The organism is Streptomyces sp. NPDC048295 (genome assembly GCF_040652135.1).
Taxonomy (GTDB): domain Bacteria; phylum Actinomycetota; class Actinomycetes; order Streptomycetales; family Streptomycetaceae; genus Streptomyces.
This window is the reverse complement of sequence record NZ_JBEZLL010000025.1, coordinates 1-113623: the sequence shown is the minus strand read 5'-3', so window position 1 is coordinate 113623 and position 113623 is coordinate 1. Positions and strand designations below refer to the sequence as shown.

Sequence of the window (113623 nt, the reverse complement as noted above, 5' to 3'; positions counted from 1 at the left end):
CGTGATGGTGCGGTCGTTGAAGCGGGTCAGCCCGGTGGGGCCGAACATCTGGCGGATCTCGCGTTCGGGGTGGTACGCGAAGATGGTGTGTCCGGAGGCTCCGGCGTGGCCGGGCATGACCGCGCCGATGATCGCGGTGTACCGGACGGGCCCGGTGCCGTCGACGGCGGCTTCGCAGCGGTAGCTGCCGCCGTGCGGCACGTTGAGCACGACGCTCTCGCCGGTCTCGCGGAGCAGTCGGGCGAGCACCGGTCTGGCGAGCGAGGAGAGCACTCCGCTGTGTTCGCTGACCCTGGCCAGCCGGGACAGGGCGGGCCCCGGACGGTAGCGGCGCGTGCGCTCGTCGCAGACCAGGAAGGCGCGCGCGGTCAGTGTGGTGAGCAGGCGCTGGACGACGGCCTTGTCCCAGCCGTGGTGACGGGCCATTTCGCTGACGCCCCACTCGGGGCGCTGCTCGGTGAAGGTGAGCAGGACCAGCAGGGCCCGGTCCACGGTCTGCAGGACTCCGGGGGTCTGGGTCCTGGCCTCGGGGCCGGTGTCCGTGCCGTGCTCCGCCATGGGGCCGGTCCTCCTTCGTCCGTGTTCTTCGCCTACCGGTGCGCAAATCGCAACGCCGTTGCGATTTCTGGCGAAAGGATGCGGCCGAGTCCATCGGGTGTCAAGGGTTTCCCTGGAATTCGCCTCTGCGCGGCGAAAGTGCTGTTCACAGGTGGTGGGGGCCGTCGGTGCGTGAGGGAGGGCGCGGCGGAGCGGGAAGTGCTCGGCGATACGGCGCGCGACCCCCGCATCTCACCCGAATGGACTAACACGGGAACGGGGCGCACACCGCCGTGGCAAGCGGCCACCGCCCGACCGCCGAGGCCTGGGAGGTTGCAGCGGCCATCCGGGTGAGGCGCGATGGAATGCGGACGCGCCTCCTCTGATGGCCTCAGCCACAGGACGCGCCCGGACGAGGAGGAATCGGTCATGGCAGCCGCTGACGGTTTCACGGATTCCGGAGAGCTCGACGGCCTGACGGTGTACGACACCGATGGCGAGAAGGTCGGCAGTGTGGGCCGGGTGTATGTCGACGACAACACCGGCCGGCCGGACTGGATCACGGTGAAGACCGGCCTGTTCGGCATGAAGGAGAGTTTCGTCCCGCTTGCCGGAGCCCGCCGTGTGGGCTCCGATCTGCACATCTCGCATCCGAAGGACCGTGTCAAGGAAGCCCCCCGGGTGGACGCGGACGCGCATCTGTCCGTGGCGGAGGAGGAGGAGCTCTACAAGCACTACGGCCTCGCCAGGAACACCACGGCCAAGCTCGGCGGCCGTGCGGACCCGGGGGCCACGACGGCGTCCGGGACGGGCACCACGGCCATGGGAGCAGCGGGAGCGGCCGGGGCGGCCGGGGCCATGGGTGCGGCCGGCAAGGGACGCACCACCGGGTCCGACAAGGCGTCCATGCCCGGCACCACCGCCTCCGGTACGGGCACCGCCCGCACCGCCTCGTCCGGCATCGCCGGCGGCACCGGCACGGGCCAGGGCAGGCACCGCGACACCGGAGCGGCCGGCACCTCGCGGCCCCTCGTCGGCGCCGGGGCGGGCTCCGAGCGGTCCTCGGCCGACCTGGGCGGCAAGGAGGAGATGATCCGTTCCGAGGAGCAGCTGCTCGTCGGCACCGAGGAGTACGAGAGCGGAAAGGCGCGGCTGCACAAGTACGTCGTCACCGAGAACGTCACCAGGACCGTGCCGGTGACGCACGAAGAGGTGCGCCTGATCCGTGAGCCGCTCCAGCCCGGCGAGAAGACCGCGGAACGTGCCGCCATCCGCGAGCAGGACGTCGAGGTCACCCTGCACGCGGAACGTCCGACCACGCGCAAGGAGACCATCCCCGTCGAGCGGGTGCGGATGGAGACCAAGAGGGTGACCGAGCAGAAGGAGGTCTCCGCCGAACTCCGCAAGGAGCAGATCGACTACGCGGACGACTCGGACATCGGCGGCAAGGACATCGGCGGCGAATTCGGCCGGGGACGCCGCCGCTGACCGCGCGGCGCACACCGCGGCGAACGGCCGCACCCGGAGAACCAGGGCGGACCCGCGCAGTGCCGGGGTCCGCCCGACCGCTTCCGTGCTTCCGCGCCGCTTTCACGGTTCGCGCCGCCGGGCGCTACGTCCCCGCGGGACGCCCCGGCAGGAAGCGCACCGAGGGCCGCCCGTCCGGGCCGTCCGGGGTGACGCGTGCGGTGACCCGGTAGACGTCGGCGATCAGCTCCTCGGTGATCACTTCCGAGGGGGTTCCGGCGGCCACCACCCGGCCCTCCTTCAGGACGACGATCCGGTCGCAGAACATCGCGGCCAGGTTGAGGTCGTGCAGGGCGATGACCCCGGTCAGCGGCAGGGAGGCGATCAGCGCGAGGAGTTCCAGCTGGTGCTGGATGTCGAGGTGGTTGGTCGGCTCGTCGAGCAGCAGCTCGCGCGGCTGCTGGGCCAGTGCCCGAGCGATCTGGACACGCTGGCGCTCACCGCCGGAGAGGGTGTGCCAGGACTGGTCGCCGCGGTCGGCGAGGCCGGTCCTGGCGAGCGCCTCGCGCACCGCCTCGTCGTCCTCCCCCGTCGGTGCCGACCAGGCCCTGCGGTGCGGGATGCGCCCGAGCCTCACCACGTCCAGCACACTCAGCTCGACCTGGGTGACGGCATGCTGGTCGACCACGGCGACCCGCCGGGCCACGGTGCGGCGGCCGATCTCTGCGAGCCGCAGGCCGTCGAGGGTGACCACACCGGTCTCCGGGGCGAGGACTCCGGCCAGCACCCGCAGCAGGGTCGACTTGCCGGATCCGTTCGGTCCGATCAGCCCCAGGGTGGCGCCGGGCGGCGGGGCGAGTTCGATCCCGTCGAGGATCAGGCGGCCGCCTGCCACCCGGCTGACCCGTTCGGCGCGCAGCCCCTCGGCCGCGGCCCCGGTCACGCGGCCCTCCGGGTGCGGTGGAGGACCACGACGAACGCGGGCACGCCGATCAGCGCGGTGACCACGCCCACGGGCACCTCCTGCGGGTCGAGGACCGTCCTGGCGAGGGTGTCGACCCAGACCAGGAACACGGCCCCGGCCAGGGCCGTGACCGGCAGCAGCCGCCGGTGCCCGGAACCCGCGAGGGCGCGGGCGGCGTGCGGCAGCACCAGGCCGACGAAGCCGATGGCACCGGCGGAGCTGACGAGTGCCGCGGTCAGCAGCGCGGTGGTGCACAGAAGCACGATCCGGGTGCGCGCGACATGGACGCCGAGCGCGGCGGCGGCATCCTGTCCGAACGCGAAGGCGTCGAGCGTACGGGCATGGCCCAGACAGACCAGCAGCGTCACGGCGAGAACGGCGGCGCAGATCCACACATCGGTCCAGCCGACCCCGGCGAGCGAGCCGAGCAGCCAGAACAGCACGCCGCGGGTCTGCTCGGCGTCGGCCGCGGTCATCACGACGAAGGAGGTGAGCGCGGAGAACAACTGCATGGCCGCGACACCGGAGAGCACGACCCGGTCGGTCGTGCCGCCCAGGGTGTGGCTGAGCAGCAGCACGAGGGCGAACGAGCAGAGCGCACCGGCGAACGCGCCCGTCGAGACCGACACCGCTCCCCCGCCGACGCCGAGCACGACGACCACGACCGCGCCGGTGGACGCCCCTGAGGAGACCCCGAGGACGAACGGGTCGGCGAGCGGGTTGCGGAGCAGCGACTGCATGACGGTCCCGCACACCGCGAGTCCGGCGCCGCACACCGCGGCGAGCAGGGTGCGCGGCATGCGCAGGTTCCAGATGATGCCGTCCCGGATCGGGGAGAGCCGTGAACGGCCCCATCCGAGGTGGGAGGCGACCGCGGACCAGACGTCGGCCACGGAGATCCGGGCAGGGCCGATGGTGACGGCGAGGGCGACGGAGCCCACGAGCAGCGCGATGCCGCACACCCACAGGATCCCGCCGCGCAGCCTCCTTACACCCTTCACGGCACGGACGGAGGTGACGGGGTCCGGCGGCGCGGCCACCGCGGTGCCGCGTCCGGTCCCCGTCACCCGGCGAACCCGAACCGGCGCAGCCCGGCGGCGACGCGTTCGACGCCCTCGACCGTCCGGATGGACGGGTTCAAGGACTGCCCGCTGAGCAGGACGTACCGCTTGTGTCTGACGGCGTCCATGTTCTTCGTGACCGGATTGGACTCCAGGAACTCGATCTTCTTCGCGGCGCTCTCGGCGGTCTGGGCCCTGCGGGTCAGGTCACCGACGACCAGGACGTCGGGATTGCGGTCGGCGACGGTCTCCCAGCTGATCTGGGGCCATTCCTCGTGGGTGTCGTCGAAGACGTTCTTCGCGCCGAGCTCCTCGGTGATGATTCCGGGCGCTCCGCAGCAGCCGGCCAGGTAAGGGGACTTGGAGTCGGAGAACCAGTACAGGAGGGTGGCACCGGAGGCGTCGATGCCCTCGGCCGCCTTCCTCACCCGGGCCCGCAGCTGTGTCACGAGCGCGTCGCCGCGCTCCGGTACGCCGAACACCCGGGCCAGGTCGCGCACTTCGCCGTAGACGCTGTCCATGGTCAGCCGCGCGGTACGGGAGCCGTCGCCACCCTTGCTGTTGTCCTTGCCGGTGCAGTCGGCGGGCGAGACGTAGGTGGGGACGCCGAGTTCCTCGAACTGTTCGCGCGGTGCGACGCCGCCCTTGGCTAGTGTCGATGCGAACGACGCGCTGACGAAGTCGGGCTCGCGGTCCAGGACCTTCTCCGAGGACGGCCGGTTGTCCGAGATCCTGGGCACCCGGGCGTTGGCCTTCTCCAGGCCCTTCATCACCGGGTCGGTCCAGGTGGCGGTGGCTGCCAGCCGGTCGGCGAGGCCGAGGGAGAGCAGGATCTCCGTCGATCCCTGGTCCACCGGGACGGCGCGGCGCGGCGCGGCTTCGACGGTGACGGTGCGTCCGCAGTTCTTCAGTGTCACCGGGTATCCGTGCGCGGGGCCCGGTTTCGAGGCGGATTCACCGGCTCCGCCTCCGCAGGCGGTCAGCAGGACGAGTCCCGCCGAGAGCAGGGCCATGGTGCGGACAGGGCTGGCTATGGACGGCACGGGGTCCCTCTGCGTCTCGGGGCTCATGCGCGGAGCCCGCTGTACGGAGTCCGCGGCCCGGTGCCGGGTCGCGGGTACCAGCAGGTCTTCGGACTCGGGTTCCTTCGGACGGGACGCCTTCCCAGGACACCCGAGGGTGGTCCCAGTGGCCGTGGCCCCGCCCGTCCCCCTCACCGCTGCGCGTCAGTTCCGGATTCGCACCGGATTCCCTGACCCCTTACGTGGAGTTCGACTGGCCCCGGCAAGCTATCACGAGCCTCTGCGCAGCTCATGAGGGGTGTGGCCGGTGGTACGCCGGGCAGTGTTTCCCGTCGCACCACCTGCCGGATGCCTACGGACGCTGAAGAGCGATCACGGCGTTGTGTCCGCCGAAGCCGAAGGAATGGCTGACGGCACGCCGGATGGGCTGCCGCAGCGGTTGCCCGGTGACGCATTCGATGTCGAACTCGGGCGCCGGGGCGTCCAGGTTGGCGATCGGTGGGACGACTCCGCGCTGGAGCGTGAGGACGGTGAGTCCGGCCTCGATCGCTCCGGCCGCCCCCATGCAGTGCCCCAGTACGCCCTTGGGAGCGGTGACGGGCGGCCGGTGCGGGTAGACCCGGGCGATCAGGGCGGCCTCGGCGGCGTCGTTGACCGGGGTCGCGGTGCCGTGCGCGTTGACGTGCTCGACGTCCTCGGCCGCCCAGCCCGCGTCGCGCAGCGCGGCCTCCACCGCCGCCTGGGCGACCGTGCCGGAGGGATGCGGGCTGATGGGGTGGTGGGCGTCGGTGGTGGCGCCGGTGCCGGCGAGCAGTGCCCGTGGAGCCGCGCCGCGGGCCCGGGCGTCCTCCGTCCGTTCCAGCACCATGACGGCCGCGCCCTCGCCCATGACCAGTCCGGCCCGGTCCGCCGCGAAGGGTCGGCAGAGTCCGGCCGGGTCTCCGTCTTTCCGGGCCCCTGCGCCGGACCGGGCGAACCCGGCCATGGCGACCGGGTAGACGATCGACTCCGTGGCTCCGGCGATCGCGATGTCGCACTGCCCGGTGACCAGGAGGTCGCGGGCGACGGACAGCGCGGTGACGCCGGACGAACAGGCGGTGCACGGGGCCATGCTGGGTCCGGTGGCCCGCAGCTGGATCGCGATCTCGGCCGCGGGCATGTTCGGAATGGTGAGCAGGATGCCCGAGGGCGAGGTGGCCCCGGCTCCGAGCCGGTCCATCACGACCGCCTGCTCGGTCAGCGAGGCGGAGCCCCCGCTGCTGGTGCCGACGACCACCGCGACCCGGGTGCCCTCCCACCCTGCCGGGTCGAGCCCGGCGTCGGCGACCGCCTCCCGGGCCGCGAGCACCGCGAGCTTCACGTACTTCCCCATGCGGAAGGACGCACGGCCGCCGATCGCGGCGTCCAGGTCGATGCCGTCGACCATGCACGCGAAGTCGATCGCGCATCCTTCGAGTTCGGCGACGGTCCGGGCCGGTGACACGCCCGCGCACACACCCTCCCAGGTGGATTCGGTGTCGTTGCCGACCGGGGTGATCATGCCCAGGCCGGTGACGGCGACGGCCGGCCTGTTCATCGGGCGTTGCTCATCGCCGGCCCGCCGCCCACCCGCGCCCCGCCGTCGCCCGCCGGGTCGATGAACCGTGTGATGTCGGCCAGCGTGGCGTTCTTGGGAAGCTGGTCGAAGTCCCGGACACCGCCCGCCGTCTCCCTGATCAGGACGGCGAACTCGGCAACGGCGAGGGAGTCCATCTCCAGGCTGTCCATGGTGGAGCCCGGGTGGATCTCGGCAACAGGCACTTTGAAGGTGTGTGTCAGAACCTCGGTGATCTTGGGGTGAATCGTACTCATGAGCTTTCTCTCCATCATTCGGTCCGGCTGCCGGGCCGGCGGTGACACCGTCCCGACGCCGAATCAACTGGGCGGAGTGCCTCCAGTTACGCCTTGTGCCGAACCGATTCGGCACCGTCCTCCCCGCGCTCCCCGCACCACCGGGCCAGGACGGACGCCGTACCCCAGTAAGCCAGCAGGACAACGCGGACGCCGAGGGCGCCGGCCGCCTCCCTGACCCGGTGACCCCGTACAGCAGTTCCCTTTCTCGTCATGGCTCTCACCGCTCGTCCGGCACCGTCGCGCGGCCCTCGTCACGCTGCCAGGCGCCGTCCGGGTCGTCGTAGGCGGCCACGTAGTCGGCTCCGGCGATGGGCCAGTCGGCGAGCAGTTCCGGCGGCAGCGCGAAGGACTCGACGAGGCCGGGAAGACGGGCGGCGACCGTGGTGATGAGCTCCTCCACCCGGTCCGGCAGCCGGTTGACCTGATCGGCGGTCAGCAGGCCCGCTGCCAGCAGATCACCGCTGTTCCGGGCGATCCGGTCGAGTGCGAAGAGCCGGTGCAGCTCGTCGAGCCGTTCGCGGGCGGGCCCCTCGGGCAGCGCCGCCACCGCTTCCGCGTACGCCTCGGCCGCCTGCCGCTGGGCATGGGCCTCGACGCCGCGCAGGGCGGGCCCGGAGGCAGCGTTCCACCGTCCCAGCGGATCGCCGTGCGGTGCGAGGCCCATCCGCTCCCGGGCCCGGACGAACCAGATCCGCTCCAGCTCCGCGAGCAGCCTGTCGAGGAATCCGGGGTCGTCGAGATCACCGGGTCCGCCGCCGGGGGAAGGCCCGGGTCCCGGTGGTGCGGCGGCGAAGAGCATCTCCGCGGCCGCCTTGGCGTGGATCGCCATGTTGTCGCCCTCGGCGGTGATGGCGCCCTCCACGCCGGTGAGGAGCTCACTCATGCCGTTGTTCTCCAGGAGCGCCTGGGCGCCGCAGCGTTCCCGGCATTCCACGATCACGGACCTGGCCTGCCAAGTGATCCACCCCTTGGCGACGGCCACCAGACGCTCCGCCTCCTCCGGCTGCCCGCCCTGCTCCCACCGGTCCAGGGCCCTGCGGTGCAGCAGGCTCATCGCGAAGACGGTGGCGGTGGCGGTGGCGAGCGGTCCGTGATGGCTGCGGTGGGCGATCACCGGCACCGGACGTGAGCCCCGGTGACCCGAGATGTACCGGTGGCCGCCGTAGCGGACGGCGACGGCGAGGGTCGCCCGCGCGCAGCCGACCGCGCAGGCCGTCATCGAGATCTTGCCGGAGGTGACACGGCCGATCGACGTGAGGAAGCGGCGTCTGCGGTTGTCGATGGCACTGCTGAACTCCCCGTCCGCGCCGATCCGTCCATGGTCCCCGCCCAGCAGCGCGGTACGTCCCACGAAGACCCGGTCGAAGGAGGTCAGGCAGTGGTCCACCGGACTGCCGGTACGGGTGGGGAGCCTGCGGATCCGTACGCCGGGCAGCGGCTGTTCGGCATCGGTGAGCGGGACGAGGAAGAGGAAGACCCCGTGATCGGCGCCGTCCACGAGCAGACGCGCGGCCACGAGCCCCGTTTTCGGGCCGCCGGCCGGACCGGTGTTGGGCATGAATTTCTGCGCCCCGGCGTGCGGGGTGCGGAGCATGAACCCGTCGCGTCCGCGGTCGTACTCGGCCGTGGTCTCGACGGCCGCGGCGTCGTTGCCGTGCGCCACCTCCGTACAGAGAAAGGTGCCGATGCGCCGCAGCCGCAGGAAGTCCGACAGGTCGTGGTGGCCTTCGGCCCCGTGGTCGAGGAGGCTGCCGAGGAAGAGGTTGTAGTGGATGCCCGCCACCGTGGTGAGTGCCGGGTCCACCGGCCCGAGCCATTCGTGCAGGGCGGCCAGGGCGCGGTGGTCGGCGGCCAGCCGGGCTCCGCTGTCCAGGCAGTCGTTGAGGACGCGCAGCCGCTCGTAGGCGAGGGCCAGGCGCTCCTCGGTGGTGCGGTGCTCCGGGCGGCGGAAGGGTTCCGTACTGATCAGTCGCTGCCAGAAGCCGTGCTCCCGGCGGTGGTTGTCGCCGAGGAGCACGCCGGTGAGGAGGTCTGTGGACCGTTCGGCGGAGGGGCTGTCGATCGTTGCGGTCATAAAAATATAACGATCAAGCAATGGCGAGGACACCCGGATCCGCGGGCGGCGGACCATCCGGTTCGACGCGCTCGAAGGCGAGTACGACGTTGTGCCCGCCGAAGCCGAAGGAGTGACTCAGCGCCCGCTCGACGTGCTGGGTCCGGGGCTCCTTGACCACACAGTCGAGGTCGAATCCGTCCGGCAGCGAGTCCAGGTTGGCGATCGGCGGGACGAGGCCGTGCTCCAGGGTCAGTACGGTGGCGGCCGCCTCGATCGCCCCGGACGCCGCGAGGGTGTGGCCGATCACCCCCTTCGGGGCGGTGACCGAGGGCCGGTGGGGGAAGAGTCCGGAGATCAGCTCGGTCTCCATCGCGTCGTTCAACCGGGTCGATGTGCCGTGCGCGTTGATGTGGTCGACCTCGTGGGCCGCCCAGCCCGCCTCGCGCAGCGCGGCCTCGACGGCCTTGCGCGCACCGCCGCCTTCCGGGTCCGGGGCGGTGGGATGGTGGGCGTCGGTGGCGGAGCCGGCACCGGCCAGCAGGGCGCGCGGCCGTCCGCCCCGGGCGAGCGAGTCGGCCCTCCGTTCCAGTACGAGCACGGCGGCGCCCTCGCCGATCACGAACCCGTCCCGGTCCGCGGCGAACGGACGCGACGCCCCCGCGGGGTCGCCGGTGCGCAGCGAGAGCGCGCCCATTCCGGCGAAGGCGCTCACCACCAGCGGGGTCAGCACGGCCTCCGCACCACCGGCCACCACCACGTCGCACCGGTCGTCCAGCAGCAGGTCGCGGGCGAGGGCGAGGGCCGTCGCCCCGGACGCGCAGGCGGTCGCCGGGGCCAGGCTGGGGCCGTGTGCCCGCAGGGCGATGGCCACCTCCCCGGCCGCCGCATTGGGCATCATCATCGGGACCAGGAGCGGTGACACCGCGTCCGCTCCGCCGTCGTCGAGCCTGCGTACGTTGTCGACGAGCACGGACACCCCGCCCACCCCTACGCCGAGCACCACCGCGACCCGGTCGCCGTCCCACCGCTCCGGTGACAGACCGGCGTCCGCCACCGCCCGCCGGGCGGCGACCAGTGCCATCTTCACGAACCGCGCCATCCGCCACACCGAACGTCCGCCGACCGCTCCGTCCAGATCGATCCCGTCCACCGGACAGCCGAAGTCGACCGGCAGTCCCGCCAGTTCCTCGCAGCCGCGGGCCGTCGACACACCGGCGCACAGCCCCTCCCAGAAGGTGTGCTCGTCCGCGCCCGCCGGAGTCACCAGCCCCAGTCCCGTCACCGCGACGTCCCTGTCGAGCCGCGCCATGTCCGCCCCCTCCGCCGTAATCGATCACGCCTACCGGTTGTCGAACGGCAGTAGCCCCGGGGAGGATGCGGCCAATGAGCCGAAAGGGGCATCGGCACGCCCGGCTGATCGAACACCACCGCACGCCACGGTGACTGTGTTCACCCGTCCGCACCAGTCCGCCGTGCCGTCGGCGGCGGCAGGCCGTCCCCTGGGGGGATGGAACCGGAGCACGATCAGCCGAAGCCCCCGGAGGACAGTGCCGAGATGGAGGCGCTGCGCGCCAGGGTGGCCGTGCTGGAGGCCCGTGCCCCGGCCCGGCACCGGCCGCGGGCCCGTTCGTTCCTCGCCGTGCTGCTCGTCCTCGTCGCAGCCGTCCTGACTCCGCTGAGCATCGTGTCCACCTGGGCGAAGAACCAGATCGGCGACACCGACAACTACGTGGCGATGATGGCGCCGCTCGCCTCCGACCCCGATGTACAGACCGCGGTGACCGACCGGGTCACCGGTGCCCTCATGCAGCACCTGGACGTGAAGGCCCTGCTGGCCGAGGTCTCCCCCGCCGACCGGCCGGCTCTCGACAAGGCGCTGTCGAAGCTGAACGGCCCCCTCACCACCGGCATTTCGAACTTCGTGCACGGCACGGTGGAGAAGTTCGTCTCCAGCGAAGCCTTCGCGACGGTCTGGACCGACCTCAACCGGGCCGCCCAGTCCGCCACCCTGAAGGCGCTGTCCGGGAGCGGTGGCGGGGCGGTGAAGCTCACCGGCGACACCGTCACCATCGACCTCGCACCGGTCATCGACCGGGTGAAGCAGCGGCTCGTCGACCGGGGGCTGGGCATCGCGGCGAAGATCCCCGAGATCCACACCGACTTCACGGTGCTGACCTCCGACTCGGTGGGCAAGGCCAAGAGGTGGTTCCGGGCCCTCCAGATCATCGGGTTCTGGCTGCCATTGGTCACGCTGGTGCTGGCCGCGGGCGGGGTGCTCCTCGCGGTGCGCCGCCGCCGTGCCCTGGTCACCACGGCGCTCTCGGTCGCGGCCGGTGCGGCGGTGCTCGGCCTGGCCCTGTGGGTGGGCCGCGGTTTCTATCTCGACAGCCTGCCGTCCGGGGTCTCGCAGCCGGCGGCCGGTTCGGTGTTCGACGCCCTGGTCGGCCGGATGCGTCTCATGGTCCGGCTGGTCATCACCCTCGGCATCGTGGTGGCCCTCGCCGCCTGGCTCACCGGTGAGGGCCGCGCCGCCGGCCGGGTCATGGCGATGTGGAGCGGCGGCATCGGTGCCGTGCGGGACGCGGCCGGGTTCACCGGCGGCCCGGTCGGCCGGTGGGTGCACCGCGCCAGACGCCCGCTGAACTGGACGGTGGTCGTGGTGGCCGCCGTAGTTCTGGTGGCGTGGGACCGGCCGACGGGTCTGGTCACCGTGTGGATCGCGCTGTGCGCGCTGTTCGTACTGGCCGTCGTGGAGTTCCTGGACGACGACAGCAGCCCGCGTCTGGCGGCGCCCGGGTGAGAAGGGGTGTCCTGGCGCGCCTCCCCTGGCCAGGGCGTGTTCAGCTCCGGCCGAGTGCCGCCGCCAGCTCCGCCAGCTCCGCCGCGTCCGGCGGGTTGGCGCCGGCCCGGGCCACGGTCACCGCCGCGGAGGCCGTCGCGTGGCGCAGGACGTCGGCCGTCCGCGCCCGGTCCAGGGAGCGCAGCCTCTCCCGGCCGTCCGCACCGAGCAGCCCGTGCACGGCGAGGGCGTGCAGGGTGCCCGACATGAAGGCGTCGCCCGCTCCCACCGTGTCGACGACCTCGGCGGGCAGGGCGTCGACGGTGACCCGCCCGCCGGGCAGTACGGCCAGCGCGCCGTCGCCGCCCCGGGTGACGAGGACGACCGCCGGACCGGAGGCCAGCCACCGCTCGGCGACCTGTTCCGGCGCCTGGCCCGGGTACAGCCACTCCAGGTCCTCGTCACTGGCCTTGACCACATCGCTGAGCGCGACGCACCGCTCGACCCTTCGGACGGCGGACTCGTGGTCCCCCATCAGCTCGGGCCGCACATTGGGGTCGTAGCTGACGGTCGCGGAGGTACGCAGCGACTCGACGGCGCCGAGGACGGTGGCCTCCCCGGGTTCCATCACCGCGGCGATCGAGCCGGTGTGGACGTGGTGCGGCGGCCGGTCCAGGGAGACCGGGCCGAGCGTCCAGGTGATCTCGAAGGTGTAGGCGGCCCGGCCCGCCCCGTCCAGGGTGACGGCGGCGGACGGGGTGGGGGCCGTGGCACCGTCCGTACGGACCTCGACCCCGGCACCGGCGAGGTGGTCCCTGATCAGCCGGCCGTTGTCGTCGGGGCCGAGCTGGGTGAGCAGGGTGGCGCCGTGCCCGAGCCTGGCCAGGCCGTACGCGACATTGGCCGGGCTGCCGCCCGGGTGGACCCGGTCGGCCGTGCCCGGCAGCCGGACGATGTCGGCGACGCATTCACCGATGACGAGCAGGTCGAGTCTGTCGAGCATGGGGCTGGGTTCTCCTACGGTGCGGTGACGAACGTGTCCTGGCGGGAGGCACGGCCTCCGAACACATTGAGCCCGATCCTGCCGCGTGTGCGGCAGGTGTCCGTCACATCGGCGACCGGCCGGCCGTCGCCGATCGCCTCGTCCGCCCGCCGCGGGCCCTGATCCGCAGCACGGGATCACCCCCGCGCGGATCGGCAGGGGCGCCACGGCGAGCACGGCGGTCCGGCCGCCTGCGCTGCGAACGTGCCTGCCGGTCCGCGGCTCCGGGGCGGGGTCGAGGGCGCAGCCGATACCCGGGGCACCGCGGTCCACGAAGAACCGGACCGTGGGCAGCAGCGCCGCGGCGCATCCTCCGTCGGCGGTGGCACGTCCCGGGACGACGAGGCTCTCTCGTCGGCACCGCAGCCGCCTCGCGCAGTTCGGGGACGCGGGCGTCGGCGTGCTCGCGGCAAGGGGAACGGCCCGGGTCCCCGGCCCGTTCGGCAGGGCCGGGGACCCGGGTCCACCAGCGGGTCAGGAGGCGCCCTCGCCCCCGTACCTGCGCTCGAACTTGGCGACCTGTCCCTCCGAGTCGACGACCCGTGCCTTCCCGGTGAAGAAGGGGTGGCTCTCGGCGGAGATCTCCACATCGATGACGGGGTAGCTGTTGCCGTCGTCCCAGTCGATCGTCTGCTCGCTCGACGCGGTGGACCGGGTCAGAAAGGCGTAGCCCGCCGAACGGTCACGGAAGACGACGGGACGGTAGGAAGGGTGCTTGTCCTGCTGCATGCCTGCTCCTGGGGACGTACGGGGTCGGCGCGGGGCGGCCCCGACCAGCCTCGCGAACCGGCACCGCCCGCGCGATCGGACACGTCCGTACGGGGGCCTCGGCGGACGTCCGTACTCAGCGCCCCGCCTCCTCCAGGGCATCGGCCACGAGCGTCAGGAACCGTGCGTGGGCCTGCGGGCTGCACACCGGCTCCGGGTTCCACGGCACCACCCGGGCGGCCCCCTCGATCGCCGACCAGTCCGCGTTCGCCCGCAGTTCGTCCAGCGGAGTGGCATTGGCCCGGACATCGGCGAGAACCACCGCGGGGCGCAGCGCCGCCGCCTCCGCCCAGCCGACCGTCGACCAGTTCAGCCCGGGCCCCTCGGCCGGCTCCACGATGCCGACACCGAGTTCGACCAGCACCCGCAGCTCGGGCCACATCCGGGGGCGGGCGAGGTGTGTCTGTTCCTGCCCGGCCGGGGAGAGGGCGAGGAGCCGGGGCGCGTCCGCACGGGCGCCGAGCGTCCGCAGCCGCTGCCGCGCGGACTCCAGGTCCGCTGCCGCCGCCCCGGGCTCCTCGGCGCCGAGCGAGCGTGCGAGCAGCGCGAACCGCTCACCGATCTCGGCGAGGGTGCGCGCCTGCCCCACATCGATGACGACGACCGGGACGTGCTCCTCCAGATGCTTGGCGGTCTCCGCGGCGAGCCCGTAGACATGACCGCCGCCGTAGCTGACCGCCACGACGAGGTCCGGTTCGCAGCTGAGCAGGGTCTCCACGTCCAGTGTGCTGCCCGCGCCGAGGTAGCGGACCTCGGCCGGCGGAAGCGAACCGGTCTTCGCCGTGTCCGGTACGGCCCGGTCGTCGTGATCGGAGCCGAATATCGCGCTCGGACGTATCCCGTGGTCCCACAGGGTCGCCCCGGCCTGCACATAGGCGAGTACCCGCGCCGGGCGTCTCCCGGAGGTCGACAACTGCCCGCGGTCGTCGGAGAACTGCCACACGGTCCGCTCGCTCACGTCACACGCCTCTCGCCGCCGTTCGCCGCACCCCGCTTCCCGGGGTCGTACACCAGTACCTGCCCAGCAGATCCGGGTGACACCCACCCGGCCGGCGGGAGGATCGGCGGGTGCCGGACGTGACCACCTCGGGCGCGGTGGCGTCGCGCGGAACCTATGCTTGGCCCTTTGCGCCTTGCGGTTCAGCGGACCGGCAGAGAGGAAGAGCGTGTCACCGGAGCAGCGGTCCCATGACCTCGAAGCCTACGAAGCCCGGGTGCGCAACGGCCCGTGCTTCGTATGCGCATGCGTGGCGGGCGCCCCCGGCTCCGCGCATGTCACGGTCTACGAGGACGAGCATCACATCGCCTTCCTGGACCGGTATCCGACGGTGCCCGGCAAGGTGCTCGTGGCCCCGAAGGTCCACATCGAGCACGCCGTCCGCGAGCTGGACGAGTCCGCCTACCTGCGGCTGATGTCGGTGGTCCGGAAGGTGGCACTGGCGGTGGAGGCGGTGGTGAAGCCCGAGCGCACGTATCTGCTGTCGCTCGGCAGCCAGCAGGGAAACGCGCATCTCCACTGGCACATCGCCGGCCTCCCCGCGGGAACTCCGTACCCGCGACAACAGTTCCACGCTCTGATGGCCGAGAACGGCGTGCTGTCGTTCACGGCCGAGGAGGCCGCCGCGATGGGCGAGCGCCTGCGAGCGGCACTCAGCGAATAGGCCGCCGCCTCTTCGGCCCTCCCGCCTCCTGCGGCGCCCCGGCAGCGGGATCGACACCGAGTCCCGTCAGGAACGCCGCAGCCGCCGGGGCCGGGCGGAAGCGGCTCCACACCAGGCGCTCCGTGCGTGCAGGGGCGTCGCGGACGGGGAGCACATGCACTCCGGTCAGCTCAGCCGCGAAGGCGGCCGGCAGCATGGCGATGCCGAGACCGCTGCGCACCAGCCGGACGATGAAATCGGTGCCGCTGACCTCGAACGCCACCTCACGGGTGAGACCCACCGCCGCGAACGCCTCCTCGGACTGGGCCCGGGCCGCGGTGCCGTCGGGGTAGTCGACGAACATCTCCCGCGCCAGCCGGTCGAGTCCCGCTTCCGTCTGCCCGGCCAGGGGGTGGGTGGGCGCCACGACGGCGACCAGTTCGCCCGTGCCGAGTTCGTGATCGCTCACGCCCTTCGGCCGGTAGCTGGGCAGCACGCCCAGGAACGCCACGTCGAGCGTCCCGTCCCGCACCTCCTGGACCAGGTCCTTGCTCGCCCCGTCCCGCAACACGATGTGCACCTTCGGGTAGCGCAGGTGGAACGCCCGCAGTGCCGCCGGGATGTCGACCGCGGCAATGGTCGGAATGGCTCCCACCGCGAGGCGGCCGCGGACCTCCCCCGCCGTCGCGGCGACCTCGGCCCGCGCCCGCTCCGCCGCGTCCAGCGCCTGCCGGGCCTCCGTCAGGAACACCTCGCCCGCCGCGGTGAGCCGCACCTGACGGCTGGTGCGGTCGAAGAGCCGGGCTCCCAGCTCCTTCTCCAGCCGGGCGATCTGATGGCTCAGGGCCGACTGCACGACCAGACAGCGCTTCGCGGCGCGCGTGAAGCTGCCCAGTTCCGCCACCGCGACGACATACCGCATCTGCTGAAGTTCCATCCATCCATCGTGAACCACGATCGATGGAATGAAAAACATGTGTTGGACTCATGGATGGTGGATCCCGGACGCTGGGGCACATGGCTCACACCACTCACGAAACCCGCAGCCGGGCCGTGCCCCGCGCGATGTCCGGACAGCCCGCGCTCGGGCGCGGCCTGGTTCTGCTGATGGCTCTCGCCGCCGCCCTCTCCTGCGCCGGGAACTACTTCGCGCAGCCGCTCCTCGACATCATCGAGGTGAATCTGGGCATCGGTGTCACCGCGGCGGGGCTGATCGTGACCGCCGCCCAGGCCGGGTACGCGCTGGGGCTGATCCTGCTCGTCCCGCTCGGGGACGTCATGGACCGACGGCGTCTCGCCGTGGGCCTGTTCGCACTCACCGCCCTCTTCCTCCTGGCCACGGCCGCCGCCCCCACCGGACCGCTGCTGATCGCGGGCACGCTGCTGACCGCGCTGACCTCCGTCGGGGCCCAGGTCGTGGTGCCGTTCGCGGCGGCGCTCGCGGCTCCGGCCGAGCGCGGCAGGATCGTCGGCGTCGTGATGTCCGGCGTGCTGCTCGGCGGGCTGTTCGGACGGCTGGCCGCCGGCGCGCTGTCCGAGCTCGGCGGCTGGCGGACCGTGTACTGGGTGAACGCGCTGCTCATGGCCGTCATGGCGATACTTCTGCGCAACCGGCTCCCCCGTCTGCCCCGGCCGCACCGCACGGCCACGATGTCGTACTCCGGGCTGCTGAGCTCCACACTGGCCCTGCTGCGGCAGGAGCCCCTGCTGCGCCGGCGGGCGGCCATCGGCGCGTTCTCCATGGCCTCGTACAGCGTGCAGCTGACCGCGCTGACCTTCCTGCTGACCCGGCCTCCCTTCCACTGGAACGCGGCCGCCATCGGGCTCTTCGGCCTGGTGGGCGTCATCGGTGTGGTGGGCATGAACATCGCGGCCCGGCTGAGCGACCGCGGCCGGGTCCAGGCCGTATCGGGGACGGCGGCCGCGCTCCTCACGCTCGCCTGGCTGCCGCTGCTGGCCGGTGAGTCGTCGCTGCTGTGGCTGACGGTCGGCGTGATCCTGCTCAACATCGCCCAGCAGGCGGGCCTCAACAGCAGCCAGAACGTGATCTACGCGCTCCGCCCGGAGGCCCGCAACCGGATCAACTCCGCGTTCATGACGCTCTTCTTCCTGGGCGGGGCGGCCGGGGCCGCGCTCGCTTCGGTGGTCTGGTCCCGGGCGGGCTGGAGCGGCATCTGCCTCCTGGGCGGGGCGCTCGCCGCGGGCAGCCTGGTGCTGTGGGTCCTGGAACGCATCCGGACGGCTCCCGCCGTGCGTCCAGGGGCCGGGGCCGGCGCCGTCAGTCGTTGACGGCGGTCAGCAGCACCACGGCGTCCTCCAGCGCCAGCAGCCCGTGCCGCTCCTGCGGGATCGGCTGGAGCCCTCCGGCGCTCAGCTCCACATCGCCCGAGGCCGCGGTGAGCCGGACCCGGCCGCGGAGCACCTGCAGGGAGGCCGCGGCCGGGGCGTTGTGCTCGTCGAGGGCGGAACCCGAGGTCAGGGCGATGACGGTCTGCCTCAGGGGTTCCTCGTGCAGCAGGCGGTGGGCGCTGCGGCCGTGCGCGGAGGCCCGGGCGGCGGCCAGATGCTCGTCGGCGAGGGCATTCAGATCGTCCATGTGCCCACTCTGCCGCAGTGCCCGTCTCCCCGCGATCCTGCCGCCCGCCGGTACGGGCGGCCCTGCGGTCGCGGCCGGCCCGCCGGTGCGCTGGTGAGGGCGAGCACGCCGGCGCGGGGACGGCCAGGTCAGCCGCCGCAGGTGGCAGAGAGCGACACCGTGACCTTCGGCCGGATCCCCGTCCGTGCGGCGGACCGGGTCAGCCGTGCGCCGTCCACCGGTATCTGACGTCCGGTTCGTTCTCCTCGTTGCGGCCGCCGTCGTCGAAGCCGACCGCGGTGAAACCGTGCCGCTCGTAGAAGGCCCGGGCGTCCGTGTTGCGCTGGAAGACGTACAGCGTGAGCTCCTCGGCCGCGCGTTCACGCACATCGGCCAGGAGCCGTGTGCCGATGCCCCGGCGCCGTACGTCGGGGCGCAGATAGAGGTGTTCCAGCTCGGTTCCGTCCAGGGAGGCGAAGCCCAGCAGCTCCCCGGTGCCGGTCTCGGCGATCCGCACCGTCGTTCCGGGCAGGACCACGTGGGTCATCCAGGCGAGGGTGTCCTCGTCGCTGTGCACCTTCGGCAGGTACGGCATGGACTCGGCGCGCGAGGCGAGGAAGAGCCGGGTCAGCGGCCCGGCGTCCTCGGCGGTTGCGCCGCGCAGCAGTATCCCGCCGTCCGGTGCGGGATCGTTCGGTGCCATCTCTTCTCTCCTGGTCCGGGCGGAAACCCGCCGCCCCGCACGGTCCGGTGGTGAACCGCTCGTGATCGTGGACGAACCTATGCCGGAGCCCGTCGGATCCGCCAGCGGGATTCGGCCCGTCCGGGCGGGGCGGTCGCGAAGCGGTGCGGAGCACCCGCGAAAATGTGGCGGGGGAAGATCGCAGCGACCGACACGGAGGAGTGGCAGATGCCGCACGAACGAGCTGGACAGCCGGCCCGCCCGGAGGATCTCATCGATGTGGCCCGGCTGGTGACGGCGTACTACACGCTGCACCCGGACCCGGCCGAGCCGGGCCAGCGGGTGGCGTTCGGTACCTCCGGTCACCGCGGGTCGTCGACGGCCACCGCGTTCAACGAGGACCACATCGCCGCCACCAGCCAGGCCATCAGCGAGTACCGGGCGCTCCAGGGCACGGACGGACCGCTCTTCCTCGGCGCCGACACCCATGCACTGTCGGAACCTGCCCGGATCACCGCCGTCGAGGTGTTCGCCGCCAACGACGTGACGGTGCTCATCGATCCGGCCGACGGCTACACCCCGACCCCGGCGGTCTCGCACGCCGTCCTCGGCCACAACCGGGGCCGCAAGGGGCACCTCGCCGACGGTGTGGTGGTCACCCCGTCCCACAACCCGCCCGGCGACGGCGGGTTCAAGTACAACCCGCCGAACGGCGGTCCCGCCGGGTCCGACGCCACCGGCTGGATCCAGGAACGGGCCAACGAGATCATCGCGGGCGGGATGAAGGACGTGCGCCGGCTGCCGTACGCCCGCGCACGGGCGGCGTCGACCACCGGGACGTACGACTTCCTGGGCACGTACGTGGCCGACCTGCCGTCCGTGCTCGACCTGGACGCGATCCGTACGGCCGGAGTGCGCATCGGCGCCGACCCGTTGGGCGGTGCGTCGGTCGCGTACTGGGGCCGGATCGCCGAGGAGCACCGGCTCGATCTGACGGTGGTCAATCCGCTGACCGACCCCACCTGGCGGTTCATGACGCTGGACTGGGACGGGAAGATCCGGATGGACTGCTCGTCCCCGTACGCGATGGCCTCGCTGATCGGGCAGCGGGATCGCTTCCAGATCGCGACCGGGAACGACGCCGACTCCGACCGGCACGGCATCGTGACCCCGGACGCCGGGCTGATGAACCCGAACCACTACCTCGCCGTCGCCATCGACTACCTGTACGCCCACCGCGAGCAGTGGCCGGCTTCCGCGGGGGTCGGCAAGACGCTGGTCTCGTCGGGCATGATCGACCGGGTCGCCGCGGGTCTCGGCCGTGAGCTGGTCGAAGTGCCGGTCGGCTTCAAGTGGTTCGTGGACGGTCTGGCCGACGGTTCGCTCGGGTTCGGCGGCGAGGAGTCGGCCGGGGCCTCGTTCCTGCGCCGCGACGGTTCGGTGTGGACGACCGACAAGGACGGCATCCTCCTGGCGCTGCTGGCCTCGGAGATCCTCGCGGTGACGGGCAAGTCCCCGTCCGAGCACTACTCGGCGCTCACCGCCCGGTTCGGTGAGCCCGCGTACGCCCGGATCGACGCTCCCGCCGACCGCGAGCAGAAGGCGGTCCTCGCGCGCCTCTCCCCCGAGCAGGTCACCGCCGACACGCTGGCCGGTGAGCCGGTCACGGCCGTGCTGACCGAGGCGCCCGGCAACGGAGCGCCGATCGGCGGCATCAAGGTGACCACCGAGAACGCCTGGTTCGCCGCGCGCCCCTCCGGCACCGAGGACGTGTACAAGATCTACGCGGAGTCGTTCCTGGGCGCCGGCCATCTGGCGCGGGTGCAGGAGGAGGCCAGGGCCGTGGTCTCCGCGGCGCTGAAGTCCTGAGCACGGCCGGGGCGGTCTCCGGGCCGCCCCGGCCGGCTCCGCGGGCTCAGCGCACGACGTCCACGAAGACCGGGTTGGTGTAGAACCAGGTGTCCAGCCACGGATTCCCCTGGCCCGGCTCGTGCGGCAGCGGGCCGTGCGGGTCGATCGCCGCGCCGAGGAACCCCTTGCCGTGGCGCTTGCCGTCGCTGCCGCGCAGCCGCAGGTAGAACGGCTCGTCCGCGCGGCCGACCGGGATGCGCAGGGTGTACGTGCCACGGCGTCCGGAGACGTCGGCGGTGTGGGCGAGGCGGGTGTCGGGGGCGCGCCAGTCGTCGCGGTCGGCGGCCGGTCCGCGGACCGCGCCGCGGATGACGTCGACGTGCTCCAGACGCGGCAGCACACCGTAGGGGTTGCGGCGGGACGCGGCGGTCACCGTGACGGTGAGGGTGAGCCGCTCGCCGCGCCGGGCGCGCAGCCGGCCGCCGAGCGTGGCGCTGTTGCCGTGCTCGCCGCGCACCTTGACGTCGATGCCGTCGATGAGGTGGCCGTGGTCGACCCAGACCCGGCCGGCCCGCAGTCCTTCCATCACGTTCCGGTAGCCGTACCGGGTGACGCCGACGTGGGTACGGCTGAACTGGCCGGGCCAGAAGTCGCCGCCGGGCTGCGGTTCGGTGGTGTTGTACGGGTCGGGGAGGTGGCCGGTGTTGTCGAAGTCCCGGCCGGGCGGCCACGCGCCGTTGACCCAGGTGTCCTGGGCGACGCGGTGGACGTCGGAGTTGGAGGTGATCGTGAAGAGCTTGCCCTCCGCCAGCATCGCGTCCCACAGGCCACCGACGGTCGCGGTGGCCCAGTCGAACCCGCCGTAGGTGACATAGGCCTCGCGCGGATAGCCGGGCCAGGAGTCGGCGGACGGTGAATTGCTGTACTCGCCCCGGACGTTGGTGTCCGGGTGCCAGCCCGGTATCGCCCCGGCCTGGGCACCGGGGGCACCCTCCATGCCGATCATGATCTGGGGGGCGGCGTCGCGCCAGCCGCGCATCTCGTGCGGGGAGTCGATGCCGAGGCGCATGGGGTGGTTGGCGAGGACGAGTACGTCGTCGACGTAGCGGGTGCGGCGCTGTTCGGCCAGCCACTTGAGGGCCTTGACCGCGTGGGCCTCGTTCCGCGGGGTGTCGGGGTGCGTCGGGGCGCCGGCCGTGTAGCCGAGCAGCTTGCCGTCGAAGGCCTCCTCGAAACGGGTGAGGAGGTCGACCTCGTGCCGTCCGGGCGGTGAGAAGACGGTGCAGTGCTCGGCCCCGGGGATGTACCACTCCAGCCCCTGGAAGATCAGCATGCGCTTGTTGTCGGCGCGGGCCCTGAGGATCTCCCGGTGCTCCTGCGCGGCGCCGAACTCGGCGTGGCCGATATTGCTGTGCTCGGTGAAGACCATCCAGTCGAGGCCGAACTTCTGGCCTGCTGAGGCGAGTTGGGAGAACGTGTACTTGGCGTCGTGGCTGTACACGGAGTGGTTGTGGTGGTCGCCGACCAGATAGACCAGGTCCGGGGCGTGACCGTGCCCGGGGGACCGGCTTCCCCGGCTGTCGGCCACAGCGGGCAGCGGCAGCGAGGCGGCGGCGAAGGCCGCGCCGAACAGCCCGGCGCGACGCATCAGCCCTCGGCGGCTGAGTCCCTGGGGGTCGAGCGACTCCGCGGGAACCTGGGGGTCGGCCCATTCGGGCACGGGGTGGGACATGACGCGTCGTTCTCCTTCGTGCGGGGCGGCGGCGGTCCGGGGCCGGACCGCGGGGCCGCCTCCAGGAGGATTGCTTGATTCCGGAACCATCCGGTGAACCCCGGACGAAGTACGGGAGTCGCGCCCGGGGCCCCCGGGTGGCACGCCGTGCCGGCCGCGGTTCACCCCGTCCGGCGCCCCTCCGGTGGCGGAGTCCGCGCGGTGCACCGACGCTTTCCCTACCTGCCGATCCGGGCAGGGGGCGCAGCCTGATGGGGGTGAGTCCGTGTCGGACGCCGGTGCACCGGTCCCCGCGCGGGAGAAGGCCGACGGGATGACGTCGGCGATCCTGAACACCCTGTTCGCCCAGTCCGCCGTGGGACTGCATGTTCTGGACGCGCGGCTGCGGGTGATCCGGGCGAACGTCCTCTCCGACGCCGTTCCCGCCGAGGACCTCGCCGGGCACTACTTCACCGACGCGTACCGGCTGGAGAGGCCGCACGAGGCGGAACGGATGCTGCGCGCAGTGCTGCACAGCGGCGTGGCCGTGCGCAACCGCGTGATACGCGGGCGGCTCATGGACGCGCCCGGCCCCGATCGCAGCCTCAAGGTGTCCGTCTACCGGCTGGACGACGCCCGGGGGCGGAAGCTCGGGCTGCTGGCCACGGTCGTCGATGTCGACGAGCAGGAGAAGGCGCGCACCCGGTCCGCGTGCCTGACCGCGGTGCGCACCCGGGTGGGCAGGTCGCTCGATGTGGCCGCCACCTGCGAAGGACTCGTCGAATCCGTGGTGCCGGTGTTCGCCGACTTCGCCGTCGTCGAGGTGGTGGACGAGGTCCTGCGGGGGGCGGATCCGCCACCGGGGCCGCTGGGGCACGATGTGCCGTTGCGCCGCGCCGCGCTCCGGGGGCTCGGCGCCGACGGGCAGCGGGACGGGCTCGTCGGTGAGATGCGCCGGCTGCCCGCCCGTACGCCCTACGCCCTGGCCGTGTCGGATCTGCGGCCCCGGCTGGTCCGGATCACCGCCCGGACGCCCTGGCTGGGCACGGCCCCCGGCAGCGCGCGGCTGATCGAGGCGATCGGGGCGCATTCCATGATCGTGGTTCCGCTGAAGCTGCACGGTGCGGTACTCGGCCTGGTCAGTTTCTACCGGTGCCGGGACTCGGAGCCCTTCGAGGAGAACGACCTCCCGCTGACACTGACGGCCGCCGCCCATGTCGCCCTCAGCATCGACAACGCACGGCAGTACGAGCGCGACCATGTGATCGCCTCGACGGTCCAGCGCCGGCTCCTTCCGCAGCGCGACAGCGACCACGCCGCCGTGGAGACCGCCCATGTCCTGCTGCCCGGGCGCAACAGCGGCTCCTGGTTCGACACCATCGGCCTCTCCGGAGCCCGCACCGCCCTGGTCGTCGGCGCCGTCGAGGGGCCGGGGCTCCAGACGGCCATCACCATGGGCCAGCTGCGGACCGCCATCCACGCGCTGGCCGGACTCGACCTGGAACCCGACGAGGTGCTCGCCCGGCTGGCCGACACCGCCGCCCGGCTCGCCAGGGACCGGGCGGGGCTGCCGCCCGCGGACCGGCTGCTCGGGCAGTCGCTGACGGCCACCTGCATGTACGCCGTCCACGACCCGTTCTCCGGCACCTGCACCATCGCGCGGGCGGGGAACGCGACACCGGCCCTGATGGCACCCGACGGCACCACGACGCCCCTGGACGTCCCCGAGGGTCCCCGGCTCTTCTCCGGCGACACCGCCCCCTTCGCCACCGCCACCTTCGAACTCGGCGAGGGCAGCGTCCTGGCGTTCTTCTCCGGCGCGCCCATGCCCGCGGGCCGCCACTCGACCGGCCCGCGCGAGGAGCCGGCCGGTCCCGGTCGAAGCCTGCAGGACCTGTGCGACGACGTGGTCTACCACCTCCCGGCCGACGCGCACCCCGGGGGCGCCGCCCTGCTCCTCGCCCGCACCGGCGTGGTCCCGCCGGACCGGGTCGCGGCCTGGGAGCTGTCCCAGGACCGGACCACGCCCGGCATCGCCCGCGCACTCGTGCGCGACCGGCTCGACGGCTGGCACCTCGACGAGGAGACGATCGAGGCGACCGAACTCATCGTGAGCGAACTGGTCACCAACGCGGTGCGCTACGGCACCCCTCCCCTGCGCCTGCGCCTGATCCTGGACCGCACGCTCACCTGCGAAGTCCATGACAGCAGCCCGGTAGCACCCCATCTGCGCCACGCCCGCACCATCGACGAGGGCGGGCGCGGACTGTTCATCGTCTCCCGGCTCGCCGCCCACTGGGGCATCCGGTACGGCACCGACGGCAAGACCCTGTGGACCGAGCAGGAGCTCGGGTCCGCCACCGACGTCCGCTGAACCGGCGGGACCAATTCCGCTCCGGGCCATTGCACCCGGGGAGCAACAGTGGTTGGCTGAACAACAGAAGATATGAATCGAGGTTCAGACCATGGCCTACCGGCCCACCGCCCGCACGGAGGCGACCCGGATCGCCCATCGCGAACGGCTGCTCGACGCGGCGCGGGAGCTGCTCGCCGAGGGCGGATACCCGGCGGCCAGCATCTCCGCGCTCGCCCGGCGGGCCGGCATCGCCACCGGAAGCGTGTACAACCACTTCTCCTCCAAGCAGGAGCTGCTCGCCGCGGTCTTCCGGCATGTGGCGGGCCATGAGCTCAGCGCCGTACGGGAGGCGGTGCGGGCACACAGCGGTGCCGGCGAACAGCTGCGGGCGCTCGTCGAGGTCTTCTCGTACCGCGCGCTGCGCAGCCCCCGTACGGCCTGGGCGCTGCTGGCGGAGCCGGTCGACCCACTCGTCGAGGAGGAGCGGCTCACCTACCGGCGCGGCTACCACCTCCTCGCCGAAACGGTCATCGTCGCCGGTATATCCGCGGGTGAACTGCCACCGCAGAACGCCCAGTTGTCAGCAGCAGCCGTGATCGGGGCAGTCGGCGAGGCATTGCTCGGCCCGCTGTCGCCGGTCGGCGCGCGGACCGACCCGGAACCGGTCGTGGAGAACATCACCACGCTGTGCCTCAGAGCGGTCGGCGCCGAAGGCGCCTGAACACCTGCCGCCCGCCCCGATCCCCCGGCCGTCGACCCAGGACAGGACAGGACCCCCCACCATGACCGTCGCCCAGCACCGGACCGACCTGCCGCCCGGGGCCCCCGCACCGCACCCCACCCACGAGGTCACCAACCAGGCACCGCCCCGGAGGGACCTCGACGAGTACGGCACCAACCTCCCGCTGGCCGAGGCCGTCCGTACCTTCGGCGCGGCCTGGCACGAACCGGAACTGCACGAGATCGGCACCCTGGTCGGCTCCGGGCGCTTCCAGACCGCCACCGAGCTCGCCCACACCTCGCCGCCCGCCCTGCGCACCCACGACCGGTACGGCAACCGCGTCGACGAGATCGACTTCCACCCCGCGTACCACGAGATCATTGGCGCGGCCGTAAGCCATGGCGCGCACACCGCGGGCTGGGCCGACCCGAAGCCCGGGGCGGCGGTGGCGCGGGCCGCGACGTTCATGCTGTTCACCCAGATCGAACCCGGCCACGGCTGTCCGATGTCCATGTCGCACGCCGTGGTCCCGGTTCTGCAACGCGATCCGGAGGTGGGCCGGGACTGGCTGCCGGGACTGCTCAGCCGCTCGTACGACCCCCGCCTGATCGCCCCGGCCGAGAAGTCCGGTCTCACCTTCGGCATGGGGATGACGGAGAAGCAGGGCGGCTCCGACGTACGCGCCAACACCACGCGGGCCGTCCCGCTGGCCTCCGACCCCGAGGGCCGGGCCCATCTGCTGACCGGCCACAAGTGGTTCTTCTCCGCCCCCCAGTCGGACGCCTTCCTGGTGCTGGCCCAGGCCGAGGCCGGGCTCACCTGTTTCCTCGTACCGCGGGTTCTGGCCGACGGCACCCGCAACACCGTCCGCATCCAGCGGCTGAAGAACAAGCTCGGCAACAAGTCGAACGCCTCCTCCGAGGTGGAGTTCGACGGCACGTGGGCGGTAAGGATCGGCGAGCCCGGCCGGGGTGTCCCGACCATCATCGAGATGGTCGACCACACCCGGCTCGACTGTGTGCTCGGCACCACCTCCGGCATGCGCCAGTCGGTGTCGGAGGCGATCTGGCACGCACGGCACCGCAGCGCCTTCGGTGCCCGGCTGGCCGACCAGCCGGCCATGACGGCGGTCCTCGCCGACCTGGCGCTGGAGACGGAGGCAGCGACCTGGACCTCACTGCGGCTGGCCCATGCGTACGAGAGCGGCAGCGGCGAGTCCGGGGAGATGTTCCGCCGGCTGGCCACCGCGGTGTCCAAGTACTGGATCTGCAAGCGCGGCCCGCACCACGCCTACGAGGCGCTGGAGTGCCTGGGCGGCAACGGCTACACCGAGGACTGGCCGCTCGCCCGGCGCTACCGCGAGCAGCCGGTGATGGCCGTGTGGGAGGGGTCCGGCAACGTCATCGCGCTCGATGTGCTGCGCGGCATCGGAAAGACACCGCAGTCGCTGGACGCCTTCTGGGCCGAGCTGGAGACCACGGCAGGCGCCAGCCCCGTGCTGGACGCGCACATCCGCCGGGTGCGCCGGGAGCTCGCCGAGGACCTGCTCGACCCGCTCACGGCGCAGACCCGGGCCCGGGCGTCGGTCGAAGGCATGGCGCTGGCCCTGCAGGCCTCGCTGATGCTCCGTCACGCTCCCGCGGCCTCGGCCGAGGCGTTCGTGGCCGCCCGGCTCGGCGAGGCGCGCGGTCACCAGTACGGCGTCCTGCCGCACGGCACCGACGCGGCGGCGATCGTGGACCGGCACTTCGGCACCGGCGGCTGAGCCGTGCGGGCGGGCCCGGGTCGCACGGCGGCTCGCGCCCGCCCGTCGCCCAGGTCGCGGGTTAAGTTGGCCCCATGGAGTCGAGACCCCGCACGCTGTGGCTGCGTACCGAGCCCCTCCACGCAGTGATCTACTTCGACGAGGAGTGCCGGGGCATCGGGAAGTCCGTCGGCCTCAAGGGCTTCTGGATGGGGTACTTCGCCACCCGTACGGCCCCGATGGGGCGTATCGGCCCCGAGGCCGCCACCGCTGTGCTGGGGGTCTTCGCACCAGGCATGGTGGCCCGCACACTGCCCGACGCGTGGCGGGTCGTCACCCCCGAGAAACTCATCGACCTCCGCGCCCGGCTCGCCGCCCGTGCGCTGCGCCGCCTGGTACCCGGGGTCGACTCCCTCGCCGGCCGGCTCAATCCGCCGCTCGCCGCGATGGTGGCGGACGCCTCGCCGCTCGCCCGCCCGCTGTTCACCGCCAACCGCCCGCTGTGCGACCGCACCGATCCGGTGGAGAACCTCTGGCAACTCACCACCGCACTGAGGGAGTTCCGAGGCGACTCACATGTCTCGGCCCTCGCCGACCACGGTCTCGACGCGCCCGAGGCACTCGTCCTCGCCGCCGCCACGGACCGCGTCCCGCGCGAGGGCATCCGGCTCGACCGCGGCTGGACCGAGGCGGAGTGGGCGGACGCCGAGGAGCGGCTCCGCTCGCGCGGCCTGATCGACGCGGAGTCGGGCATCACCCCACGCGGCCACCGGGAAAGGGAGCTCGTCGAGGACACCACCGACCGGCTGGCGGCCCGGCTGCTGCGTCCCCTCGCCGAGAGCGCGGCGGACGAACTGCTCGCCGCCCTGGAGCTGCCGGCCCGGCAGGTGCTGGGGGCGGAGCTGCTGCCGTTCCCCAACCCGATCGGCCTGCCCCGGCAGGTCTAGGCCTCCGGATCAGGCCGGGCTCACGGGGCCGGGCGCGGGGCCGGAGCGGGTCCGGCACAGCAGGACCACCGAGCACAACGCCGCGAAGGCGCACCAGGTCGAGACGAACTCCAGACGCCACAGTGCCGCACAGACGACGGATCCGACGGCGGCCAGCACCCCGAGCGCTCTCAGCAGCCGGTCCCCGGACAGGAGCAGGGCGCCGACCGTGGCCAGGAGATACCCGGCGACCAGCGGTCCGGAGCGGGGGACGTCGAGCGCGTAGCCGAGGGTGTGGCCCCGGATCACGGCGCTCACAGGTCGGGTCGCCAGGCAGTACGCGAGCAGCGCCGCGGTCACGATTCCGGCCGCGAGGGGGACGAGCAGCCGGCGCCGGGCGCGGGGCGGGGCGGCGCACAGCACCCCGAGCGGGATCCACAACGGCAGCAGCGGCAGGGCGATGACCGCCCAGGCCAGGACGGCTGGGCCACTGCCGCCGCCCGAGCGCCAGATCGCGGACTCGATGATCTGGTGGGCGCCGAGCAGCAGCGGCAGCGCAGCCAGCGGCAGATCACGCACCCGGCGCGTCCGGGCGACGCACACCACACCGACGGCGGCGATGCCCGTGCCGGCGACGAGGTCGGCGGTCGCGCTCCAGCACATGGTGTCCCCCGTGTCATGGTGTCGCCCGGCAGCGCGGAAGCGGTCGCTTCCGTACGCGACGCTACGGCTCAGGCGGCGGTCACCGGGTATGACACGTGCGGCACGCTCCGCCGCAACGGCAGCAGCGCCGGGCGAGCAGCGCTCCCAGCACGGCGAGTACGGTCACGGCCGCCGCCCCCGCGACACGTCTGCCCACCGGTCCGCCCGCCGTGCGCAGCAGACCGACCGGCTCGGCCCGCCCCGTCGGCGCGATGTCCGCCGTGCCGGCGGCTGGCTGCGCCGGTGCGGACGGCTCCGTGGCCGAGAGCCGCTGCGCGAGACAGTCCGCGAACCGGCCGACGAGTCCGTCGCTCACGTCGTTCATACAGCGGCCGAACCGGGCGGGCCGTCCGGTGACGGTGAGGTCGGTGGTCACCGAGACGGTCGTCCCGCCGTCGCCGCCGGTCAGCACGGCGGTCACCGTCGCGCTCGCCGTGCCCGGGCCCCGGAGCTCGTCGCCCCGGGCGGACAGGACCATGCGGTGGGCGGCGCCGTCCTTCTCCAGGAAGGTCGCCGTGCCCCGGTACGTCACGGTGGTCGGGCCCACCCGTACCTTCATGGAACCCTTGACGGTGTCACCGTCGTACTCCTGCACGGTCGTGCCCGGCATGCACTGCGAGACGTGTTCGATGTCGAGCAGTGCCCGCCAGGCCTCGTCGGCCGGGACCGGCACGGTGAACGAATTCTGCAGCTGCACGGTCCGCTCCTCTCACTCATCACGGCGGTCACGGGGGACCGCGGGGTCATGGAGCCGGCGCGGTCACCCGGATCCCGGCCGCGGGCGGTGGATCGCCCCGGCCGTGTCCGTGAGCGGGCTGCCCGTGCCGCCCCAGCGCAGGGCCACGATCTCCGCGGCGATGGAGACGGCCACCTCCTCGGGGGTGCGTGCCCCGATGTCGAGGCCGATGGGCGATCGCAGCCGGGCCAGTTCGGCTTCGCCCAGACCCGTCCCGCGCAGCCGGGCCATGCGGTCCTCGTGGGTCCGGCGGCTGCCCATCACACCGATGTAGGCGGCCGGGGTGCGCAGCGCCACCTCCAGCAGCGGGACGTCGAACTTGGGGTCGTGCGTGAGTACGCACAGCACGGTCCGCGCGTCGGTCTCCGTGTCGCGCAGATAGCGGTGCGGCCAGTCGACGACGACCTCCGCGCCGTCGGGGAAGCGGCGGGGGTCGGCGAAGGCGGGGCGGGCGTCGCATACGGTGACCCGGTATCCGAGGAACGCGCCGATCCGGGCCACCGCCGCGGCGAAGTCGATCGCGCCGAAGACCAGCATCCGGGGCGGCGGGGCGAACGACTGGAGGAACACGGCGACGTCGTCCCGGCGCCGTTCGCCGTTCGCGCCGTAGTGCCGCAACCCCGTTGCTCCCTGGGCGAGTTCACCGCGCGCGTCGGCGGTCACCGCGGCGTCGAGGCCGCTCGCGCCCAGTGACCCCGCAACGGCCTGTGGCCGGACCGCGAGAGCGGCGCCGCGCGGGGCGGGTCCGTCGGTCACGGTGGCGACCACCACCGGGCTCTGCCCGGCGACCGCCGCGGCGGCCTCGCCGAAGGCGGGGTCGTCCGCCGCCGTGACCGGCCGCACCAGGAGGGTGATCTCGCCGCCGCAGGTGAGTCCGACGGCGAAGGCGTCCTCGTCGCTGTACCCGAAGGTCTCCAGCCGGGCCCGGCCGGTCTCCACGACCTCCTTGGCCAGTTCGAAGACCGCGCCCTCGACGCAGCCGCCGGAGACACTGCCCACGACCTCGTCGTCCGGCCCCACCGCCATCGCCGCGCCGGGGCCGCGCGGCGCGCTGCGGCTGACCGCGACGACGGTGGCGAGCCCGAACGGCTCGCCTGCGGCGTACCAGCGCCCGAGAACCGGCAGGATCTCACGCATCGAGGACCTCCCCCCGCACCACGGCGGCCGACTGCTCCGGGGCCGCCGGGCCGTGCCCCTCGACGCACGCGTCCGCGTACGGTCCCTGCCTCCTGCCGGGCGGTGTCCTGCGGGGCCGCGCCCTGTCGCCCGGCCGGCCGGTGTCCGCGGGCGGGGCTGCGAGGGCCCTGCGGCGGCGGCGCCCCTCGGCGGCTGCCGCCAGTACGGCGCGCACGATGTTCCGGTGGCCCGTGCAGCGGCAGAGGCCGCTCTCCCGCCCATGGCGGGACTCCTCTGGCGCGGGGTCGGGGTTCTCCCCGAGCAGCCGGCGGGCGGCCATGATCATGCCGGGCGTGCAGTGACCGCACTGCAGCGCGTGCTGTTCGCGGAACGTGGTCCGCAGCGGTGTCCGCCCGCCGTCGCGGGCGAGGCCCGGACGGTCCTCGCCTCACCGCCGTCGGCCCGGACGGCCGGTACGGAGCAGCTCTTGACGGTGACGCCGTCGCCGTCCGGCTCGACGGTGCGGGCCCCGCGGTTGCCGGTGTCGCAGCCGACGCGAGCACCGGTGAGGCCCGGCCGGTCCCTGAGGCGGTGGACCGCCGGCAGCCGTGGTCCCGCCTCGTCCGCGTACCGTGTGCCGTCCACCGTCATCGACATACGGGTCACAGGTGCTCCCGGGGATCAGGCCGTGGTGTCGGACCATGCGTAGGGCGGGGCCACGGGGCCGCTCACGGGTCCGGCGCCCACGGTCTCGAGTTCCTCGTCTGCGGCCTTCATCAGCTGTGCGGCGACGTCCTTCATGGCTCGGCTCGCCGCGAGTTCGTCGCCGATCACGGGTACGTCCACGTCCTGCGGGTTGCAACGGGCGACCCCGTGTCCGGTGAGCTTCGTGGTGCCGGTGTCCAGCACCGCCTCCGCCCTGGTCGTCCCGTCCGCCTCGGTCAGACCGAGGCGGAGTTCCCACTCCAGCGTGCGGGTCATCGCGCACCTCCTGCGACCGCGTCCGGTCGCGATGCGCCGCCTCGACGCGGTCCTGCCACCAGCATCCACCCGCCCGCGCGGGTTCGCTCGCTCCGGCTCGTCCTGCGGGGATCACACCGCCGAAATAGGATGCGGGATGTCGAATTCCACCGAAGGCGGGCGACGCCCGGCCGTCGCACCGGGATCCGGTCCGGCGGCACCCCGGCAGGCGCCGCCGCGGCCGGCCCCGTGGTGCGCCGCGCGGACGAACGCAGTGCGGAGCGGCCCATGAACCGGCGTCGTCCTCCCCGTTCGGCGAGCGCCGAGGAGCTGCTCACCACCCTGCAGCAGCTCACCTCCCGGGCGCGCCGCCAGGTGGAACTCCATCAGGCGCGGGTAGAACTGGCCGAGGTGCTCCAGCGCGAGATGCTCCCCGCGACGCTGCCCGCCCGCCCCGGGCTCCAGACGGCCGCCCGGTACACACCGGCCCGCAGCGGTCTCGACATCGGCGGCGACTGGTACGACGGATTCGAGCTGCCGGACGGTGCGCTGGCCTTCGCCATCGGGGACGTACAGGGCCATGACGTCGAAGCCGCCGCGTTCATGGGCCAGGTCCGCATCGCCATGCGGGCGATCGCGGCCACCGCCACGGACCCCGGCGAGGTCGTGGGCCGTACCAACGACCTGCTGGTCTCGGCGGGCTCGGGCCTCTTCGCGACCTGTACGTTCGTCCGCCTGGACCCGGAATCCCGGGAACTGCACAGCGCCCGCGCCGGGCATGTCGCCGCGGTGTGGGCCACGGCCGACGGGCGCTCTGGGGTGACCCGCGACGAGGGCGGGCTGCCCCTGGGGATCCAGGCGGGCGAGGCGTATCCGGTCACCCGGCGGCAGCTGACGGACCCGGGGGCCTTCGTGCTGGTCACGGACGGGGTGGTCGAGGGGCCCTCGTTCCCGATCGACCGGGGACTGGACGCGGTGACCCGGCTGGTGCGCGCCCGGGTCGGCGCCGACGCCGGCGAGCTGGCCGACGCGGTGCTGCGGGCGGCGGAGCAGACCGGGCACCAGGACGACGCCGCCGTCCTCGTGGTGCGCCACGGGCCCGCCACCGGCCGTTCCTGATCCGCCGGGCAGGTCCCGAGCGTGTCAAACAGCCGCCACCCGTCCGGGCGGTGTCTGATGAGATGTGTGATCCGCAGCGAGAGAACCAGACGTACGGCCGTGACCGTACTGCGTGTCCTGGCCGTCGCCGCTGCCTACTACGCGGCGGGAGGACTCGGCCTCATCCGGGAGGTGTCCGTCCACGGTGCGGTCGTCACACCGCTCTGGCCACCGACGGGCATCGCGCTCGGCGCCCTCATCTACCTGGGCCCGGTCGCCTGGCCCGGCATCGCGCTGGGCTCCTTTCTCGTGGTCGCCACGCTCAGTGGCTCGGTCACGCCCTCCACCTTCGCCGTCGTGGCGGGCAACACCGCGGCCCCCGTCTGCGCGTACCTCATACTCCGCAGAGCCGGGTTCCGCAGCCGGCTGGACCGGCTGCGCGACGGGGTCCTGCTGGTCTTCCTCGGTGCTCTGGCCGGGATGTCCATCAGCGCGACCGTGGGCACGGGCATGCTGCTGCTGGACGGCAAACTGCCGCTGAGCGGGTTCTGGCCGGTCTGGGCCGCGTGGTGGTCGGGGGACGCGATGGGGGTGCTCGTGGTCACTCCCCTGCTGCTGGTGCTGCGCAGGCTTCGGATGCCGCGGGCCACCGACCGGTGGGCCGAGGCGAGCACGCTGCTGATCGTCTCCGTCCTGGTCTCGCTGGTGGCCACCCGGAGCTCACTGGCGATGATCTACCTGGCGTTTCCGCTGCTCATCTGGGCGGCGCTGCGCTTCCAGCTGGCGGGGAGCGCCCCCTGTGCCCTCCTGCTCTCGGTCCTGGCCGCGGTCGCGGGAACGCAGGGCGTGGGGCCGTTCGAGGGCCAGAGCATCCTGCATGTGATGGTCCACCTCGCCGTGTTCAACGGCTGTGTGGCTCTGACCGGGCTGCTCCTCGCGGCGGTCGTGACCGAGCAGAGCGACATCCGGGAGAGGATCGAGCGCGCCTGCGAGGAACTGGCCGACGTGGTGGACCATCTGGCGCCGGGCAGGGCGGCCGCCGCGTGGCCGTCCCGGCCCGAGGACGAACCCGACAGCCCCTGAGTCCCACGCGTCCCACCGTCATCACCGCCCGGCGGTGCTCCGTGTCGGCGGATCACACCGAAACGATCCGGCCACCAGCCGTCACCATTCGCGCGCTCGCTCGTTTGTTGGCCGGGGAAGGTCTCCCGACAGCACGTCGTCGCGGATGAACCTGGTGGGCAGGCCGAGCAGTTGCCGGCGTACATGTCCGCACACAACCCGATTCAGGTGCATTCCAAATGCCAACACTTACCCACAGACCCAGAGATCCGGCGCGGAACAGGACGAGATCCGAGCCAGTGTGCATGTCTGAACTTCACGAGAACTCCAGCGAAATGGCACGTGTGTGGATATCGTGCACCGAGCGAGGGCGCATCCGTCAGTCCATGAGATCGGCGGATGCGCCCCGTTTATGACGATGCAACTGTGACTGGGGGGTTCATGGGGCATGTCGAGCTACCCGATTCGGACAGACCAGCGCTCGTGGGACTGGCGGGGGCGCCACGGCCACGGTCAGTCGCGAACCGGCCTAGCGGCAACGAACTCGACGAGCTGTGGAGGGCGCCGAGCGCGCAGCGCGAACGCGGCGGACCGGCCACCGGGAAAAGAGGAACGGCCCGGTGCATACCGGTCGTCGCCGGGGCCGAACTCCTCGGCCTCGGGGTGCCGGCCTGGTTCTTGCTGCGCACCGACGGGCAGTCCCGCGCCTCGGTGACCGCGGCGGTCGTCCTGGCCGCACTGGTGTGGTCCGGCCTGCGGACCGTGCGGGGCCGGTACTCGGACCGGCATCCGGGCGGGCCGCCGGGGGTGCTGAGCACGACCGGCGACTGGCTGCTGCTCATAGGGTTGCTCGCCGTGCTGTCCACCGTGACCGGCGATCCGACCGGTCCCGCGACGGCGGTCGCGGCTCTGTTGCCAGGCCTGTCTGCGGGGATCGCGGCACAGGCACTGCGGCGGCTGCCGTGGCCGGGGCGCCGGCGGCGGGCGTCCCGGCGGGTGCTGGTGGTCGGTGAGGCTCCGGGAGTGGAGCGCGCCGTGCGGCTGCTCGCATCCCGTACGGACCATCCGTACGCGGTCGTAGCCGCGGTCCCGGTGGGGACGATGGCGTTGGAGTGCGGGATTCCGGTGCCGGGCCGGCTCGCACCGGCGCCCGCCGACGACGATGTGTCGACCGTGCTGGGCGGGGCCTTCGCCCAGGACGCGGACCTGGCGCTGGTGGTTCCCGGGCCGCGGCTCACCGGGGAACGGTTGCGCCGGCTCTCCTGGGGGCTGCACGACGGCGGGCTCCCGCTGTCCGTGCTGTCGGAGCTCTCGGGCATCGCGGCCGGCCGGGTGCGGCCCACCGCGGCGGCCGGGCTCACCCTGCTCCATATCGCGCCACCGCTGCGCCGGGGGCCGCAGTCGGCCCTGAAGGCCGTCGTGGACCGGGCAGGAGCCGCCCTCGGCCTGCTGACCCTGGCGCCCCTGCTCGTCCTGATCGGGGCGGCGGTACGGCTCGGCTCGGACGGGCCGGTGTTCCACCGCCAGACCCGCCACGGGAAGCACAACCGGCCATTCACGATGTGGAAGTTCCGCACCATGGTGGCCGACGCCGAGAGCCGGCGGGAACGGCTCGTCGCCGCGAACGAGGCCGACGGCCCCATGTTCAAGTTGCGTCGCGATCCACGGGTCACGGCAATCGGCCGGCTGCTGCGGCGGACCTCCCTCGACGAGCTTCCGCAACTGCTCAATGTGCTCCGTGGCGAGATGTCACTGGTCGGTCCACGCCCTCCGCTGCCGGAGGAGGTGTCCCGCTACGACGAACGCGAGCTGCGGCGGCTCGCGGTGAAGCCGGGACTGACCGGTCTGTGGCAGGTCAGCGGCCGCTCGGACCTGTCCTGGCAGGAGACGGTCTCGCTGGATCTGTGGTACGTCGACAACTGGTCGGTGGCCACGGACATGGGACTCATGGCCCGTACGCTGCGTGCCGTCACCGACGGCCGCGGGGCGTACTGAGAGCGGCGGCCGTCGATGGGAAGGGCGCCGACGCTCCCGCCGCGCGTCTGCGAACCGTGCCGGCCGGTCGGCCGTACCCGCTCAGAGCCGTGCGGTCCGCTGCTCCAGCCACCATGCGTAGGTCTGGGCGATCCCGTCACGCAGCGCGATCCTCGGCGCGAAACCGAGCGCCGTGAGCCGGGAGACGTCGAGCAGTTTGCGGGGGGTGCCGTCGGGCTTCGTCGTGTCCCATTCGACGTTTCCCTGAAAGTCAGTCACATACCTTACTGTCTCGGCAAGTTCACGTATCGTCAGGTCGGTGCCGCAGCCGATGTTGACCGGATCGTCGCCGTCGTAACGCTCCAGCAGCAGGAGGCACGCGGCGGCCAGGTCGTCGACGTGCAGGAACTCCCGGCGCGGGCTCCCCGAGCCCCACAGCGTCACCGCGGACGAGCCGTCCCGGCGCGCCTCGTGGAAGCGGCGGATCAGCGCGGGCAGGACGTGCGAGGTCTCCAGGTCGAAGTTGTCGCCCGGACCGTAGAGGTTGGTGGGCATGGCGCTGATGTAAGAGGCGCCGTACTGCCGGCGGTAGGACCGGGTCTGCACGATTCCGGCGATCTTGGCCAGTGCGTACGCCTCGTTGGTCGGCTCCAACGCGCCGGTGAGCAGGGCGCTTTCCGGGATCGGCTGCGGGGCGAGCCGGGGGTAGATGCAGGACGAGCCGAGGAAGAGCAGCCGCTCGACCCCGGCCTCGTGCGCGCCGGCGACGACGCTCAGCTGGATGCGCAGATTGTCCTCGAGGAACTGCACCGGGTAGGTGCTGTTGGCCATGATCCCGCCGACCTTGGCGGCGGCCAGCACCACGGCGTCCGGACGGGCTCCGCGGAGAAACGCCCCGGTCCGCTCCGCGTCGCGCAGATCGAGGTGCGCGCGATCGCGGGTGATCACCTCGTGCCCCTCGGCGGTGAGTCGGCGCACCAGCGCCGCGCCGACCAGGCCGCGGTGGCCCGCGACGAAGACGCGGGCACCGGATCGCAGAAGGGGGCGGACGGATTCCTGGGGCGGGCCGGGGAGATCAGTCGTCATGGGCCGGATTCTGCCAGTACCCGCAGCCCGTGGTGATGTTTTACCGCAAACAGCTCAATTCAGATGTTTCGGCGAGGAGTATTCGGTGCGGAACAACAGCCACTCAGATGACCGGAGAAGGGGGGAGTCGTGGCGAAGACCGCGCTCATTACCGGTGTGACCGGACAGGACGGTTCCTATCTGTCCGAGCTGCTGCTCGACAAGGGGTACACGGTCCATGGACTGATACGCCGCTCGTCGAGCTTCAACACCGAACGCATAGACCACATCTACCAGGGACCCGAGGAGGAGAACCGTTCGTTTCTGCTGCATCATGCCGACCTCGCCGACGGTGTCGCGCTGGTGAATCTGCTGCGCGACATCCGGCCGGACGAGGTCTACAACCTGGGCGCGCAGTCGCATGTCCGCGTCTCGTTCGACGCCCCGCTGTACACGGGCGACGTCACCGGGCTCGGCACCATCCGGCTGCTGGAGGCGGTCCGCGCGAGCGGGATCGACACCCGGGTGTATCAGGCCTCGTCGTCCGAGATGTTCGGCGCCAACCCGCCCCCGCAGAACGAACGGACCCCGTTCCATCCGCGGAGCCCCTACAGCGTCGCCAAGGTCTACTCGTACTGGTCCACCGTCAACTACCGTGAGGCCTACGGCATGTTCGCGGTCAACGGGATCCTCTTCAACCACGAGTCCCCGCGCCGCGGCGAGACCTTCGTGACCCGGAAGATCACGCGAGGGGTGGCCAGGATCAAGGCGGGCCTGCAGACCCGTCTGCACCTGGGCAACCTCGATGCCGTACGCGACTGGGGGTACGCCCCCGAGTACGTCGAGGCGATGTGGCGGATGCTCCAGTGCGACGAACCGGACGACTATGTGGTCGCCACCGGCGAGGGTGTCAGCGTCCGGCAGTTCCTGGAGTACGCCTTCGCCCACGCGGGCCTGGACTGGCGCGAGCACGTCCGTTACGACGCCAAGTACGAACGCCCCAGCGAGGTCGACGCGTTGATCGGGGATGCCACCAAGGCCGAGGAGCTGCTCGGCTGGAAACCGGTCGTGAGGTCGCGGGAGCTCGCCGGAATCATGGTCGAGGCGGACATCCGCCAGCTGTCCGACCAACTCGCCGGTGCGGCCGTGCGGGTGGACCGATGACAACGCCCGGCACCAACACCACAGCCGGCTCCACCGCACTCCCGGTGGAGCCGTGCGCCGCGACCGGCCGGCCGCGGCTCGTTCTCACCTTCGGAGCTGAATGATGAACGCAACCACGGGGCGCGGACGCCCCGGGCGCGGCCGGGTCCGTGCCGCTGCCGCCGCGCTCTGCCTGCTCGCCGCAGCGCTGACCGCCGCCGCGTCCGGGGGCTCCCCGGCCGAGGCCCTCACCCCGCCGGTCGCCCTGACCGCGGACGACCTCAGCACCTGGCAGACCAACGGAATCGTCTGGTCGATGGCCGGATCGGACGCGGGTGTCGTCTACACCGGCGGCACCTTCTCCACCGTGCGGCCGCCGGGCGCGGCAGCCGGCACCTCGGAACAGCCCGCGGTGAACTTCGCCGCCTTCGACGCGGCGACGGGTGCGCCGACCGGCTGCAGCCTGTCGTTCACCCTCTCCTCCGGCACGGCGACCGTACGGGCCCTGGTGCTCTCGCCGGACCAGAAGACCCTCTACGTGGGCGGGCAGTTCGGCTCGGTGAGCGGCGTCGGGGTGAGCAATATCGCGGCGATCGACACCGCCACCTGCACCCCGCGCCAGGACTTCAAGGTCGCCGTCTCCGCGACGGTGCGGGCCCTGGCCGTCACCGCCGACACCGTGTATCTGGGCGGTGACTTCAATTCGGTGGCCGGACAGACCAGGAAGAAGTTCGCCGCGGTGACCACGGGGGCCGCACTGAAGCCGTGGAAGGCCGACGCCGATGAGGTGGGCCGGGCCGTCGAGCTGACGCCCGACGGCAAGCACGTACTGCTCGGCGGCAATTTCTTCACCGTCAACGGCACCACGTCGCACGCCCTGGCGGTGGTGGACGCCACGACCGGGGCCGTGACCAAGAGCTATCCGGCCGGTTTCATTCCCGACACGTCCACGGTTCAGGACCTGACCACGGACGCCACCGGCTTCTACACCGCCAACGAGGGCACCGGAGGAGGTGTCTTCGACGGCCGGATCGCGCTGAACCTGAGCAACTTCGAACAGCGCTGGCGGGACACCTGCCTCGGTGCCACCCAGGCCGTCCTCGTGCACAAGGGCGTGCTGTACAGCGGGAGCCACGCCCATGACTGCGCCACCATGGGCGAGTTCCCGAACCAGCCGCGCAAGCATCTGCTGGCCCAGTCCGTCGACGATCCCGCACTGCTCCCGTGGTTCCCGGACACCAACGACGGGATCGGGGAGCCGGTGGGGCCACGGGTGATGACCCAGACCGACAAGGGCGGCCGCCACTACCTGTGGGTCGGCGGCGAGTTCACCACCGTCAACGGCGTGGCCCAGCAGGGCCTGACCCGGTTCGCCGACGGCCCCGACACCGGGGCTCCGTGGGTGCCCAACGTCAGCCTCTCGACCGTCGCCGCGGGCAAGGTGGAGGTCAACTGGCAGACGAGCTTCGACACCGACGACGGCGACCTCACCTACCGGATCTACCGGGACGGCGCCAGCACCCCGGTGTACACCACGACGGCTCGCTCCATGTTCTGGGACCGGCCGCAGCTGAGGTGGACCGACACGGACGTGGCCGCGGGCGAGACCCACTCGTACCGGATCAGCGCGAGTGACGGCACCAACACCAGTGCCAAGTCGGCCGCCGTCTCCGCGACCGTGGCATCCGCGGCCCAGAAGTACCCCGCCAAGGTGCTCGCGGACGGTGCCTCGCTCTACTGGCGGTACGACGACCCCGCCACCTTCGCGGGCGACACCGGCGGCGTGCGGGACAACGGCTTCGTGCGCAACTCCCCCACCCGGCTGCTGACCCCGGCCGCCGTCGCGGGTCCCTCGACCGCGATCGGGCTCAACGGCTCGAACCAGTACGTCTACAGCAACAAGCGCCATCCGCAGCCGACCACGTTCTCTGTGGAGACCTGGATCAGAACGACGACGGCCAAGGGCGGGAAGATCATCGGCTTCGGCAGTCTGACCATGCAGAACAGCACCCAGTACGACAAGCACGTGTACATGCGCGACGACGGCCGGCTCGTCTTCGGGGTGAAGAGCGGCAGCGCCCGGACCATCACCACACCCACCGCCTACAACAACGGCGCCTGGCACCACGTCGTCGCCACACAGGGCACCGGTGGCATGGCCCTGTACGTCGACGGGAAGCTCAGTGCCTCGACCACCCTGTACACCGGCAACGAGAAGTACGACGGCTACTGGCGGGTGGGCGGGGACAATCTGAACGGCTGGCCCAGCAGGCCGACGAGCGACTTCTTCGCCGGGCAGATCGACGAGACCGCCGTCTACCCGACCGCGCTGAGCAGCGCGCAGGTCAGTGCCCACTACGCGCTGAGGACAGCCGGATGAGGCATCCGTTCCGGGCCGGTGCCGCCGTCGTCGCACTGACGGCGGCACTGGCCGCCTGCGGCTCGGCCTCCGGCGGCGACACCGGGGCGAGCGGCGCCGGACCGTCGGCGGTGCGGGCCCCGGTCACCGCCCCGTCGGCCGGGCCCGGCACCGCCGCGCCCGGTGACTCCCCGGCGCCGCGCACGAGCGAGCCGCCGAAGCTTCCCTCCGATGAACTCACCCCGGCCACGGGATCGTTCACCCGGAAGCAGAAGGAGTATCTGGCCGACCGGGTGCCCCGGGGCATGGACCCGGCGGCCGTGCTCCAGACCGGTCAGGAGACCTGCGACCGGCTGCGGTTCCTGGTGAAGGCCGACCGGGACGTGGCGGTCGGCGCGATCGTGACCGGTGAGATCGCCGATGCCGAACCGGCCGTCGAGCACCTCTGCACCCGGCACCGGGACCTGCTGCGGGAGGCCGCCCTGGGGTACGCGGACGGCACGTACGAGGGCGAACGGCTCCGGCCGGGCCGCTACCGTGACGTGTCCCCCACCGGGCACTGCACCTGGCGGATCACCGGGGCCGACGGCAAGGCCCTGTCATCCGGCTCCGCCTCCGCCGGGAAGCGGGCCTCGGTCACCGTCCCCCGCGAGGCCCGCGCCTTCACCTCCACAGGCTGCTACGCCTGGCTGCCGGAAGGAGACCGTGGATGAGCAGGCTGCCGATAGCCGTGGTGATCCCCACGAAGAACGAGGGGCTCAACATCGCCGAGGCGGTGAAGTCGGTGCTCGGACATTTCGAGGCGGTCGTCGTGGTCGACTCGCACAGCACGGACGACACGGCGAAGATCGCCGAGGACTGCGGGGCCGAGGTGGTCACGTACACCTGGGACGGCGGCCATCCGCGCAAGAAGCAGTGGTGTCTGGACCACGTCCGCACGGATCTGGACTGGATCCTGCTGCTCGACGGGGACGAGCGGATCGGTCCCGGCCTGCTGGCCGAACTGCGGCAGATCTTCGCCGATCCCGGGGCGCCGAAGCCCGCCGCGTACGACATCCCGCTCGGCTACTGGTTCTCCGGGAAGCGGCTGCGGCACGGGTACACCATCCGCAAGCGGTCGCTGACCGACCGGACCCGCTGCCGGTATCCGGAGGTGGGGGATCTCGACGCGCCGGGAATCGGTGAGGTCGAGGGCCACTACCAGCCGGTCGCCGAGTCGGTCCGGTCGCTCCGCAATCCGATCGAGCACCAGGATCTCGACCCGGTCACCGCCTGGTTCGAGCGGCACAACCGCTACTCGGACTGGGAGGCGTGGCTGGAGCACCATCCCGAGGTCAAGGAGCAGGTGCGAAGGGTGAAGTCCCGCCAGGGACAGCTGTTCCACAAGGCGCCGTTCAAGCCGCTGGTGTCGTTCGCGTACATGTACGTGTACCGGCGGGGGTTCCTCGACGGGCGGGCGGGCTTCGACTTCGCGCTGGCGATGAGCTTCTACCGCTGGCAGATCGCGCTCAAGTCCCGTGAGGGGAAGATGACGTGAGCCCGTGGACCCTCCTGCGGACCACGTCCTCGTAGGTCCGCCGGAGGGTCGCGGTCACGGCGTCGATGGTGAAGTCCTCGTTGACCAGTCCCCAAGCCGCCCCGCCTGCCTTGGAGTTGACCTCGGGATGGAGGAGGTCCAGGACGGCGGCGGCGACCTTGTGCGCGTTCTTCCGGTCCTCGCCGACCCGGCTGTCGACGACCCGGCCCGCGCCCGCGCGCGCCACGTCGGGGGCGAGTCCGCAGGTGCGGGTGATGACCACGGGGGTACCGACCGACATCGCTTCGAGGACGGACACACCCAGGGGTTCCTCGATCGACGGCAGCACATACACATCGGCCCGCCGCCCCGCCGCCAGGACCTCCTCGTGGCCGAGCGGGCCGACATGGTCGAGCGAACCCATCACCCCCAGTTCACTGGCGAGTTCGAGGGTCGCGGCCAGCGCGCCGGTGTCGGGGCCGGCCAGCACGAAGCGGGCGTCCGGGTGCTCGGCCAGGACCGCGGGCATCGCGGCGACGAAGTCCTCCGGGCGCTTGCGCTCCTGGATCCGGGCGAGGAAGAGGACCGTGGGCGGCCGCCCCGGCTCACGGGCGGGCTTGAACTCCTGCGGACGTACGCCGTTGACGAGCCGTACGGTGCGGGTCAGCGGGACCGGTGCGGCGACCGCGTTCACATCGAGGCGCTCGGTCTCGGTGAGGTGCAGTACGGCGTCGGCCCCGCGCAGCACCCGGCGCACCCCCAGCAGATCGGTCAGCCGGGCGACCCGGTTCTCGGTGGGGTCCACCATGCCGTGGGTCTGGAGGACCAGGGGGGTGCCGGAGGCCAGTGCGAGCAGCGCGGCGGGCAGTGTCACCAGGTCGCGCATCAGATGGACGTGGACGATGTCGGCGCCGCGCATCATGCGGCGCGCGGCGAGCAGGAGCGCGCCGGAGGTGATCCCACTGACCTCGAACGCCGGGAGCAGATGGCGGGCCCGGAAGAGATGGGCCGGAACTCCCTCGACCCGGCGCGGGAGGGGGCCCTCGAATCCGTCGCCGAGCGCCATGATCCTGGCGTCGTCGCCGGCGGCCTGTTGGACCTTCGACAGGTTGAGCGCCACCCTGGTCGGGCCGCCGAACGCATGGTCCGGGGTGTGCAGTGTGACGACGTGCAGGATCTTCACCAGGGTCCCCCTCGACCTCGGCCGGCCTTTTACAGACTAGTCATCCAAACCCCCCAAGTGGGTTGATTCGTTAGAGTGTTCACCGGTCCACGGGAACGGGGAGCACATGACGTCCGTGCACGAGGCGGCGCCGCCGGCGAAGCCCATGTCATGGGCGATGCTCTCGCGCGCCCTGGCCGTACCCCTCATCCTCGCCCTGGTGTGTTTCCTGCCCGCGGTGATCGCCGCACAGCCGGGCACGGGCGTCCGGGACACCGCGTACTGGCTCCAGCTGGTGCTGACCTGTTATGCGGGGACCCGGCTCGCGACGATGGTCCTCTCCACCCGGCGGCGGCTGCTCCAGGGCGTCTTCTGGATGTTCGTGTACATCGCGATGGGGGTGGCGCCGTTCGCCCAGGCCGTGATCGGGCAGACGCCCACGCCGATGGTCGGTCCGCGGTCGGATCTGGTGACGGCCGTGGCGCTGATCCTGGTGGGCTGTGCCGCGTTCGACCTGGGGGCACTGCTGGCGTCCCGGCGGCCGCTGCGGCGGCGGGACGCCGCACGTTCCGGGACCGGTCCGGCCGTCGCGCACCGGATGCGGCTCAGGCTGCTGGTGCTGCTGGCCTTCGCGGCGAGCGGCTACTACATCGTGAAGCTCGGCGGGCCCGCCGTCTTCTTCACCAGCCGCCAGGAGATCAGCGCCTCGGTCGCGGCCAGCGGGGTGGTGTCGGGCCGGTCCAATGTGGGTTCGGCGTTCCTCAAGGGCTTCGGTACCGTGCCCGCGCTGCTCGCACTGCTCTTCTACACCCGCCGCCTCGTGACCTCGCGCAGGGCCCGGCGCTCCCCGTCGACGGTGCTGGTCCAGGCCGGACTGATCGGCCTCAACGCGATCGTCAACAACCCGGTGTCCAACGCCCGTTACTGGTTCCTGACGGTGCTGGTCTCACTGCTGTTCACCGCGTTCCCGAGCAGCGCCGCGATGTACCGCTCGGTGCTGGCCGCGGGGGTGGTCGGGGCGCTGGTGCTGTTCCCGTACGCGGACCGGTTCCGTTACGACGGTGCCGGGTACCGGCCGGTGGAGTCCTCGTCGGTCTTCGAGCCGCTGGCCACCAAGGACTACGACCAGACGGTGATGTTCGCCAACACCATCACCTGGGTGGACACCCGTGGCCACACCTATGGGCGTCAACTGGCGGGCTCCGCGCTCTTCTTCGTGCCGCGGTCGGTGTGGAGCGGCAAACCTGAGGACACAGGGGTGCGCGTCGGTCAGTGGATGGGGATGAGCATGACCAACCTGTCGGCGCCGCTGTGGACGGAACTCTGGGTGGACTTCGGAGCGCCGGGCATGGCCGGTGCCTTCTTGCTGATCGGGTACGCCGCCGCCCGCGCCGACCGGCGGTACGCGCGGGCCGTCTCACGGGACGGTCCGGGGCCCGGCAGTGTGCTGGCCGTCACCGTGCCGCTGATCGCCGGGTACACCTTCATTCTGCTGCGCGGGCCACTGCTGCAGGCGGCGGGGAAGCCGGCCGTCGCGGCGCTCTGTCTGCTGCTGGTCACAAGTTTCCGGAGCCGGGCCGGGCGGCATCCGCACTGAGCGGCGGCCGCTCGACGGCGGTGCGGCGCAGCAGCCCGGCCACCCTGGTCCAGGTGGCCACCGCCTTGCACACGGACCCCAGGCACAGGCCCCAGGCGGCGCCCGGGACCCCGCCGAGCAGGTAGCCGCCGATGAGGAAGGCGACGGCGGCGAGCGAGAAGACCACCTGGACCGAGAGGGTGGTACGCGGGTCCAGGATGCGCAGGGCCAGCAGTCCGCAGGTGCCGACGGCCATCGCCGCGTACTGGCTGCCGGTCGCCGGGAGCAGGGCGGCGGCGGTGGGCCAGGTGTCGCCGAGCAGGTGGTGTCCGACCGGGCCGGGCAGCAGGGCCAGTGCGGTGGCCCAGGCGGCCGCGGCGGCCGCCAGGACGGCTGCGAGCGTCGCGGCGGCCCGTACCCTGCGCCGTTCGCCGTCGAGTCCTCCCAGCAGGGGCGGGCCGAAGCCGGTGGCCGAGGTGTACAGCACGTTCAGCGGTCCGAAGAGGGTGGTCGCACCGCGCAGGGCGCCGACCACCAAGGGGTTGCCGATCGTGCCGAGCCCGAGCACGGAGAGCTGGCCGGTGGCGTTGCCGACCGCGAACTCCACCACGAAGCGCCGCCCCAGATGGCCTCGGCTCAGCAGCGCCTTCAGCCGCAGAGGTGTACCGGCCACCCTGCGGTGCAGCAGGACGGCCGACAGCAGCAGGGCCGGCAGGGCGGAGAGCCCCCAGACGGTGACCAGTCCGGCGGCCGGGGCACCGTGCTGCTGCGCGGCCAGCGCGCCCAGTACACAGACCAGTCGGAGCGTGTCGCCCGCCAGCGCCAGGTGCGGCAGATGCAGGGTGGAGAACGCGTACCGCATGGTGTCCTGGCCCAGGACGACCGGCAGGACGAGTCCCAGGGCCATGAGGGCCCGCGCGGTGGCTCCCGGAAGCACGGAACAGACTCCGGCCAGCAGTGCGCCGAGCACCGCGGCCGCGATCAGGGTGAAGGCGACCGCCGACCGGCAGGCGCCGCGCACCTCTTCGCTGCCGCCGCGCCGCAGCACGAGCGGCTGCCCGGTGTAGGCGCCGGACACGCCCAGCAGCACCGTGAAGACGAGGTAGACCGCGGAGAAGCGGGCGAAGTCGGCCACGGTGGAGAGCCGGGCGGCCGTCACCAGTACCAGGATGTTGGTGAGTGCGGTCACGCCCTGGTCCGCGACCGAGCAGACGATCGCGGCCCGTGCCCTCATCTGTGTCCGGCGGCGGAGTCGAAGGGCCGCAGCCCCAGCGTCTCGCCGGGGTCACCGGCGTACTCCGGCCCGCCTCCCCCACTGCCCCGGCCGGGCCGCCCGCCACGCGTGCGGCGCTTGGCCGCCTTCTTCAGGGCCCGGTGCTCGTGGCGGCTGCGGCCGGGATGCAGCAGGGCGCCGAGCACGGTGCCGCCCGCCGCTCCGATGATCTCCCGGATCCGCTCCAGGTCGCTGCGGTGGACCTCGCGCGGGTCGCAGACCACCACGACGCCCTCCACCCGGTCGATCAGTGCGACGGCGTCGGCGTACGAGAGCACGGGCGGGGCCAGCACGATGACGACGGTGTCGGCCCGGTCGCTCGCGGCGACGATCACCCCGACGGGTGCCGAGGTCAGGGCTCGCGGCACGTTGTCCGTGCGGCGGCCCGCTATCAGGGTGAAGGCTCCCGACCCGGGTACGTCGACGTTCATCCGGCTCTCCGACGGCCAGGCCCGTTCGCCCCTGTTCGCCCAGCCGGGCCGGGATCCCTGCACCGCCGGGCCCAGGTCCCCGGCCAGCGCGGGAGTGCGCAGATCGGCCTCCACCAGGATGACGTCACGTCCCATCTCCGCGAAGGCCGCGGCGAGGTTGGCCGCTGCGGCGGCCGCCCCCGTGCCGTCCCCGCGCGGGGCCGTGACCAGAAGCCGGCGGCGCTGGGCGAACGAGGGATCGTAGGCGAGCCGGAAGGCCACCGCGCGGTACTCCTCGGCGAGCCGGCTGCCGCTCCGCCCGATGGCCAGCAGTGTGCCGGCGGAGGCCCGTTCCCTGGGCAGGGTGCCGAGCAGGGGCGCGCCGAGCGAACGGACCAGTTCCCGGTTCGAGCGTACGGCCGGGTCGAAGACGAGGCGTACCCACGACAGGAGCAGTCCCAGGGCGAGGCCGACGGCGCCGCCGAGCCCCAGCAGCAGGGGGAGCCCTGCGCCGGTGGGCCCGCTCGGTGCGACGGGCTTCTTCGTCAGGTATCCGGGCGTGGTGTCCAGTGCGCGCAACTCGGAGATCTTGCGGCTGAGTTCGGAGATCGCGACCACGAGGTTGGCCCGTGCGCCGGCCACGTCGTCGCTTCCGGCGGCCTGCTCCGTCAGCTGGTCGCGCTGTGCGGTGAGCGGGCTCAGCTGGGCACGGTAGCCCTCGACCATGTTGGCGATGCTGTTCTCGGTGCGCTGCCGGCGAATCTCCAGATAGGCGTCGGCCAGGGCCTGGGCCCGTTCCCTCGCCAGTGCCGGGGTCCGGCCGGTGTAGGCGAAGCGGAGCACGAGGGTGTTCGGCGGGTTGGTGACCTGGAGGCCGGACAGCAGCGGCCCGACCTCCACCTGGTCCCCCTGTCTGGCCAGGGTGGTGACGGCCAGGGTGCCCACGGTGTCGCTGACGGCGGTCTGCCGCTCCGAGCCGATGTTGATGCCCTTGTCCGCGGAGGCTCCGGCGGCGAAGGGGTCCGAGGCGGCGGAACGTACGACGACCTCGCCCGTCGAGGTGTAGCTCTCCTCGCCGCTCAGGGCGAGCCAGCCGCCGCCGAGGAGCCCGACGGCCACGCCGCAGGCGAGCAGAGCCCGGTAGCGCAGGAGCTGGCGGAACTGGTCCCTCAGCAGCGCGGGTTCGTCCTGGTCCTCCAGGGCGCGGATCGGCTGGTTCATCGACGTGGTCTCCCTTGTGTGTCCGCGAGGACCTCGGTGAGCAGGGCGTCGAAGCGGGCCAGACCCGCCTCGCGGCTCAGGTGCCGTGCGACGTACTGCGGCCCGTTGGCCCCGAGCGCGTCCGCCCCGGCCGGTGCCTCGATGAGCTTGCGTACGGCCGACAGCAGGGCGGCGGGGTCCTCCGGGGCGACGAGCAGCCCGGCGCCGGACCGTTGGACCTCCTGTGCGGTGCCTCCCCCGGCGGCGACCGAGGCCACCACGGGCCGCCCCGAGACGAAATAGGAGGTGAGCTTCGACGGGACGCTCATGTCGAGTACGGATGCCCGCTGCGTCACCGCGAGTACGTCGGCGGCGGCGAGGACGTCCGTGAACTCGGCCGCGTCGGCCGGGGGCAGGATGTCCAGGTTGCGCAGGCCCGCGGCGCGCCCCCGCAGTGCCTCGCGCTGGTTCCCGTCACCCATGAGCACCACGCGTATCGACGGGGCGAGCCGGGCCGCGTCGACGAGGACCTCCAGCCCCTGCTTGAGCCCCATGTTCCCGGAGTGCAGGACCACCGGGGTGCCCTCGTCCCAGCCCAGCCGCGCCCGCGTGCCGGCCCGGTCGGCCGAAGACGCCTGCACATGGGACCAGTTGGGGACGGTACGGATGCGCCCCGGGTCCACTCCGTATGCGGTGACGCGGTCCACGAAGCTCTCGTGGATGACGCCGACGAGGGCCGCGGAGCGCAGCGCGTACCGTTCGGCGGCCGAGGCGGCGGCCGCCGCCCTGGCGCCGCCCCGGATGCCGCTCTGCGCGGCGGCGGCGCCCATCAGGTCCTGCACGACCGGTATGTACGGGACGCGGTGGCGGGCGGCCAGCCGGGCACCGATGACACCCCCGGCGAGGCTGGGAATCTGGGAGACCACCGCGTCCGGCGGGCGCGAGGCGGGCGGCGACAGCAGGCCGTGCGCGAGCACGGTCGCCTCGAACACGGCTCTGCGCAGGGCGCTCTGACGGGGTGGCACATAGTGTCTTCGCCGGTGCACGGTGACCCCGGCCCGCTGCTCGGCGACCCGCCACACCCCCCGGTACGCCGGGTCGGTCCGCCAGGAGGGATAGTGCGGCATTCCGGTCAGTACGTGTGTGTCGGCCCCGGCCGCAGCCCAGTGCTCGGCGAGCTGCGCGGCGTACGGGCCGATGCCCGTCACCTCCGGTGCGTAGTTCGTCGAGACCACCAGCAGGGTGCGGTCCTCGAACGGCTTGTGACACTCGGCATCGGACATGGACGCCCGCCTTCCCCCCGGAACGATCTGTCTTCCCCCAAGGAACAGCCCCAAAAGCGAGCTTATCCGTTCACGTGATGCGCAAGTGGCCTTCACAGTAAGGTCGTTGCACCATCAACACCGATACCGATATCCCACCGCACCGGATGCCATGTCCGGACAACTTCCGTGTGGGACACGGGCATCGCGTTCACCGTGGGGGGAGAGAACGGATGGCGCACAGGGTCGGCTACGCGCCGGGAGTCTACGACCTGTTCCATGTGGGGCACCTCAACATCCTGCGGCATGCCCGCAGTCAGTGCGACTACCTCGTCGCCGGGGTTGTCTCGGACGAGATGGCCGCGCTCGCCAAGGGGCACCGGCCGGTGATCCCGCTGCCGGAGCGGCTGGAGATCGTGCGCAGCGTGCGCTACGTGGACGCCGCGTTCGTCGAGACGGTGCCCGACAAGGTCGAGACCTGGCAGCAGGTGAGGTTCGACGTGATCTTCAAGGGGGACGACTGGCGGGACACGGAACGGGGAAAACGGCTGGAACGCGACTTCGCCGAGGTCGGTGTGGAGGTCGTCTACTTCCCGTACACCGTGCACACGTCCAGCACCCAGCTGCGCCGGGTGCTGGACACACTCGTCAGTCCGCAGTCCGGAGCGCTCTGAGTTCCCTGAACCACTTGGTGAGGAACACCGCCAGGAACAGCGTGTGCACGAGTGCGAGGGCCGCGTAGCCGATGCGGAAAGCGGTGGGGGCGCCGAGCAGCAGGAACACCAGACAGAAGACTCCGTAGTCGGCGGGCAGCAGCGCGACGGCCCGCAGCCGCGAGACCGGGGCGGCGCCGGGAGCGGGCCGGGCGGGCCCCTTCCCCAGCTGTTCGCGCAGCAGCCCCGCGCAGAAGGTCAGCACGGCCGCGAACAGGAATCCCAGCGGCAGGAGCAGCCAGGCCTCGCCGGGCAGTGGGAAGAATCGCCGGAACGAGATCAGCACGGCGATGTGCACGAGGATCATCTTGGCGCAGTCCACGACATGGTCCAGCCACTCACCGTCCGGACCGCCCCGGCCGGTGAGCCGGGCCAGTTGCCCATCGGCCGAGTCGAGGGCGAAGCCGATGGCGAGACCGGCGTACACCGCGACCGCGAGCCCGGGGGACGGGCGGACGAGGGCCACCGATGCGATGGCGGCGAAGGTGAAGGCCGCGCTGATCGACGTGACGTGGTTGGGCGTCAGTCCCATGCGGTACGCACCGGCCGCGAACAACCGGCCGGCCGGGCGGTTCACGTACCGCGAGTACAGCGACACCCCCTTGGCCGTCTTCTGCGCGCCGCGCAGCTCACGAAGAACCGTGCCCGTGCTTCCCATCCGCCCCCCAGCGTCCGCCGTTGCCGTCGGAGCCGCATCATGGCACGCGGGCCCGGTCCCGCGTGGCCACTCGCCCGCTCCGGCCGGCCACGGCGGTGACGCCGCGTGTCAGGCGGGTGCGGTGCGGCACTCAGGGTGACCCCAGCCGTTGGGGTTCTTGGCGATCATCTCCTGTGCCGCGTAGGGCTTTCCGCAGTGGCAGCGGCCGGCGAACCTGGCCCGGATGGTTCCACCGGAGCGGGCCGATCCCCCGGCCTTCTTCGTCGGCGTGGCGCTCCGTCGGCCCTCGGTCGCGCGGGCCGGAGCGGGCGCCGGCAACTCCGTGGCGCCGTGCGCGGTCCCGGCCGGCCGCTGGGCCACCGCGGCCTCACTGGCCGCCTGGTCGGCGAGCGCGTTGAGCGGGTCGCCGTCCACCTGGTGCGCGGGAACGTAGGTGAAGCGTACGGACCGTCCGGTCAGCAGGGCGTCGATGGCGACCACGAGCTCACGGTTGGCCACCGGCTTCCCCGCCGAGGTCTTCCAGCCGTTGCGCTTCCATCCCGGCAGCCACTTCGTGACCGCGTTCATCGCGTACTGCGAGTCCATCCGCACCTCGACCGGAACGGACGGGTCCGTCGACTCCAACAGCTGCCGCAGCGCGGTGAGTTCGGCGACATTATTGGTGGCGGTACCCAGCGGTCCCGCCTCCCAGCGCTCGGGCCGCCCCCGCGAGTCGGCCACGACCCATGCCCAGGCAGCGGGCCCCGGATTGCCCTTGGACGCCCCGTCACACGCGGCGATGATGCTTTCGTTCATGCCCCCGATCATGCCAGCGTCGCGGCACCCCACAGGAGGCCGTGACTCAGAGTGACGATTCGAGGTGCGGCGGTGCGACGGCGCTGGTTCTCTGATGGAGCCCGCTCTTCCCAACCGCACAAGGAGCGATGATGAGCGTTGCACGTGAATCCGGTGACCGTGCGCAGCAGCTGCGCGAGAAGGCCCGGCACATGACCGAGGCCGCCGAGCGCACCACCGACCCTGAGCAGCGCCAGCGGCTCCAGGAGAAGGCGCGGAAGCTTCAGGAGCAGTGCGACCAGCTGGGCGGCGGCGGCATCCGCCCGCCCAAGTAGCACCCGCCTCACGCCAACGGCCGACGTCTTGCCGCTCTTCCATGAGTGTGCGGCAAGCCGTCGGCCGCTGTGCGGGAGCGGCTCCTTCGCCGCCCCCGTACCCCCGGCCCTCGGCCGCTGTTTCAGTAGGGGTGTTTGTTCGCCCGGTCCGCCCATGCCTGGTAGGACGTGGCTCCCAGCTCGGGATGGATCTGTTCGAGTGTGATGCTGCGCCGGTCCGGCGGTCTGGCGAAGTCCTCGTACTGGAAGGCGTCGTCGAAGCCGATCTCCTGGGTCGCCTTCCAGTCACAGCTGTAGTAGACGGTGCCGATGCGGGCCCAGTAGATGGCGCTCATGCACATCGGGCACGGGGCCCCGCTCGTGTAGATCGTGCATCCCTGCAGCATCCGGGCACGCTCCGGAACGGAGTCCTGCGAACCCTCCGGGCGAGGCACCAGTCTGAGCGTGTACCGGTCCTGGTACGCCTCGCAGATGCTGGGCGCCTCGGGATTGAGGAGCTGAATGGCCTTGCGGATGGCTTCGACCTCGCCGTGGGCGGTCGGATCGGCGGTGAGCAGCACGCGATTCTGTCCGCGAGCGATGATCTCGCCGTCCTTGGTGATCACCGCACCGAACGGCCCTCCCCAGCCCTGCTCGACGGACTCGGTGGCCAGCCGCACGGCTTCGGCCATGAATTCCTTGTGCGCCATCGCGAAACCCCACTTCGTCCGGCGCCCGCCTCCCGGCGCGACCGCCTTCCGGGGACTAACATTTCCCTATTTGTCCGACAACTCCCTTTAGAACTAGACTACTCCGTATGAGTACCCGTGCAAGCCCCGACCCCGAGGGCAGCGGCAACGGCAGCGCCACGGTCGTGATCTCCCAGAGAGTCCGGGCCGGCCGGAACGACGACTACCGGCGGTGGCAGGAGAAGACCAACGAAGCCGTACGGGGCTTCGACGGGTTCCAGGGGACGGAGATGTACTCACCGGCCTCCGGCGACGAGAACGACTGGGTCGTCGTATTCCGTTTCTCCCGGATCGAGCAGCTCACCCACTGGCTGGAGTCACCGGCGCGTCGGCAACTTCTCGACGAGGGCCACCCCCTGTTCGACGGGCCCGCCACGCAGGAGGTGCTCTCCGGCGGGACGCCGGCCGACGACGTCGTCACGGCCGTCGTCTCGCACGACGTGCGGCCGGGGCACGAACGGGACTTCCTGAGCTGGCAGGACAAGATCCTCAAGGAGCAGGAGAAGCAACCGGGTTTCATGGGGTCCGAGCTGTTCAGGCCGGTGAAGGGCATCCAGGACCGCTGGGTGGTGGCCTTCCGCTTCGACACCCGGCAGCATCTGGAGGCATGGCTCGACTCCGATGCCCGCAGGCGGCTCATCGAGGAAGGGCACGGCCACTTCGACTCCTACGACGTGCACAGGATCGGCTCGGCGTTCGGCGGCTGGTTCCGATTCGGTTCCGGCACGCAGGAGGGGGTCCCGCCCAACTGGAAACAGGCCATGTCCGTGGTGCTGGCGCTGTATCCGACGGTGATGGTCCTGGGACTGACGGCGGGCGACTGGTTCAAGGACCTGGGGGTGCCCGGATACATCGGACTGTTCCTCAGCAACGTACTGAGCGTCAGCATCCTGACCTGGCTGCTGATGCCTCTGGTCAACCGGGTGCTCGCGTTCTGGCTGCTGCCCGACCGCGCGCGGTCCGTCCGTGTCCATGTGGCCGGGGCCGCCGTGGTGGCGGTGTGCTACCTGGTGATCATCACGGTCTTCGGCCTGACCACCGGTTGATCCCCCTGCACCCCGGCCACCGGCCGACTCCGGCGCACGATCACATCGGCCCTTCCGTTCCAGAGCCACCCCGAGCACACGCGGGTCCCGTTGTTGACGCGCCTCCAGTGAAGGCCCTAGGTTGCGGTAAGCGCTTTCCAGCCCCAGGAGACTCGGGACATGAGCAGTCCACTGCGCATCACGCACGCCCTCGGGGACCGGATCACGGTCACGGAGGAACGCGGCGGAATCGATCTGATCAGCTACGCCTACCGCCCGGAGGCGGCCTGGGAGGCTCCCAAACCGTATATCCACCCCATGCGCACCCTGACGGACAACGTTGTCACCGACTATCGCCCCAACGACCATCGCTGGCACAAGGGCCTCCAGATGACGGCCTCCCACCTCTCCGGGCAGAACCTCTGGGGCGGCAACACCTATGTACACGGCCAGGACTACCGGCCGCTGCCCGACCGGGTCGGATCGATGGCACACCTCGGCTTCGACGAGGTCGCGGCGGACGCCGGCCGCGCGGTCGTCGCGGAGCGGCTGAGCTGGCGCCACAACGACGGCACGCACTGGGCGGACGAGCTGCGCCGCGTCGAACTGCACGACGTCGAGCACGACGTACACACCGGCCCCGGCTCCGGCACCACGGGCGCGAACACCGGCGGCAGCTGGTCACTGACCTGGTCCAGTGCGATCACCAACCGGCGCACCGAACCGCTGCTCTTCGGGAGCCCGACGACCCACGGCCGGAAGGCGGCCGGCTACACCGGCCTCTTCTGGCGCGGGCCGCGCGCCTTCCGTGGCGGGCGGATCCTCGGCCCGGACGGGGAGGGCCCGGAGCTGATGGGCACACAGGCGCCCTGGCTGGCCTACAGCGGCGAACACGACGGCGCCGACGGTCACGCCACACTGATCTTCCAGCACGCCCCGGAGAACGATCACTCCGGTGCGGGCGGCACCCACCCGGCCCACTGGTTCGTCCGCGACGAGCCCTTCGCCGCGGTCGCCCCCTCCTTCGCGTTCCACGAGGAGCTGGAGCTCGCCCCGGGCGACACGCTGGCCCGGCGCTACCGGGTCACCGTCGCGGACGGGACGTGGGACCGGGAGCGGATCACCGCGTACCTCGCGGAGCACCCGTGGTGAACCCGGCGACGGACGGCACCGGCCTGTACGTGGAGCTGCCGCTCGGCGACGCCGACCGCGGCCGTCTGCGTGAACTCGGCCCCGGGCCCGTCTGGTTCGCCGAGCCGGGGACCTCGTCGGAGGCCGATGCCCGCGCACTCGCCGGTGCAGGCGCGGCGCTCGGCAATCCGAGAGCGGCCTGGGTGGCGAACGCGCCCCGGCTGCGGTGGCTGCAGCTCGCCTCGGTCGGGATCGACGGCTATCTCGGCCTGGACTGGCCGGTCCTCGGCCGCCGACTGACCGTCACCAGCCTGGGTGACCTCTTCGCCGACCCGGTCGCGCAGTCGTGCCTGGCGGGGCTCCTCGCACTCCATCGCGGGATCGACCGGCTCTCCGGGCTGCGGGCCGAGGGCAGGTGGGCGAAGTCCGCCGTGCGCCCCCGGCTGCGACTGCTGACCGGGGCCCGGGTCCTGGTGCTGGGCCGCGGGTCCATCGCCCGGCGGTTCGCCGAGCTGACCGGCCCGTTCGGCTGCACCGTCTCGTATTTCGCACGCGGCTCCGGCGACATCCGCACCCTGACCGAGCTCGATGAGCGGCTGCCGGACTTCGACGTGGTGGTGGGGCTGCTGCCCGGGACACCCGGAACAAGCGGACTGCTCGATGCCCGGCGGCTGGCCCGGATGCGGCCGGGGGCCGTTCTGGTCAACGCCGGCCGCGGATCGCTGGTGGACGAGGAGGCCCTGGTGTCCGAGCTGTCCTCCGGGCGACTCGGCGGAGCGGTGCTGGACGTCACCGCCGAGGAGCCGCTGCCCGCCGGTCACCCGCTGTGGACCTGCCCCGGGGTCGTCCTCACCCAGCACACCGCGGGTGGTTCGACGGACGAGAGCGCCCGGGTCATCGACCTGTTCACCGACAACTGGCACCGGTTCCGGGCCGGTTCACCGCTGCGCAATCCCGTGCAGTGGTCCAGAGGATTCTGAGGACGCGACGTCATGTCCCCACCACCTTCCGAGCACATCGGCGCACATCTCGACGACGGTGTGCGCATCGCAGCGATCCGGCCGGTGCTGCTCAGCGCCCCCTACGCGGACCCGGACAATCTGGAGGTGCGCCTGGCGCTGCCGACGGGGTGGCGCACGACCGGTCTGGTGCAAGTCACCCTGGACGACGGCACGACCGGTCTCGGTGAGGGCTATCTCGCCGTCTTCGCGCCGCAGGTCTTCGTGTCGACGGTCGACCTGATCGCCCCCTGCCTGGTCGGCCGTCCGGCCGGGGACCTGGCGGGGCGGTACCGGGACATGGTGCTCGTGACGGGCTACTGGAGCCTTCAGGGAGCGGCCCGCCATGTCGTCTCCGCCGTGGAGGCGGCCCTGGTCGACGCCCTCGGGAAGCGGGCGGGCGTGCCCGCGTACGAGTTGCTGGGCGGCCGTCGCACGGACCGGATCCGGCTGTACGCCAGCGGCGGCGACTCGGCCTCCCCGTCGGCGATGAGCGCCGAGACCGCCGCCGTGGCGGCCCTGGGCATCGACACCTTCAAGATCAGGGCACGGGCCCACGAGGCGGGCAAGGCGGTGTGGACTCTGGAGCACGCGGCAACGCACGGCATCGGCGTCGCCATAGACATGGCGCAGAATCTCGAGGACCCCGGCCAGTCGGTCGCGGACACGGTGGCGTTCCTCGACGTGGTCAGGTCCGGCACCCGTTGGCCGGTGCGCTTCCTGGAGGAGCCGCTCGGGCCCGCGCGGACCGCCGGCTACCCCGCTCTGCGGCGATCGGCCGGCTGTCCGGTGGCGGGAGGGGAGACCGTCACCACCGCGCAGGAGCTGCTGACACGCATGGCATCGGGGTACTACGACATGGTGCAGCCGGACGCAACGGTCGTCGGAGGCCTGCGCCAGACGCTGGCCGTCTTCGCGGGCGCGGCGGAGCACGGCGTCGAGGCGGTCGTGCACTGCTGGGGCAGTGCCGTGTGCCAGGCGGCCAACTACCACGCGGCCTTCACCGGCGGCGGCCGGCTGGCCGAGTGGCCGATGCCGCGCTATCCGCTGCGGTCGGAGCTGCTGGTCGAGCCGTTCCGCCTGGAGGACGGTTGCCTGCTCGCTCCGCAGGCCCCGGGGCTCGGTGTCCGGCTCACTCCGGAGACCGAACGGCGGTACGCCTTCCGGGAGGATGCCGTCTACCGCTGTGCGACCACGGCGCCGCCGGCCGTGCCGGGACGGTGGCGCACGGGCTGACCCCGGCGGCGGGAGGGCGGTCCCGATGGCGGGTTTCCTCTGCCTTGCACAATGGGAAAACGCTTTCAGTGCGGCTATCGTAGCCCTATGCAGAGCCAGGTCAATCGACGTTCCGCCCGCCCCCGCCCGTCGTCCGCCGTGACGCTCCAGCAGGTCGCGCAGGACGCCGGGGTCTCGCTCGCCACGGCTTCGCGCGTCCTCAGCGACAGCGACCGCAACGTCACCCAGGAGCTGCAGGAGCGCGTCCTGGAGGCGGCCGCCCGGCTCCGCTACGTCTCCAACGCGCCGGCCCGCGCGCTCGTGCAGTCCACCACCTCGATCGTCGGCCTGGTCGTGCACGATGTGAACGACGCCTACTACTCCGCCATCGCGGCCGGTGTCATGGAGGTCGCCCGTGACCACAAGCTCCTGGTGATGCTGGCCGGCACCTTCCACGAACCCGGACTCCAGGCGGAGTACGTGGCCCGGCTGCGCGCGCAGCGGGCCCGCGCCGTGATCCTCGCCGGGTCGGGCTTCACCGGCGGGAGTCCCGCGCTCGCCCAGGAGCTGGAGGCCTTCGCGGCACAGGGCGGCCGGGTGACCGCTGTCGCGCACCAGGGCCTTCCGGTGGACACGATCGTGCCGGGCAACCGCGAGGGCGGCCGGGCCGTCGCCGAGCACCTCGCCGGGCTGGGACACACCGAGATCGGTGTCATCTGCGGACCGCTGGCGCTGGTCTCCGTGCAGGACCGGCTGAACGGCTTCCTGGAACGGGCCGCCGAGCTGGGCGTCGTGGTGGCGGAACACCACCGGGTCGAGGCCGACTTCACCCGGGACGGCGGGCGGGCCGCAGCGGTGCGGCTGTTCCGCAGGTCGCCGGGGATCACGGCGTTGTTCGCGCTCAACGACGCCATGGCGCTGGGTGCGCTCGCGGCTCTCCGGGACGATCTCGGCAGGGGCGTCCCCTCCGATGTCTCCGTCGTCGGCTTCGACGATCTGCCGGTGGCCTGTGACGTCACGCCCGCGCTGACCACCGTACGGCTGCCGCTGGAGGAGATCGGCCGCCGGGCGCTGCTGCTGGCGCTCGGCGATGCCACGGCTTCGCCGCGCACGCTCGATGTGCCGTCACGTCTGGTGGTCCGGGCCAGCACCACACCTCCGCCCCGCACGACCGGCTGAAACCCCGGGGTCCTTCGTCCGGAGCACCGGGTTGACGCATCAAGGCGACACACCCGCGGCTTGATGCGCTAATTCGACGATCCTTTCCCCGCAACCCTCTTGAAATAATGCGTTAATCCCCACCACACTGACATCAGCGTCGATTGACGCGTCAAATCCGAGGGGGTGATGGCTGGATGAGTGCGTCAGGGCCCAAGTACCAGCGCATCAAGGATGAGTTGCGGGCCGAGGTCGCGCGCGACGAGTACGAGGCCGGTACTCCGTTCATCACGCAGAACCAGTTGCGCGAGCGCTTCGGAGTCAGCTCCACCACCGCCGTTCGGGCGCTCAACGACCTTGTCTCAGAAGGGCTGTTGGTGCGCCGTCGGGGCCGGGGGACCTTCGTCGCCGACCCCGGCGACCGGACCGCGGAGCCGGTCGTGGCCCACCGGGCCGGTGTGATCGCCTGCATCATCAGCGGCCAGGGGCCCTACCAGTCGGAGGTGCTGCGCGGGATCGAATCCGGCTGCTCGGAGCGCGGGCTGCGGCTGTTCTTCTCGGACTCCGCCGTCCATATGACCGACACCGGGCACGCCGACGAGGCTGCGTCGCTGGCCCGCCAGGACCAGGCGCTGCGCCAGGCCCTCGCGGACCGGGTCGACGGCATCATCCTGTACCCCGTCGAGAGCCCGCCGGACGCCGATGTCCTCGACGAGCTCAGGCGCCTGCGCATCCCGATGGTTCTGGTCGACCGGTACTTCCCGGACCACGCCATCGACGCGGTCACTGCCGACAACTACCACGTCGGCTACCGGCTCACCGAGCACCTGCTGGCCGACGGCCACGAGCGGATAGCGACGCTCTGGGGCGAGACGCGGTGCACCAGCGTCCACGACCGGATGACCGGGCACAAACAGGCGCTGCGCGCCCATGACCAGCCCCTGCTCCCCCAGTTGACCGCGCTCCGCTCGTACACCGCGCTGCCCGGGGACGAGCGCAGGCAGCTGCTGGCCGAGCTGCTCGGCTCTCCCGAGCCGCCGACGGCCCTGCTCTGCGCCCACGGTTTCGCGGTCGCCACCGCCGCCGCCGATCTGGCCTCGCTCGGCATCGCCGTACCCGACGAGATCGTGCTGGCGGGCATGGACGACGCCGGCCCCTACGATCTGCTGCCGCTCACCAGCTTCGCCGCGCGGCTGCCCGCCAGGGAGATCGGTGGCCGGGCGGTCGAACAGCTGGTCACCCGGATCGCGGAGCGCACGGCGGGCGAGGACCCGTACCGCAGCGCCGAGCAGATCGTGCTCCCCGTCCGGATCAGGACCCGCGAGTCCGTTCCGGTCCGGCTCCGTACCGTCGCCGCCCGCCGGCCCTGAGGGAGGAGACTCCTGTGTTCGCCGCCCCCACCCCCCGTACCCGCGAACTCGGGACCGATGTCCTGGTGGTCGGTGCCGGTCTCGGTGGTCTCGCCACCGCGCTGACCGCCGCCCGGTTCGGACACCGCGTCGTGCTCACCGAGGCGACCGACTGGCCCGGTGGCCTGTTCACCGCGCAGGCCGTGCCGCTCGCCGACGGCCACCGCATCGAACTGGACCCCGTCTCCCCCGGATACCGCGATCTGCGTGAGCGGATACGTGACTTCTACCGGCGCAACTACCCGCTGTGCCCCGAGCCGTTCGCGGATCCGCTGCTCGACCCCGGCCTCAGCACCACCGGCCATCTCAGCCACGAGCCGCGCGCCGCGCTCGCGGTCGTCCAGGAGCTCCTCACCCCGCACCTCGCCTCGGGCCGGCTCACCCTGCTGCTCCGCCACCGCCCGGTCGCGGCCCTGACGGACGGGGACCGGGTCACCTCGGTCACCCTGGAGGCGGCGGACGGCGAACCGCTGACGGTCAGCGCCCCCTATGTCGTCGACGCGACCGATCTGGGCGAGCTGCTCGGCCTCGCGGGCGTCGAGCACGTCACCGGCGCCGAGTCCCGCGAGGAGACCGGCGAGCCGCACGCGCCCGCCGTCGCCGATCCGCTCGACCAGCAGCCGGTCTCCTGGGTCTTCGCCCTGGACCACCGCCCCGGCGAGGACCACACCGTCGACCGCCCGGCAGGCTACGACCGGTGGTCCGGGGCCTTCTCCTGGGACACCGCGGAACCGGGCGGCGGCCCGTCCCGCTCCGTACCGCTGTTCCTGCACGAGCCGGACGACGTCCCGCACTGGGCCGCACCGCCCAACGACCGCTGGCACCGGCTGCGGGCGCTCGCCCGCAGCCGGTATCTGCCCGGAACGTTCGACAGCGACATCACCCTGGTCGACTGGGAGCAGACCGCCTACGCGAGGCTGCCGCTCGCCGGTTCCGGCGAGGAGGTACGGGCCTGCGCCGAGCGGGAGGCGCGCGAGCAGGCCCTGTCGTTCCTGTACTGGATGCAGACGAGCGCGCCGCGGCACGACGGCGGCCAGGGCTACCCCGAGCTGCGGCTGCGGCCCGACACCACAGGCACCGACGACGGCTTCGCCAAGGCCGTGCACGTACGCGAATCCCGGCGCATCCGGGCCGAGTTCACCCTGCTGGAGCACCATCTGACCGTCGCGGCACGGACCGGGGCACCGGGTGCCGAGACCTTCACCGACAGTGTGGGCACCCTGCGCTCCCGGATCACCCTGCACCCGGGAACCGGGGGCGGTGCCGGGCTCGATCTGGAGTGCCTGCCGTTCCAGCTGCCGCTGGGCTCGCTGCTGCCCGTACGGGTGGAGAATCTGCTCCCGGCCGGGCGGAACATCGGCGCCACGCATCTCAGCGCACCCGCGCTCGGCGGGCACGCGGGCCAGTGGAGCATCGGTGAGGCCGTCGGCGCACTGGTCTCGTACTGCCTGGAGCACCGGCTGCCGCCGCGTGCGGTCCGCGGGAGCGAGCAGCGGCTCGCCTCCTTCCAGGACCGGCTGGGCACCGCGCTCGGCCTCGCCCTCGACTGGCCGGACCGGCTCCGCACCGGGCCCGTGACCAGTGCCGGGGCTCTCTACGCCACCCTCTGACCCGAACCACGGCCCTTCCTTCGGGAAGGGCATTTTCCCGACGTGCTGGAAAACGCTTACCAATACCGGCGGCTCACGCCCTCAGCCTGGACGGCCCCCTGTGACTGTGACTCCCTGTCGTGTACTGCTCGTCGGCGCGGGCAACATCGCCCGTGCCGTCCATATGCCGGCGTTCCTCGAACTCCCCGCGGACTTCGCGGTGGTGGGCGCCGTCGACGCCGATCCCGCGGCCGCCCGCTCCTTCGCCGCCGACTTCGCGCTCCCCCATCACTCCACCGATCTCGCCGCCTCGCTGGGCGAGGTCGGTCCCGATCTCGTCGTCGTCGCCTCGCCGCCCGTCGCCCACCGGGAACAGGTCGTCGCGGCTCTGGCTGCCGGGGCGTGGGTGTGGTGCGAGAAGCCGCCCGCGCTCAGTCTGGCGGAGTACGACGCCATGACCGCCGCCGAGGGCGAGCACGGTCCGTACGCCCCGATCGTCTTCCAGCACCGGTTCGGCTCGGGCGCCGAGCACGCCAAGGCGCTCATCGCCTCCGGGGAGCTGGGGGCGCCGCTGGTCGCCCACTGCCAGACCACCTGGTACCGCGACGACGCCTACTACGCGGTTCCCTGGCGCGGGAAGTGGGCGACCGAGGGCGCGGGCCCCGCCATGGGGCTCGGCATCCACCAGATCGACCTGATGCTCGAACTGCTCGGCGACTGGGCGGAGATCCGGGCCATGGCGGGCCGGCTGGCCCGTGACGTCGAGACCGACGACGTCACCACCGCCACCGTGCGCTTCGCCTCGGGAGCGCTGGCCACCGTGGTCAACAGCGCACTCTCGCCGCGCCAGCTGAGCCATCTGCGGATCGATCTGCGGGACGCCACCATCGAGCTGAACCATCTCTACGGCTACGGGAACGGCGACTGGACCTACACCCCGGCCCCCGGAGTCGCCCCCGGCCGGGCGGAGGCGTGGAACTCCCCGGCCGAGGACGTCCCGAGCTCGCACAGCGCCCAGCTCCGCTCCCTGCTGGCCGACATGCGGGCGGGCCGGCGGCCCAGGGCCAGCGCCGGGGACGGCCGCCGCTCGCTGGAGCTGATCACCGCCATGTACAAGGCGGCGCTCACCGGCCGTCCGGTGTCGGCCGGCGAGATCGTCCCGGGCGACCCCTTCTACACGGCACTGCACGGCTCCGTCCCCGGCTGGGCGCCGCAGGAGTCCGGGCGATGACCGACCGTCCCGGGGCCCGTCCGGACGGTGGTGCCGAGCGTGCCCTGCTGCTCACCTTCGACGATCGGCATGTGCGCGAGTGGACGGCGGCCGCACCGCTGTTCACCGCGTACGGCGCGCGTGTCACCTTCTTCGTCTGCGAGCCGGACCGGCTCGACCGGGACGAGGTGCGGATGCTGCGCGGGCTCGCGGACGACGGCCACACCATCGGCTGCCACGGCCTGCGGCACGAGCGCGCGCCCGAGTTCGTCGCCGCGCACGGGGCGGGCGCCTATCTCGACCGGGAGGTGGTGCCCGCCCTCGACGGACTGCGCCGCCTCGGCTTCCCGTCGCGCAGCTTCGCCTACCCGTGCAGCGCCCGCGACGAGCACACCGACCGGCTGCTCCTCACACTCTTCGAGCGGCTGCGCGGCGGAGTACCCGTCGCCCGCCGCGCCGATCCCTCCCTCGCGGCCGAACTGCACGTCCCGGCCGGGGACATCTCCGCCCGGCGGGTCCTGCCGGGCTGCTCGGTGGACTCCGGACGCGGGACCGTCGCGTACGGGGACGACCTGACCGGAGTCGAGGCGGCACTGCGCCGCACCGCCGAACACGGCGGTGCGACCACGCTCTACGCCCACTCGGTCGCCGACGCCCACGAGGCCAACCATGTGACCCCGGCCCGGCTGGAGAGGCTGCTGGCCCTGGCCGACGGGATGGCGCTGCCCTGCGTGGGCTTCGACGAACTCCCGTGAACCACTACCGCTTCGCACACATTTCGTTCAGAGGGGCCTTTCACTCATGCATGACGACCGCACACTGACCGAGGAGCGCCTCGACCGCGCCCTGCGCGAGCGCATCCGTCCCGCCGTCCATCCCCGTTCGGTGCCCCTGGAGTTCGAGGTCTGGCACGCCCCCGGCGAACCGGTGCCCTTCGCCGAGGCCGTGGCCGCCCCCTTCGAGCCCGGTGCCGTCGGCGACGACTGGGGGCCGGCCTGGGGCACCAGCTGGTTCCGGGTGACCGGCCGTGTCCCGGACCGGTGGGCCGGTGAGACCGTCGAAGCGGTCATCGACCTCGGCTTCGCCAAGGACCGGCCCGGGTTCTCCGCGGAGGCGCTGGCGCACCGGCCGGACGGCAGCGTGGTCAAGGCGCTCAACCCGCGCAACACCTGGCTGCGGGTGGGCGAACCGGTCGCGGGCGGCGAGGAGTTCACGTATCTCCTGGAAGCCGCCGCCAATCCGGAGATCCTGGACGGCGTCAGTGCGCTGGGCGACCGCGCGACGGCGGGCGGCGAGCCCCTGTACCGGGTCGAGCGGATGGACCTCGCGGTCTTCGACCGGCAGGTGTGGGAGCTGGTCCAGGACCTGGAGGTGCTCGACCAGCTGATGCGGCAGCTGCCGCTCGGATCGGCGCGCCGCTGGGAGATCCTGCGCGCGGTGGAGCGGTGTCTGGACGCCCTGGACCTGGACGCCGTGGGGGCGAGCGCGCCCGCCGCCCGGGAGCGGCTGCGCGCCGTGCTCTCCTCTCCCGCGCACGCCTCCGCCCACCGGCTGTCGGCGGTGGGTCACGCGCACATCGACTCGGCGTGGCTGTGGCCGCTGCGGGAGACGGTGCGCAAGGTCGCCCGCACCACCTCCAACGTGGTGGCGCTGATGGACGACTGCCCGGAGTTCGTCTTCGCGATGTCGCAGGCGCAGCAGTTGGACTGGCTGCGGGAGCACCAGAGCGCGCTGTACGCCCGGGTCAAGGAGAAGGCCGCCGCCGGGCAGTTCGTGCCGGTGGGCGGGATGTGGGTGGAGTCGGACACCAACATGCCCGGGTCGGAGGCGCTGGCCCGGCAGTTCGTGTACGGCAAGCGGTTCTTCCTGGAGGAGTTCGGGGTGGAGACCGAGGAGGTGTGGCTGCCCGATTCGTTCGGCTACTCGGCGGCGCTGCCGCAGCTGGTGAAGCTCTCCGGTTCGCGCTGGTTCCTCACCCAGAAGATCTCGTGGAACACGACGAACCCGTTCCCGCACCATTCGTTCCTGTGGGAGGGACTGGACGGCACCCGGGTGTTCACACACTTCCCCCCGGTGGACACCTATGTGGCCGAGCTGTCCGGCGAGGAGCTCGCGCACGCCGAGGCGAACTTCCGGGACAAGGGCCGTGCCACGCGCTCGCTGGTGCCGTTCGGCTGGGGCGACGGCGGCGGCGGCCCCACCCGCGAGATGCTGGCCCGCGCCGAGCGGCTCGCGGATCTGGAGGGTTCGCCCCGGGTGACGATCGAGAGGCCCGCGGAGTTCTTCGCCGCCGCCGAGGCGGAGTACGACCGGCCGCCGGTGTGGCTGGGCGAGCTGTATCTGGAGCTGCACCGCGGCACGTACACCTCGCAGGCACGGACCAAGCAGGGCAACCGACGCAGCGAGCATCTGCTGCGGGAGGCGGAGCTGTGGGCGGCGACCGCCGCCGTGCGGACCGGATTCCCTTATCCGCACGAGGAGTTGGACCGGATCTGGAAGAGCGTGCTGCTCCACCAGTTCCACGACATCCTGCCGGGTTCGTCGATCGCCTGGGTGCACCGGGAGGCCGAGGAGACGTACGCCCGGATCGCCGCGGAGCTCGAAGCGGTGATCGGGGCGGCGCAGCGGGCGCTGGCCGGCGCGCCGGAGACCGGCTCCGCGGTGGTGTTCAACGCCGCTCCGCACGAGCGGGCCGGCGTCGCGGCGGGCGGCGCCGCGCTCGCGCCGCGGGACCCCGAGCCCGCGGTGGAGGTCGAGGAGCTCGGCTCCGGCTTCCGGCTGGACAACGGACTGCTGCGGGTGACCGTGGACGAGCGGGGGCTCGTGGTCTCGGTCCTCGACCTGGTGGCGGGGCGCGAGACGGTCGCCCCGGGCTGCGTGGCGAATCTGCTCCAGGTCCACCCGGATCTGCCCAACCGCTGGGACGCGTGGGACGTCGATGCCTTCTACCGCAACACGGTGACCGATCTGACCGAGGCCGACGTGGTGCGCCGCAGCGGTGACGGCGTCGAGGTGGTGCGTACCTTCGGCTCCTCCCGCGTCACCCAGTCGTTGACGCTGCGGCCCGGTGCCCGGCGCCTGGACATCGACACCGAGGTCGACTGGCACGAGCAGGAGAAGTTCCTCAAGGCGGCGTTCCCGATCGATGTGCGCGCCGATCACTCCGCGGCGGAGACGCAGTTCGGGCACGTCCAGCGGCCGACGCACACCAACACCAGCTGGGAAGCGGCCAAGTTCGAGATCTGCGCCCACCGCTTCCTGCATGTCGGCGAGCCGGGCTGGGGTGCGGCGCTGATCAATGATTCGACGTACGGGCACGACGTGACCCGTACGGTCCGTGAGGACGGTTCGACGACGACCACGGTGCGGCTGTCGCTGCTGCGGGCGCCCCGCTATCCCGACCCCGCGACCGACCAGGGGGTGCACCGGCTGCGGTACGCGCTGCTGCCGGGGGCGACGATCGGCGACGCGGTGCGCGAGGGCTGGCACTTCAGCCTTCCCGAGCGCCGGGTGCCGGGCAGCGCCGAGGTGGCCCCGCTGGTCTCGGTGGACGACGACGCGGTGGTGGTGACCGCCGTGAAGCTCGCCGACGACGGCAGTGGGGATGTGGTGGTCCGGCTCCACGAGGCGCACGGCGGGCGGGCCTCGGCACGTCTGACCGCGGGTTTCGCACTGGCCGGTGCGAGCGTGACCGATCTGCTGGAGCGTCCGCTCGCCGACGAGACCGCCGAGGTGGAGGGCGACGCGGTGCGGCTGGTGCTGCGGCCCTTCCAGATCGTGACGCTCAGGCTCACGCCGAACGCCGAAGTGTGAGGCGTACGGGGTGGGTGCGCATCGTCGCGGACCTGCCCCGTACTCTTTTTCCATGACCGCTGGGGGGCCTGTGCGCCGTGTGATCGACGACCGTTTCGAGCTGGTGGACAGGCTCGGCAGTGGCGGTATGGGCATGGTGTGGCGGGCCCACGACCTGGCCCTGCACCGCGATGTGGCGCTCAAGGAGGTACGGCCCCCGGACCCGGCGCTCGCCGAGAACGACCCGGAGTCGGCCAGGCTGCTGCGCGAGCGGGTGCTGCGCGAGGCCCGTGCGCTGGCCCGGCTCGACCACCCGGGTGTCGTCACGGTCCATCACATCGTGGACGGCGGCGACGGTACGTACCCGTGGATCGTGATGGAGCTGGTGCCCGGCGCCTCGCTCGCGGAGCGGCTGGCCGAGGGGACGCTCACCCCGGCCGAGGCCGCCCGGCTGGGCCGCGGGGTGCTGTCCGCGCTGCGCGCCGCCCATGCCGCCGGGATCCTGCACCGCGACGTCAAGCCCGCCAACGTACTGCTGCGGGCCGACGGGAGCCCGGTGCTCACCGACTTCGGCATCGCCGCGATCCGCGAGTCCACCAGTCTGACGGCGACCGGCTCCCTCATCGGTTCCCCCGACTACATGGCGCCCGAACGCATCCGCGGCGACGAGGGCGACCCCTCGTCGGACCTGTGGTCGCTCGGCATGATGCTGTACGTCGCCGTGGAGGGCCGGCATCCGCTGCGCAGGGCCACCACGCTGGCGACGCTGGCGGCCGTGCTGGACGAGGAGATCCCGCCGCCCCGGCAGGCGGGTGCGCTGACTCCGGTGCTGGAAGCGCTGCTGATCCGGGACCCGGCCGCGCGGCCGGGTCCCGAGGAGCTCGACCGGATGCTGGCGTCGGCGGGCGATCCGGCGCCGTCGCCCGGACCGGGCCGTGCGGCGCCGCGGGATGCCGTACCGCCCCGCCAGGACCCGCCCACCCGGCAGGACGCGGTGCCGCCCGGCTACGGCCGGTCCGGCCCGACCACCGTCCTGCCCACCGCCCCCGTCCAGGGCCCCTCCGGCACGCGGGGGCCCGGGCGTCGGCCCGTCACCGCTCCCCCGCGTCCGGCGCCCGCGACGCTGGGGACCCAGGAGGTCCGCCGCCGGGTCCGGCGGGGCCGTGCCGTCGCGATCACCACCGCGCTCGCCGGTACCGCACTGACCGGTGCGCTGGTGTGGTCGCTGGTGCCCGACGCGGACACGGAGGTGCCCGGCCCGGACACGAAGGTCTCCGGCAGCGCCCCGTCCGCCCCGGGCGGTGCCGCCACCGAGGCCGGCGGGAAGAAGAACACACCACAGGCCGCGGCCCCGACCAAGAACCTGCTGACACCCTCCGCCGCACGGTCCGTCATCGCGGAGCTCAAGCCGGTGATGGGCGGCACCAGGGTCACCTCGTTCACGCTGTACGACGTGCACGCGAGCGCCGAGGCCCCGGTCGCGAAGAACAAGGCCCTGTACGACGTCTTCACCTACCGGGACGGCAAGGCCACCCGGGACCGGGCGGGCGGCACCCTCATGTCGGGCGCCAGATCCGTGGACCTGGAGAAGTTCGACTGGGACGCCCTGCCAGGGCTGATACGGCGGGCGGACAAGGAGCTCGGTGTCGCCGAGCCCACCACCCACTACGTGGACATCGACCCGGCCTCCCCGTTCGACGACTACCAGCCGACGCTCAGCGTCTACGTCTCGGACGAGTACGGCGGCGCCTATCTGCGGGCCGACATCAACGGCAAGGTGCTCAAGAAGTATCCGCGCAACGGCTGAGCCCGTGGCGGCCGGGAGGAGACCGACGGCCTCTCAGCCCAGTACCCGTACCAGCACCAGCAGTACGGCCGCGATCACCACGCCCGACACCAGCGCGCGGAACCCGGGGGGAACGCCGCCGGCCCGACGCTTCACCTGGCCCGCGGGCGGGACGAGGCTCTCCGTGCGGGCCAGCCACTCGCGCGGCGGGTTGTCGGGGACGACGACGCGCCAGGGCTGCTCGGGGTCGTACTCGACGACCGCCCTGGACTTGTGGAGCAGCCCCTGCAGGTCGAGGGGGTGACGGACCTCGATCCGGTACGGGGGCAGTTCGTCGGCCACCACGGTCAGGTCGAAGGCGAACACGGAGTTCAGGGCCCGCCCGTCGACGGCCGTCCGGCCGTTCTCCTTGTTCACCGCCTTCACTCCGTTGACCACGGCGGGCGCGAAGGCGCGCGGGCCGCCGGAGCGCAGCGCGGGGGCGGCGACGCCGGACTTCATGTCCTCGGCCGCCTTCCCGTACGCCGTCAGCGCCAGGGCCGTCACGGGGAGCGCGAGGATCAGCAGCCAGCGGGGGCCGTCCACGGCGCCCTGGACGAGCGCGGCCAGCGCGAGACCGGTGCCGATCGCGGACACCACGGTGAACAGCCTGAGGAATCCGCGCAGGGAGGACGCGGTCTGGGTCGAGGTGGTCATGAGCGGCGCAGCACCTTCCGGCGGGGGACGACGACCCTGGTGTGTGCCGGGTCGTCGGGACGGTCGGCGTCGTAGAGGGCGAGGACGTCCCGTCTGAGGGCGATGCGTTCCACGACGGCCGGGACCTCGTGGCGCACCCCGGCCGCGTCGTCGAACACCACGGTGACCTCGCCGTACTTGCGGCCCGCCGAGCGCCAGCCCTCGATCACCGCGTCGGCCGTGGTGTACCGGCGGTCGAGCCTGCGCAGCCCCCCGCTGCGCCGCAGGCTGACCGCCGCGCCCCACCAGGCGGCGAGGCAGCCCACGCCCGCGGCGGACCACAGGAAGGTGAGCCATTGGGAGACGGAGAAATCGCCCAGCGGGAGGAAGATGTGGAAGCTGGTGACGGTGGACCGCTCGACCTGCCCCTCCGCCAGCGCGTCGTACCAGCCGGCTGCGGCCGCGACGGCGGAGAGCGCGATCATCGCACCCGGCGCGGCTCGGTGCAGGTAGCGGGCAGAGAGCAGACCGAGGGCGACCGCGAAGGCGATGCCGAGCATCGGGGACATGGACGCGAGCTGGTCACTGGCACAGCCCCCGGCCAGGTCGCAGGACCATTTCACCCCCACCGCCTCGTGGCTGGAGATGTACCACATCATCCAGACCTGCCACACCATCAGCGCGCACGCGATGACGCGCATCGCCTGCGCATAGGCCTTCTGCCGCACTGTTCGCCCTTGTCCTCGGCCCGTCACGGGGCGTTGACGTGCCCCGATGGACCATATACACGCTGTCCACGGCCTGTCCGTGATGCACAACACCCCGGCTGGGGCACGGCCGGGTTCAGACCGCCCCGTCCAGCGCCTTCGGGACCCAGCGGAGCTGGGCGGCCTCCTGGAACATGGCACCGCCCTCGTGCCCGTTGAACGGGTAGACCTCGATCTCCTTCTCGCCCGGGTACGCGTTGTGGGCGGCGAAGACCGTGGACGGCGGGCAGACCTGGTCCATCAGCGCGACGGAGAAGAGCGCGGGGGCGCTGCCCCGGGCGGCGAAGGACACTCCGTCGAAGTACGAGAGGGTGCGCAGAACGGTCTCCTCCTTGCCGCGGTGCATCTTGAGGTAGCCGGCTATCTCCGCGTACGGGTTGGAGTCGGTGAGCGTGACGGCCCGTCCGAAGTGGCAGAGGAACGGGACGTCGGCGGCGATGGCCGCCAGGTCGGGGACGAGTGCGCCGACCGCGAGGGTGATGCCGCCGCCCTGGCTGCCGCCGAGGGCGACGGTGCGGGCGGGGTCGGCGAGCGGATGGGACCGGGCGGCCTCGACGGCGCGTACGGCATCGGCGAAGACCCGGCGGTAGTAGTAGTTCTCCGGGTCCTCGATGCCCCGGGTCATGAAGCCCGCGTGAGAGGGGCCGGAGCCGACCGGGTCGGGGGTGTCGCCGACATTGCCGCCGCTGCCCTGGCCGCGCACGTCCATGATGAAGTGGGCGAAGCCGGCCAGCGGCCACATGCCCCAGCAGTGCGGGAGGCTGCGGCCGCCGTTGTAGCCGTGGAACTGGACGACGAGCGGAAGCGGGCCCTCCGCGTCCGCGGGGGCGCTGAACCAGCCCTTGATCGGATGGCCGCCGAAGCCGGCGAAGGTGACGTCCCAGGTGCGCAGGCCGGTCAGCGCGGTCTCGACGGGTTCGAAGGAGACCGCGGGGTCGTGGGCGCGCGTCTCGGCGAGGGTCTTCGCCCAGAAGGCGTCGAAGTCGTCCGGCTCGTCGATCTGCGGCCGGTAGGCGCGGAGTTCGGGCAGCGGCATGTCGAACAGGGCCATGGAGCTGGTCTCCTCACGGTGGGATTCCGGAACAGTCTGCCGTGCGGTGGTACGGCATGGAGCGGCGGGGCCGGGTGCTGTCAGGTGCACCCGGCCCCGCCCGTCATGGGGGTGGTTCAGTCGGTCAGCTGGACGGCCCGCAGGCCGGCGGCGCTCTTGGAGTTGTTGGTGATGCCCGAACCCCACTCGGACCAGCCGCGCGCCCGGCCGTCGTTGTCGATGTCGTTGACGGCGATGCCGAGTCCGATGGACGCGGTCGGCTTGCCGGCCAGGCCGAGCGATGCCCATGGCACCGTCACCGTGTAGCGGGTGGTGGTGCCGTCACGGGTGATCTGTGCGGTGGCGCCGGGGGTCGGACCGGCGGACTGGCCGGACGGTGCCCGCCAGGTGTAGACCTGCGGCTTGCCGCCCACGATCGAGGCGCCGACCTCGACGTACTGCTTGCTGCGGCCGGGCAGCTGGGGGGTGACGGCGAACTGGATGCTGTCGCCCTGCCACATGTTCTCGGCGGTGGTGGCGGGCTGCGCCAGCACGTTGTCGGTGATCGCGCCCTTGAGCACGAGCCCGGCGTCGGTGTACTGGGGCCGGATGGTGCCGGAGAGGTCGGCCGCGCCCTGGTAGCCGCCTGAGTAGTACTGCGTGCCCTGGGCGGCGATGTCGATGGGCGTGGTGGTGTCCGTACCGGCGGGCTGCACGGCGCCCCAGCCGTTCCAGCTGCCCACGGGGGTCCTGGTGCCGTCGGGGGCGCTGATGTAGGCGGCCGTCCAGTAGCGGTTCCAGGGCTTGATGGCGCGCGTGTCCACGGTGTACGAGGTGCTGGCCCCGGCGCCGACCTCGAGCGGTCCGTCGATGGTGCCCCGGTCCACATAGGCGGTGCCCTCGTTCACCTGCCACTCCAGCTTGGTCAGGTCGAGCGCGGAGCGGGCGCGGTTGTTGGTGACGGTGACCTTGAGCGCGGCGGCGAACGGTGCCGCCTGCTTCACCACCGGGTCGAAGGTGACCTGGGTCGGCGGCACCACCTCGGTGTCGGAGGTGAGGCGGGCGAGGTTCACCGGCCCGAGCCCGACCGTGCCGCTGACCGTGCGCGGGCCGGTGAGGGCCGAGGTGGGCAGCTGGACGGTCTGCCGGACGAGCTTGCCGGGCCGCGCGGTCACCCGGTACTTCTCCCCCGCGATCCGGAAGTCGTAGCGCAGCGGCAGCGTCCGGCCCTTGGTGCCGTCCACCTGGAGCACCGCGTCGACGGTCTCCTCCGTGTTGGAGTGCTGCGGCAGCCGGAGGGAGAACACCGGGCCGCTCGCGGCCTTGACCGCGCTGACCGCACCCTTCACGTACAGCACCGTGCCGTCGATGCCGAGCTGCACCTTGCCGCCGACCGGGAGGTACGTCTTCTCGTGGCCCAGCTGGTCGGTGACGGTGACCGGGCCGGTGGCCGACAGCTCGGCCGTGCCCGGGGTCGCGGCGGTGGTGTAGAGCGCCCGGACCGTGTCGCTCCCGGTGCCGAAGCGGTACGAGCGGACGTCGGCGGATCCGGCGTCGTCGCGGCCGGCGTACGCGCGGCCCGCGAGCTGCCGGATCAGTACGCCCTCGGTGACCACGGACGGCTTGGGCTGCCAGGCCTCGACCTCGGCGGTGGGGCGTTTGAAGGCGCCGAAGTTGTGTTCCTTGTTGGTGGCATCGGTGCCGTCGTTGGTGAGGTCGTACCAGTAGTAGCGGCTGACGCCCGAGGCGAAGGAGAAGATCTGGGCGCGCGGCACGTACGCGGCCTGCTGGGCGGGGGTGACGCCGTCGCTGTGGGTCGGGTAGCCGTTCTCGGTGATCCAGAGCGGGACGTCCTTGCCGCCCGCCGCGTCCAGGTCGGCGCGTACCTGGGGCAGCGTCGACAGCGCGGTCTCGGGCGGGTTCGGGTAGCCGTACTGGTGAACGCTGAGCGCGTCCAGGTAGTTCAGGCCGCCGATCGCGTACAGCCGCTTCAGCCAGTCGGTCTGGAGGCCGGCCAGGCCGCCGCCGACGACGGTGGCGTCCGGGACCTTGGCGTGCACCTTGCCGTAGCTGGCCTGGAGCAGCTTGAGGTAGCAGTCGGCGGTGATGCCGCAGGTGCCGTTGTTGAAGCCGGTCGAGTTGTACTCGTTGTAGATCTCGATTTCCTTGGAGGACTGCTGGTACTTCTCCACGGCGGCGGCCGTGAACTTTCCGTAGGCGTCGAGCGCCGCGTCGGAGGCCGGTGTCCGATTGCTGTCGTAGTTGGGGTTCCGGTAGCCGGATATGGGCAGCGCGGTCAGCCCCTGCGACTTGGCGTACGGGATGTGCTGGTCGGTGGAGTAGCTGCTCCAGGAGTACGTGCCGGGGGTCTTCTCGATGGCGCCCCAGTTGATGTCGGAGCGGATCCCGTGCATGCCCATCAGCTTGACCGAGCGCAGCAGCTTCTGGTCGTCGCCGCCGTTCCACCCGTAGTGGATGCCGGTACCGAAGCGCGTGTCCTGCTGTTCCTTGCCGGTCAGGGCGGTCAGCACGCCGAAGTTGGCGGTGCGGGTGGTGGTGCCGGCGGTGGCCGTGAGCGTGTAGTAGCCGCTGCCGAGCGTGGTGACGTCGACGGTGGCCGTGCCGCCCGAGACCGGGGCGGTGCCCGATGCGGCGGTCTGGCCCTGGTCGTCGACGGCCTTCCAGGCCACCGAGGCCTGGTCGGAGGTGAGGGTGATCTTCGCCTGGCCCTTGACGAAGATCAGGTCGGGCGAGGTGACGGTCAGGGTGCCGGCCGCGTGGGCGGCCGGGGCCGTGCCGGGCAGCGGTGCCGCCACCAGCAGGCAGCCGAGCAGGGCGGCCGCGCCGCCCCATGCCGCGGACCGTCTCGGGCGACCCATTACTCTGGCTGGAACCAGAGGACCTGGCCGGATCGTGCCGTTCTGTTCCATCGAGGCTTCCTCTCGATCGGATCGGAGCGGTGCGTTTCGGTGGTTCCCGGGTGGAGGTGTGCTCCGTCGGCTGTACCCCGGCGGAGCACACCGGCCCGTCTGCCGTCGGCGCGCACCGCTGCCGCCGTCGGCCGACGCGGACGGGGAATCCGCACCGGTGCCCGGGTGTTGCTCATCCCTTGAGGCCGGTGAAGCCTCCCCCACCGCGGACGATCTGCCGCTGGAAGATCAGGAACAGCACGACCGGGGGCAGGATGGCGAGCAGCATCCCGGCGATGAGCAGCGACTGTTCCGCCGTTTCCGCGAGGCGCGGCAGTGCGGCGGAGATGGGCTGCTTCTCGGTGTCCGGGATGACGATCAGCGGCCAGAGGAAGTCCTTCCAGGAGTTCATGACCGTCAGCAGGGTCACCACCGCGAGGATCGGGCGCGACATGGGCAGCACGATCCGGCGGAAGATGACGAAGGGGCCCGCGCCGTCGACCTTGGCGGCCTCGAAGAGTTCGCGCGGGATGCCGTCGAAGAACTTCATCACGATCAGCACGGTGAAGGCGCTGGCCGCGTGCGGCAGCCAGACGCCCCACGGGCTGTTGGCGAGCGAGATGCCGAGGCCCGGCAGGTCGAGCACGGTGAGGTAGAGCGCCACCAGGGAGATGGAGCCGGGGATGAAGAGGGTGGCGAGCACCATCCACCGCACGGGAGCGGCCCACTTGGGGCGCAGCACGGACAGGACGTAGCCGCCGGTGGTGGCGACCACGAGGTGGGCGACGACGGAGCCGGTGACCAGGACCACGGTGTTCCAGAGGTACTGGCCGACCTGGAGTTCGTCCCAGGCGCGGGAGAGGTTGTCCCACTGCGCGTGGCCGGGCCAGAGGGCCAGCGGATCGCGCAGCAGCTCCTGGGTCGGCGAGACGGCCCCCTTGAACGTCCAGTAGAGGGGTGCCGCCCCGAAGGCGAGCAGCAGCAGGAGCGAGAGGGTCTGCACGGAGCGGAGCGAGAGGCGTACGGAGGTGCGTCGCCGGTCGGCGCTGGAGATGAGCCCGCGCCCGCTCTCCTCGGAGCGGTTTCTGCGGCGGGTGCGAAGGGGGATCTGTACGGCCATCAGTTGCTCCAGCTCCTCGTCGCCCGCAGATAGATCGCCGAGAGCACGCCGAGCACGAGGGCCAGCATGACGCTGAGTGCGGTCGCGGCTCCGAAGTCGCCGTTCTGGAAGGCGTAGTTGTAGATCAGCATCAGGACGGTGAGTGTGGAGTCCTCCGGGCCGCCGTCCGTCATCACGAAGGGTTCGGTGAAGATCTGCAGGGTGCCGATGATCTGGAGCAGCAGCATGATCAGGACGACCCCGCGCAGCGAGGGCAGGGTGATGTGCCAGACCCGGCGCCAGATGCCTGCCGCGTCGATCTCGGCGGCCTCGTACAGCTCGCCGGGTACGGAGCCGAGCGCGGCCAGGTAGATGATCACCGTGGAGCCGAAGCCCGCCCAGGTGGCTTCCAGGACGATCGACAGCATCGCGGTGTCGGTGGACTGCAGCCAGGGGTAGGGGCCGAGACCCACATGGGCCAGCAGCTGGTTGAACAGGCCGGCGTCCGGGTCGTAGAACACCTTCCACAACAGGACGGAGACGACCGGCGGGATCGCCACCGGAAGGTAGGCGAGGATGCGGAACAGCGTTCCGCCGCGCCGCAGTTCGGCGATGAGCACCGCGAGGAAGAGCGGCACCGGGAAGCCGATCACCAGCGCGAGCACGGCGAACAGCGCGGTGTTCTTGACGGCCGTCCACAGCAGCGGGTCGTCCAGGACATGACGGAAGTTGTCCAGGCCCACCCAGGTGGCGGGGTCGACCAGATTGGTCTGCTGAAAGCTGAGCTGCACGCTCTGGACGATCGGCCACCACGAGAAGTAGGCGAAGCACAGCACCATCGGCAGGCCGAACAGGAGCGTGGTGACGCCTCCTTGCCTGGCCCAGCGGACGAGGCGTTCCACCGGACCGCCGCGGTGCGGGGAGACGGTGCGCGGCGGCCCGTCGGGGGTCCTGGGCCGGGCCCCGGACGGGTCGGCGGAACGCTGTTTCCTCGTCCGGTCCTTCGGGGTGCGGTTCCCGGCGGGCGCCGCAGGCGCTTGTGACCCGCTCATTGACGTCTCCTCGCCTCTCCTCGTGCTGTGCTCACTGCCTGATGTTCCGTACGCTCCGCTGCCGAAGGGGTGCTAGTTCTGCGCCCGCTCCACCTGGGACGCGACCTGCGCCGCGGCCTTCTTCAGCTGCTCCGCCGGGTCGGCGTCCTGGCGGGTCAGCACGGCCTGCACCGCGCTGTCGAGGGCCTTGTAGACGTTCTGCGCCTCGACGGACGGTTCGATGGCCAGTTCGTAGTCGCCGAGCGACTCGCTGTACGGGGCGAAGTGCTCGACCGGCACATTGGCCTGCTTGTTGACGGCGGCGTCGACCGGGCCGGCGACGGCCGGCTCGTAGAACGGGACGGACGGCACTCCGACGACGGCTCCGTCCTTCTTCCTGGCCGTCGCGTCCTTCTCGGCGAGTGCGACGTCGTACTTGGTGGAGAGGTAGTAGAAGTCGATGAACTTCGTCGCGGCCTCGCGCTGCTGCGCGGTGGCCCTGGGGCTGATCACGGCGATGGTGCCGCCGGCCAGGGTCCGCTTGTTGCCGCCGTCGACGGGCATGGCGCCGAGACCGATGGCCTTCGGGTCACCCTTGTACTGCGTGATGTAGTGACCGACCAAGCTCGGTCCGGCGATCGTCATGCCGATCTTTCCGGCAGAGAAGTCCTTCTCCATGTCGGTGATGTTGCGCAGCTGGTTCCTGCCCATCGAGTCGTCCGTCCAGCGCATGTCCTTCAGCGCCTTCAGCGACTTCTCCGCGCCACTGCCGGCACGGTCGAAGGTGTTGACCCACTTGCCTCCGGACTCCTCCTGCATGCTGTCGCCGAAGGAGTACGCCATCGCGGTCAGCATCCAGCCGCCCGTGTTCTCCTTGGTCATCTGCGCGTATCCGGTGGCGCCGGTCTTCCCGGAGATCGCCTTGGCCGCCGTACGGACCTCGGACCAGGTGGTCGGCGGCTTGTCCGGGTCGAGTCCGGCCTTCTCGAACAGGTCGCGGTTGTAGACGAGACCGAGGGCGTACTCCTCGGTGGGGATGCCGTAGAGCTTGCCGTCCACGCCCTTCGCGGCCCCGAGCGCGACGTCGTTGAAGTCCTCGCTGTGCTTCAGCCCCTTGAAGTCCGCGGTGAGATCGGCGATCTGCCTGCGCTTGATCAGGCCCGACATCTCGGTGAGCGGTACCCGTACGATCGTCTCCAGGCTGCCGCCGCCCACCTTGGTCTGGAAGCTCTGCTGGTCGTACTGGTACTCGTTCGTCCTGATCTTGATCCTGGGGTTCGCCTTCTCGAACTCCGCCACCCGCGCGTCGAACGTCTTGAGCGCGGCCGCGTTGGTGGCGGGCGGGCGCCCGGAGACGGTGATCGTCACCGTGCCGTCGGCAGCCGCATCGCCGCCGGAACCGGAACACGAGGCAAGCACGCAGACGAGCGCACCCGCGGTGACGCCCGTCAGGGCGATGCGCAGGGAGGGTCTCATCGGGGACTCCATTCAAGGGCAGACCGGAAACCGGCTGGAAAGCGTTTTCCAGCCGGGGTCACCTTGCACTGCCCGATATCTCCGCGTCAATGGGTTGGGGGCGGGCTTCTGAGCAGGAGTTCACCGTATGCCCCTTGCCGGAGCGTTGACGTCGGCTTAGCCTCTGGAAAACGTTTCCCAAGCGTTGACGAAGATCGTCGGTCTGACGATCGCGAGCTGGAGGACATCCCGTGCACCCTGCCTGGTCGGCCGCCGCGTACGACCGAACCCTGCTGCGAGCGGCCCTCGCCGAGGGCGATCGCTGCTGGGACGCCGAGGCGAACCTGCTGCAGGTCGAAGCCCCGTACAACCCCATCCACACCAACATCAAGGGTGGCCACGCGCACCCCACCCGCAACTCCCTGCACTACGCCCTGCTGTTGCTGGAACGGGGCGCCGAGGGCGATGCCGAGCGCGCCCACTCCGTGATCCTGCGCATCGCCGGGCTCCAGGACCGGTCGCCGGAGAACGCCACCTACGGGATCTGGGGCTACTACGCCGAAGAACCGGCGGCGGAGATGGTCCCGGCCGACTGGAACTGGGCGGACTTCCTCGGCATCGCCCTGCTGCTGGTGCACGCCCGTCACGGCGACGGCCTGCCGGCCGGGGTACGGCACGAACTGCGCGAGTCGCTGCGGCACGCGGCCGCGGCCATCGTCCGCAGGAACGTGCACCTGACGTACACGAACGTCGCCGTCATGGGCACGTTCGTGACGCTCGCCGCCGGGAAGGTCCTCGACGACGAGGAGCTGTTCGCGTACGGCAAGGACCGCATGGTGCGGCTCTCGCAGGCCGTCGACGGCACCGGCAGCTTCACCGAGTTCAACAGCCCGTCGTACTGGGGCGTCGTGCTCCAGACCCTGACCCTGATCAGGGAGCACGTCACCGACGAGGAGGTACTGGAGCTCAACGACCGGCTGCACGACCGTCTCTGGCTGCACTTCCTGGCCCGCTGGCACCCGCCGACCCGCCAGCTCTCCGGCCCGATGGCCCGCTGCTACAGCAACGACCTGGGTGTGCCGCCGTTCCTGGCGAAGGCGGTCGGCGGGTTGCTCGGCGCCCCGGAGCCCCGCCCGATCCGGGGCGAGATGTCGACCGGGCTGGACTCCTGCGTGGACTACCGGATGCCCGACTGGGTCCGGCCCCGGCTGCTGGAGCTTGAGAGCGCGCACGAGCACCGGGAGCTGTTCACCGGGAGTCCCGCCCCGGAGACCGGCACCACCTGGCTGGATCCGGTCACCACCCTGGGCAGCGTGAATCACCAGGACACCTGGCTCCAGCGACGGCCGCTGTTCGGTCACTGGGTGCGCCCGGACGGGACCTCCGGACATCTGTACGTCCACCTGATGAAGGACGACGGCGCGGAGGACTTCGACTTCGCCTCGGGCGTGCTCTCCACCGTGCAGAGCGGCCCGCACGTGGCCTGGCTCGCGGGGTTCGCCTGCCCTGCGGGCGACCGGCACCACCACCTCGACATGATCGAGCCGGGCGACCGGTTCCGGGCGCGGTCGCTGCGTCTGGTGGTGGATCTGATCGGTGCGCCGCCCGTGGCGGCGGAATCATCGGTCGACGGCGCCGTCGAAGTCGACCTGGGGACGGCACGGCTGGACTTCCGGCTCGCCGGGGGTGCCTTCGGTGGCCGTACGCCCACGGCCCGGCTGGTCCCGCACGCCGACGGGGTGCGGATCGAAGTGGTCCTCTTCGAGAGCACGGCCCCGGCCGAGCTGGACTGGGCGGAGCTCGGCGACACCTTCGCCGCGGGGACGCTGTCCCTCGTGCCGTCCGGAACGGAGCCGGATGCGCGGCCCGTGCCCGGTCCGGAGCTGGACCTGGCCGGTGACCGCGCCGAGGTGCGGTGGACGACCCCGCGGGGGAACCGGCTCACGGTGTGCGGCGGCCGGTCGGTCGTCTCCCGCGAGGAGCACGCCGCGCTGCACTCCGCGACGCTGGACGGCGCCGCGCCGCCCACGCCCCGCCTGTCGGACGCGCCGCTGGTTCCCTAGGCACCCCGGGCCCCGGGACCTCGGCATCGGGCGCAGCCGGCCGCACGGGAGGACCCGAGGCCGGCTGCGCCCGCGCCGGCCCGCCCGGCAGCCGTACGAGGGGCGGAGACGGACCGGGTGAGGTATCCCGGAGACATGGCTTCCCAGTGGTCCCTGCAGTCGATCCATGAGTCCCGGCGGCGCAGGAACGCGCTCGTGGCCATGCCGTTCGTACTGATCGCCATCGTCACGGTGGTCGATATGCTGGCGCCGCCGGATGTCCACCTCGGACCGTTCCTGGTGGCGGCGCCCGCGGTGGCCGCCTCGTTCTCCGGGCCGCGCATGACCGCCTTCGTCGGTGCGGTCGCCGTGCTGGCGCAGACACTGGTGGCCGTCGAAAGCACCAGTCTCAACGACCTCAACCACACCTACCAGATCATCGCGCTCGTACTCATCTCCGGCTTCGTCACTTTCTTCGCCCGTCTGCGAGTCCGCAACGAGCGGGCCGTGACCCAGCTGCGTTCGGTGGCCGAGGCGGCGCAGCGCGTGGTGCTCCGGCCGCTGCCGGGACGGAGCGGCCCGCTGCGCATCTCCTCGGTCTATCTGGCGGCGGAGGCCGAGGCGCAGATCGGCGGCGATCTGTACGCCGCCGCCCGCACCATGGGAGGCACCCGTCTGATCATCGGTGATGTGCGCGGCAAGGGGCTCGCCGCGATCGGTGAGGCGGCCAGCGTCCTGGGCGCGTTCCACGCCCTTTCCCGCCAGCGGTGGCTGCTGCCCGAACTGGTGGGTCATCTGGAGACGAGCATCGTCCCGGACCCGGAGGACCCCTCGCACGACTGCGGGGACGAGTGCGCCGGGGACGATCCGGACCTCGCGGAGTCCTTCGTCACGGCGGCCGTGCTCGACATCCCCGACGACGCCGCCGAGCTCCACCTGGTCAGCTGTGGTCATCCGCCGCCGTTGCTGCTGCGCGCGGGCGAGGTGATCCCGCTCGCGGTGCGGACCCCGGCCCCGCCGCTCGGTCTGGCGCGTCTGGTGATCACGGAACACACCGCGGAGACGTTCGGCTTCCAGGCCGGTGACACCCTGCTCCTGTACACCGACGGTGTCATCGAGTCCCGGGACCGGTCGGGGAAGTTCTATCCGCTGCGGGAGCGGGCCGCCTCGCGGTGCGGTGCGGGTCCCGACGCCCTGCTGGAGTCGCTCTGCGCCGATCTGTTGCGCCATGCGGGCGGTCGTCTGGGGGACGATGCCGCGCTGGTCGCCGTCGAGCGCCTGCCGGCCTCCGGGTGACGCCGGCACCGGCACCACCCCGGGGCCGCGCGGCGCGCCGGGCCGTCAGCTCCGCCCGGCGCCCAGCCGGCGTGACACGGCGCGCAGCCAGGGATGCCGTTCATGGAGCTGCGCTGAACGCCGGTCCAGCTCCTTTCCGAGGCGTTCCGTGCGCTTGTCGATGTCGAGCTCGTCCAGGATCCGGTCGACCTCGGCGAGCAGCGCGCCGTGCAGCTGCCACTGCCTGGGGTGTTCCCGGACGTCTTCGAGGAGCAGATCGGCCACCCGGTCCCTGGTCGCACGGCTGACGACGAGTGCGTGCGCCAGCCGGTCCTCCGCCTCCTCGGCGTTCTCCGCGAGCGGAGTGGTGATCAGCTCCGAGAAGCTCTCGACGGCATCTGCCATCTGGCCGAACAGTTCCGTCAGCGACTCGGCCACATCGGCGGGAAACAGTGTCTCGTCGGTACGGGCCTTGGCCAGGTCGGTGAGGGTGCGCGAGAGCACTCGCAGCACCACGGCGCAGATCTCCAGGGTGTCCAGACCGGTACGCAGCACGACCCGGTACAGCAGTCCCTGCCGGACGCGCGGATTGAGTGTGAGGCTGTCCTCGGCCTGCCGCAGCGAGGCGTCGACCTCCACGATGTCGTGGTCGAGGCGGCGGGCGGCGTGGAGCCGGTCGGCCGCCCGCTCGACGGTGATGTGCCCGCTCGCGTCCCGGCCCATCGCGCGGAGCGTCCGTCCCATCTCGCGGGCCAGGCCGTCGATGGAGGCGCCGGCGGGCTGCACCCATACGGGAGGTGCGAGGAGCAGGTTGAACAGCAACCCCACTCCGGCGCCGATCAGGGTTTCCAGCACCCGGTCCCAGGCGGTGGACGCGACCTGCGAGACGCCCAGCACGAGCATCGCGCTGATCGCCACCTCGGGTACGAACTCGCCGACGCGCACCAGTCGCCCGATGATCAGCGAGGCGAAGATCGTCAGCCCGAGGCTCCACCAGTTCAGGCCCACCAGCGCGCTGAGCGCGGTGGCGATGAGCACCCCGACCACGACCGAGTTCACCCGGCGGATGCCCGTGGTGAGCGTCGCGTAGAGGGTGACCTGCACGACGAGGAGCGCGGTGAGCGGGGCCGTGAGCGGTGCGGGGTGCGGCAGGGTCCACACCGCCACGACGTAGGCGATGACCGCGGCCGCCGTGGAACGCAGGGTCTGCGCCCCGACGGGCTCGGTCGTACGCCGGACGAGCTCGATCACGGGTGCGGATACTCGGGCCATCTCCTTCCCATGCCCGCCCGTGCGCCGTGGAAGCACCTGCGCACGGCGACACCCACCGTACGGGCGTGCGGGCCGGCGGCCCGGTCGTGGCCCGGGGTCACGGTTCGAGGGCGGCGAGCAGTTCCGCCGCGGTGGCGGTGGTCCGTACCTCGTCGGCCAGGGACCGGGCCCGCGCACGGTACGCGGGTTCCCCGAGGATGCGTTCGACGGCCGCTCGGATGCTCCGTACGTCGTCGGGGCCCAGCACCGGCGGCGCGTCCGCCGGGCCGCCGGTCGGGGTGACGGCGGCCCCCGCCCGCGCCTCGGTCACCAGCCGGGCGTTCTCCGGCTGGTCCGCGAAGAGGGGGACGCAGACCACGGGGACCCCGGCCGCGAGTGCGCCGTAGACCGTCCCCGAACCACCGTGGCAGACCACGAGCGAGGCGCTGCGCAGCACGTCCGCCTGCGGCACCCACGGCTCCACGTGGATGTGGGGCGGCAGCGGTCCGATGTCCGCCGCGTCGATGCGGTGCCCGGTCGTGAGCAGTACGCGCACCGGCAGCACACTCACCGCCTCCACCACCGCGCGGTACAGACCGGCCGCGGTGGGCAGGCCGCCCGCCTCGGTGCCGAGGGTGACATGGACGAGCGGCCCCTCCGCGCCGTTCCACCAGTCCGGCAAGGAATCCTGCCGGAGGTCTTCGTGGTAGCGGCGGGTCGCGGCGTACGGCGAGGGATCCAGGGAAGCGGGCAGGCGGGTCAGATACGGGGCGGCGAGAAGCCGCTCGGCGATGCCGGGGCCGTACGGGTCGAGCACGGGGCCCAGCAGATGGTCGGTGGAGCCGGTGAACCTCGCGGCGGAGACCGCGACCCGGGCGTGCGGGATCCCGTGGCGCTCGGCGGCGACCACCGAAGCGAACTCGAACGTCTCGTGCAGGACGAGGTCGGGCCGCCAGTCGCGGCAGGCCTCCTCCAGCGCGGGAAGCATCGCTGCGGTGCCGAGCCGGCCGAACACCTCCCCGACCATCATGGCGACGCCGTCCTCCGGTGACAGGGTCAGTCCGCGCTCCATGACCCGCGCGAGTTCCTCCTGGGGCGGCTCCCCGCCGATGCGGTACGGCTGTTTCCGGGACGCCAGTAACGCTTCGAGTGCCGGTGGGGCCACGACGAGGACGTCGTCGCCCCGTGCCGAGCACGCGTCGATGAGGGGAACGAGTGGGTGGAAGTGGCCCGAGCCGCGGGTCGAGGCGAAAAGTACACGCATAGGGCCGAGCCTAGAGATATCCGCACTCTGCCCACAGGATCGCTTTCCGCCTGATTAAGGCGCGTTTCCGGCGTTTGTGCGCCGTGCGGCCGTCAGGCCCGGCCCGCCACCGGTCGCGCCGGGCCGCACCTCACACGATGCGGGCCCGGGTGGCGAGCAGGGCGGCCAGGACGCCCGGCACGAGCAGCAGCCCGAAGGCGGCCACGTAGCCGACGTGGTCGTTCGAGCCGGCGCCCAGGAAGGCGTTGAAGACGGCGGAGGCGACGCCCAGGACGAGGATCTGGCCCAGATTCTGGTTGGTCTGCATCGCGCTGCTGGCGTAGCCCTGGCGCCCGGCCGGGGCGTGGGAGAGCGACAGCACGGTGAGGGAAGGGGCGAGCAGGCCCATGCCCACCGCTGCGACGACCATCGACGACGCGGCGGTGACCGGCGGCATCCCGGGCAGCGACCCGACAGCGGCGATCACGACCGCCACCACCTGCACCAGCGCACCGATCACGACCAGGCGGTGGCGGGGGGTCCGTTCCGGCAGGCGCCCCTGCACCCAGGAGGAGGCCGCCCAGGCCAGGGCAGCGCCGGTGAAGGCCAGACCCGTCACGACGGGGGCCACGTCCCGGCCGGTGACGAGCATCAGCGGCACCAGGGCCTCCAGCGTGAAGAACACTCCCGAACTGAGCCCGCGCAGCAGCACCGTGGCGGGCAGACCGCGTCCGGCGCGCCAGGTGCCGGCCGGCAGCAGCCGTGAGGCGAACAGCACCAGCAGGGCGAGTCCCGCCGCCGCGAACAGCAGATGGCGGGCGTCCCGGCCCGATGCTCCGTACTGCCCCAGTGCCGCGCCCGCACTGACCGCCACCGCGACCATCAGCGCGGGCCGCGGGGCCCGGTCCTCCGAAGGTTCGGGCGCGACGGGCCAGGAACGGCCGCGCAGCACGGCCACGACCGCCAGCGCCGGCAGCGCCGTCAGAACCGCGAGGCCGTAGAACACCGCACGCCAGGACCACGCCTCGGCCACCAGCCCCGCCAGCGGGGGGCCGACGAGCGACGGGATGATCCAGCAGGCACTCATCAGCGCCAGGGCACGCGGCTGCAGACGGTCGGGGTACGCCTGACCGATCGCGGCATTGATCGACACCGCGACCATTCCGCCCGCCACCCCGTCCACGAAGCGTCCGGCGGCCAGCTGCCAGATCGAGGTGCTGGCGGCCGAGACGAGCAGGGTGACCACCGCCAGCACCATGCCGGCCGCCAGCGGGCGGTGCGCGCCGGCGCGGTCCGCCCAGTGACCGCCCAGCACTCCGCCCAGCAGGCTCGCGGCCACGAAGCAGCCCGCCACCAGCGGGAAGAGAGCGACCCCGTCCAGATCCTGTGCGGCGGTCGGCAGGGTGGGGACCACGGCCAGGGCGGCGAGCCCGGTCAGGAACATCACCGCGGCGAAGGCGGCGGTGGCTGCCGCGTACGTTCCGGAGAAGAGTCCCTCGGCGGCCCCGGTCCGCAGGGGCGGGAGGTCGGCCGCCGTCGCCCGTACCGTCGTGGCCGGTTCCGCGGGGGTCGTGGGCGCGTCGTGCGATGTGCTCTTCGGGGCATCAGTCACGGGCGCCCAAGCTATGCGGACCGCGCGTCCGTGTGCCACCGGTTATTCCGCGTCGTGAACTTCCCGCGCCAGGCCGGCGACACGTGCACGGGACCGGTCAGGACCGGGACTTCGATGAGCGGGCCGACGGCTCCGGACAGGGCCTGGCCGGAGGTGACGCCGAAGGCCGCGACGGCACCCGGTCGCCGAGATCGCACCGCGTACGGGGTACCGGGCGCGACGGGCGCGCGGCGGGAGAGGCGACGGCGGCCGGGAAGCGGACCGGAGCGCCGGGGAAGGGGGCCGACTCCCGGGGAGTCGGGGCGCAGCCGGGCCACTGCCCGTATCTCGATCCTCGCTCCGGACCGCGCGGTCCGCATCCGGATCGCCCCGCCGCCACCGGCGGAACGGTCCCGGCGGCTCGCGCGGCCCCGGCCGCCACCGGTGCCGTCGCACCGGTGGCGGCCGGGGCCGTCAGCTCCTGTGCACCGCTGCCCGGCGTGCGGGAGCCGTCGGGTTCACAGGGTGCGTTCGAGGCGGTCGGCCATCAGCCTGACGAAGCGCGAGGGGTCGCCCAGTTCGCCGCCCTCGGCCAGCAGTGCCAGATCGTGCAGGAGCTCGGCCGTCTCCTGGAGACCGGTGCCGTCCTCCTCGCCGCGTTCGGCGTGCGCCCGGTTGAGGCCACTGACCAGCGGGTGCCCCGGGTTGAGTTCGAGGATGCGCTTGACCTGGGGAACGTCCTGGCCCATCGCGCGGTACATGTTCTCCAGGGCCGGAGTCACGTCGTGCGTGTCGGAGACGATGCAGGCGGGCGAGACGGTGAGGCGCGAGGAGAGCCGTACCTCCTTGACGGTGCCGCTCAGCCGGTCGGTCATCCAGCCGAGCAGATCCGCGTACTCCTGCTGCCGGCCCTCGCGCTCGGTCGCGGCCTCCTTCTTCTCCTCCTCGGTGCCGAGGTCGACCTCGCCCTTGGCGACGGACCTCAGCTGCTTGCCGTCGAAAGCGGGCTCCGCCTGGACCCACACCTCGTCGACGGGGTCGGTGAGCAGCAGCACCTCGACGCCCTTGGCGCGGAACGCCTCCATGTGCGGGGAGTTCTCGACGGCCTGCCGGGACTCCCCGGTCAGGTAGAAGATGTGCTCCTGGCCGTCCTTCATCCGCTCCACGTACTGCCGCAGCGTGGTCGGCTCGTCCTTGTCGTGGGTCGTGGCGAAGGACGAGACACCGAGGATCGTCTCGCGGTTCTCGAAGTCGCTCAGCAGCCCTTCCTTGAGGACCCGGCCGAACTCCCGCCAGAACGTGGCGTACCGCTCCGGTTCGGCGGACATCATGTCCTTGACGGTCGACAGCACCTTCTTCGCAAGCCGTCGGTGCATCAGCTGGATCTGGCGGTCCTGCTGCAGGATCTCGCGCGACACGTTGAGCGACAGGTCCTGCGCGTCGACGACGCCCTTGACGAAGCGCAGGTACGGAGGCATCAGCGCTTCGCAGTCGTCCATGATGAAGACGCGCTTCACATAGAGCTGGATGCCGCGCTGGTACCCCTGCATGAACAGGTCCTGGGGCGCGTGCGACGGGATGAAGAGCAGCGCCTGGTACTCGAAGGTGCCTTCCGCCTGGAGCCGGATGGTCTCCAGCGGGGCACTCCAGTCGTGGCTGATGTGCTTGTACAGCTCGTGGTACTCGTCGTCGGTGACCTCGTCGCGCGAGCGTGCCCACAGGGCCTTCATCGAGTTGAGCGTCTCGGGCTCGCGCGGTGCGTCGTCGGCCCCTTCCGCACCGTCGGCCCCTTCCGCACCGTCGGCGCCGTCGGCCGCCTCGGGGGCCATCCTGACGGGCCAGGTGATGAAGTCCGAGTACCGCTTGACGATCTCCCGGATCTTCCACGGGGAGACGTAGTCGTGGAGCTGGTCGTCGGTGTCCTCCGGCTTGAGCCGGAGCGTGACGGCGGTCCCCTGGGGAGCGCTGTCGACGGTCTCGATCGTGTAGGTCCCCTCACCGGTCGACGTCCACCGGGTGCCCTGGCTCTCGCCCGCGCGCCGCGTCAGCAGCGTGACCTCGTCGGCCACCATGAAGCTGGAGTAGAAGCCGACGCCGAACTGACCGATCAGCCCTTCGGCCGCGGCGGTCGACTCGGCCTCCTTGAGGTCCCGCAGGAACTTCGCGGTGCCCGAGTTCGCGATGGTCCCGATGAGCTGGACCACTTCGTCGTGAGACATGCCGATGCCGTTGTCCCGCACGGTCAGCGTGCGGGCCTGCCGGTCGGTCTCGATGGCGATGTGGAGGTCGGACACGTCCGCGCCGAGCGCGTCGTCGCGCAGTGCTTCGAGCCGCAGCTTGTCGAGCGCGTCGGAGGCGTTGGAGACGAGTTCGCGCAGGAACACGTCCTTGTTCGAGTAGATCGAGTGGATCATCATCTGCAGAAGCTGTCGCGCTTCCACCTGAAACTCGAACGTCTCAGTGGGCATAATCCGTAGTTCCTTCTCAGGTCCGCGGTCCGGGAATTGGCCTGAGCACTTTAGATCAGCCGGCCCCGTCGGCGCGGCGCCCTTCCTCCGGTCGGCTCGATGTCACCGCGTATCCGTCGGCGGTCCAGCCGCCGTCGCTGACCATCACCTGGCCGGTGATGTTCGCGGACACCGCGGAGGACAGGAAGAGGGCGAGATGCGCGATGTCCTGCGGGGTGCCCAGCCGGCCGCGCGGGGTGCGGCGGCGCAGCGCCTGTGTGTCGAGCCGTCCGGCGTCGGAGAGCCGGGTCAGCAGGTCGGTCTCGACATACCCGGGGGCGAGTGCGTTGACCCGGATTCCGAAGGGCGCCCACTCGACGGCCAGGACCTTGGTGAGGGCGGCGACGGCGGCCTTGGTCGCGCAGTACGCGGCGCGTTCGGGCCCGGCGGTCACCCCGTACATCGACGAGGTGGTGAGGACGACACCTCCGTCGCCCTCGCGCATGATGCGGGCGGCGGCGCGTGCGCAGACGAAGACTCCGGTGAGGTTGACGTCCAACGCGGTGTTCCAGCGGTCCAGTTCGAGATCGAGGGAGGGCGCGTTGGCCGACACTCCGGCATTGGCGACCATGACCGACAGCCGGCCCGTCCGGGCGGTGAACGAGGTGAGTGCCGCTGTCACCGCCTCCTGGTCGCTCACCGGGGCGGTGGCCGTCGCGATCACCTGGCCGGGGCGGCCCTCGGCCAGTGCGGGCCGTATCCGGTCCAGTTCGTCACCGTCGATGTCGAGCAGCAGCACATGACAGCCGGCGCGTGTGTACGCGTCGGCCATAGCCAGGCCGAGGCCGCGCGCGGCGCCCGTGACGCATACGGACCTGCCGCCGAGGTCGGGGTAGATCGCCGCTTCCGTCGTCATGTTCCGTTCCGTTTCCGCTCGCACTGCCGCTCTTCCCGCCCGCTGTTCCCGGTCCTGCTCAGATCATGTGCATTCCGCCGTTCACATGGATGACCTCGCCCTGTACGAAGCTCGCCGCGGGCGAGCACAGGAAGGTGACGACGGAGGCCACTTCCTCCGGCCTGCCCATCCGGCCGAGGGGGGTGGTGGCGAGAGCGGTGTCGCCGCGGGCGGCGACGTAGTCGCGGGTCATGGAGGTCTCGATGATGCCGGGCGAGACCATGTTGATCCGTGCCCTGGAGCCGAGTTCCCAGGCCAGGCTGCGGGAGAAGGCGAGCAGCGCGCCCTTGGTCGCCGCGTAGTGCGCGTGCCGGATGCTGCCGCGGTGCCCGGCCATGGAGGTCAGGTTGACGATGCTGCCGCCCTCGTTGAGGTGGGGCAGCACGGCGCGGGTGAGGTAGAAGACGCCGTTGAGGTTGACCGAGATGACGGTGTTCCACTGCTCGTCGGTCATGTCGGCGACGGACTGCTCCGGATAGATCCCGGCGGCCGGTACGAGGAAGTCGACGGAGCCGTACGTCTCGACCGCGGCGGCGACGAAGGCGTTGTTGCTCTCCGGTGAGGCGGCGTCCAGGGTGCGGGTGGTCACGGTCGCGCCCGTGGGGTCGAGCGTAGCGGCGAACTCCTCCAGTGCCCCGGCGTTCAGGTCGCCGAGCACCAGGTTGGCGCCGGCCGCGTGGAACTGGCGGGCCACCTCGCGGGCGATGCCGCCGCCCGCGCCGGACAGGAGGAGGGTCCGGCCCTCGAAGGGGCGTGCGTCAGTCTGCTGCGTCTGCTGCGTGGTCGCTGTCATGGTCGTCCTCTGTGAACAGTTCGGGATGCTGGGCCAGTTCCAGCCGTGTGCGGCGGATGTGGCCGGTGAGAAATCGTTCGGCGTCGACGGTGTCGGCCCGCTTGATCGCCTCGATGATCAGGCGGTGTTCGGCGTGGATCAGCTCCCAGCCGCTGTCGCCCGCGAGCCGGGCGAAGGCACGGCGATAATGCTGGGTGGTGTTCCAGAACCGGTCGACCATGGTGGTGATCTGGGCGACGCGGCAGCCGGCGTAGGTGAGGAGATGCAGACGGCGGTCCAGGGCGAGGAAGCGGTCCACGTCGGTGGTGAGCTCGATCTGCCGGGCGATCGTCTCCAGTTCGGCGACCTGCTCGGGGGTCAGGTTCGGAACGCTCTCGCCGAGGGCGAGCGGCTCCAGGCGTTCGCGGATCTTGTAGACGCCCTCGCACTCCGCCATGTCCATCCTGGAGACCCAGGCACCGCTGTTGGACTTCACGACGGTCAGACCCTCGGCCGCCAGTATCCGCAGGGCCTCACGTACGGGCAGCCGGCTGGCGCCGAGCTGGGCGGCGACCTGCTCCTGCATGATCCGTGCGCCGGGGCGCAGCTCACCGCTCAGGATGGCGGCACGCAGATGGTCCGCGACGCGCTGGCTGGCGACGGCGGCGCTGGATCCGGACGTGCTGGATCCGGACGGTTCGGAGCCGGACGGTTCGGAGCCGGTGGTCGGCTTGCGTGACATGACTCTCCCTGGTGCGGTGCGCGGCAGCGTGTTCAGACGGAAGGCTGCCACAGCCGTACCGGTGAGCCGGCTTCGTACTGCTTGCCTCCCGGGTAGGAGACCAGCTCCAACTGCATCCCCCAGGGCGTGAGGAAGTAGACCCAGCGCTGCCCCTCGCTCGGGCCCGAGCTGGCCGTGGGTGCGCCCAGGATCCTCACGCCGTGCCGCCGCAGGTGCGCCACGGCGGCGTCGAGGTCGGTGACGTAGAAGGCGAGGTGGTGGCCGCCGACGTCGCTGTTGCGCGGCGGTCGCGTCTCCTGTCCGGGGGCCTCGTACTCGAAGATCTCGAAGTTCGGACCGCCGGCGCAGCGGAAGAAGCGCAGCTCGCGCATCACGGCGCGCGGGTGGACGCCGAGGTGGTCGCTCATCCAGGTGCCGTCGGAGCGGAACGGGCCGAGCGAGTAGACGTGCTCGCAGCCGATCACCTCCACGAAGAAGCGGGTCGCCTCTTCGAGGTCGGGAACGGTGAAGCCGATGTGCTCGACACCGGCCAGCCCGGGAAGCCCCTGACTCCGCTCACTTGCTGAATGGATCCATCTCTCCGCCATGCATCTCACATTGCGTCGCCACAGGTGCCGTAGTCAATGGATATACCCGAAATCTGAACGTAACGTTCCAGTAACGGGGTATTGGCTATGGATCCATTGACTGCGACAGTGCTCTCCGAATCACACAGGAGAGTGCTCATGCCCACACACCGGAAACTGGCCCCCGCCTCACCCTGGACCGAGGTGACGGCGACCAAGAAGGACTGGCACGGCGCGGACCCGCGGCTGCTGACCTCGATGTTCACCCAGACCCTGCTGATCAGGACCTTCGAGGAGTACGTCCTCGACCTGGCGGGGCAGGGGCTGGTCCATGGGCCGGCGCACTCCAGCATCGGCCAGGAGGGCGGCGCCGTCGGCTCCGTACTGCCGCTGACCGGCGCCGACTTCGTCGGCGGCTCGCACCGGGGGCACCACCAGTTCCTGGCCAAGGCCCTGGGATACGTCGCGCCCGGCGGCATCGACCTGCGCCGCCCCGTCGACGACGGTGTGCGCACCGTCCTGCAGCGCAGCCTGGCCGAGATCTGCGGTCTGGCCAGGGGCTTCTGCCGGGGCCGGGGCGGATCCATGCATCTGCAGTGGCGCGAGGCCGGGGCCATGGGCACCAACGCGATCGTCGGCGGCGGCGTGCCGCAGGCCGCGGGGTTCGCCTGGTCGGCGCGGCAGGCCGGCACCGATGCCGTCTCCGTGAGCTACTTCGGGGACGGCGCGGTCAACATCGGCTCCGTGCTGGAGACGATGAACCTCGCCGCCGCCTGGAAGCTGCCGGTCTGCTTCTTCATCGAGAACAACAAGTACGCCGTCTCCACCCACGTGGACGAGGCGACGGCCGAGCCCCGGCTCTCGGCGCGCGGTCTGGGCTTCAACATCCCCAGCTGGCGCGTGGACGGCATGGATCCGCTCTCCGTGTACCTCGCCATGAGCGAGGCCGTGGACCACATGCGCGCGGGCCACGGCCCGACCGTCGTCGAGGCCGAGGTCTACCGCTACTTCCACCAGAACGGCCCGTTCCCCGGCAGTGCGTTCGGCTACCGCACCAAGGACGAGGAGAAGGAGTGGCGGGCCCGCGACCCGCTGGCCCTCGTCTCGCGTCAGCTCGTCGAGAACGGTGTCCTGAGCGCCGACGAGATCGAGGAGTGCACCGCACGGGCCAAGGCGGTCATGGCCGCCATCGGCGACGAACTGCTGGAGCCCGACCCCGGCGGCAAGCCGGGCACCCGTCGCATCAAGCCCTCCGAATGGCCCGACCCGTCCTTCCGCGACGTCGGCGTACGGGGCGACCTCAGCGAGTTCGAGGGCGTACGCCTCGCCGACACCGGCACCGGCACCGGCACCGGCACCGGCACCGATGGTTTTCAAGGGCGCCTGGAACAGCGGAAGTTCATCGACGTCGTGGCGGAGGTGATGAGCCGGCGCATGGCCGAGGACCCGTCGGTGGTCGTCATGGGCGAGGACGTGCACCGGCTCAAGGGCGGTACCAACGGCGCGACCAAGGGGCTTGCCGAGGCCCACCCGGACCGTGTCCTGGGCACACCGATCAGCGAGAACGCCTTCGCCGGGCTCGCCGGCGGCATCGCGCTCGACGGCCGGTACAAGCCGGTGGTGGAGTTCATGTACGCCGACTTCATGTGGGTCGCGGCCGACCAGATCTTCAACCAGATCGGCAAGGCCCGGCACATGTTCGGCGGCGACGGACAGGGCACCGGCGTCCCGCTCGTCCTGCGCAGCAAGGTCGCCATGGGCACCGGCTACGGCTCCCAGCACTCCATGGACCCGGCGGGAATCCTCGCCACGGCCCCCGGCTGGCGGATCGTCGCCCCGTCCACCCCCTTCGACTACGTCGGCCTGATGAACTCCGCGCTGACCTGCAAGGACCCGGTCGTCGTACTGGAGCACACCGACCTGTACGGCTCGGTCGGTCCGGGCCCGGTGGACGACTTCGACTACTGCCTGCCCGTGGGCAGGGCGGCCGTGCGCCGCACCGGATCCCGGATCACCGTCGTGACGTACCTCGCGATGACCAACTACGTACTGGAGGCCGTCGAGCAGCTGGGCCTGGACGCCGAGGTCATCGACCTGCGCTGGCTGGACCGCGCCAGTCTCGACTGGGACACCCTCGGCGAGAGCATCCGCAAGACCAACAACGTGCTCATCGCCGAGCAGGGCCCCATCGGCACCTCCTACGGCGGCTGGCTGTCGGACGAGATCCAGCGCCGCTACTTCGACTGGCTCGACCAGCCGGTGGAGCGCGTCCAGGCCGGCGAGTCCTCGCCCAGCATCAGCAAGGTGCTGGAGCGGGCGGCCATCGCAAGGACCGAAGAGGTCGTGGCCGCGCTCCAGCGGGTCACCGGGAACTGACCCTCCCCGTACGAGAGAACACCCAGGAGGGTTGATCATGGCAGAACTGTTCCGAATGCCCGCCGTGGCCGCCGACGCGGCGACGGCCGTGCTGTCCGCCTGGCAGGTGGCGGAGGGGGCGTCGTTCACCAAGGACGACGCGCTGGTCTCCATCGAGACCGACAAGGCCGAGGTGGACGTCGCCGCCGAGCAGGACGGCGTCCTGCTCAAGGCGTTGTACGAGGCCGGCGTCGAGATCGAGGTTGGTGACCCGATCGCCGTGCTCGGCGCCGTCGGCGAGCAGCCGGGTGACCTCGACGCGCTGCTGGCCGGGCTCGGCGTCAGCGCGCCCGGCGCGGCCCCGCAGGCGGTTCGCCGGGACGTACCGGAGGAGCCGGTGGCACCGCCCGCGGCCGCCCCGGCTTCCGGTGGGCAGGGTCGCGGCGGGCGCGTCTTCAGCAGTCCGCTGGCCCGCAGGCTGGCCCGGGAGGCGGGCCTCGACATCGAGGCCCTCATCGGCACCGGGCCCGGCGGCCGCGTCGTCAGGCGTGACGTCGATGCCGCGGCAGCGGCCCGGCACACACCGGCGCAGGAATCGGCCCCGGCCGTGCCTCCGGCTCCGGCTCCGGCTCCGGCTCCGGCTCCGGCTCCCAGGGAAACCCCCACCGGCCCGCGGGCCGTCGGCGCCACCGCCCCCGCCGGCACCGGCGACCACGAGGACCTCCCGCACACCCGCATGCGCCGGGCCATCGCCAGGCGCCTGACGGAGAGCAAGCAGCACACCCCGCACTTCTATCTGCGGGCGACCTGCGCCGTGGACGAGCTGCTCGCCCTGCGGCAGCGGATCAACGCCGTCAGCCCGGTGAAGGTCTCGGTCAACGACCTGCTGATCAAGGCCGTCGCCACGGCGCACACCCAGGTGCCGGAGATGAACGCGGTGTGGCAGCCGGAGGCCGTCCGCCGGTTCCGTACCGTCGACGTCTCGGTCGCCATCGCCACCGACACCGGCCTGGTGACCCCGGTGCTGCGCGGGATCGAGAACCTTTCCGTGTCGGCGATCGCCGCACGGACCCGCGCGTACGCGGAACAGGCGCGCTCCGGGGCGCTGCACCCCGCCGACCTCGAAGGCGGCTCGATCACCGTCTCGAACCTCGGCATGTACGGGGTCGAGGAGTTCACCGCCATCATCAACCCGCCGCAGGCCGCGATCCTGGCCATCGGCGCCGCACGCGACGAGGCGGTGGTCCGCGACGGTGCGGTCACCGCGGCCAAGGTGCTCGGCGTGGTCCTGTCCGTGGACCACCGTCCGGTGGACGGCGCCGTGGCGGCGCGCTGGCTCGCGGCCTTCACCGAGGCCGTGGAGAACCCGGTCCGGCTCGTCGTCTGACCCCACCCCGGCGGGCCGGGCGGACCGCGGCGTCGTCGCCGCGGTCCGCCCGCCACCGCCCACCCCTGGGCCGCAGTCCGCGTCAGGCGGCTGCCAGAGCACTCCAAGAGGACACCGATGTCTTTGATCCGCGCTTCCCGCACACCCGGTGCGGCCACAACGAACGAAACCCCGCGCGATGCGCTCGGCGGGCTGGACCAGCGCAATCTCCGGCGGCTGATGCCGCTGCTGCTGGCCGCCTACATCATGTCGTTCCTGGACCGGACCAACATCGGCCTGGCCAAGGAACGCCTGGAGGTCGACCTCGGCATCTCCGCAGCGGCCTACGGGCTGGGCGCGGGGCTGTTCTTCCTCACCTACGCGATCTCCGAAGTGCCCAGCAACCTGATCATGTACCGCGTGGGCGCCCGCTGGTGGATCACCCGGATCATGCTGACCTGGGGCGTCATCTCCTCCTGCATGGCCTTCGTCCAGGGCGAGAAGTCCTTCTACGCCATGCGGCTGCTGCTCGGTGCCGCCGAGGCCGGACTGCTGCCGGGCATCCTGCTCTACTTCACGTACTGGTTCCGCTCCGAGACCCGCGGCAGGGCCATCGGCCTGCTCCTGCTCGGCGCGTCCATCGCCAGCGTCGTCGGAAACCCGCTCGGCGGGCTGCTCATGGAGATGGACGGGTTCGGCGGCTGGCACGGCTGGCAGTGGATGTTCGTCATCGAGGGGATCCCCTGCCTCTTCCTGGCGATCGCCATCTACCGCTTCCTGCCCGACGGCCCGGCCAAGGCGCCCTGGCTGACGGCGGACGAGGCCCGGTTGGTCCAGGACGCGGTCACCCGCGAACAGGCCGAGGGCTCCGAGGCGGCGGGCAACGGCTCCGGGTCCGGCTCCCTGCTGACGGTGCTGCGCGACAAGCAGATGCTGCTGGCCATCTTCGCCAACTGGACCCACCAGGTGGCCCTGTACTCCGTCGTCTACTTCCTGCCCGGCATCATCGGCGGCTGGGGCGATCTCTCGCCGTTCACCATCGGCCTGCTCACCGGACTGCCCTGGCTCACCGCAGCCGTCGGTGCCGTACTGGTGCCACCGCGCGCGACCACGCCCCGGCGCTCCCGCAACTTCGTGGTGGTCGGCCTGCTGATGATGTTCACCGGACTCGTCGTCGCCGCTGTCGCGGGTCCCGTGATCGCTCTGCTCGGCTTCTGCTTCACCGGCCTGGCCTTCTTCGTCGTCCAGCCGCTGCTGTTCAACTTCCCCGCCACCCGGCTCTCGGGCAAGACCCTCGCCGGCGGCCTGGCGCTGCTCAACACCATCGGCATCACCGGCGGCTTCGTCGGCCCGTACATCATGGGCTACGCCGAGGATGCCACCGGCAACCACCTCTCCGGACTGTGGGTCTCCGTCGTCCTGCTGGCCCTCGGCGCGCTGGCGGCCACGCGCCTGCGCTTCTCCCCCAAGTCCTGACCCACGCCCCCGGGCAACCCCGGCCCCGACGCCGTCCGCCCCGACCGGGGTGGACGGCGTCGGCGATGACGGTCGCGTGCGGGACCGGGTCGTGCACCGCGCACCGACAGGCCGCCGGCCGCCGGTCCCCGCGCAGGAATACCGCGACCCCGGGGAACCGGGCGCAGCACGGCACGATCGGCGTCGGGTGCGAGGAGCCCGGCGGTGCTGCTCCCGGCAGTCGCGCCGGCAGAGGTCTGTGCGTGCCTCGTGACGGGATCGCGTTCGCCCTCGCGAGGCCGGGCAAGGTGTCCGCGACGCCCTGCCCGTCATCGGCGCGGTCGTCACGGTGGCGGCGACCGCGCCGAAGCAGGAGAAGCGTCCCTCTGCGCCCGCGCACCCGCACCGGCTTCGTTCGCCGCGGTGAAGGGCCGCGCCAGGGCCTGTTCCGCGAGCGTGTGGGTACCGGGATCCCGTCGTGGTGGCCCGTGTTCGCCCGGGTGTCACGTTCCGGGATGTGAACAGCAGTCCCCCCGGCAACGGTTCACCCTCTAGTCTGGCCTGTGCAGCTGGTTCGCCCTGTCCGCCAGACAGGCGCGTCGTAAGAGGGAACCCGGTGGGAATCCGGGACTGCCCCGCAGCGGTGAGCGGGAACGACCGCCGTCATACGCACTGGATCCGGTCGGATCCGGGAAGCGACGGCCAGTAGGAATCTGCCCCGGCAGATGTGCCCGCGAGTCCGAAGACCTGCCTGTTGCCCGCACGCGACCCCTCGTGTGCGGATATCCCGGTGACCTCGTGGGCGGGTCGGCGTACATATCGGTCGGAGGACCGCGCACTGGGCGTGCGTGGGATCCGTCCGGTTCGTCATTCCTTCGCGTCCGTGTCCCGTCACCGGGATCTCAAGGAGTCATCTCGCGAAGGAGATTTCCGTGACAGCACAACCCGCGACCGCACGTGCCACCGTGTACGGCTACCCCCGTCAGGGCCCGGACCGGGAACTGAAGAAGGCAGTCGAGGGCTACTGGAAGGGCCGGGTCACCGCCGACGCCCTCCAGGAGACGGCAGCCGGCCTGCGCCGGTCCAACTGGCGGCGCTTGGCGGACGCCGGTGTCCACGAGGTGCCCACCGGCGACTTCTCGTACTACGACCACGTCCTGGACACCAGTGTCATGGTCGGCGCCGTCCCCCAGCGGCATCGGGCGGCCGTCGCCACCGACGCACTCGACGGGTACTTCGCGATGGCCCGCGGCACCCAGGACGTGGCGCCGCTGGAGATGACCAAGTGGTTCGACACCAACTACCACTACCTCGTCCCCGAGCTCGGCCCGGACACCGTCTTCACCACCGATTCCACCAAGCAGGTCACCGAGCTGAAGGAAGCCCTCGCGCTCGGGCACACCGCCCGCCCGGTACTGGTCGGCCCCGTCACGTACCTCCTGCTCGCCAAGCCCGCCCCCGGGGTGGCGGCCGGCTTCGAACCGCTCACCCTGCTGGACCGTCTGCTGCCGGTCTACGCGGAGGTGCTCGCCGATCTGCGTGCCGCCGGGGCGGAGTGGGTACAGCTCGACGAGCCCGCGTTGGTCCAGGACCGGACGCGGGCCGAACTGAACGTCGCCGCCCGCACGTACCGTGAACTCGGCGGCCTGACCGACCGGCCGAAGCTGCTCGTCGCCACCTACTTCGACCGGCTCGGCGAGGCGCTCCCCGTCCTTGCGAAGGCCCCGGTCGACGGCCTGGCGCTGGACTTCACCGAGGGCGCCGCGGGCAACCTCGAAGACCTCGCCGCCGTCGGCGGGCTGCCCGGCAAGCGGCTCGTCGCGGGCGTCGTCAACGGCCGCAACATCTGGATCAACGACTACGAGAAGTCGCTGGCCACCCTCGCCACGCTCCTCGGTCTCGCCGGCCGGGTCGACGTGGCCGCCTCCTGCTCCCTGCTGCACGTCCCCCTCGACACGGCGCCGGAGAGGGACATCGACCCGCGGATCCTTCGCTGGCTCGCCTTCGCCGAGCAGAAGGCCACCGAGGTCGTCGCACTGGCGAAGGGCCTGGCTCAGGGCACCGGCGCGATCACCGCCGAGATCACCGCCAACCGCGCCGATCTCGCCTCACGCGCACAATCCCCTCTCACCCACGACCCCGCCGTACGGGCCAGGGCCGCCGCCGTCACCGACGCCGACGGCCGCCGCTCCCAGCCGTACCCCGAGCGCGCCGCCGCCCAACGTGCCCACCTCGATCTGCCGTTGCTGCCCACGACCACGATCGGGTCCTTCCCGCAGACCGACGAGCTGCGCGCGGCCCGTGCCGGTCTGCGCGCGGGCCGGATCGACACGGCCGGATACGAGGAGCGGATCAGGGCCGAGATCGGCGAGGTCGTCGCCTTCCAGGAGAAGGCCGGCATCGATGTCCTGGTGCACGGCGAGCCCGAACGCAACGACATGGTCCAGTACTTCGCCGAACAGCTCACCGGCTACCTCGCCACCCGGCACGGCTGGGTCCAGTCCTACGGCACCCGCTACGTCCGCCCGCCGATCCTGGCCGGCGACATCTCCCGCCCCGCACCGATGACGGTGCGCTGGACCTCGTACGCCCAGTCGCTCACCTCGCGTCCGGTCAAGGGCATGCTGACCGGGCCCGTCACCATGCTGGCCTGGTCCTTCGTCCGCGACGACCAGCCGCTCGGCGAGACCGCCCGGCAGGTCGCCCTCGCCCTGCGCGACGAGGTCGACGACCTGGAGGCCAGTGGCACATCCGTCATCCAGGTCGACGAACCCGCCCTGCGCGAAACCCTTCCGCTGCGCGCGGCGGACCGCCCCGCGTACCTGGAATGGGCCACCGGTTCGTTCCGTCTCACCACCAGCGGTGTGCGTCCGGACACCCAGATCCACACCCACATGTGCTACGCGGAGTTCGGGGACATCGTCCAGGCCATCGACGACCTCGATGCCGATGTCATCAGCCTGGAGGCCGCCCGCTCCCACATGCAGGTCGCCCGCGAGCTCGCCGCACACGGCTATCCCCGCGAGGCCGGACCCGGTGTGTACGACATCCACTCCCCGCGCGTACCCGGTGCGGACGAGGCCGCCGGCCTGCTCCGCAAGGGACTCGAGGCGATTCCCGCCGAACGGCTGTGGGTCAACCCCGACTGCGGTCTCAAGACCCGCGGCTGGCCGGAGACCAGGGCTTCCCTGGAGAACCTGGTCTCCGCGGCCCGTACGGTACGGGCGGAGCTGCCCGTGTCCTGACGGCTGACGCACGACGGCCGGGGCGCCCGTGAGCGCCCCGGCCCCGGTCGGAACGGTGTGCCATGACGGTCCCCCTCTCGACCCCCGGCACCGCGGGGTTCCCCCCACACCACGGGATCTACGGTGTAGGTTCAGCAACGGACGGGACGTACGAGGGGCAGGGAGCAGACGTGGCCGGACGAGCACAGGGCACCGCGGCGGGGCTCAGCCGCCGGCGCATCGCCGACGCCGCCGTCGCGCTCGTCGACCGCGACGGCCTGGAGCGCTTCGGGGTACGGCGCCTCGCGGAGGAGCTCGGGGTCGACCCGATGTCGATCTACCACCACATCAAGGGCAAGGCGGCGCTGCTGGACGCGGTCTCCGAGGCCGTGCTCGCCGAGGTGGCCGCCGCGACGGACGACACGTCGCGCGACTGGGAGGAGATCGCCCGCCGAACGGCGCACGGCTACCGGGAGATGGCCCATCGGCACCCCCGGGTGTTCCCGCTGCTGGCGACGCGCGCCCAGACCTCACCGGTGGCCCTCGTCGCGCTGGAGCGGCTGGTCACCGCCATGCGCGAGGCCGGCCTGCCCGAGCAGGTGGTCGCGGACGCGCCGATGACGTTGTTCGGCTTCCTCAACGGATACCTGCTCGCGGTGCTCAGCGGCGAGAGTGCCGAGGACACCGGAGCCCCCGCGATCGACGCCGACGCGTATCCGACCATGGCCGCCCTCGCGCCCCTTCAGGCCGACTACGGGTCCTTGGCGGAGTTCGACCGGATCCTCGGCACCGTGCTCGGCGGCATCCAGGACCGGGCGGCGCGCGGCTGAATCCGGTGAGCGGTCACGGACCGCACCGACACGTCCGACGAACGCGACGACAGGGAGAAACCATGGACGGCATCGGGATCATCGGCGTCGGCGAGATCGGCCGGGCCATCGTGGACGGCCTGTGCGACGGCGTCGTCCATCCGCCGCGGATCCACCTGTCGCCGCGAGGAGCCCGAACGGCCGGCGAACTGTCCCTGCGGTATCCGAACGTCCGGGTCTGCGCCGACAACCAGGACGTGGCGAACCGCTCGGAGGTGGTCGTCCTCGCCGTCCGCCCCCAGGACCGCGCCGAGGCCCTCGCCGGGCTCCGGGTCGGCGACGACGGGGTCGTGATCAGCCTGATGGCCGGCGTCGGCATCGGCGAGCTGCGCGAGACGCTCGGCACCGGCGCCCCCGTGGTGCGCGCGATTCCGCTGCCCACCGTGCGCGAGCGCAGGTCCGTCACCGTGACGTGCCCCTCCCACCCGGTCGCGGACGATCTGTTCGACGGCCTCGGCGGGGCGCTGCCCCTCGCGGACCTCGCGTAGTCACGAGCGGGCGGCGGCGCCGACCGGCGTCCAGGTACCGTCGCCGGTCGACGACGTGATCCGGTCGGTACTGCGGTGATGTCGCGGTTCAGGGGGCGGGCTGCCGGAGCACGGCGACATCCCGGGGCGGCAGTACGAGGCCGCCCTCGGTCCCGGGGCCGATGAGCAGCTCGCCGGTCACGCCGGGCAGCGGCACCGGAACGTCGCTGCGGTTGACGAGGAAGAGGTAGCGGCTCCCGGCGTCCCGGCGTACCGCGAGTTCGACCGGCCCACGTGCTCCGTAAGGGAGTTCGCTGGTCACTCCGGCCGGTTCGAGCAGCTCCGGCAGCAGTTCGGCCAGGCCTTCGGCGCCGAGGCGGGTGGAGACGTACGCGGCCGAACCCCGGCCGGCGGCTCGGCGGGTGACCGCCGGGCGGGAGGCGTAGGTCCCGGTGCTGTAGCGGACCAGCACTTCCACGTCCGGCCCGGTGACGGTGATCCGGTCGGTCCACAGACTGCCGGTCGTCGCGTTGCCGAGACCGACGGTGGCACCGTCGAGCAGCGGCCCGAACTCCTCGATGCGGATGCCGAGCAGCTCGCGCAGGGCGCCGGGGTAGCCGCCGAGCCAGATGTGGTCGTTCTCGTCGACGATGCCGGAGAAATACGTGGTGACGAGGTGCCCGCCGCCCTCGACGTACCGCGTCAGCTCCTTGCCGAAGGACTGGGAGACCATGTGCAGCACGGGCGCGATCACCACGTCGTACGAGGAGAGGTCGGTCCGGTGCGCGGGCACCACGTCGGCGCGGATGCCGAGCCGCAGCAGCGCGGAGTACCAGTCGAGGGCCTCGCGATGGTAGTCGAGCCGCGAGGTGGGGTGGGAGTCGTGCTCGCTGGTCCACCACGAGTCCCAGTCGAACAGCACGGCCACGCGGGCCGGTTCACGGACGGCTCCGGCGATCGGAGCGAGCGCTTCGAGGGTGCGGCCCAGGTCGGTGACGGAGCGGAAGAGTTCACTGTCGGGGCCGGCGTGCGGCACCATCGCCGAGTGGTACTTCTCGGCCCCGGCCGCCGACTGGCGCCACTGGAAGAAACAGACGGCATCGGCACCGTGCGCCACATGCAGCAGCGAGTCCCGCGCCAACTCCCCCGGCTTCTTGGCAAGGTTGACGGGCTGCCAGTTCACGGCACCGGTGGAGTGCTCCATCAGGAACCACGGGCGGTGGCCCGCGATGCCACTGGTCAGGTTGGCCGAGAAGGACAGCTCGTCGCGGTCCTGCGGTCCGGGTACGACGTAGTGGTCATTGGCGACGAAGTCGATCGCGCCCGAGCCCGCCCAGTCCGCGTAGTCCATGCCCCTGGTACCGCCCATCACCATGAAATTGGTGGTCACCGGCACGTCCGGGGTCAGCTCGCGCAGCACCTCGCGCTCCGCGAGCAGATGGTCCTTGAGCGCGTCGGACGAGAACCGTTTGAAGTCGAGCTGCTGCGTCGGATTGGGGTGCGAGGCGGCGAGGCGAGGCGGCAGGATCTGGTCCCAGTCGCTGTAGAGCTGGGACCAGAAGGTCGTCCCCCAGGCGTGGTTGAGGGCTTCGAGCGTGGTGTAGCGGCGGCGCAGCCAGGTGCGGAAGGCACGGGCGGCGTCGTCGGAGTAGTCGTAGACGTTGTGGCAGCCCAGCTCGTTGCTGACGTGCCAGGCGACCAGGGCCGGGTGTCCGGCGTAGCGGGTCGCCAGCTCCCGTACCAGGCGCAGCGCGTGGGTACGGAAGACCGGTGAGGTGGGCCGCCAGTGCTGGCGTGCTCCCGGCCAGAGGGTCTCGCCGGTCGCGGTCACCGGCAGGATCTCCGGGTGGGCGGTGGTGAGCCACGGCGGCGGGGACGCGGTCGCGGTGGCCAGGTCGACGCCGATGCCGCCCGCGTGCAGCAGGTCCATGACCTCGTCGAGCCAGTCGAAGTCCCAGGCGTCGGCGGTGGGTTGGAGCCGGGCCCAGGAGAAGATCGCCAGCGAGACGACATTGACGCCGGCCCGGCGCATCAGACGGACGTCCTCCTCCCACACCTCCCGCGGCCATTGCTCGGGGTTGTAGTCGGCGCCGTAGCCGAGGCGTCGGCTGCCGTCGCTGCCCGCAGGGTACGGGAAACGGGAGGTGAGGGGGGAGGTCATGCCGATCCTTCCGAGGGCCGGTGATGTGTGGACGCGTGGGCGCGAGGAGGGGTGAGCCTCCGGGGCTCCGGGGCTACTTCTCGACGGTGAAGCCCTGCTCCGTGCCGTACTTGACGGACGCTTCCTGCCACGCCTTCAGGCCCTGGGACAGCTTCGTGCCGGAGATGTAGGCCTTGCCGACGGTGTCGTTGAAGATCGAGTTGGCGTAGACCTGGTACGGCAGGTACTTCCAGTCGGTGGGCACGTTCCTCGCGGACTCGGCGAAGACCTCGTTGGCCTTCTGCCCGCCGAAGTACGGGAACTCGGTGCTCTGGAACGCCTCGGATTCCAGGTCCTCGGTGGTCGCGGGGAACGCGCCGTTCTTGATGCGGGTCTGCACGCCCGCACCGGAGTTGGCGTACTCGACGAAGGCGTAGGCGAGTTCCTTGTTCTTGCCGAGTTCGGGGAGTGCGAGCGAGCTGCCGCCGTTCTCCGAGCTGTTGGTCGCCCCCTTGGTCCACTGAGGCAGGGGGGCCACGCGCCAGTCGCCGGAGGCGCCCTTCACGCCGGAGGCGAAGTTCGCGGGCATCCACGCGCCGATGGGCAGTGTGGCGATGGTGCCGTCACCGAGGCCCTTGTACCAGTCGTCGCTCCATCCGGCGATCGGTGAGACGAGCTTCTCGTCGATGAGCTTCTGCCAGGTCTCGGTGTACTTCTTCGCGCCGGCGTCGGTGAAGTCGATGCCGACCTCGGTGCCGTCGACCTTGTACGGGTGTGCACCGGCCTGCCAGAGCAGGCTGGTGGTGAGGCCCGCGTCGCCGAGGTCGCTGGTGATGTACGCCTTCGGGTCCGCCTTGTGCAGCTTGCGGGCCGCCTCGACGTACTCGTCCCATGTCGTCGGCACGGCGATCTCGTACTGGTCGAAGACCTTCTTGTTGTAGAAGAGCGCCATCGGTCCCGAGTCCATCGGCAGGCCGTAGATGCCGTCACCGGCCCGCACCGCGTTCCACGGGCCCGGCGAGTACGCGTCGGCCAGCTTCTCGGCACCGAACGGCTCGAGGTCGGTGACCGACTTCGTGAGCGCGTACTGGCTGAGCGCGTAGTACTCGATCTGTGCGACGTCGGGAACACCTTTCTTGGCCGAGATCGCGTTCTGCAGGGCCTTGTACTGGTCGTTGTTGGTGCCGGCGTTCACCAGCTTGATGTCGACCTTCGGATACTTCTTCTCGAAGTCGGCGGCGACCTGCTTCAGGGTGGGTTCCCACGCCCATACGGTGACGGTGCCGCCCTTCTTCAGCGCGGCCCGGATGTCGGCCGGGCCGACCTTCCGCTGTCCGGAGTCGTCGTTGCCGGAGCCGCCGCAGGCGGTTGCCCCGAGGGCGAGGGCGCAGAGGAGACCGATGCCGCGCAGCAGGCGGCGGGGGTGCTTGGGCATGGCGATGCTTCCACTTCGTCGTGGTCCTGCAGAGGGATTTCGGAAAGGGTGCGGGGCGGGCGTGCCGACCGGGGATTCCTCGCCGCGCCTACTCCTTGACGCTTCCGGCGGCGAGGCCGGACTGCCAGTACTTCTGGAGCAGCAGGAACGCGGCGATCAGCGGCACGATGGTGATCAGCGAGCCGGTGATCACCAGGTTGAACACGACCTCGCCGCCGGCCGCGTACGCCTGTTTGTTCCACGCGTCGAGTCCGACGGTCAGCGGGTACCAGTCGGGATCCTTCAGCATGATCAGCGGCAGGAAGTAGTTGTTCCACGTCGCGACCGTGGTGAAGAGCAGAACCGTTACCGTGCCGGGAGCGAGCAACGGCAGCGCGACCCGGAAGAAGGTGCGCAGCTCGCTCGCGCCGTCGATGCGGGCGGCCTCCATCAGCTCGGTGGGGATCGCCTCGGTGGCGAACACCCACATCAGATACAGACCGAACGGCGAGATCAGGGAGGGGACGATGACCGCCCACGGGGTGTCGGTCAGGCCGATCCTGCTGAACATGAGGAAGGTCGGGACGGCGAGTGCCGTGGTCGGCACCGCGACCGCGCCGATGACGACCGCGAACACGGCGCGCTTGCCCGGGAAGGAGAACTTGGCGAGCGCGTACCCGCCGAGGACCGCGAGGAAGGTGGCTCCGCCCGCGCCCACCACCACGTACAGCAAGGTGTTGAGGAGCCAGCGTCCGAAGACGCCGTCCTGGTACGTGAAGGTCCGGCTGATGTTGTCCCACAGGGCGAAGTCCCCGTCGAACCAGAGGCCGAACGAGCGTCCCAGACCCCGTTGTGTCTTCGTTGCGCCGATCAGCAGCCACAGCAGTGGCACGAGGCTGTAGAGCAGGACGACGACGGTGAGCACGGTCAGCAGGACACTCCGCCCGGGCCGTCCCGGGGTGTGGCGGCGCGGGGCACGAAGGCGCGGGGCCGCGGATCCCGGCGGTGCCGCGGTGGGGCGGGAGGCGGTGGCGGGGATGGTGGTGCTCGGTCCGGTCATCGGGCTCACGCTCCCTTGCGCATGCCGCGCAGCTGGACGGCATAGGCGACGGCCATGGTGATGACGCCCATGACGATGGCGACCGTCGCGGAGTAGTTGTGCTGCTGGCCGGAGAAGGACAGCGAGTACGTGTAGTAGTTCGGGGTGTAGTCGGTGGTGATCGCGTTTGGTGCCAGCTTCTGGAGGATGGCGGGCTCGTTGAAGAGCTGGAAGCTGCCGATGATCGAGAAGATGGTGGCGATGACGAGCGCGCCGCGGATGGCCGGCAGCTTGATCGCCGAGATGACGCGCCACTGTCCCGCGCCATCGATCTCCGCCGCCTCGTACAGGGAGTGCGGGACGACTCGCAGCGCGGCGAAGAAGATCAGCATGTTGTAGCCGACGAACTCCCAGGTCACGATGTTGCCGATGGACGCCAGGATCAGGTCCGGGGAGAGCGGGTCGGGCAGCTTCACGCCGAAGGCCTCGTTGATGTCGCCGACCAGACCGAATCGGGTGCCGTAGATGAAGCCCCACATCAGGGAGGCGACCACGGCGGGCACCGCGTACGGCAGGAAGACGGCTATCCGGAAGAAGTCCTTGCCGTAGAGGCGTCCGCTGTCGAGTGCGAGCGCGATCAGCAGGGCGAGGCCCAGCATGATCGGCACCTGGATGAGGAGGAACAGGCCGACGCGACCGACCCCGTCCCAGAACTGACTGTCCTGCAGGGCCTGTCGGTAGTTGTCGAGGCCCACGAAGGTGGTGCCGCCGATGAGCCTGGTCCTGAAGAGACTCAGATAGACCGAGTAGCCGAGCGGCGCCAGGAAGACCAGCGCGAAGACGAGGGCGAAGGGGCCGATGAACCCCCATCCCGTCCATGATCGGCGCGCCCGTCGCGCCGGTGGTCCGGCCGGGCGGGGCCCTGTGGCCGCCGACGGTTGCAGCGTCGTCATCTCGCGTCCCTCGCTCCTACGTCCTCGCGGGTGCCGACCGGGATGTTTACGTAACCATTCGAGCACGCAAGGAACCGACGGCTGTTATGGTTACGTAAACATTCGGTGGCGGCATGTCTACACCGCCCCGTTGATCAGGGTCAAGAGTCTGTCTCCCGGTATACGAACGGAGCGGGCGGCGAAAGAGGGGGACGGTGGGAGCAGCGGACAGCGCCCCGGCGCGGGGCGGGAGCGGCGGCCGGCGCCGGACACAGAGCGCGTCGATGGCGGACGTCGCCCGGGTCGCGGGTGTCTCCTCACAGACGGTGTCCCGCGTCTCCAACGGCTTCCCCGGCGTCAACGAGGAGACGCGGCAGCGTGTGCTCGCGGCGATGAAGGAGCTCGGCTACCGGCCCAACAGCGCGGCCCGCGCGCTCAAGCGGGGCGAGTTCCGCACGATCGGCGTGATCACGTTCACGCTGTCCACGACGGGGAACATGCGCACACTGGAGGCCATCGCGACATCGGCCGCGCAGGAGGGGTACTCGGTCACGCTGCTGCCGGTCGCGGTCCCCACCCAGGACGAAGTGCGCGGCGCCTTCTCCCGGTTGGGCGAACTGGCGGTGGACGCGGTCATCGTCATCATGGAGGTCCATCTGCTCGACTCGGCGAGCCTCACGCTGCCGCCGCACGTGAAGATCGTGGTCGCGGACTCGGACGCCGGGGACCGGTACGCGGTGGTCGACACGGACCAGGCGGGCGGCACGCGGGACGCCGTGCGGCATCTGCTCGGCCTCGGGCACCGTACGGTGTGGCATCTCGCCGGACCGGAGGCGTCGTTCGCGGCGCAACGCCGAACGGACGCCTGGCGCGGCACGCTTGAGGAGGCGGGCCGCGTGCCGCCGCCCCTCGTGCGCGGCGACTGGTCGGCGGAGTCGGGCTACCGGGCCGGCCTCCACCTGGCCGAACAGCCCGACTGCACCGCGGTGTTCGCCGCCAACGACCAGATGGCACTCGGCCTGTTGCGCGCCCTCCACGAGCGCGGCCGCAAGGTCCCCGAGGATGTCTCGGTCATCGGCTTCGACGACATCCCGGAGTCGGGCTCGTTCCTTCCGCCGCTGACCACGGTCCACCAGGACTTCGCCGAGGTCGGCCGCCGCTGCGTGGAGAGCGCCCTGCGCCAGGTGCGGCAGGGCGAGACGGAGCGGGGTACGACGCTGGTGCCGACGCGGCTCGTGGTGCGGGACAGCACGGCACCCGGACCCGCCTGACGCCCGTGCCCTCGATGGCCGTCTGCCCGGCTCGGCGTCCGGCGGTCGTGCCTCACACCGCCCCGGCGACGGCCCGGACCGCCTCGGCCAGCAGTGAGATCTCGGCCGCGACTTCCTCCGGGTCGGCGGCGACGGTGACCTGGGCGACGTCGTCCAGGCCCGGGTGCGAGCCGACCCGCACCGCCCGCTCCGCGTTGCGCAGGAGGTCGAAGTCGTTGATGTCGTTGCCGAACGCAACGTACTCGCCGATCCCCATCGACCTCAGGGCCTCCCACTTCGTCGTGGAGCCCGGCGCGAAGTCGACGATCGCCTCGTCGAGGTGGTGGTTGACCGTCAGCCCCAGCCCGCGGCCGGCGTCGGCGAGTGCCGCCATGTCCGACGCACCGACGACAAGGAACTTCACGACCTCGGGAAGCTCGGCGATGTCCACCATTTTCGCCAGGCTCCCCTGGTCGACGCGGCCCCGGATCGGATGGTCCTCAGGTCCGGTGTACGCGTAGTCCCAGGGTCCGTCGGCGAGATACGTCGCTTCGTACCGCCCGACCGCGTCCATGAGTGCGCCGAGTCCGGAGGGATCGAACGTGGCCCGGGCCCGGACCCGGCCGTCGGCCGAGACGAGGCTCCCGTTCCCGCCGATCAGTGTGGCGGCCGGGAAGGCTCCGTCGAGGACGGGCAGCATGTCGCGGACAGGCCGGGCGGAGGCGAAGACCACGTGGTGGCCGGCGCGCTCGCACTCGCCGATCGCGGCGAGAATCCGGTCATCGATCGTCCGTCCGTCGAAGCAGAGCGTGCCGTCGATGTCAAAAACCAGTGTGCGGGCGCGAAGTGTGAACATCATCGGATTCTATCCGGCCGGCCGGCGGCGGTGAGGTGGTGCCGGTGGTGGGGTGGTGCCGGTGGGCCCGGACATCCGTGGAGGGGCCTATCTTGGCTGGTATGCAGTTCTACACAATCGGCCAGGCCGCCCGGCTCCTCGGCGTGAGCCCCGACACCGCACGTCGCTGGGCCGACGCCGGGCGGGTGACCACCCATCGGGACGAGGGCGGGCGGCGGCTCATCGAGGGCGGGGATCTCGCCGAGTTCTCCGTGGAGCTGGCCAAGGGCGGGGGCAGCGAGGGGGACGTCCCGTACACCTCGGTCCGCAATGCCTTTCCCGGGATCGTCACCGCGGTGAAGCTCGGCGACGTGGCCGCCCAGGTGGAGATCCAGGCCGGCCCGCACCGGCTGGTGTCACTGCTGACGCGGGAGGCCGTGGAGGAGTTGGGGCTGGAGGTCGGGATGGAGGCCACGGCCCGGGTCAAGTCGACGAATGTGCACATCGACCGCGTCTGAACCGCCGCGCGGGGCGGCTCCCTCGGGTCAGAGCGTGAGCAGTTCCTCGTAGAAGCCGCCGAACTCCCGCTCCCGGTCGACGAGATGGATCTCCAGGATCCAGTGGCAGCGCCGTCCGGCCTTGTCGGTGCGCCGCATCGGGGTGTCGTTGGCGGGCGCGACGTACGACTCCGTGTCCGCGCCGTCGATCCACTCGTGCGGGAACTCCCCGACCAGATGGCCGGCATGCCAGCCGCCCAGCTCCCAGCCGGCCTGCGCCGCCAGCCGCTCGACCTCGGCGTACAGCCGTGCGCCCGTGATCTCCGGGTCGGCCTCGAAGAAGCGGCGGCCCGCCGCGAAGACCTTCGGCAGGTCCTGGCGCAGCCGGTGCTTGACGCGGTCGTCGCCGAGGACGAAGGTCCGCCCGAAGTCGGCCTCGTACTCCTCGAAGATCGGCCCGAAGTCGGCGAACACGATGTCGTCCGCCCCGATCACCCGGTCCGGAGGGTTCTCCCGGTACGGCATCAGGGTGTTCGGCCCCGAGCGGACGATGCGCTTGTGCCAGTGCCGGGTCGTGCCGAACAGTTCGTTCGCCAGGTCCCGGATCCGGTCGCTGACTTCGCGTTCTCCCCCGCCCGGTGCGACCAGCCCGCGCTCCTCGATCTCCGCGAAGAGTCGTGCGGCCTTCGCCTGGGCGTCCAGCAGCCGGGCAGCGCGCGTGGATTCGTCATCCGCCATGAGGCCGACCGTAACCATCCCCATCGTCTCCGGCAACGGGATTCCGGTTCGGGCAGCCCCGGACATACGAAGGGGACGGAGTGGGCCGGGGGCCGGCGGGCGCGGGGGCGTCACACCCAGGAGGCATAACGGCCGTCCACCCGAATCGCGTTGATGCCACTGATGTGCCGGGCCCCGCAACGGTCCTGGGGCAGGACGAGCTGGGCGCCGGCGCGATCGAGCGGCGTGCCGTCGATGGTGGCGGCGAGCAGTACGGGCGCGCAGCCGAAGTCGGGGTCGATCTCCGCCCAGGACAGCAGGACGTGGTGGCCGTCCGCGCCGGACACCGCGATCAGGAATCGCAGACGGTCCTTGCGGCGGCCGGGATCGAAGACCGGACCGGCTGCCGCGAGGACATCGTGCAGCAGCGGGCCGGTGAAGCGGTGGTGCTGGGTGCCGCTGGTGGCGCACTCGAAGCTGACGTCGGCCTCGTGCTGCGGCCAGGCGAGCAGGTCGGGCACGGTCAGACGCAGCGGACGGGACAGATCGCCGGCGAGGGCGATCTCCGCCACCTCGTCCGGTGCTCCGGGGAACCGACTCACGGGCTACCACCTCCCCGAGGTCCCTACCCGGGCATCCATCCTGTACAAACGCACATGCAACCCATGAAGATCGATGATCCAGCTCATGCGAAGCAACAGATGACTTTCTCCTCGCATCTGCGGCAGTATCATCAGCGCATGCACACCTACCGGATCGGGGACGCGGCCGCCTTGCTGGGCGTCAGCGCCGACACCGTGAGGCGTCTGGTCGACGGCGGGAAAATCACCGCCGTACGCGACGAGGCCGGCCGCCGGATCATCCCCGGGCCGGCCCTCGCGGCCTACGCCCGGCAGGTGCACCGCACGGAACGGGAATCCACCGGATCCTCGGCCCGCAACCGCCTCTCCGGCATCGTCACCGACGTGATCCTCGGAGATGTGTCGGCGCAGGTCGAGATCCAGGCCGGACCGTTCCGGGTGGTGGCGATGGTCAGCCGCGAGTCGGCTGAGGAACTGAAGCTGGAGCCCGGTGTTCCGGCGGTTGCCGTGGTCAAGTCGACCAACGTGGTCGTCGACAGACCGTAGATGTGATGTGTCCGTCAGGACCAGAGGGAGTGGACCCGTGACAACCCGTACCGCGCGCCGGACCCGCCGGACCCTGCAGGTGGCCGGTGCAGGCACCGCCGCGCTGCTGGCCCTGAGCGCCTGCTCCTCCTCCGACGACTCCTCGTCGGTGAAGTCGGGCTCCTCCGCCCCGTCCTCCGCGTCGGACAAGCTGTCCGGCACGGTGACCGTGTTCGCCGCGGCCTCGCTGAAGGAGAGCTTCACGACCCTGGGCAAGGAGTTCGAGAAGCAACACCCGGGTACGAAGGTGACCTTCAGCTTCGGCGGCAGCGACTCCCTGGCCGCGAGCATCACCGGCGGCGCACCGGCCGATGTGTTCGCCGCGGCCAGCCCCAAGACGATGAAGATCGTCACCGATGCCGGCGACGCATCCGGCACACCCGCCACCTTCGTTCGCAACCAGCTGGAGATCGCCACGCTGCCGGGCAACCCCGACAAGATCTCCTCCCTCAAGGACCTCACCGGTTCGGACCTGAAGGTCGTGCTCTGCGACAAGACGGTGCCGTGCGGCGCCGCTGCCCAGAAGGCCCTGGACGCCAGCGGTCTCAAGCTCACCCCGGTCTCGTACGAGCAGGACGTCAAGAGCGCGCTGACCAAGGTCGAGCTGAAGGAGGCCGACGCGGCGGTCGTGTACAAGACCGATGTGAAGGCGGCCGGTGACAAGGTGGAGGGCGTGGAGTTCCCCGAATCGGCCGATGCCGTCAATGACTATCCGATCGCCCTGCTCAAGGACGCCCCCAACGCGGACGCCTCCAAGGCGTTCATAGCGCTGGTGCAGTCCGCCGAGGGCCAGAAGGTCCTGACCGGGGCCGGATTCCTGAAGCCGTGACCTCGTCCGAGAAGTCCGGCGCCGCGACCGGCACCCTCCGGGGTGGGCCGCGGCGTCGGCGTGTCCGGGCGGGTGGCGGCCGCGGCGCACCCCTGCCTCTGCTCGTGCCCGCGCTGATCGGCCTGGCGTTCCTGGTGGTGCCGCTGGTCGCCCTGCTCGTCCGGGCCCCGTGGCGCAGCATGCCCGAGCAGCTGACCAGCGCCGAGGTGTGGCAGGCGCTCCGGCTGTCCCTGATCTGTGCCACCGCCGCCACCGCCGTGAGCCTGGTCATCGGGGTGCCGCTGGCCTGGCTGCTGGCCCGGGTCGAGTTCCGCGGTCGCGGCCTCGTACGCGCTCTCGTCACGCTCCCGCTGGTCCTGCCGCCGGTCGTGGGCGGCGTGGCGCTGCTGACATCGCTCGGCCGCAACGGCATCGTCGGGAAGTGGCTGGACGCCTGGTTCGGCGTCACCCTGCCGTTCACCACGGCGGGGGTCGTGGTCGCGGAGGCCTTCGTGGCGATGCCGTTCCTCGTCATCAGTGTCGAGGGCACTCTGCGGGCCGCCGACCCGCGGTACGAGGAGGCGGCGACCACCCTGGGCGCCTCCCGCTTCACCGCCTTCCGCCGGGTCACGCTCCCGCTGATCGCGCCGGGCATCGCGGCCGGTGCGGTACTGGCGTGGGCCCGTGCGCTCGGCGAGTTCGGCGCGACCATCACCTTCGCCGGGAACTTCCCCGGGCGTACGCAGACCATGCCCCTCGCCGTCTACCTCGCTCTGCAGAGCGACCCGGAGGCGGCGATCGCCCTCAGCCTGGTGCTGCTGGCCGTGTCCGTCGCGGTGCTGGCCGGGCTGCGCGACCGTTGGATGACCGCCGGATGACCGGAAACCACGACCGTTGGACGATCGCCGCATGACCGAGACCCACGACCTCCGTGCCGGCACCGGCCCCGACGGGCTCGACGCCCGACTCGTGGTGGACCGCGGCACCTTCCGCCTCGACGTGGCGCTGACCGTCGCGCCCGGCGAGGTCGTCGCCCTGCTCGGACCGAACGGAGCCGGCAAGACCACCGCCCTGCGCGCGCTGGCCGGCCTGACCCCGCTCACCGGAGGCCACCTGCGGCTGGACGGCGCGGCACTGGAACGTACGCCGCCGGAGTCCCGCCCGGTCGGCGTCGTCTTCCAGGACTACCTCCTCTTCCCCCACCTGACCGCCCTGGACAATGTGGCGTTCGGGCCGCGCTGTCAGGGGGCGTCCAAGACGCAGGCGCGGGCGCGGGCAGCCCAGTGGCTCGAACGCCTGGGTCTCGCGGATCACCGCGACGCCAGGCCACGGCGGCTCTCCGGCGGCCAGGCGCAGCGTGTCGCGCTCGCCCGCGCCCTCGCCACCCGCCCGCGGCTGCTGCTCCTCGACGAACCCCTCGCCGCACTCGACGCCCGGACCCGCCTGGAGGTGCGTACCCAACTCCGCCGCCACCTGGCCGAGTTCGAGGCGGTCGCGGTACTCGTCACGCACGACCCGCTCGACGCGATGGTCCTCGCCGACCGGCTGGTCGTCGTCGAGCACGGCGAGGTCGTCCAGGAGGGCAGCCCCTCCGACATCGCCCGCCATCCCCGTACGGACTACATCGCGCAACTCGTCGGCCTCAATCTCCACCGGGGCCAGGCGGACGGCCACACGGTCCGTCTGGACTCCGGCCCCGTCATCACCACCGCGGAGGTACTGTCCGGACCGGTCTTCGTGGCGTTCCCCCCGAGCGCCGTCACCCTCCACCGCAGCCGCCCCACCGGTTCCAGCGCCCGCAACGTCTGGCGCTGCGAGGTCACCGGCCTGGAGACCCACGGCGACCAGATCCGCGCCGCTCTCACCGGCGAACTCCCCCTCGCCGCAGATCTCACCACGGTCGCGGCCGCCGAGCTGGACCTGCACCCGGGTGCGGAGGTCTGGGCCACGGTGAAGGCGACGCAGACTCACGCGTACGCCGTCTGAGCGGGTGCCATGACGGTGTGGCGGGAGTGCGCCAGGAGCGCCCCGGGGCGGCCGTGCGGAGGGCGTCGGTCTTGCCCGGGCGGTTGACGGGGCCGTTGTCGGTGACCTCGGTGACGTGGACCGGTGCTCCCGCACCTCACCTGATCAGCGGCGGTTCGACGCGGCACTATGCTCTGGGCATGGTTGAGTCGTTGCCTTCCGTGGTCGCGGTTCGGTGGCGGCCACGTGCTCGGTTCGCCGTTCGCGCAGGGCGTCTGGGGCGTCGCACGCTCATGGATTCGCTGTACCTCCTCACCGCGCCGTTCAGCGCCGCTGTCGGCCTGTTGCTGATGGTCGCCGGCCTCTGCGTCGCAACGGCCGGCTCCTTGCTGCCGGGCGGGCCGCCCGTCGCTGCCCGTGCGCTGACTTCGGCCCGGTGGCCCGGCGATCTGGAGTGGTGGCGGATCGGCCTGGTCCGTGCGCCGGCCGGCGGGGCGCGGAGCACGGGCCGGGGGCCGAGGGGGACGGCCGGTCCGGGACTGTGGCTCGACCTGGCTCACGCGGTGCTGGTGCTCCCCGTCGCACTGGTCACCTGGGTGGTGACGGCCCTGTGGTGGTTCGTCGGGGTCGCGACCGCCACGTACCCCCTGCGCAGCCAGGTCACGCCCGGGTCGCTGCGGCCCATGACCCTGTACGCGGGCAGCGAGCAGTCCCATGTCGCCCTGAGCCTCGGGCTGACGTCACCGGCCGACCGGCTCGCCTTCGCCCTCACGGTCGGTGCGCTGCTGCTGATCACCCTGCCCTCCGTGACCCGGGTGTGCGTCGCCGCGCAGGCGGGCCTCGGGCGGGCACTGCTCTGCGACATGTCCGCGTTGCGCCGCAGGATCAGCGGACGGGAACGGGAGCGCGACACCGCCCGTGCCGTCGCCGCGGTGACGGCCGAGGCGGCCGCTCTGCGCCGGCTCGAACGCGACATCCACGACGGGCCCCAGCAGCAACTGGTCCGTCTGGCGATGGAACTCGGCCGTGCCCAGCACAACTTCGACAGAAAGCCGGAACTCGTCCGGGCCGCACTCGCCGACGCGGTCGTCCAGACCCAGGAGGCGCTGGACGAGCTACGGGCCCTGTCACGAGGCATCGCGCCGCCGGTCCTCACCGACCGGGGGCTGCGGGAGGCACTCGCCGCACTGGCCGCACGCTCCGCCGTACCCGCCGAGCTCGACGCCGGTCCCGCGATCAGCCGGCTCGACCCCGCCGTGGAGACGGCCGCGTACTTCGTGGTCGCCGAGGCGCTGACGAACGTGGCCAAGCACAGCCGTGCCCGCCGGTGCACGGTCGGGATGCGTCACAGCGAGGAAGTCCTGCGGGTCTGGGTGACGGACGACGGAGTGGGCGGCGCGGCCTTGGCCAAGGGACACGGACTGCAGGGCTTGGCCGACCGGGTGCGGGCGGTCGGCGGCCGACTGCGGGTCGTCAGTCCCGAGGACGGCCCGACGACGGTCACCGCGGAGCTGCCGTGGCGCTGAACCCGGCCGGACCGGCGCCCGGAGCGCCGCCGGACCTCGCGGCGCGGGGGCCGCTGCGGATCGTCGTCGCCGATGACGCGGTGCTGCTGCGCGAGGGGCTGGTCCGTCTGCTCACCGAGGACGGCCACGAGGTGGTGGCGGCGGTCGGTGACGGCCCCGCCCTGGTCGAGGCGGTGCTCGCGCACCGCCCGGACGTGTCGGTCGTCGATGTGCGGATGCCGCCGACACATACGGACGAGGGCCTGCGGGCAGCGGTCACCGCCCGCAGCGGGCTGCCCGGCGCCCCCATGCTGGTGCTCAGCCAGTACGTGGAGGTGTCCTACGCCGCCGACCTGCTCGCGGACGGTTCCGGCGCCGTCGGCTATCTGCTGAAGGACCGGGTCGCCAGGGTCGAGGAGTTCCTGGACGCCCTGGCCCGCGTCGCCCGTGGCGCGACGGTGCTCGACCCTCAGGTCGTCGCCCAGTTGCTGGCCGGACAGCGCCGGGACGAACCGCTGGACGCGCTGACCCCGCGTGAACGGCAACTGCTGGCACTGATCGCCGAGGGGCATTCCAACACGGCCATCGCCCGGCGGCTGGTGCTCTCCAACAGTGCGGTGGAGAAGCACATCGGCAACATCTTCGCGAAACTCGGCCTTCCGCCCGACGATGCCCAGCACCGCCGGGTGCTGGCCGTTCTCGCCTACCTCAATGCCTGACGGCGGTCCGTCACCACCCGCCTTCGTGCAGGGCGCTGCGGGCATGCGGGGACACCGGAGTGCCGCACCCGGAAGCGGGGTGCGGTCAGTGCGGGGTCCTACGCACGGAAGAGGAACATG

The 113623-nt window shown here is 71.7% G+C and carries 96 protein-coding genes, 1 pseudogene and 2 riboswitches (1 of these 99 cut by a window edge); of the genes and pseudogenes, 46 read left to right on the top strand and 51 right to left on the bottom strand.

Annotated features, from left to right (window positions below):
* Nucleotides 1-558: the 5' portion of an IclR family transcriptional regulator gene (locus tag AB0D53_RS30880; RefSeq protein ID WP_362452373.1), read on the bottom strand. It extends 237 nt beyond the left edge of the window; 558 of the gene's 795 nt are visible here — the first part of the coding sequence; the start codon lies at nucleotides 556-558; the stop codon falls past the left edge of the window.
* 408 nt (nucleotides 559-966) lie between these two features.
* On the opposite strand from AB0D53_RS30880, the gene AB0D53_RS30875 reads away from it, so the two are divergent.
* A complete protein-coding gene (locus tag AB0D53_RS30875) occupies nucleotides 967-2025 on the top strand; it encodes a PRC and DUF2382 domain-containing protein (protein WP_362452371.1) in 1059 nt (352 codons plus the stop codon).
* Between the two features lie 124 nt (nucleotides 2026-2149).
* Here AB0D53_RS30875 and AB0D53_RS30870 read toward each other — a convergent pair whose 3' ends face one another.
* The 7 genes and pseudogenes from AB0D53_RS30870 to AB0D53_RS30840 all read right to left on the bottom strand — a co-directional run bounded on the left by AB0D53_RS30870 (nucleotide 2150) and on the right by AB0D53_RS30840 (nucleotide 10309).
* On the bottom strand, nucleotides 2150-2947 hold the full coding sequence (locus AB0D53_RS30870) for an ABC transporter ATP-binding protein (RefSeq protein ID WP_362452369.1): 798 nt from the start codon (nucleotides 2945-2947) through the stop codon (nucleotides 2150-2152).
* Entirely contained in the window at nucleotides 2944-3969 is a 1026-nt protein-coding gene (locus AB0D53_RS30865; protein WP_362452421.1) for an iron chelate uptake ABC transporter family permease subunit, read from the bottom strand. The genes AB0D53_RS30870 and AB0D53_RS30865 overlap by 4 nt, the downstream gene beginning before the upstream one ends.
* Before the next feature lie 62 nt (nucleotides 3970-4031).
* Entirely contained in the window at nucleotides 4032-5099 is a 1068-nt protein-coding gene (locus tag AB0D53_RS30860) for an ABC transporter substrate-binding protein (RefSeq protein ID WP_362452368.1), read from the bottom strand.
* Between the two features lie 34 nt (nucleotides 5100-5133).
* A riboswitch (cobalamin riboswitch) is annotated at nucleotides 5134-5324 on the bottom strand.
* Nucleotides 5325-5403: 79 nt separating this feature from the next.
* On the bottom strand, nucleotides 5404-6627 hold the full coding sequence (locus AB0D53_RS30855) for a beta-ketoacyl-[acyl-carrier-protein] synthase family protein (protein WP_362452367.1): 1224 nt from the start codon (nucleotides 6625-6627) through the stop codon (nucleotides 5404-5406).
* Nucleotides 6624-6902 carry an acyl carrier protein gene (locus tag AB0D53_RS30850; protein ID WP_329819222.1) on the bottom strand — a complete coding sequence of 93 codons (279 nt, stop codon included), beginning with the start codon at nucleotides 6900-6902 and terminating at the stop codon, nucleotides 6624-6626. Before AB0D53_RS30850 ends, AB0D53_RS30855 begins: the two co-directional genes overlap by 4 nt.
* Before the next feature lie 86 nt (nucleotides 6903-6988).
* Nucleotides 6989-9018, bottom strand: a pseudogene (locus AB0D53_RS30845) (acyl-CoA dehydrogenase).
* Nucleotides 9019-9031: 13 nt separating this feature from the next.
* Nucleotides 9032-10309, bottom strand: a complete 1278-nt coding sequence (locus AB0D53_RS30840; RefSeq protein ID WP_362452365.1) for a beta-ketoacyl-[acyl-carrier-protein] synthase family protein — start codon at nucleotides 10307-10309, stop codon at nucleotides 9032-9034.
* Nucleotides 10310-10507: 198 nt separating this feature from the next.
* Here AB0D53_RS30840 and AB0D53_RS30835 point away from each other — a divergent pair, with 198 nt between their 5' ends.
* Nucleotides 10508-11800: a hypothetical protein gene (locus AB0D53_RS30835; RefSeq protein ID WP_362452364.1), complete on the top strand. Its 1293-nt coding sequence runs from the start codon at nucleotides 10508-10510 to the stop codon at nucleotides 11798-11800.
* A gap of 40 nt (nucleotides 11801-11840) precedes the next feature.
* Here the strand turns inward: AB0D53_RS30835 and AB0D53_RS30830 are convergent, their stop codons facing one another.
* From AB0D53_RS30830 to AB0D53_RS30820, 3 genes are all read right to left on the bottom strand, one after another.
* On the bottom strand, nucleotides 11841-12782 hold the full coding sequence (locus AB0D53_RS30830; RefSeq protein ID WP_362452363.1) for a carbohydrate kinase: 942 nt from the start codon (nucleotides 12780-12782) through the stop codon (nucleotides 11841-11843).
* Between the two features lie 513 nt (nucleotides 12783-13295).
* A complete protein-coding gene (locus AB0D53_RS30825) occupies nucleotides 13296-13550 on the bottom strand; it encodes a type B 50S ribosomal protein L31 (protein ID WP_362452362.1) in 255 nt (84 codons plus the stop codon).
* A 115-nt stretch (nucleotides 13551-13665) separates the two neighbouring features.
* The gene (locus AB0D53_RS30820) at nucleotides 13666-14547 is read right to left on the bottom strand and encodes an ABC transporter substrate-binding protein (RefSeq protein WP_362452361.1); all 882 of its coding nucleotides are present in this window, start codon (nucleotides 14545-14547) and stop codon (nucleotides 13666-13668) included.
* A 208-nt stretch (nucleotides 14548-14755) separates the two neighbouring features.
* Here AB0D53_RS30820 and AB0D53_RS30815 point away from each other — a divergent pair, with 208 nt between their 5' ends.
* Entirely contained in the window at nucleotides 14756-15250 is a 495-nt protein-coding gene (locus AB0D53_RS30815) for an HIT family protein (RefSeq protein ID WP_362452360.1), read from the top strand.
* On the opposite strand, the gene AB0D53_RS30810 is transcribed toward AB0D53_RS30815, so the two are convergent.
* The gene (locus AB0D53_RS30810) at nucleotides 15240-16166 is read right to left on the bottom strand and encodes a LysR family transcriptional regulator (protein ID WP_362452358.1); all 927 of its coding nucleotides are present in this window, start codon (nucleotides 16164-16166) and stop codon (nucleotides 15240-15242) included. The genes AB0D53_RS30815 and AB0D53_RS30810 overlap by 11 nt on opposite strands.
* An 80-nt stretch (nucleotides 16167-16246) precedes the next feature.
* On the opposite strand from AB0D53_RS30810, the gene AB0D53_RS30805 reads away from it, so the two are divergent.
* On the top strand, nucleotides 16247-17518 hold the full coding sequence (locus tag AB0D53_RS30805) for an MFS transporter (RefSeq protein ID WP_362452357.1): 1272 nt from the start codon (nucleotides 16247-16249) through the stop codon (nucleotides 17516-17518).
* On the opposite strand, the gene AB0D53_RS30800 is transcribed toward AB0D53_RS30805, so the two are convergent.
* Both AB0D53_RS30800 and AB0D53_RS30795 read right to left on the bottom strand, forming a co-directional pair.
* Nucleotides 17508-17825, bottom strand: coding sequence for a cupin (locus AB0D53_RS30800; protein ID WP_326763967.1), 318 nt, complete (start codon nucleotides 17823-17825; stop codon nucleotides 17508-17510). The two genes, AB0D53_RS30805 and AB0D53_RS30800, sit on opposite strands and share 11 nt — an antisense overlap.
* Before the next feature lie 199 nt (nucleotides 17826-18024).
* Nucleotides 18025-18507 carry a GNAT family N-acetyltransferase gene (locus tag AB0D53_RS30795; protein WP_362452356.1) on the bottom strand — a complete coding sequence of 161 codons (483 nt, stop codon included), beginning with the start codon at nucleotides 18505-18507 and terminating at the stop codon, nucleotides 18025-18027.
* A gap of 207 nt (nucleotides 18508-18714) precedes the next feature.
* Here AB0D53_RS30795 and pgm point away from each other — a divergent pair, with 207 nt between their 5' ends.
* Nucleotides 18715-20355: a phosphoglucomutase (alpha-D-glucose-1,6-bisphosphate-dependent) gene (gene pgm, locus AB0D53_RS30790; RefSeq protein WP_362452354.1), complete on the top strand. Its 1641-nt coding sequence runs from the start codon at nucleotides 18715-18717 to the stop codon at nucleotides 20353-20355.
* Between the two features lie 46 nt (nucleotides 20356-20401).
* On the opposite strand, the gene AB0D53_RS30785 is transcribed toward pgm, so the two are convergent.
* On the bottom strand, nucleotides 20402-22069 hold the full coding sequence (locus AB0D53_RS30785) for a PHP domain-containing protein (protein WP_362452353.1): 1668 nt from the start codon (nucleotides 22067-22069) through the stop codon (nucleotides 20402-20404).
* Nucleotides 22070-22382: 313 nt separating this feature from the next.
* On the opposite strand from AB0D53_RS30785, the gene AB0D53_RS30780 reads away from it, so the two are divergent.
* The 4 genes from AB0D53_RS30780 (at nucleotide 22383) to AB0D53_RS30765 (ending at nucleotide 27816) form a co-directional block, all read left to right on the top strand.
* Complete coding sequence (locus tag AB0D53_RS30780) at nucleotides 22383-24422, top strand: SpoIIE family protein phosphatase (RefSeq protein ID WP_362452420.1); 2040 nt, start codon at nucleotides 22383-22385, stop codon at nucleotides 24420-24422.
* A 91-nt stretch (nucleotides 24423-24513) separates the two neighbouring features.
* The gene (locus AB0D53_RS30775; protein WP_362452352.1) at nucleotides 24514-25125 is read left to right on the top strand and encodes a TetR/AcrR family transcriptional regulator; all 612 of its coding nucleotides are present in this window, start codon (nucleotides 24514-24516) and stop codon (nucleotides 25123-25125) included.
* 61 nt (nucleotides 25126-25186) lie between these two features.
* Complete coding sequence (locus AB0D53_RS30770) at nucleotides 25187-26890, top strand: acyl-CoA dehydrogenase family protein (RefSeq protein WP_362452351.1); 1704 nt, start codon at nucleotides 25187-25189, stop codon at nucleotides 26888-26890.
* A gap of 74 nt (nucleotides 26891-26964) precedes the next feature.
* Entirely contained in the window at nucleotides 26965-27816 is an 852-nt protein-coding gene (locus tag AB0D53_RS30765) for a hypothetical protein (RefSeq protein ID WP_362452350.1), read from the top strand.
* 9 nt (nucleotides 27817-27825) lie between these two features.
* Here the strand turns inward: AB0D53_RS30765 and AB0D53_RS30760 are convergent, their stop codons facing one another.
* The 6 genes from AB0D53_RS30760 to AB0D53_RS30735 form a co-directional block, all read right to left on the bottom strand.
* Complete coding sequence (locus AB0D53_RS30760) at nucleotides 27826-28458, bottom strand: DUF6629 family protein (protein WP_362452349.1); 633 nt, start codon at nucleotides 28456-28458, stop codon at nucleotides 27826-27828.
* 79 nt (nucleotides 28459-28537) lie between these two features.
* A complete protein-coding gene (locus AB0D53_RS30755; RefSeq protein ID WP_362452348.1) occupies nucleotides 28538-29194 on the bottom strand; it encodes an SRPBCC family protein in 657 nt (218 codons plus the stop codon).
* A gap of 63 nt (nucleotides 29195-29257) precedes the next feature.
* A complete protein-coding gene (locus AB0D53_RS30750) occupies nucleotides 29258-30370 on the bottom strand; it encodes an XdhC/CoxI family protein (protein WP_362452347.1) in 1113 nt (370 codons plus the stop codon).
* Nucleotides 30363-30722 (bottom strand): 2Fe-2S iron-sulfur cluster-binding protein, encoded by a 360-nt coding sequence (locus tag AB0D53_RS30745; RefSeq protein WP_362452419.1) that lies wholly within the window; start codon nucleotides 30720-30722, stop codon nucleotides 30363-30365. The genes AB0D53_RS30750 and AB0D53_RS30745 overlap by 8 nt, the downstream gene beginning before the upstream one ends.
* Nucleotides 30692-31015 carry a hypothetical protein gene (locus AB0D53_RS30740; protein WP_362452345.1) on the bottom strand — a complete coding sequence of 108 codons (324 nt, stop codon included), beginning with the start codon at nucleotides 31013-31015 and terminating at the stop codon, nucleotides 30692-30694. The genes AB0D53_RS30745 and AB0D53_RS30740 overlap by 31 nt, the downstream gene beginning before the upstream one ends.
* A 15-nt stretch (nucleotides 31016-31030) precedes the next feature.
* Nucleotides 31031-31330, bottom strand: coding sequence for a DUF1876 domain-containing protein (locus AB0D53_RS30735; RefSeq protein WP_362452344.1), 300 nt, complete (start codon nucleotides 31328-31330; stop codon nucleotides 31031-31033).
* A gap of 267 nt (nucleotides 31331-31597) precedes the next feature.
* On the opposite strand from AB0D53_RS30735, the gene AB0D53_RS30730 reads away from it, so the two are divergent.
* From AB0D53_RS30730 to AB0D53_RS30720, 3 genes are all read left to right on the top strand, one after another.
* A complete protein-coding gene (locus tag AB0D53_RS30730; RefSeq protein ID WP_362452343.1) occupies nucleotides 31598-32428 on the top strand; it encodes a PP2C family protein-serine/threonine phosphatase in 831 nt (276 codons plus the stop codon).
* Between the two features lie 66 nt (nucleotides 32429-32494).
* A complete protein-coding gene (locus AB0D53_RS30725) occupies nucleotides 32495-33490 on the top strand; it encodes an MASE1 domain-containing protein (protein WP_362452342.1) in 996 nt (331 codons plus the stop codon).
* 462 nt (nucleotides 33491-33952) lie between these two features.
* Nucleotides 33953-35464 carry an exopolysaccharide biosynthesis polyprenyl glycosylphosphotransferase gene (locus AB0D53_RS30720; RefSeq protein WP_362452341.1) on the top strand — a complete coding sequence of 504 codons (1512 nt, stop codon included), beginning with the start codon at nucleotides 33953-33955 and terminating at the stop codon, nucleotides 35462-35464.
* A gap of 81 nt (nucleotides 35465-35545) precedes the next feature.
* On the opposite strand, the gene AB0D53_RS30715 is transcribed toward AB0D53_RS30720, so the two are convergent.
* On the bottom strand, nucleotides 35546-36529 hold the full coding sequence (locus AB0D53_RS30715) for a GDP-L-fucose synthase (RefSeq protein WP_362452340.1): 984 nt from the start codon (nucleotides 36527-36529) through the stop codon (nucleotides 35546-35548).
* A 129-nt stretch (nucleotides 36530-36658) separates the two neighbouring features.
* On the opposite strand from AB0D53_RS30715, the gene gmd reads away from it, so the two are divergent.
* The 4 genes from gmd (at nucleotide 36659) to AB0D53_RS30695 (ending at nucleotide 41547) form a co-directional block, all read left to right on the top strand.
* On the top strand, nucleotides 36659-37672 hold the full coding sequence (gene gmd / locus AB0D53_RS30710; RefSeq protein ID WP_362452339.1) for a GDP-mannose 4,6-dehydratase: 1014 nt from the start codon (nucleotides 36659-36661) through the stop codon (nucleotides 37670-37672).
* Between the two features lie 100 nt (nucleotides 37673-37772).
* Nucleotides 37773-40031 (top strand): LamG-like jellyroll fold domain-containing protein, encoded by a 2259-nt coding sequence (locus AB0D53_RS30705; RefSeq protein ID WP_362452338.1) that lies wholly within the window; start codon nucleotides 37773-37775, stop codon nucleotides 40029-40031.
* Nucleotides 40028-40723, top strand: a complete 696-nt coding sequence (locus AB0D53_RS30700) for a hypothetical protein (protein WP_362452336.1) — start codon at nucleotides 40028-40030, stop codon at nucleotides 40721-40723. The genes AB0D53_RS30705 and AB0D53_RS30700 overlap by 4 nt, the downstream gene beginning before the upstream one ends.
* Entirely contained in the window at nucleotides 40720-41547 is an 828-nt protein-coding gene (locus AB0D53_RS30695) for a glycosyltransferase family 2 protein (protein WP_329819188.1), read from the top strand. The genes AB0D53_RS30700 and AB0D53_RS30695 overlap by 4 nt, the downstream gene beginning before the upstream one ends.
* On the opposite strand, the gene AB0D53_RS30690 is transcribed toward AB0D53_RS30695, so the two are convergent.
* Nucleotides 41519-42709 carry a glycosyltransferase gene (locus AB0D53_RS30690; RefSeq protein ID WP_362452335.1) on the bottom strand — a complete coding sequence of 397 codons (1191 nt, stop codon included), beginning with the start codon at nucleotides 42707-42709 and terminating at the stop codon, nucleotides 41519-41521. The two genes, AB0D53_RS30695 and AB0D53_RS30690, sit on opposite strands and share 29 nt — an antisense overlap.
* A 106-nt stretch (nucleotides 42710-42815) precedes the next feature.
* Between AB0D53_RS30690 and AB0D53_RS30685 the strand changes: the two genes are divergently transcribed.
* On the top strand, nucleotides 42816-44285 hold the full coding sequence (locus tag AB0D53_RS30685; RefSeq protein WP_362452334.1) for a hypothetical protein: 1470 nt from the start codon (nucleotides 42816-42818) through the stop codon (nucleotides 44283-44285).
* Here AB0D53_RS30685 and AB0D53_RS30680 read toward each other — a convergent pair.
* Genes AB0D53_RS30680 through AB0D53_RS30670 form a run of 3 tightly spaced genes read right to left on the bottom strand, consistent with a single transcriptional unit; the run spans nucleotide 44245 to nucleotide 48430 of the window.
* Nucleotides 44245-45498, bottom strand: coding sequence for a hypothetical protein (locus tag AB0D53_RS30680; RefSeq protein ID WP_362452333.1), 1254 nt, complete (start codon nucleotides 45496-45498; stop codon nucleotides 44245-44247). The two genes, AB0D53_RS30685 and AB0D53_RS30680, sit on opposite strands and share 41 nt — an antisense overlap.
* Nucleotides 45495-47168: a lipopolysaccharide biosynthesis protein gene (locus AB0D53_RS30675; protein ID WP_362452332.1), complete on the bottom strand. Its 1674-nt coding sequence runs from the start codon at nucleotides 47166-47168 to the stop codon at nucleotides 45495-45497. Before AB0D53_RS30675 ends, AB0D53_RS30680 begins: the two co-directional genes overlap by 4 nt.
* On the bottom strand, nucleotides 47165-48430 hold the full coding sequence (locus AB0D53_RS30670) for a glycosyltransferase (protein ID WP_362452330.1): 1266 nt from the start codon (nucleotides 48428-48430) through the stop codon (nucleotides 47165-47167). The genes AB0D53_RS30675 and AB0D53_RS30670 overlap by 4 nt, the downstream gene beginning before the upstream one ends.
* A 212-nt stretch (nucleotides 48431-48642) precedes the next feature.
* On the opposite strand from AB0D53_RS30670, the gene AB0D53_RS30665 reads away from it, so the two are divergent.
* A complete protein-coding gene (locus AB0D53_RS30665; protein ID WP_362452329.1) occupies nucleotides 48643-49083 on the top strand; it encodes an adenylyltransferase/cytidyltransferase family protein in 441 nt (146 codons plus the stop codon).
* Here the strand turns inward: AB0D53_RS30665 and AB0D53_RS30660 are convergent.
* The gene (locus tag AB0D53_RS30660; RefSeq protein WP_362452328.1) at nucleotides 49058-49780 is read right to left on the bottom strand and encodes a CDP-alcohol phosphatidyltransferase family protein; all 723 of its coding nucleotides are present in this window, start codon (nucleotides 49778-49780) and stop codon (nucleotides 49058-49060) included. The two genes, AB0D53_RS30665 and AB0D53_RS30660, sit on opposite strands and share 26 nt — an antisense overlap.
* A gap of 108 nt (nucleotides 49781-49888) precedes the next feature.
* Complete coding sequence (locus tag AB0D53_RS30655) at nucleotides 49889-50575, bottom strand: ribonuclease H (RefSeq protein WP_362452326.1); 687 nt, start codon at nucleotides 50573-50575, stop codon at nucleotides 49889-49891.
* A 131-nt stretch (nucleotides 50576-50706) separates the two neighbouring features.
* Between AB0D53_RS30655 and AB0D53_RS30650 the strand changes: the two genes are divergently transcribed.
* On the top strand, nucleotides 50707-50889 hold the full coding sequence (locus tag AB0D53_RS30650; protein WP_329819179.1) for a DUF6381 family protein: 183 nt from the start codon (nucleotides 50707-50709) through the stop codon (nucleotides 50887-50889).
* Nucleotides 50890-51011: 122 nt separating this feature from the next.
* On the opposite strand, the gene AB0D53_RS30645 is transcribed toward AB0D53_RS30650, so the two are convergent.
* On the bottom strand, nucleotides 51012-51578 hold the full coding sequence (locus tag AB0D53_RS30645; RefSeq protein ID WP_362452325.1) for a nucleoside deaminase: 567 nt from the start codon (nucleotides 51576-51578) through the stop codon (nucleotides 51012-51014).
* Between the two features lie 107 nt (nucleotides 51579-51685).
* Between AB0D53_RS30645 and AB0D53_RS30640 the strand changes: the two genes are divergently transcribed.
* The 11 genes from AB0D53_RS30640 (at nucleotide 51686) to AB0D53_RS30590 (ending at nucleotide 66951) form a co-directional block, all read left to right on the top strand.
* Nucleotides 51686-52663 carry an antibiotic biosynthesis monooxygenase gene (locus tag AB0D53_RS30640; protein ID WP_362452324.1) on the top strand — a complete coding sequence of 326 codons (978 nt, stop codon included), beginning with the start codon at nucleotides 51686-51688 and terminating at the stop codon, nucleotides 52661-52663.
* Nucleotides 52664-52822: 159 nt separating this feature from the next.
* Nucleotides 52823-53794: a PmoA family protein gene (locus AB0D53_RS30635; RefSeq protein ID WP_362452323.1), complete on the top strand. Its 972-nt coding sequence runs from the start codon at nucleotides 52823-52825 to the stop codon at nucleotides 53792-53794.
* Nucleotides 53788-54753, top strand: a complete 966-nt coding sequence (locus AB0D53_RS30630; RefSeq protein ID WP_362452322.1) for a D-2-hydroxyacid dehydrogenase — start codon at nucleotides 53788-53790, stop codon at nucleotides 54751-54753. Before AB0D53_RS30635 ends, AB0D53_RS30630 begins: the two co-directional genes overlap by 7 nt.
* Before the next feature lie 12 nt (nucleotides 54754-54765).
* A complete protein-coding gene (locus AB0D53_RS30625) occupies nucleotides 54766-56007 on the top strand; it encodes a mandelate racemase/muconate lactonizing enzyme family protein (RefSeq protein ID WP_362452321.1) in 1242 nt (413 codons plus the stop codon).
* A gap of 87 nt (nucleotides 56008-56094) precedes the next feature.
* Nucleotides 56095-57165, top strand: coding sequence for a LacI family DNA-binding transcriptional regulator (locus tag AB0D53_RS30620; RefSeq protein WP_362452320.1), 1071 nt, complete (start codon nucleotides 56095-56097; stop codon nucleotides 57163-57165).
* A gap of 176 nt (nucleotides 57166-57341) precedes the next feature.
* The gene (locus AB0D53_RS30615; protein WP_362452319.1) at nucleotides 57342-58514 is read left to right on the top strand and encodes a GntR family transcriptional regulator; all 1173 of its coding nucleotides are present in this window, start codon (nucleotides 57342-57344) and stop codon (nucleotides 58512-58514) included.
* A gap of 14 nt (nucleotides 58515-58528) precedes the next feature.
* Nucleotides 58529-60163 carry an FAD-dependent oxidoreductase gene (locus AB0D53_RS30610; RefSeq protein WP_362452318.1) on the top strand — a complete coding sequence of 545 codons (1635 nt, stop codon included), beginning with the start codon at nucleotides 58529-58531 and terminating at the stop codon, nucleotides 60161-60163.
* A gap of 106 nt (nucleotides 60164-60269) precedes the next feature.
* Nucleotides 60270-61373 carry a Gfo/Idh/MocA family oxidoreductase gene (locus AB0D53_RS30605; protein WP_362452317.1) on the top strand — a complete coding sequence of 368 codons (1104 nt, stop codon included), beginning with the start codon at nucleotides 60270-60272 and terminating at the stop codon, nucleotides 61371-61373.
* Nucleotides 61370-62107 carry a polysaccharide deacetylase family protein gene (locus AB0D53_RS30600; protein WP_362452316.1) on the top strand — a complete coding sequence of 246 codons (738 nt, stop codon included), beginning with the start codon at nucleotides 61370-61372 and terminating at the stop codon, nucleotides 62105-62107. The genes AB0D53_RS30605 and AB0D53_RS30600 overlap by 4 nt, the downstream gene beginning before the upstream one ends.
* A gap of 46 nt (nucleotides 62108-62153) precedes the next feature.
* Nucleotides 62154-65165, top strand: coding sequence for a glycoside hydrolase family 38 C-terminal domain-containing protein (locus AB0D53_RS30595; protein ID WP_362452315.1), 3012 nt, complete (start codon nucleotides 62154-62156; stop codon nucleotides 65163-65165).
* Between the two features lie 52 nt (nucleotides 65166-65217).
* A complete protein-coding gene (locus AB0D53_RS30590; RefSeq protein ID WP_362452314.1) occupies nucleotides 65218-66951 on the top strand; it encodes a protein kinase in 1734 nt (577 codons plus the stop codon).
* 33 nt (nucleotides 66952-66984) lie between these two features.
* Here AB0D53_RS30590 and AB0D53_RS30585 read toward each other — a convergent pair whose 3' ends face one another.
* The 7 genes from AB0D53_RS30585 to AB0D53_RS30555 form a co-directional block, all read right to left on the bottom strand.
* A complete protein-coding gene (locus AB0D53_RS30585; protein WP_362452313.1) occupies nucleotides 66985-67626 on the bottom strand; it encodes a hypothetical protein in 642 nt (213 codons plus the stop codon).
* A complete protein-coding gene (locus AB0D53_RS30580) occupies nucleotides 67623-68333 on the bottom strand; it encodes a hypothetical protein (RefSeq protein WP_362452312.1) in 711 nt (236 codons plus the stop codon). Before AB0D53_RS30580 ends, AB0D53_RS30585 begins: the two co-directional genes overlap by 4 nt.
* A 115-nt stretch (nucleotides 68334-68448) precedes the next feature.
* Nucleotides 68449-69423, bottom strand: coding sequence for an acetylxylan esterase (locus AB0D53_RS30575; RefSeq protein ID WP_362452310.1), 975 nt, complete (start codon nucleotides 69421-69423; stop codon nucleotides 68449-68451).
* Nucleotides 69424-69539: 116 nt separating this feature from the next.
* On the bottom strand, nucleotides 69540-72281 hold the full coding sequence (locus AB0D53_RS30570; protein ID WP_362452309.1) for a hypothetical protein: 2742 nt from the start codon (nucleotides 72279-72281) through the stop codon (nucleotides 69540-69542).
* Nucleotides 72282-72504: 223 nt separating this feature from the next.
* Entirely contained in the window at nucleotides 72505-73431 is a 927-nt protein-coding gene (locus tag AB0D53_RS30565; RefSeq protein WP_362452308.1) for a carbohydrate ABC transporter permease, read from the bottom strand.
* Nucleotides 73431-74462, bottom strand: a complete 1032-nt coding sequence (locus AB0D53_RS30560) for a sugar ABC transporter permease (protein ID WP_362452307.1) — start codon at nucleotides 74460-74462, stop codon at nucleotides 73431-73433. The genes AB0D53_RS30565 and AB0D53_RS30560 overlap by 1 nt, the downstream gene beginning before the upstream one ends.
* Nucleotides 74463-74534: 72 nt before the next feature.
* Nucleotides 74535-75917 (bottom strand): extracellular solute-binding protein, encoded by a 1383-nt coding sequence (locus tag AB0D53_RS30555; protein WP_362452305.1) that lies wholly within the window; start codon nucleotides 75915-75917, stop codon nucleotides 74535-74537.
* Between the two features lie 230 nt (nucleotides 75918-76147).
* Here AB0D53_RS30555 and AB0D53_RS30550 point away from each other — a divergent pair, with 230 nt between their 5' ends.
* Together AB0D53_RS30550 and AB0D53_RS30545 are read left to right on the top strand one after the other, a co-directional pair.
* Nucleotides 76148-77959, top strand: coding sequence for a hypothetical protein (locus AB0D53_RS30550; protein WP_362452304.1), 1812 nt, complete (start codon nucleotides 76148-76150; stop codon nucleotides 77957-77959).
* Between the two features lie 135 nt (nucleotides 77960-78094).
* The gene (locus tag AB0D53_RS30545) at nucleotides 78095-79234 is read left to right on the top strand and encodes a PP2C family protein-serine/threonine phosphatase (RefSeq protein ID WP_362452303.1); all 1140 of its coding nucleotides are present in this window, start codon (nucleotides 78095-78097) and stop codon (nucleotides 79232-79234) included.
* Between the two features lie 45 nt (nucleotides 79235-79279).
* On the opposite strand, the gene AB0D53_RS30540 is transcribed toward AB0D53_RS30545, so the two are convergent.
* From AB0D53_RS30540 to AB0D53_RS30505, 8 genes are all read right to left on the bottom strand, one after another.
* On the bottom strand, nucleotides 79280-80485 hold the full coding sequence (locus tag AB0D53_RS30540) for an aromatic acid exporter family protein (protein ID WP_362452302.1): 1206 nt from the start codon (nucleotides 80483-80485) through the stop codon (nucleotides 79280-79282).
* A gap of 97 nt (nucleotides 80486-80582) precedes the next feature.
* Nucleotides 80583-81728, bottom strand: coding sequence for a glycosyltransferase (locus AB0D53_RS30535; RefSeq protein WP_362452301.1), 1146 nt, complete (start codon nucleotides 81726-81728; stop codon nucleotides 80583-80585).
* Nucleotides 81729-81858: 130 nt separating this feature from the next.
* Nucleotides 81859-83223 carry an MFS transporter gene (locus AB0D53_RS30530; RefSeq protein ID WP_362452418.1) on the bottom strand — a complete coding sequence of 455 codons (1365 nt, stop codon included), beginning with the start codon at nucleotides 83221-83223 and terminating at the stop codon, nucleotides 81859-81861.
* Nucleotides 83224-83816: 593 nt separating this feature from the next.
* The gene (htpG, locus tag AB0D53_RS30525; protein ID WP_362452299.1) at nucleotides 83817-85766 is read right to left on the bottom strand and encodes a molecular chaperone HtpG; all 1950 of its coding nucleotides are present in this window, start codon (nucleotides 85764-85766) and stop codon (nucleotides 83817-83819) included.
* Nucleotides 85767-85821: 55 nt separating this feature from the next.
* The gene (locus AB0D53_RS30520) at nucleotides 85822-86661 is read right to left on the bottom strand and encodes an SDR family NAD(P)-dependent oxidoreductase (RefSeq protein WP_362452298.1); all 840 of its coding nucleotides are present in this window, start codon (nucleotides 86659-86661) and stop codon (nucleotides 85822-85824) included.
* 58 nt (nucleotides 86662-86719) lie between these two features.
* Nucleotides 86720-87493: an SDR family NAD(P)-dependent oxidoreductase gene (locus tag AB0D53_RS30515; protein ID WP_362452297.1), complete on the bottom strand. Its 774-nt coding sequence runs from the start codon at nucleotides 87491-87493 to the stop codon at nucleotides 86720-86722.
* A complete protein-coding gene (locus AB0D53_RS30510) occupies nucleotides 87459-88214 on the bottom strand; it encodes a GntR family transcriptional regulator (RefSeq protein WP_362452296.1) in 756 nt (251 codons plus the stop codon). The genes AB0D53_RS30515 and AB0D53_RS30510 overlap by 35 nt, the downstream gene beginning before the upstream one ends.
* Nucleotides 88215-88246: 32 nt before the next feature.
* The gene (locus AB0D53_RS30505) at nucleotides 88247-88801 is read right to left on the bottom strand and encodes a VOC family protein (RefSeq protein ID WP_362452295.1); all 555 of its coding nucleotides are present in this window, start codon (nucleotides 88799-88801) and stop codon (nucleotides 88247-88249) included.
* A gap of 138 nt (nucleotides 88802-88939) precedes the next feature.
* On the opposite strand from AB0D53_RS30505, the gene AB0D53_RS30500 reads away from it, so the two are divergent.
* The 6 genes from AB0D53_RS30500 (at nucleotide 88940) to AB0D53_RS30475 (ending at nucleotide 98537) form a co-directional block, all read left to right on the top strand.
* Nucleotides 88940-91156, top strand: a complete 2217-nt coding sequence (locus AB0D53_RS30500; protein WP_362452294.1) for a thiamine pyrophosphate-dependent enzyme — start codon at nucleotides 88940-88942, stop codon at nucleotides 91154-91156.
* Between the two features lie 37 nt (nucleotides 91157-91193).
* Nucleotides 91194-92522: a 2-oxo acid dehydrogenase subunit E2 gene (locus AB0D53_RS30495; RefSeq protein WP_362452293.1), complete on the top strand. Its 1329-nt coding sequence runs from the start codon at nucleotides 91194-91196 to the stop codon at nucleotides 92520-92522.
* Between the two features lie 117 nt (nucleotides 92523-92639).
* Entirely contained in the window at nucleotides 92640-93977 is a 1338-nt protein-coding gene (locus AB0D53_RS30490; RefSeq protein ID WP_362452292.1) for an MFS transporter, read from the top strand.
* Nucleotides 93978-94509: 532 nt separating this feature from the next.
* Nucleotides 94510-94726: riboswitch (cobalamin riboswitch) on the top strand.
* A 162-nt stretch (nucleotides 94727-94888) separates the two neighbouring features.
* On the top strand, nucleotides 94889-97201 hold the full coding sequence (metE, locus tag AB0D53_RS30485; RefSeq protein ID WP_362452291.1) for a 5-methyltetrahydropteroyltriglutamate--homocysteine S-methyltransferase: 2313 nt from the start codon (nucleotides 94889-94891) through the stop codon (nucleotides 97199-97201).
* Nucleotides 97202-97371: 170 nt separating this feature from the next.
* Complete coding sequence (locus tag AB0D53_RS30480) at nucleotides 97372-98010, top strand: TetR/AcrR family transcriptional regulator C-terminal domain-containing protein (RefSeq protein ID WP_362452290.1); 639 nt, start codon at nucleotides 97372-97374, stop codon at nucleotides 98008-98010.
* Nucleotides 98011-98072: 62 nt separating this feature from the next.
* The gene (locus AB0D53_RS30475; protein WP_362452289.1) at nucleotides 98073-98537 is read left to right on the top strand and encodes an NAD(P)-binding domain-containing protein; all 465 of its coding nucleotides are present in this window, start codon (nucleotides 98073-98075) and stop codon (nucleotides 98535-98537) included.
* A gap of 88 nt (nucleotides 98538-98625) precedes the next feature.
* Here the strand turns inward: AB0D53_RS30475 and AB0D53_RS30470 are convergent, their stop codons facing one another.
* The 4 genes from AB0D53_RS30470 to AB0D53_RS30455 all read right to left on the bottom strand — a co-directional run bounded on the left by AB0D53_RS30470 (nucleotide 98626) and on the right by AB0D53_RS30455 (nucleotide 104062).
* Nucleotides 98626-100677, bottom strand: coding sequence for a beta-galactosidase (locus AB0D53_RS30470; protein ID WP_362452288.1), 2052 nt, complete (start codon nucleotides 100675-100677; stop codon nucleotides 98626-98628).
* Nucleotides 100678-100750: 73 nt separating this feature from the next.
* Complete coding sequence (locus tag AB0D53_RS30465) at nucleotides 100751-102091, bottom strand: sugar ABC transporter substrate-binding protein (protein WP_362452287.1); 1341 nt, start codon at nucleotides 102089-102091, stop codon at nucleotides 100751-100753.
* Between the two features lie 88 nt (nucleotides 102092-102179).
* On the bottom strand, nucleotides 102180-103130 hold the full coding sequence (locus AB0D53_RS30460) for a carbohydrate ABC transporter permease (RefSeq protein ID WP_362452286.1): 951 nt from the start codon (nucleotides 103128-103130) through the stop codon (nucleotides 102180-102182).
* A 5-nt stretch (nucleotides 103131-103135) separates the two neighbouring features.
* Complete coding sequence (locus AB0D53_RS30455; protein ID WP_362452284.1) at nucleotides 103136-104062, bottom strand: sugar ABC transporter permease; 927 nt, start codon at nucleotides 104060-104062, stop codon at nucleotides 103136-103138.
* A 263-nt stretch (nucleotides 104063-104325) separates the two neighbouring features.
* Between AB0D53_RS30455 and AB0D53_RS30450 the strand changes: the two genes are divergently transcribed.
* Nucleotides 104326-105312, top strand: coding sequence for a LacI family DNA-binding transcriptional regulator (locus tag AB0D53_RS30450; RefSeq protein WP_362452417.1), 987 nt, complete (start codon nucleotides 104326-104328; stop codon nucleotides 105310-105312).
* Between the two features lie 52 nt (nucleotides 105313-105364).
* Here AB0D53_RS30450 and AB0D53_RS30445 read toward each other — a convergent pair whose 3' ends face one another.
* A complete protein-coding gene (locus AB0D53_RS30445; protein ID WP_362452283.1) occupies nucleotides 105365-106147 on the bottom strand; it encodes an HAD family hydrolase in 783 nt (260 codons plus the stop codon).
* A gap of 101 nt (nucleotides 106148-106248) precedes the next feature.
* Between AB0D53_RS30445 and AB0D53_RS30440 the strand changes: the two genes are divergently transcribed.
* Entirely contained in the window at nucleotides 106249-106644 is a 396-nt protein-coding gene (locus AB0D53_RS30440; protein ID WP_362452282.1) for a helix-turn-helix transcriptional regulator, read from the top strand.
* 27 nt (nucleotides 106645-106671) lie between these two features.
* Here AB0D53_RS30440 and AB0D53_RS30435 read toward each other — a convergent pair whose 3' ends face one another.
* Both AB0D53_RS30435 and AB0D53_RS30430 read right to left on the bottom strand, forming a co-directional pair.
* A complete protein-coding gene (locus AB0D53_RS30435; protein WP_362452281.1) occupies nucleotides 106672-107361 on the bottom strand; it encodes a M24 family metallopeptidase in 690 nt (229 codons plus the stop codon).
* 110 nt (nucleotides 107362-107471) lie between these two features.
* Complete coding sequence (locus AB0D53_RS30430) at nucleotides 107472-107942, bottom strand: molybdopterin-dependent oxidoreductase (RefSeq protein WP_362452279.1); 471 nt, start codon at nucleotides 107940-107942, stop codon at nucleotides 107472-107474.
* A gap of 138 nt (nucleotides 107943-108080) precedes the next feature.
* Between AB0D53_RS30430 and AB0D53_RS30425 the strand changes: the two genes are divergently transcribed.
* From AB0D53_RS30425 to AB0D53_RS30400, 6 genes are all read left to right on the top strand, one after another.
* Entirely contained in the window at nucleotides 108081-108467 is a 387-nt protein-coding gene (locus AB0D53_RS30425) for a TOBE domain-containing protein (RefSeq protein ID WP_362452278.1), read from the top strand.
* Nucleotides 108468-108504: 37 nt separating this feature from the next.
* Nucleotides 108505-109335 (top strand): molybdate ABC transporter substrate-binding protein, encoded by an 831-nt coding sequence (gene modA / locus AB0D53_RS30420; RefSeq protein ID WP_362452277.1) that lies wholly within the window; start codon nucleotides 108505-108507, stop codon nucleotides 109333-109335.
* Nucleotides 109332-110192: a molybdate ABC transporter permease subunit gene (modB, locus tag AB0D53_RS30415; protein ID WP_362452275.1), complete on the top strand. Its 861-nt coding sequence runs from the start codon at nucleotides 109332-109334 to the stop codon at nucleotides 110190-110192. The genes modA and modB overlap by 4 nt, the downstream gene beginning before the upstream one ends.
* 31 nt (nucleotides 110193-110223) lie before the next feature.
* On the top strand, nucleotides 110224-111300 hold the full coding sequence (locus tag AB0D53_RS30410; protein WP_362452274.1) for an ABC transporter ATP-binding protein: 1077 nt from the start codon (nucleotides 110224-110226) through the stop codon (nucleotides 111298-111300).
* A 272-nt stretch (nucleotides 111301-111572) separates the two neighbouring features.
* Nucleotides 111573-112805: a sensor domain-containing protein gene (locus AB0D53_RS30405; protein ID WP_362452273.1), complete on the top strand. Its 1233-nt coding sequence runs from the start codon at nucleotides 111573-111575 to the stop codon at nucleotides 112803-112805.
* Nucleotides 112806-112858: 53 nt separating this feature from the next.
* Entirely contained in the window at nucleotides 112859-113503 is a 645-nt protein-coding gene (locus tag AB0D53_RS30400) for a response regulator transcription factor (RefSeq protein WP_362452416.1), read from the top strand.
* The last annotated feature ends 120 nt before the right edge of the window (nucleotides 113504-113623 follow it).

Excerpts from the sequence above, each read along its gene's own strand:
- AB0D53_RS30810 (WP_362452358.1), bottom strand. The coding sequence starts at position 16,166 with ATGGAACTTCAGCAGATGCGGTATGTCGTCGCGGTGGCGGAACTGGGC.
- AB0D53_RS30675 (WP_362452332.1), bottom strand. The coding sequence starts at position 47,168 with ATGAACCAGCCGATCCGCGCCCTGGAGGACCAGGACGAACCCGCGCTG.
- AB0D53_RS30780 (WP_362452420.1), top strand. The coding sequence starts at position 22,383 with ATGACGTCGGCGATCCTGAACACCCTGTTCGCCCAGTCCGCCGTGGGA.
- AB0D53_RS30520 (WP_362452298.1), bottom strand. The coding sequence starts at position 86,661 with ATGACGACGGAAGCGGCGATCTACCCCGACCTCGGCGGCAGGTCCGTA.
- AB0D53_RS30835 (WP_362452364.1), top strand. The coding sequence starts at position 10,508 with ATGGAACCGGAGCACGATCAGCCGAAGCCCCCGGAGGACAGTGCCGAG.
- AB0D53_RS30770 (WP_362452351.1), top strand. The coding sequence starts at position 25,187 with ATGACCGTCGCCCAGCACCGGACCGACCTGCCGCCCGGGGCCCCCGCA.
- AB0D53_RS30565 (WP_362452308.1), bottom strand. The coding sequence starts at position 73,431 with ATGGCCGTACAGATCCCCCTTCGCACCCGCCGCAGAAACCGCTCCGAG.
- AB0D53_RS30490 (WP_362452292.1), top strand. The coding sequence starts at position 92,640 with ATGTCTTTGATCCGCGCTTCCCGCACACCCGGTGCGGCCACAACGAAC.
- AB0D53_RS30620 (WP_362452320.1), top strand. The coding sequence starts at position 56,095 with ATGCAGAGCCAGGTCAATCGACGTTCCGCCCGCCCCCGCCCGTCGTCC.
- AB0D53_RS30635 (WP_362452323.1), top strand. The coding sequence starts at position 52,823 with ATGAGCAGTCCACTGCGCATCACGCACGCCCTCGGGGACCGGATCACG.
- AB0D53_RS30440 (WP_362452282.1), top strand. The coding sequence starts at position 106,249 with ATGCAGTTCTACACAATCGGCCAGGCCGCCCGGCTCCTCGGCGTGAGC.
- AB0D53_RS30625 (WP_362452321.1), top strand. The coding sequence starts at position 54,766 with ATGTCCCCACCACCTTCCGAGCACATCGGCGCACATCTCGACGACGGT.
- AB0D53_RS30830 (WP_362452363.1), bottom strand. The coding sequence starts at position 12,782 with ATGCTCGACAGACTCGACCTGCTCGTCATCGGTGAATGCGTCGCCGAC.
- AB0D53_RS30730 (WP_362452343.1), top strand. The coding sequence starts at position 31,598 with ATGAACCGGCGTCGTCCTCCCCGTTCGGCGAGCGCCGAGGAGCTGCTC.
- AB0D53_RS30405 (WP_362452273.1), top strand. The coding sequence starts at position 111,573 with ATGGATTCGCTGTACCTCCTCACCGCGCCGTTCAGCGCCGCTGTCGGC.
- AB0D53_RS30785 (WP_362452353.1), bottom strand. The coding sequence starts at position 22,069 with ATGTCCCACCCCGTGCCCGAATGGGCCGACCCCCAGGTTCCCGCGGAG.
- AB0D53_RS30585 (WP_362452313.1), bottom strand. The coding sequence starts at position 67,626 with ATGACCACCTCGACCCAGACCGCGTCCTCCCTGCGCGGATTCCTCAGG.
- AB0D53_RS30470 (WP_362452288.1), bottom strand. The coding sequence starts at position 100,677 with ATGACCTCCCCCCTCACCTCCCGTTTCCCGTACCCTGCGGGCAGCGAC.
- AB0D53_RS30660 (WP_362452328.1), bottom strand. The coding sequence starts at position 49,780 with ATGGGAAGCACGGGCACGGTTCTTCGTGAGCTGCGCGGCGCGCAGAAG.
- AB0D53_RS30560 (WP_362452307.1), bottom strand. The coding sequence starts at position 74,462 with ATGAGCGGGTCACAAGCGCCTGCGGCGCCCGCCGGGAACCGCACCCCG.
- AB0D53_RS30640 (WP_362452324.1), top strand. The coding sequence starts at position 51,686 with ATGAGTACCCGTGCAAGCCCCGACCCCGAGGGCAGCGGCAACGGCAGC.
- AB0D53_RS30455 (WP_362452284.1), bottom strand. The coding sequence starts at position 104,062 with ATGACGACGCTGCAACCGTCGGCGGCCACAGGGCCCCGCCCGGCCGGA.
- AB0D53_RS30665 (WP_362452329.1), top strand. The coding sequence starts at position 48,643 with ATGGCGCACAGGGTCGGCTACGCGCCGGGAGTCTACGACCTGTTCCAT.
- AB0D53_RS30425 (WP_362452278.1), top strand. The coding sequence starts at position 108,081 with ATGCACACCTACCGGATCGGGGACGCGGCCGCCTTGCTGGGCGTCAGC.
- AB0D53_RS30555 (WP_362452305.1), bottom strand. The coding sequence starts at position 75,917 with ATGAGACCCTCCCTGCGCATCGCCCTGACGGGCGTCACCGCGGGTGCG.
- AB0D53_RS30685 (WP_362452334.1), top strand. The coding sequence starts at position 42,816 with ATGACGTCCGTGCACGAGGCGGCGCCGCCGGCGAAGCCCATGTCATGG.
- AB0D53_RS30765 (WP_362452350.1), top strand. The coding sequence starts at position 26,965 with ATGGAGTCGAGACCCCGCACGCTGTGGCTGCGTACCGAGCCCCTCCAC.
- AB0D53_RS30650 (WP_329819179.1), top strand. The coding sequence starts at position 50,707 with ATGAGCGTTGCACGTGAATCCGGTGACCGTGCGCAGCAGCTGCGCGAG.
- AB0D53_RS30855 (WP_362452367.1), bottom strand. The coding sequence starts at position 6,627 with ATGAACAGGCCGGCCGTCGCCGTCACCGGCCTGGGCATGATCACCCCG.
- AB0D53_RS30850 (WP_329819222.1), bottom strand. The coding sequence starts at position 6,902 with ATGAGTACGATTCACCCCAAGATCACCGAGGTTCTGACACACACCTTC.
- AB0D53_RS30500 (WP_362452294.1), top strand. The coding sequence starts at position 88,940 with ATGCCCACACACCGGAAACTGGCCCCCGCCTCACCCTGGACCGAGGTG.
- AB0D53_RS30590 (WP_362452314.1), top strand. The coding sequence starts at position 65,218 with ATGACCGCTGGGGGGCCTGTGCGCCGTGTGATCGACGACCGTTTCGAG.
- AB0D53_RS30775 (WP_362452352.1), top strand. The coding sequence starts at position 24,514 with ATGGCCTACCGGCCCACCGCCCGCACGGAGGCGACCCGGATCGCCCAT.
- AB0D53_RS30475 (WP_362452289.1), top strand. The coding sequence starts at position 98,073 with ATGGACGGCATCGGGATCATCGGCGTCGGCGAGATCGGCCGGGCCATC.
- AB0D53_RS30875 (WP_362452371.1), top strand. The coding sequence starts at position 967 with ATGGCAGCCGCTGACGGTTTCACGGATTCCGGAGAGCTCGACGGCCTG.
- AB0D53_RS30760 (WP_362452349.1), bottom strand. The coding sequence starts at position 28,458 with ATGTGCTGGAGCGCGACCGCCGACCTCGTCGCCGGCACGGGCATCGCC.
- AB0D53_RS30450 (WP_362452417.1), top strand. The coding sequence starts at position 104,326 with ATGGCGGACGTCGCCCGGGTCGCGGGTGTCTCCTCACAGACGGTGTCC.
- AB0D53_RS30705 (WP_362452338.1), top strand. The coding sequence starts at position 37,773 with ATGATGAACGCAACCACGGGGCGCGGACGCCCCGGGCGCGGCCGGGTC.
- AB0D53_RS30670 (WP_362452330.1), bottom strand. The coding sequence starts at position 48,430 with ATGTCCGATGCCGAGTGTCACAAGCCGTTCGAGGACCGCACCCTGCTG.
- AB0D53_RS30505 (WP_362452295.1), bottom strand. The coding sequence starts at position 88,801 with ATGGCGGAGAGATGGATCCATTCAGCAAGTGAGCGGAGTCAGGGGCTT.
- AB0D53_RS30575 (WP_362452310.1), bottom strand. The coding sequence starts at position 69,423 with ATGGCCCTGTTCGACATGCCGCTGCCCGAACTCCGCGCCTACCGGCCG.
- AB0D53_RS30570 (WP_362452309.1), bottom strand. The coding sequence starts at position 72,281 with ATGGGTCGCCCGAGACGGTCCGCGGCATGGGGCGGCGCGGCCGCCCTG.
- AB0D53_RS30615 (WP_362452319.1), top strand. The coding sequence starts at position 57,342 with ATGAGTGCGTCAGGGCCCAAGTACCAGCGCATCAAGGATGAGTTGCGG.
- AB0D53_RS30410 (WP_362452274.1), top strand. The coding sequence starts at position 110,224 with ATGACCGAGACCCACGACCTCCGTGCCGGCACCGGCCCCGACGGGCTC.
- AB0D53_RS30735 (WP_362452344.1), bottom strand. The coding sequence starts at position 31,330 with ATGACCCGCACGCTGGAGTGGGAACTCCGCCTCGGTCTGACCGAGGCG.
- AB0D53_RS30445 (WP_362452283.1), bottom strand. The coding sequence starts at position 106,147 with ATGTTCACACTTCGCGCCCGCACACTGGTTTTTGACATCGACGGCACG.
- htpG (WP_362452299.1), bottom strand. The coding sequence starts at position 85,766 with ATGCCCACTGAGACGTTCGAGTTTCAGGTGGAAGCGCGACAGCTTCTG.
- AB0D53_RS30715 (WP_362452340.1), bottom strand. The coding sequence starts at position 36,529 with ATGACGACTGATCTCCCCGGCCCGCCCCAGGAATCCGTCCGCCCCCTT.
- AB0D53_RS30515 (WP_362452297.1), bottom strand. The coding sequence starts at position 87,493 with ATGACAGCGACCACGCAGCAGACGCAGCAGACTGACGCACGCCCCTTC.
- AB0D53_RS30465 (WP_362452287.1), bottom strand. The coding sequence starts at position 102,091 with ATGCCCAAGCACCCCCGCCGCCTGCTGCGCGGCATCGGTCTCCTCTGC.
- AB0D53_RS30695 (WP_329819188.1), top strand. The coding sequence starts at position 40,720 with ATGAGCAGGCTGCCGATAGCCGTGGTGATCCCCACGAAGAACGAGGGG.
- AB0D53_RS30510 (WP_362452296.1), bottom strand. The coding sequence starts at position 88,214 with ATGTCACGCAAGCCGACCACCGGCTCCGAACCGTCCGGCTCCGAACCG.
- AB0D53_RS30495 (WP_362452293.1), top strand. The coding sequence starts at position 91,194 with ATGGCAGAACTGTTCCGAATGCCCGCCGTGGCCGCCGACGCGGCGACG.
- AB0D53_RS30800 (WP_326763967.1), bottom strand. The coding sequence starts at position 17,825 with ATGGACGATCTGAATGCCCTCGCCGACGAGCATCTGGCCGCCGCCCGG.
- AB0D53_RS30645 (WP_362452325.1), bottom strand. The coding sequence starts at position 51,578 with ATGGCGCACAAGGAATTCATGGCCGAAGCCGTGCGGCTGGCCACCGAG.
- AB0D53_RS30860 (WP_362452368.1), bottom strand. The coding sequence starts at position 5,099 with ATGAGCCCCGAGACGCAGAGGGACCCCGTGCCGTCCATAGCCAGCCCT.
- AB0D53_RS30825 (WP_362452362.1), bottom strand. The coding sequence starts at position 13,550 with ATGCAGCAGGACAAGCACCCTTCCTACCGTCCCGTCGTCTTCCGTGAC.
- AB0D53_RS30435 (WP_362452281.1), bottom strand. The coding sequence starts at position 107,361 with ATGGCGGATGACGAATCCACGCGCGCTGCCCGGCTGCTGGACGCCCAG.
- AB0D53_RS30680 (WP_362452333.1), bottom strand. The coding sequence starts at position 45,498 with ATGAGGGCACGGGCCGCGATCGTCTGCTCGGTCGCGGACCAGGGCGTG.
- pgm (WP_362452354.1), top strand. The coding sequence starts at position 18,715 with ATGCCGCACGAACGAGCTGGACAGCCGGCCCGCCCGGAGGATCTCATC.
- AB0D53_RS30700 (WP_362452336.1), top strand. The coding sequence starts at position 40,028 with ATGAGGCATCCGTTCCGGGCCGGTGCCGCCGTCGTCGCACTGACGGCG.
- AB0D53_RS30540 (WP_362452302.1), bottom strand. The coding sequence starts at position 80,485 with ATGGCCCGAGTATCCGCACCCGTGATCGAGCTCGTCCGGCGTACGACC.
- AB0D53_RS30840 (WP_362452365.1), bottom strand. The coding sequence starts at position 10,309 with ATGGCGCGGCTCGACAGGGACGTCGCGGTGACGGGACTGGGGCTGGTG.
- AB0D53_RS30750 (WP_362452347.1), bottom strand. The coding sequence starts at position 30,370 with ATGCGTGAGATCCTGCCGGTTCTCGGGCGCTGGTACGCCGCAGGCGAG.
- AB0D53_RS30655 (WP_362452326.1), bottom strand. The coding sequence starts at position 50,575 with ATGAACGAAAGCATCATCGCCGCGTGTGACGGGGCGTCCAAGGGCAAT.
- AB0D53_RS30535 (WP_362452301.1), bottom strand. The coding sequence starts at position 81,728 with ATGCGTGTACTTTTCGCCTCGACCCGCGGCTCGGGCCACTTCCACCCA.
- AB0D53_RS30805 (WP_362452357.1), top strand. The coding sequence starts at position 16,247 with ATGGCTCACACCACTCACGAAACCCGCAGCCGGGCCGTGCCCCGCGCG.
- AB0D53_RS30600 (WP_362452316.1), top strand. The coding sequence starts at position 61,370 with ATGACCGACCGTCCCGGGGCCCGTCCGGACGGTGGTGCCGAGCGTGCC.
- AB0D53_RS30460 (WP_362452286.1), bottom strand. The coding sequence starts at position 103,130 with ATGACCGGACCGAGCACCACCATCCCCGCCACCGCCTCCCGCCCCACC.
- AB0D53_RS30595 (WP_362452315.1), top strand. The coding sequence starts at position 62,154 with ATGCATGACGACCGCACACTGACCGAGGAGCGCCTCGACCGCGCCCTG.
- AB0D53_RS30795 (WP_362452356.1), bottom strand. The coding sequence starts at position 18,507 with ATGGCACCGAACGATCCCGCACCGGACGGCGGGATACTGCTGCGCGGC.
- AB0D53_RS30545 (WP_362452303.1), top strand. The coding sequence starts at position 78,095 with ATGGCTTCCCAGTGGTCCCTGCAGTCGATCCATGAGTCCCGGCGGCGC.